The 115,343-nt window shown below is 53.9% G+C and carries 87 protein-coding genes, 1 other RNA gene and 22 pseudogenes (2 of these 110 only partly in view); 60 read left to right on the plus strand and 50 right to left on the minus strand.

The genetic code is table 11. From position 1 onward, the window contains the following. A protein-coding gene (locus ACWWJF_RS11435) for a tetratricopeptide repeat protein (RefSeq protein ID WP_455869498.1) crosses the window boundary here: on the plus strand, positions 1-437 show its final stretch. It extends 1,051 nt beyond the left edge of the window; only the last 437 of its 1,488 coding nucleotides appear in the window; its start codon lies off the left edge, out of view; it ends in the stop codon at positions 435-437. Beyond that, the gene (locus tag ACWWJF_RS11440; RefSeq protein ID WP_455869499.1) at positions 434-949 is read left to right on the plus strand and encodes a cellulose synthase subunit BcsC-related outer membrane protein; all 516 of its coding nucleotides are present in this window, start codon (positions 434-436) and stop codon (positions 947-949) included. The genes ACWWJF_RS11435 and ACWWJF_RS11440 overlap by 4 nt, the downstream gene beginning before the upstream one ends. Here ACWWJF_RS11440 and ACWWJF_RS11445 read toward each other — a convergent pair. Continuing rightward, positions 946-1,167 (minus strand): annotated as a pseudogene (locus ACWWJF_RS11445) (transposase); the annotation flags it as partial. The gene ACWWJF_RS11440 and the pseudogene ACWWJF_RS11445 sit on opposite strands and share 4 nt — an antisense overlap. 58 nt (positions 1,168-1,225) lie before the next feature. On the opposite strand from ACWWJF_RS11445, the gene ACWWJF_RS11450 reads away from it, so the two are divergent. Beyond that, positions 1,226-1,920 (plus strand): IS1 family transposase gene (locus ACWWJF_RS11450; RefSeq protein WP_455869500.1). Its coding sequence is split into 2 segments (ribosomal slippage): positions 1,226-1,469 and positions 1,469-1,920, totalling 696 coding nucleotides; the frame shifts between segments, so codons are not numbered across the junction. A gap of 147 nt (positions 1,921-2,067) precedes the next feature. Here ACWWJF_RS11450 and ACWWJF_RS11455 read toward each other — a convergent pair. Together ACWWJF_RS11455 and panM are read right to left on the minus strand one after the other, a co-directional pair. After that, positions 2,068-3,111: pseudogene (locus tag ACWWJF_RS11455) on the minus strand (IS630 family transposase). A gap of 263 nt (positions 3,112-3,374) precedes the next feature. Further along, positions 3,375-3,776, minus strand: a complete 402-nt coding sequence (gene panM / locus ACWWJF_RS11460) for an aspartate 1-decarboxylase autocleavage activator PanM (protein WP_455871044.1) — start codon at positions 3,774-3,776, stop codon at positions 3,375-3,377. Between the two features lie 87 nt (positions 3,777-3,863). On the opposite strand from panM, the gene ACWWJF_RS11465 reads away from it, so the two are divergent. The 7 genes from ACWWJF_RS11465 to ACWWJF_RS11495 all read left to right on the plus strand — a co-directional run bounded on the left by ACWWJF_RS11465 (position 3,864) and on the right by ACWWJF_RS11495 (position 11,728). Then, positions 3,864-5,071 (plus strand): IS3 family transposase gene (locus ACWWJF_RS11465; RefSeq protein ID WP_455869501.1). Its coding sequence is split into 2 segments (ribosomal slippage): positions 3,864-4,185 and positions 4,185-5,071, totalling 1,209 coding nucleotides; the frame shifts between segments, so codons are not numbered across the junction. 483 nt (positions 5,072-5,554) lie between these two features. Next, positions 5,555-6,661: a branched-chain amino acid ABC transporter substrate-binding protein gene (locus ACWWJF_RS11470; RefSeq protein WP_455869502.1), complete on the plus strand. Its 1,107-nt coding sequence runs from the start codon at positions 5,555-5,557 to the stop codon at positions 6,659-6,661. 100 nt (positions 6,662-6,761) lie between these two features. Beyond that, positions 6,762-7,688: a high-affinity branched-chain amino acid ABC transporter permease LivH gene (livH, locus tag ACWWJF_RS11475; protein ID WP_264626545.1), complete on the plus strand. Its 927-nt coding sequence runs from the start codon at positions 6,762-6,764 to the stop codon at positions 7,686-7,688. Continuing rightward, entirely contained in the window at positions 7,685-8,965 is a 1,281-nt protein-coding gene (locus ACWWJF_RS11480; RefSeq protein WP_455869503.1) for a high-affinity branched-chain amino acid ABC transporter permease LivM, read from the plus strand. Before livH ends, ACWWJF_RS11480 begins: the two co-directional genes overlap by 4 nt. Further along, the gene (livG, locus tag ACWWJF_RS11485; RefSeq protein WP_455869504.1) at positions 8,962-9,732 is read left to right on the plus strand and encodes a high-affinity branched-chain amino acid ABC transporter ATP-binding protein LivG; all 771 of its coding nucleotides are present in this window, start codon (positions 8,962-8,964) and stop codon (positions 9,730-9,732) included. The genes ACWWJF_RS11480 and livG overlap by 4 nt, the downstream gene beginning before the upstream one ends. Before the next feature lie 5 nt (positions 9,733-9,737). After that, positions 9,738-10,439: a high-affinity branched-chain amino acid ABC transporter ATP-binding protein LivF gene (gene livF / locus ACWWJF_RS11490; protein ID WP_455869505.1), complete on the plus strand. Its 702-nt coding sequence runs from the start codon at positions 9,738-9,740 to the stop codon at positions 10,437-10,439. Positions 10,440-10,540: 101 nt separating this feature from the next. Further along, positions 10,541-11,728, plus strand: a complete 1,188-nt coding sequence (locus ACWWJF_RS11495; RefSeq protein WP_455869506.1) for an aminotransferase-like domain-containing protein — start codon at positions 10,541-10,543, stop codon at positions 11,726-11,728. Between the two features lie 63 nt (positions 11,729-11,791). Here the strand turns inward: ACWWJF_RS11495 and ACWWJF_RS11500 are convergent, their stop codons facing one another. Beyond that, complete coding sequence (locus ACWWJF_RS11500) at positions 11,792-12,706, minus strand: LysR substrate-binding domain-containing protein (RefSeq protein WP_455869507.1); 915 nt, start codon at positions 12,704-12,706, stop codon at positions 11,792-11,794. A 318-nt stretch (positions 12,707-13,024) separates the two neighbouring features. Between ACWWJF_RS11500 and ACWWJF_RS11505 the strand changes: the two genes are divergently transcribed. From ACWWJF_RS11505 to ACWWJF_RS11540, 8 genes and pseudogenes are all read left to right on the plus strand, one after another. Next, a protein-coding gene (locus ACWWJF_RS11505; protein ID WP_455869508.1) for an IS1 family transposase occupies positions 13,025-13,716 on the plus strand; the annotation gives its coding sequence in 2 pieces (ribosomal slippage) (positions 13,025-13,268 and positions 13,268-13,716; 693 coding nt in all). A 333-nt stretch (positions 13,717-14,049) separates the two neighbouring features. Beyond that, a protein-coding gene (locus ACWWJF_RS11510) for an IS3 family transposase (protein ID WP_455868400.1) occupies positions 14,050-15,218 on the plus strand; the annotation gives its coding sequence in 2 pieces (ribosomal slippage) (positions 14,050-14,305 and positions 14,305-15,218; 1,170 coding nt in all). A 374-nt stretch (positions 15,219-15,592) separates the two neighbouring features. After that, entirely contained in the window at positions 15,593-16,924 is a 1,332-nt protein-coding gene (ugpB, locus tag ACWWJF_RS11515; protein ID WP_455869509.1) for a sn-glycerol-3-phosphate ABC transporter substrate-binding protein UgpB, read from the plus strand. A 96-nt stretch (positions 16,925-17,020) separates the two neighbouring features. Beyond that, positions 17,021-17,902: a sn-glycerol-3-phosphate ABC transporter permease UgpA gene (gene ugpA / locus ACWWJF_RS11520; RefSeq protein WP_455869510.1), complete on the plus strand. Its 882-nt coding sequence runs from the start codon at positions 17,021-17,023 to the stop codon at positions 17,900-17,902. An 11-nt stretch (positions 17,903-17,913) separates the two neighbouring features. After that, a pseudogene (gene ugpE, locus ACWWJF_RS11525) lies at positions 17,914-18,759 on the plus strand (sn-glycerol-3-phosphate ABC transporter permease UgpE). A gap of 6 nt (positions 18,760-18,765) precedes the next feature. After that, positions 18,766-19,839 (plus strand): sn-glycerol-3-phosphate import ATP-binding protein UgpC, encoded by a 1,074-nt coding sequence (locus ACWWJF_RS11530; RefSeq protein WP_455869511.1) that lies wholly within the window; start codon positions 18,766-18,768, stop codon positions 19,837-19,839. Continuing rightward, positions 19,839-20,585 carry a glycerophosphodiester phosphodiesterase gene (ugpQ, locus tag ACWWJF_RS11535; RefSeq protein WP_455869512.1) on the plus strand — a complete coding sequence of 249 codons (747 nt, stop codon included), beginning with the start codon at positions 19,839-19,841 and terminating at the stop codon, positions 20,583-20,585. The genes ACWWJF_RS11530 and ugpQ overlap by 1 nt, the downstream gene beginning before the upstream one ends. Before the next feature lie 175 nt (positions 20,586-20,760). Beyond that, complete coding sequence (locus ACWWJF_RS11540) at positions 20,761-21,717, plus strand: AEC family transporter (RefSeq protein ID WP_455871045.1); 957 nt, start codon at positions 20,761-20,763, stop codon at positions 21,715-21,717. Between the two features lie 4 nt (positions 21,718-21,721). Here the strand turns inward: ACWWJF_RS11540 and ACWWJF_RS11545 are convergent, their stop codons facing one another. Further along, positions 21,722-21,997 carry a hypothetical protein gene (locus ACWWJF_RS11545; RefSeq protein WP_455869513.1) on the minus strand — a complete coding sequence of 92 codons (276 nt, stop codon included), beginning with the start codon at positions 21,995-21,997 and terminating at the stop codon, positions 21,722-21,724. Between the two features lie 166 nt (positions 21,998-22,163). Between ACWWJF_RS11545 and ACWWJF_RS11550 the strand changes: the two genes are divergently transcribed. Further along, positions 22,164-22,598 (plus strand): tRNA (cytidine(34)-2'-O)-methyltransferase, encoded by a 435-nt coding sequence (locus ACWWJF_RS11550; protein WP_455871046.1) that lies wholly within the window; start codon positions 22,164-22,166, stop codon positions 22,596-22,598. Between the two features lie 7 nt (positions 22,599-22,605). Here ACWWJF_RS11550 and ACWWJF_RS11555 read toward each other — a convergent pair whose 3' ends face one another. From ACWWJF_RS11555 to ACWWJF_RS11565, 3 genes are all read right to left on the minus strand, one after another. Then, a complete protein-coding gene (locus tag ACWWJF_RS11555; RefSeq protein ID WP_455871047.1) occupies positions 22,606-23,349 on the minus strand; it encodes a DUF3142 domain-containing protein in 744 nt (247 codons plus the stop codon). Positions 23,350-24,711: 1,362 nt separating this feature from the next. Continuing rightward, positions 24,712-25,152, minus strand: a complete 441-nt coding sequence (locus ACWWJF_RS11560; protein ID WP_455869514.1) for a hypothetical protein — start codon at positions 25,150-25,152, stop codon at positions 24,712-24,714. A 34-nt stretch (positions 25,153-25,186) separates the two neighbouring features. Next, on the minus strand, positions 25,187-25,411 hold the full coding sequence (locus ACWWJF_RS11565; protein WP_455869515.1) for a hypothetical protein: 225 nt from the start codon (positions 25,409-25,411) through the stop codon (positions 25,187-25,189). 280 nt (positions 25,412-25,691) lie between these two features. Between ACWWJF_RS11565 and ACWWJF_RS11570 the strand changes: the two genes are divergently transcribed. From ACWWJF_RS11570 to ACWWJF_RS11595, 6 genes and pseudogenes are all read left to right on the plus strand, one after another. After that, the gene (locus tag ACWWJF_RS11570) at positions 25,692-28,178 is read left to right on the plus strand and encodes a heavy metal translocating P-type ATPase (RefSeq protein ID WP_455869516.1); all 2,487 of its coding nucleotides are present in this window, start codon (positions 25,692-25,694) and stop codon (positions 28,176-28,178) included. Positions 28,179-28,687: 509 nt separating this feature from the next. Then, a pseudogene (gene tnpA / locus ACWWJF_RS11575) lies at positions 28,688-29,055 on the plus strand (IS66-like element accessory protein TnpA); the annotation flags it as partial. Further along, positions 29,052-29,399 carry an IS66 family insertion sequence element accessory protein TnpB gene (gene tnpB, locus ACWWJF_RS11580; protein ID WP_455868489.1) on the plus strand — a complete coding sequence of 116 codons (348 nt, stop codon included), beginning with the start codon at positions 29,052-29,054 and terminating at the stop codon, positions 29,397-29,399. The pseudogene tnpA and the gene tnpB, both read left to right, overlap by 4 nt. A gap of 19 nt (positions 29,400-29,418) precedes the next feature. After that, positions 29,419-30,990: pseudogene (gene tnpC, locus ACWWJF_RS11585) on the plus strand (IS66 family transposase). Between the two features lie 39 nt (positions 30,991-31,029). Then, a complete protein-coding gene (locus ACWWJF_RS11590; protein WP_455869517.1) occupies positions 31,030-31,245 on the plus strand; it encodes a heavy-metal-associated domain-containing protein in 216 nt (71 codons plus the stop codon). A 64-nt stretch (positions 31,246-31,309) separates the two neighbouring features. Beyond that, positions 31,310-31,573, plus strand: coding sequence for a metal-sensitive transcriptional regulator (locus ACWWJF_RS11595; RefSeq protein ID WP_455869518.1), 264 nt, complete (start codon positions 31,310-31,312; stop codon positions 31,571-31,573). Positions 31,574-31,615: 42 nt separating this feature from the next. Here the strand turns inward: ACWWJF_RS11595 and cpxA are convergent, their stop codons facing one another. Further along, a complete protein-coding gene (gene cpxA / locus ACWWJF_RS11600) occupies positions 31,616-32,989 on the minus strand; it encodes an envelope stress sensor histidine kinase CpxA (protein WP_455869519.1) in 1,374 nt (457 codons plus the stop codon). A 16-nt stretch (positions 32,990-33,005) separates the two neighbouring features. Further along, complete coding sequence (gene cpxR / locus ACWWJF_RS11605; protein WP_222159118.1) at positions 33,006-33,704, minus strand: envelope stress response regulator transcription factor CpxR; 699 nt, start codon at positions 33,702-33,704, stop codon at positions 33,006-33,008. A 269-nt stretch (positions 33,705-33,973) separates the two neighbouring features. On the opposite strand from cpxR, the gene ACWWJF_RS11610 reads away from it, so the two are divergent. The 7 genes from ACWWJF_RS11610 (at position 33,974) to aguA (ending at position 40,807) form a co-directional block, all read left to right on the plus strand. Beyond that, a complete protein-coding gene (locus tag ACWWJF_RS11610) occupies positions 33,974-34,249 on the plus strand; it encodes a Spy/CpxP family protein refolding chaperone (RefSeq protein ID WP_455869520.1) in 276 nt (91 codons plus the stop codon). A 556-nt stretch (positions 34,250-34,805) separates the two neighbouring features. Further along, positions 34,806-35,993, plus strand: a complete 1,188-nt coding sequence (locus tag ACWWJF_RS11615) for a sugar transporter (RefSeq protein WP_455871048.1) — start codon at positions 34,806-34,808, stop codon at positions 35,991-35,993. A 42-nt stretch (positions 35,994-36,035) separates the two neighbouring features. Next, positions 36,036-36,938, plus strand: a complete 903-nt coding sequence (gene fieF, locus ACWWJF_RS11620; RefSeq protein ID WP_455871049.1) for a CDF family cation-efflux transporter FieF — start codon at positions 36,036-36,038, stop codon at positions 36,936-36,938. A 187-nt stretch (positions 36,939-37,125) separates the two neighbouring features. After that, positions 37,126-38,088, plus strand: coding sequence for a 6-phosphofructokinase (gene pfkA / locus ACWWJF_RS11625; protein ID WP_455869521.1), 963 nt, complete (start codon positions 37,126-37,128; stop codon positions 38,086-38,088). A 185-nt stretch (positions 38,089-38,273) separates the two neighbouring features. Next, positions 38,274-38,750, plus strand: coding sequence for a 2TM domain-containing protein (locus tag ACWWJF_RS11630; protein ID WP_455871050.1), 477 nt, complete (start codon positions 38,274-38,276; stop codon positions 38,748-38,750). Between the two features lie 71 nt (positions 38,751-38,821). Continuing rightward, the gene (gene aguB / locus ACWWJF_RS11635) at positions 38,822-39,706 is read left to right on the plus strand and encodes an N-carbamoylputrescine amidase (RefSeq protein WP_455869522.1); all 885 of its coding nucleotides are present in this window, start codon (positions 38,822-38,824) and stop codon (positions 39,704-39,706) included. Positions 39,707-39,709: 3 nt separating this feature from the next. Further along, positions 39,710-40,807, plus strand: coding sequence for an agmatine deiminase (aguA, locus tag ACWWJF_RS11640; RefSeq protein ID WP_455869523.1), 1,098 nt, complete (start codon positions 39,710-39,712; stop codon positions 40,805-40,807). A gap of 145 nt (positions 40,808-40,952) precedes the next feature. Here aguA and ACWWJF_RS11645 read toward each other — a convergent pair whose 3' ends face one another. The 6 genes and pseudogenes from ACWWJF_RS11645 to ACWWJF_RS11670 form a co-directional block, all read right to left on the minus strand. Next, positions 40,953-41,129: a hypothetical protein gene (locus ACWWJF_RS11645; RefSeq protein ID WP_455869524.1), complete on the minus strand. Its 177-nt coding sequence runs from the start codon at positions 41,127-41,129 to the stop codon at positions 40,953-40,955. Positions 41,130-41,215: 86 nt separating this feature from the next. Next, entirely contained in the window at positions 41,216-42,775 is a 1,560-nt protein-coding gene (locus tag ACWWJF_RS11650; RefSeq protein WP_455869525.1) for an MFS transporter, read from the minus strand. 66 nt (positions 42,776-42,841) lie between these two features. Continuing rightward, positions 42,842-43,849: pseudogene (gene glsA / locus ACWWJF_RS11655) on the minus strand (glutaminase A). A gap of 387 nt (positions 43,850-44,236) precedes the next feature. Beyond that, on the minus strand, positions 44,237-45,004 hold the full coding sequence (tpiA, locus tag ACWWJF_RS11660) for a triose-phosphate isomerase (protein ID WP_455869526.1): 768 nt from the start codon (positions 45,002-45,004) through the stop codon (positions 44,237-44,239). A gap of 103 nt (positions 45,005-45,107) precedes the next feature. Continuing rightward, positions 45,108-45,545, minus strand: a pseudogene (locus ACWWJF_RS11665) (DUF1454 family protein); the annotation flags it as partial. Positions 45,546-45,674: 129 nt separating this feature from the next. Then, positions 45,675-45,881: a DUF1454 family protein gene (locus tag ACWWJF_RS11670; protein ID WP_455871051.1), complete on the minus strand. Its 207-nt coding sequence runs from the start codon at positions 45,879-45,881 to the stop codon at positions 45,675-45,677. An 843-nt stretch (positions 45,882-46,724) separates the two neighbouring features. On the opposite strand from ACWWJF_RS11670, the gene ACWWJF_RS11675 reads away from it, so the two are divergent. After that, positions 46,725-48,056 (plus strand): IS4 family transposase, encoded by a 1,332-nt coding sequence (locus ACWWJF_RS11675; protein ID WP_455868420.1) that lies wholly within the window; start codon positions 46,725-46,727, stop codon positions 48,054-48,056. On the opposite strand, the gene ACWWJF_RS11680 is transcribed toward ACWWJF_RS11675, so the two are convergent. Next, on the minus strand, positions 48,031-48,237 hold the full coding sequence (locus ACWWJF_RS11680; RefSeq protein WP_455869527.1) for a GntR family transcriptional regulator: 207 nt from the start codon (positions 48,235-48,237) through the stop codon (positions 48,031-48,033). The genes ACWWJF_RS11675 and ACWWJF_RS11680 overlap by 26 nt on opposite strands. A gap of 226 nt (positions 48,238-48,463) precedes the next feature. On the opposite strand from ACWWJF_RS11680, the pseudogene ACWWJF_RS11685 reads away from it, so the two are divergent. The 6 genes and pseudogenes from ACWWJF_RS11685 to ACWWJF_RS11710 all read left to right on the plus strand — a co-directional run bounded on the left by ACWWJF_RS11685 (position 48,464) and on the right by ACWWJF_RS11710 (position 54,177). Further along, positions 48,464-49,410: pseudogene (locus tag ACWWJF_RS11685) on the plus strand (nitrate ABC transporter substrate-binding protein). A 42-nt stretch (positions 49,411-49,452) separates the two neighbouring features. Then, positions 49,453-50,256, plus strand: a complete 804-nt coding sequence (locus ACWWJF_RS11690; protein ID WP_455869528.1) for a deaminated glutathione amidase — start codon at positions 49,453-49,455, stop codon at positions 50,254-50,256. A 73-nt stretch (positions 50,257-50,329) separates the two neighbouring features. Beyond that, entirely contained in the window at positions 50,330-51,208 is an 879-nt protein-coding gene (locus ACWWJF_RS11695; RefSeq protein WP_455869529.1) for an ABC transporter substrate-binding protein, read from the plus strand. A gap of 63 nt (positions 51,209-51,271) precedes the next feature. Then, positions 51,272-52,177, plus strand: a complete 906-nt coding sequence (locus ACWWJF_RS11700; RefSeq protein ID WP_455869530.1) for an amino acid ABC transporter permease — start codon at positions 51,272-51,274, stop codon at positions 52,175-52,177. Further along, positions 52,174-52,974, plus strand: a complete 801-nt coding sequence (locus ACWWJF_RS11705; protein WP_455869531.1) for an amino acid ABC transporter ATP-binding protein — start codon at positions 52,174-52,176, stop codon at positions 52,972-52,974. The genes ACWWJF_RS11700 and ACWWJF_RS11705 overlap by 4 nt, the downstream gene beginning before the upstream one ends. Before the next feature lie 165 nt (positions 52,975-53,139). Continuing rightward, positions 53,140-54,177, plus strand: a complete 1,038-nt coding sequence (locus tag ACWWJF_RS11710; RefSeq protein ID WP_455869532.1) for a L,D-transpeptidase family protein — start codon at positions 53,140-53,142, stop codon at positions 54,175-54,177. Positions 54,178-54,266: 89 nt separating this feature from the next. Here the strand turns inward: ACWWJF_RS11710 and ACWWJF_RS11715 are convergent. The 4 genes and pseudogenes from ACWWJF_RS11715 to ACWWJF_RS11730 all read right to left on the minus strand — a co-directional run. Continuing rightward, positions 54,267-55,388, minus strand: a pseudogene (locus ACWWJF_RS11715) (O-acetylhomoserine aminocarboxypropyltransferase/cysteine synthase family protein); the annotation flags it as partial. A 129-nt stretch (positions 55,389-55,517) separates the two neighbouring features. Beyond that, positions 55,518-55,730, minus strand: coding sequence for a PLP-dependent transferase (locus ACWWJF_RS11720; RefSeq protein WP_455869333.1), 213 nt, complete (start codon positions 55,728-55,730; stop codon positions 55,518-55,520). Positions 55,731-55,882: 152 nt separating this feature from the next. After that, positions 55,883-57,051, minus strand: a protein-coding gene (locus ACWWJF_RS11725) for an IS3 family transposase (protein WP_455868696.1) whose coding sequence is annotated in 2 segments (ribosomal slippage) — positions 55,883-56,796 and positions 56,796-57,051 — 1,170 coding nt in all. Because the reading frame shifts where the segments join, the coding sequence is not laid out codon by codon here. Between the two features lie 133 nt (positions 57,052-57,184). Further along, positions 57,185-58,225, minus strand: a complete 1,041-nt coding sequence (locus ACWWJF_RS11730; RefSeq protein ID WP_455869533.1) for an IS481 family transposase — start codon at positions 58,223-58,225, stop codon at positions 57,185-57,187. A gap of 527 nt (positions 58,226-58,752) precedes the next feature. On the opposite strand from ACWWJF_RS11730, the gene ACWWJF_RS11735 reads away from it, so the two are divergent. From ACWWJF_RS11735 to ACWWJF_RS11745, 3 genes and pseudogenes are all read left to right on the plus strand, one after another. Then, positions 58,753-60,084: an IS4 family transposase gene (locus ACWWJF_RS11735; protein ID WP_455869237.1), complete on the plus strand. Its 1,332-nt coding sequence runs from the start codon at positions 58,753-58,755 to the stop codon at positions 60,082-60,084. 141 nt (positions 60,085-60,225) lie between these two features. Continuing rightward, a pseudogene (locus tag ACWWJF_RS11740) lies at positions 60,226-61,287 on the plus strand (IS4 family transposase); the annotation flags it as partial. A gap of 172 nt (positions 61,288-61,459) precedes the next feature. Further along, a pseudogene (locus tag ACWWJF_RS11745) lies at positions 61,460-62,504 on the plus strand (MFS transporter); the annotation flags it as partial. Between the two features lie 45 nt (positions 62,505-62,549). Here ACWWJF_RS11745 and ACWWJF_RS11750 read toward each other — a convergent pair. The 3 genes and pseudogenes from ACWWJF_RS11750 to ACWWJF_RS11760 all read right to left on the minus strand — a co-directional run bounded on the left by ACWWJF_RS11750 (position 62,550) and on the right by ACWWJF_RS11760 (position 64,909). Next, positions 62,550-63,560: an AI-2E family transporter gene (locus ACWWJF_RS11750; protein WP_455869534.1), complete on the minus strand. Its 1,011-nt coding sequence runs from the start codon at positions 63,558-63,560 to the stop codon at positions 62,550-62,552. A 194-nt stretch (positions 63,561-63,754) separates the two neighbouring features. Next, positions 63,755-64,183: a hypothetical protein gene (locus ACWWJF_RS11755; protein WP_455869535.1), complete on the minus strand. Its 429-nt coding sequence runs from the start codon at positions 64,181-64,183 to the stop codon at positions 63,755-63,757. A 37-nt stretch (positions 64,184-64,220) separates the two neighbouring features. Then, positions 64,221-64,909, minus strand: a pseudogene (locus ACWWJF_RS11760) (IS1 family transposase). A gap of 258 nt (positions 64,910-65,167) precedes the next feature. Here ACWWJF_RS11760 and edd point away from each other — a divergent pair. Beyond that, positions 65,168-66,982, plus strand: a complete 1,815-nt coding sequence (edd, locus tag ACWWJF_RS11765; RefSeq protein WP_455869536.1) for a phosphogluconate dehydratase — start codon at positions 65,168-65,170, stop codon at positions 66,980-66,982. 87 nt (positions 66,983-67,069) lie between these two features. Here edd and ACWWJF_RS11770 read toward each other — a convergent pair whose 3' ends face one another. The 6 genes from ACWWJF_RS11770 to ACWWJF_RS11795 all read right to left on the minus strand — a co-directional run bounded on the left by ACWWJF_RS11770 (position 67,070) and on the right by ACWWJF_RS11795 (position 73,008). After that, positions 67,070-67,375 carry a sensor histidine kinase gene (locus ACWWJF_RS11770; protein ID WP_455869537.1) on the minus strand — a complete coding sequence of 102 codons (306 nt, stop codon included), beginning with the start codon at positions 67,373-67,375 and terminating at the stop codon, positions 67,070-67,072. 20 nt (positions 67,376-67,395) lie between these two features. Beyond that, the gene (locus tag ACWWJF_RS11775) at positions 67,396-67,974 is read right to left on the minus strand and encodes a sensor histidine kinase (RefSeq protein ID WP_455869538.1); all 579 of its coding nucleotides are present in this window, start codon (positions 67,972-67,974) and stop codon (positions 67,396-67,398) included. Then, complete coding sequence (locus ACWWJF_RS11780) at positions 67,955-68,428, minus strand: hypothetical protein (protein ID WP_455869539.1); 474 nt, start codon at positions 68,426-68,428, stop codon at positions 67,955-67,957. Before ACWWJF_RS11780 ends, ACWWJF_RS11775 begins: the two co-directional genes overlap by 20 nt. A 61-nt stretch (positions 68,429-68,489) precedes the next feature. Then, positions 68,490-69,182: a response regulator transcription factor gene (locus tag ACWWJF_RS11785; RefSeq protein WP_455869540.1), complete on the minus strand. Its 693-nt coding sequence runs from the start codon at positions 69,180-69,182 to the stop codon at positions 68,490-68,492. Between the two features lie 373 nt (positions 69,183-69,555). Next, on the minus strand, positions 69,556-71,202 hold the full coding sequence (locus tag ACWWJF_RS11790; RefSeq protein ID WP_455871052.1) for a Na+/H+ antiporter: 1,647 nt from the start codon (positions 71,200-71,202) through the stop codon (positions 69,556-69,558). 444 nt (positions 71,203-71,646) lie between these two features. Next, entirely contained in the window at positions 71,647-73,008 is a 1,362-nt protein-coding gene (locus ACWWJF_RS11795) for an NCS2 family permease (RefSeq protein ID WP_455869541.1), read from the minus strand. Between the two features lie 1,125 nt (positions 73,009-74,133). On the opposite strand from ACWWJF_RS11795, the gene ACWWJF_RS11800 reads away from it, so the two are divergent. Beyond that, positions 74,134-74,942, plus strand: a protein-coding gene (locus tag ACWWJF_RS11800) for an IS5 family transposase (protein WP_455871053.1) whose coding sequence is annotated in 2 segments (ribosomal slippage) — positions 74,134-74,443 and positions 74,443-74,942 — 810 coding nt in all. Because the reading frame shifts where the segments join, the coding sequence is not laid out codon by codon here. Positions 74,943-74,952: 10 nt separating this feature from the next. On the opposite strand, the pseudogene ACWWJF_RS11805 reads toward ACWWJF_RS11800, so the two are convergent. Next, a pseudogene (locus ACWWJF_RS11805) lies at positions 74,953-76,170 on the minus strand (virulence factor SrfC family protein). A 212-nt stretch (positions 76,171-76,382) separates the two neighbouring features. Between ACWWJF_RS11805 and ACWWJF_RS11810 the strand changes: the two are divergent. The 3 genes and pseudogenes from ACWWJF_RS11810 to ACWWJF_RS11820 all read left to right on the plus strand — a co-directional run bounded on the left by ACWWJF_RS11810 (position 76,383) and on the right by ACWWJF_RS11820 (position 79,896). Then, positions 76,383-77,551 (plus strand): IS3 family transposase gene (locus ACWWJF_RS11810; RefSeq protein ID WP_455869542.1). Its coding sequence is split into 2 segments (ribosomal slippage): positions 76,383-76,638 and positions 76,638-77,551, totalling 1,170 coding nucleotides; the frame shifts between segments, so codons are not numbered across the junction. Between the two features lie 147 nt (positions 77,552-77,698). Then, a pseudogene (locus tag ACWWJF_RS11815) lies at positions 77,699-78,732 on the plus strand (IS630 family transposase). A gap of 123 nt (positions 78,733-78,855) precedes the next feature. Continuing rightward, entirely contained in the window at positions 78,856-79,896 is a 1,041-nt protein-coding gene (locus tag ACWWJF_RS11820; protein ID WP_455868660.1) for an IS481 family transposase, read from the plus strand. Positions 79,897-79,935: 39 nt separating this feature from the next. On the opposite strand, the gene ACWWJF_RS11825 is transcribed toward ACWWJF_RS11820, so the two are convergent. Next, a complete protein-coding gene (locus ACWWJF_RS11825) occupies positions 79,936-80,769 on the minus strand; it encodes a LacI family DNA-binding transcriptional regulator (RefSeq protein WP_455869543.1) in 834 nt (277 codons plus the stop codon). Between the two features lie 110 nt (positions 80,770-80,879). Here ACWWJF_RS11825 and ACWWJF_RS11830 point away from each other — a divergent pair. Further along, positions 80,880-81,410 (plus strand): annotated as a pseudogene (locus tag ACWWJF_RS11830) (GNAT family N-acetyltransferase). Between the two features lie 5 nt (positions 81,411-81,415). Here ACWWJF_RS11830 and parE read toward each other — a convergent pair. The 5 genes and pseudogenes from parE to nudF form a co-directional block, all read right to left on the minus strand. Next, the gene (gene parE / locus ACWWJF_RS11835) at positions 81,416-83,311 is read right to left on the minus strand and encodes a DNA topoisomerase IV subunit B (RefSeq protein ID WP_455869544.1); all 1,896 of its coding nucleotides are present in this window, start codon (positions 83,309-83,311) and stop codon (positions 81,416-81,418) included. A 117-nt stretch (positions 83,312-83,428) separates the two neighbouring features. Continuing rightward, the gene (gene yqiA, locus ACWWJF_RS11840; RefSeq protein ID WP_455869545.1) at positions 83,429-84,010 is read right to left on the minus strand and encodes an esterase YqiA; all 582 of its coding nucleotides are present in this window, start codon (positions 84,008-84,010) and stop codon (positions 83,429-83,431) included. Then, complete coding sequence (gene cpdA, locus ACWWJF_RS11845; RefSeq protein WP_455869546.1) at positions 84,010-84,837, minus strand: 3',5'-cyclic-AMP phosphodiesterase; 828 nt, start codon at positions 84,835-84,837, stop codon at positions 84,010-84,012. Before cpdA ends, yqiA begins: the two co-directional genes overlap by 1 nt. Before the next feature lie 16 nt (positions 84,838-84,853). Beyond that, positions 84,854-85,309: a DUF1249 family protein gene (locus ACWWJF_RS11850; RefSeq protein WP_252321308.1), complete on the minus strand. Its 456-nt coding sequence runs from the start codon at positions 85,307-85,309 to the stop codon at positions 84,854-84,856. A gap of 1 nt (position 85,310) precedes the next feature. Then, a pseudogene (gene nudF / locus ACWWJF_RS11855) lies at positions 85,311-85,940 on the minus strand (ADP-ribose diphosphatase). A gap of 466 nt (positions 85,941-86,406) precedes the next feature. On the opposite strand from nudF, the gene tolC reads away from it, so the two are divergent. From tolC to ACWWJF_RS11875, 4 genes are all read left to right on the plus strand, one after another. After that, positions 86,407-87,783 carry an outer membrane channel protein TolC gene (tolC, locus tag ACWWJF_RS11860; protein ID WP_455869547.1) on the plus strand — a complete coding sequence of 459 codons (1,377 nt, stop codon included), beginning with the start codon at positions 86,407-86,409 and terminating at the stop codon, positions 87,781-87,783. Between the two features lie 231 nt (positions 87,784-88,014). Next, a complete protein-coding gene (locus ACWWJF_RS11865) occupies positions 88,015-88,683 on the plus strand; it encodes a DUF1190 family protein (protein ID WP_455869548.1) in 669 nt (222 codons plus the stop codon). Between the two features lie 11 nt (positions 88,684-88,694). Then, positions 88,695-89,855 carry a glutathionylspermidine synthase family protein gene (locus ACWWJF_RS11870; protein ID WP_455869549.1) on the plus strand — a complete coding sequence of 387 codons (1,161 nt, stop codon included), beginning with the start codon at positions 88,695-88,697 and terminating at the stop codon, positions 89,853-89,855. A gap of 304 nt (positions 89,856-90,159) precedes the next feature. Continuing rightward, positions 90,160-90,690: a tetratricopeptide repeat protein gene (locus tag ACWWJF_RS11875; RefSeq protein WP_455869550.1), complete on the plus strand. Its 531-nt coding sequence runs from the start codon at positions 90,160-90,162 to the stop codon at positions 90,688-90,690. Positions 90,691-90,742: 52 nt separating this feature from the next. Here ACWWJF_RS11875 and ygiD read toward each other — a convergent pair. Beyond that, a pseudogene (gene ygiD, locus ACWWJF_RS11880) lies at positions 90,743-91,261 on the minus strand (4,5-DOPA-extradiol-dioxygenase); the annotation flags it as partial. A gap of 73 nt (positions 91,262-91,334) precedes the next feature. Here ygiD and ACWWJF_RS11885 point away from each other — a divergent pair. Beyond that, positions 91,335-92,503 (plus strand): IS3 family transposase gene (locus ACWWJF_RS11885; protein WP_455869282.1). Its coding sequence is split into 2 segments (ribosomal slippage): positions 91,335-91,590 and positions 91,590-92,503, totalling 1,170 coding nucleotides; the frame shifts between segments, so codons are not numbered across the junction. Positions 92,504-92,616: 113 nt separating this feature from the next. On the opposite strand, the pseudogene ACWWJF_RS11890 reads toward ACWWJF_RS11885, so the two are convergent. The 3 genes and pseudogenes from ACWWJF_RS11890 to rsmI form a co-directional block, all read right to left on the minus strand. Continuing rightward, a pseudogene (locus ACWWJF_RS11890) lies at positions 92,617-94,221 on the minus strand (ABC-F family ATP-binding cassette domain-containing protein). Positions 94,222-94,668: 447 nt separating this feature from the next. Then, an RNA gene (gene rnpB / locus ACWWJF_RS11895) (RNase P RNA component class A) lies at positions 94,669-95,047 on the minus strand. Between the two features lie 25 nt (positions 95,048-95,072). Further along, positions 95,073-95,960, minus strand: coding sequence for a 16S rRNA (cytidine(1402)-2'-O)-methyltransferase (gene rsmI, locus ACWWJF_RS11900; protein ID WP_455869551.1), 888 nt, complete (start codon positions 95,958-95,960; stop codon positions 95,073-95,075). Positions 95,961-96,022: 62 nt separating this feature from the next. Between rsmI and ACWWJF_RS11905 the strand changes: the two genes are divergently transcribed. The 4 genes from ACWWJF_RS11905 (at position 96,023) to dolP (ending at position 99,604) form a co-directional block, all read left to right on the plus strand. Next, entirely contained in the window at positions 96,023-97,999 is a 1,977-nt protein-coding gene (locus ACWWJF_RS11905) for a penicillin-binding protein activator (RefSeq protein ID WP_455869552.1), read from the plus strand. Next, entirely contained in the window at positions 97,996-98,349 is a 354-nt protein-coding gene (locus ACWWJF_RS11910) for a YraN family protein (RefSeq protein ID WP_196908548.1), read from the plus strand. The genes ACWWJF_RS11905 and ACWWJF_RS11910 overlap by 4 nt, the downstream gene beginning before the upstream one ends. Positions 98,350-98,429: 80 nt before the next feature. Continuing rightward, positions 98,430-99,020 (plus strand): DnaA initiator-associating protein DiaA, encoded by a 591-nt coding sequence (gene diaA, locus ACWWJF_RS11915; RefSeq protein ID WP_455869553.1) that lies wholly within the window; start codon positions 98,430-98,432, stop codon positions 99,018-99,020. A gap of 11 nt (positions 99,021-99,031) precedes the next feature. Then, complete coding sequence (dolP, locus tag ACWWJF_RS11920; RefSeq protein WP_455869554.1) at positions 99,032-99,604, plus strand: division/outer membrane stress-associated lipid-binding lipoprotein; 573 nt, start codon at positions 99,032-99,034, stop codon at positions 99,602-99,604. A gap of 61 nt (positions 99,605-99,665) precedes the next feature. Here dolP and ACWWJF_RS11925 read toward each other — a convergent pair. Then, a pseudogene (locus ACWWJF_RS11925) lies at positions 99,666-100,184 on the minus strand (alginate lyase family protein). Between the two features lie 86 nt (positions 100,185-100,270). Here ACWWJF_RS11925 and ACWWJF_RS11930 point away from each other — a divergent pair. After that, positions 100,271-101,479: pseudogene (locus ACWWJF_RS11930) on the plus strand (IS256 family transposase). Between the two features lie 286 nt (positions 101,480-101,765). Here the strand turns inward: ACWWJF_RS11930 and ACWWJF_RS11935 are convergent. The 5 genes and pseudogenes from ACWWJF_RS11935 to ACWWJF_RS11955 form a co-directional block, all read right to left on the minus strand. After that, positions 101,766-102,408, minus strand: a pseudogene (locus ACWWJF_RS11935) (alginate lyase family protein); the annotation flags it as partial. A 127-nt stretch (positions 102,409-102,535) separates the two neighbouring features. Next, complete coding sequence (gene mtgA, locus ACWWJF_RS11940) at positions 102,536-103,270, minus strand: monofunctional biosynthetic peptidoglycan transglycosylase (protein WP_455869555.1); 735 nt, start codon at positions 103,268-103,270, stop codon at positions 102,536-102,538. Beyond that, on the minus strand, positions 103,270-103,920 hold the full coding sequence (gene elbB, locus ACWWJF_RS11945; RefSeq protein WP_455871054.1) for an isoprenoid biosynthesis glyoxalase ElbB: 651 nt from the start codon (positions 103,918-103,920) through the stop codon (positions 103,270-103,272). The genes mtgA and elbB overlap by 1 nt, the downstream gene beginning before the upstream one ends. 338 nt (positions 103,921-104,258) lie before the next feature. Next, positions 104,259-106,607 carry an aerobic respiration two-component sensor histidine kinase ArcB gene (arcB, locus tag ACWWJF_RS11950; protein WP_455869556.1) on the minus strand — a complete coding sequence of 783 codons (2,349 nt, stop codon included), beginning with the start codon at positions 106,605-106,607 and terminating at the stop codon, positions 104,259-104,261. An 85-nt stretch (positions 106,608-106,692) separates the two neighbouring features. Then, a pseudogene (locus ACWWJF_RS11955) lies at positions 106,693-107,618 on the minus strand (TIGR01212 family radical SAM protein). A gap of 675 nt (positions 107,619-108,293) precedes the next feature. Between ACWWJF_RS11955 and gltB the strand changes: the two are divergent. Further along, positions 108,294-112,754: a glutamate synthase large subunit gene (gene gltB / locus ACWWJF_RS11960; RefSeq protein ID WP_455869557.1), complete on the plus strand. Its 4,461-nt coding sequence runs from the start codon at positions 108,294-108,296 to the stop codon at positions 112,752-112,754. A 9-nt stretch (positions 112,755-112,763) separates the two neighbouring features. Continuing rightward, the gene (locus tag ACWWJF_RS11965) at positions 112,764-114,182 is read left to right on the plus strand and encodes a glutamate synthase small subunit (protein WP_455869558.1); all 1,419 of its coding nucleotides are present in this window, start codon (positions 112,764-112,766) and stop codon (positions 114,180-114,182) included. Positions 114,183-114,246: 64 nt separating this feature from the next. On the opposite strand, the gene ACWWJF_RS11970 is transcribed toward ACWWJF_RS11965, so the two are convergent. The 3 genes in view from ACWWJF_RS11970 to sspA are tightly spaced (at most 44 nt apart) and all read right to left on the minus strand, a layout consistent with a single transcriptional unit that may run on beyond the window. Then, positions 114,247-114,714 (minus strand): GFA family protein, encoded by a 468-nt coding sequence (locus tag ACWWJF_RS11970; RefSeq protein WP_455869559.1) that lies wholly within the window; start codon positions 114,712-114,714, stop codon positions 114,247-114,249. A 44-nt stretch (positions 114,715-114,758) separates the two neighbouring features. Then, positions 114,759-115,256 carry a ClpXP protease specificity-enhancing factor gene (sspB, locus tag ACWWJF_RS11975; RefSeq protein WP_455869560.1) on the minus strand — a complete coding sequence of 166 codons (498 nt, stop codon included), beginning with the start codon at positions 115,254-115,256 and terminating at the stop codon, positions 114,759-114,761. Between the two features lie 6 nt (positions 115,257-115,262). Next, positions 115,263-115,343, minus strand: partial view of a stringent starvation protein SspA gene (sspA, locus tag ACWWJF_RS11980; RefSeq protein WP_455871055.1) — the final stretch only. The gene runs 561 nt beyond the window's last position; the window shows 81 of its 642 coding nt (coding positions 562-642); the start codon falls outside the window, past its right edge; the stop codon is at positions 115,263-115,265.

A 115,343-nucleotide genomic window follows, 5' to 3' on the forward strand; every position in this document is an offset into this window, starting at 1 on the left:
CGCAGCAACGGGGCAACGCCGCCGACGCGTTGGAACGCTACCGTAAGGTGCTGGCGCAGGATACGCAAAACGCCGACGCCCAGCTAGGGGAAGTGGAAGCGTTAATCGCCATCGGACAGCGCGATGAGGCCCGTCAGCGTTTGCAAACGCTAAAAATAGCCGATGACAGTTCGCTCAATACCCAGCGCCGTGTCGCCAATGCCTGGTATACCGTCGGCAATATGCCGTTAGCCAACCAGACGCTGCAAGCAGCAAAAACCAGCGCGCAGAAAGCACCACCCAGTCAGATTAAAGCGTTGATCTACCGCGATGCGGCACGTTTGGAAACACAGCAGGGACAATCCGCCGAGGCGCAGGCCGATTACCGCCAGGCCATGGTTGCCAGAGCGGCATCAGCAGCACATCGCCACAGGATAACGACAGCTACACCCGTTTGACGCGCCCGCAGCAAAATGATGACTGGTTGCAACGCAGCATTCGTGCCGATGCGGCCGACCAGTATCGGCAGCAGGACATCAACGTGACCCTCGGCCACGATTACTGGCGTTCCAGCGGCACTAACGGTATCTCCAATCTGAAAGCTCACGACACGATACTGCAAGTCGATTTTCCGCTCTATCAGGGCCGTGGCTTCGTGCGCACCGATACCATCGCAATGAACGCGGGACGTTTTAACACCAACAGCAACGGAGCATTCCGTGACGTGTTTGGCACCTGCGCCACGCTGGACTGCTACAGCGGCAGAACGCAGAAAACCTCAGGCACTGGCATCGCCGCAGGCTGGAAAAACGATCGTTGGACGGCGGATATCGGCACTACACCCATAGGGTTCGACGTGGAAGACGTGGTCGGTGGCGTCAGCTACAGCGGCGACTGGCAACAATTGGGCTGGACGGCCACGGCATCACGCCGCCCCATCTCCAGCTCGCTGCTAGGCTGTGTCCCTTAATTACATAACCTCTGGTAAAACAGGCGGATGCAGCCCAGTTTCAACATTGCCAGATAATTCCTCGCCGTTTTGTCGTAACGTGTCGCAATGCGACGGTATTCTTTCAGACGGCCAAAGCACCGCTCAACAACGTTCCGATTGCGGTAGGCGTCACGATCGAGCTTTGAACGACCATCCACCGCCATTTTTTCAGTGGATTTTCGGGGGATGACAGTTTTGGTAATGCCTTCAAATAGTTGGCTTTTGTGATATTCTGCCGCTATTTGAGGTTTCCACGTGGTTACTGTTTTTGTTCATTGCCCTCGCTGCCATTCAGATAAAGTTTATCGACATGGCCTTAGTCCAACTAAGCGCGAACGCTTCCGGTGTCAGTGCTGTCGCCGTGTATTCCAGCTTACCTACCGCTATGAAGCGCGAAAGCCGGGAGTCAAAGAGCAGATCGTTGATATGGCCTTCAACGGTGCCGGTGTTCGCGATACCGCCAGAACGTTGAAAATCGTCATCAATACGGTCATCCGGGCTTTAAAAAGCTCTCGCCCCGCAGGATAACGTCTTCTCCCGTTGCTCACGCCGACGTCGCCCTTATCTGTGAACTTGATGAGCAATGGAGCTTCGTTGGCAGTCAGGCGCTACAGCACTGGCTCTGGTACGCTTACAATACCAAAATGGGCGGTGTTCTGGCCTACACTTTTGGCCCCCGAACCGATGAGACCTGCCGTGAATTGCTGGCTCTGTTGACACCGTTCAACATCGGCATGATTACCAGTGACAACTGGGGCAGCTATGCAAGAGAGGTTCCGAAGCAGAAACATCTGACTGGCAAGATCTTCACGCAACGCATAGAGCGCAATAACCTGACGCTCCGTACCCGCATTAAACGACTGGCGCGTAAAACGATTTGCTTCTCGCGCTCCGTCGAGATCCACGAAAAAGTCATCGGAGCCTTCATCGAAAAACACATGCTCTACTAATTGGAGTCATTACCTAAAATTTCATACATAATGAAATTTTTTCACGGTATTTATTATAAACATATCAATTTTAATGATGTTCTAACGAGCTTTACATGATAGGAACTACAATAAGATTTGTTAACTAAATAGCTGTTCCTAATACCGCTACACTTTTGCCTGTCCATGTTTTCCACTGGGAAACGGGCTGACGGTTTCCATGAAGCGGCGAACCTTGTTCAGTAACTGCCACATTGAACAGCATTGATGATTGCGGGTAATGGTTTCATGCAACGCCTGCCATAACCGCTCTACATGATTTACCCATGGTGAGTACACCTGCTGATAAATAACCCTGAATTTCGGGTTTTCTTCCAGCCAGCGCTGCGTCTCCCGGCTTTTGTGAATAATGTAGTTATCAACTATCAACTATCAACTATCAGCGTGAGCGTTTTTGCCCGTCTGTACGTTGCTCTCAGATGCTCTAACATACTGATAAAAACACAAAATTTTACTGTTTCCTTCAACATAGCTGACTTTTCCCGTCCCGCTGTGTAATGCACCCGCCAGATAATATTTCTCGTTCTGGCCCGGCGTCACGATGCGTTTCTGCTTCCCGCGAACCTGCCAGTCCGCGCCAATTTTGGGATTCAGATGAATATCCACTTCGTCTTCGTAAAAGACGGGATGTTCCGCGCTGCATTGTTCCAGCGCCATCGCGATGGCCTCCATTTTTTCTTCCTTATGCGGGTCGCGGATACGCAGCGTAGGAGCTGCGCGTCGCCACACCAGACCGGCAGAAGGCCGCCAACGGCGCACCGTGGAAGCATGCAACTGGCAACCGGTTATCTCATTGATTTTTATCGCTAGCAGTTCCGTGCTCCAGCGCGAACGCTGATAGCCAAAATCATGAGGGGAACGCTTTACGAGCTGGATTAACAGTGCGCAGATCTGTTCAAACGGCCAGCGACGGCCACGACCGGGCCGCAGAGATTTGAGGCCTTCAATGCCGTACAGGGTGAGCCAGTTAATCCATCTGCCGATTGACGAACGGGCGCAGCAAAGCATTCTGGCGACATCGCTCACGCGCTCGCCCCGGTGCAACATCAGGATGGCGGTCAGCCTGCGGGCGTGATTCTTGTCACGCGTTTTACGGATAGTTTTCTTCATCAGGCGTCGTTCGTTACGGGGTATCGGTGCTATGCTCGACATCGCTAAGTCCGGTTGATGATTTGGGATCTTTATCGATTGATCAGATCGCTCAACTCGGACTGAGTTCCCTTCAGGTGATCTACTATTCGGAACAGTTATTTAGGCTAACGGATGAGGTGTTTTATCGCGTAGTCGAAAAATGAGTCGTATCAGAGGGTATTATTAAGAGGCCAATAGATTTACCTAGCGCTACGATAGGTAGCGCGTGGGTTATGCATGAATCCATCACTATTTCTGGTAGGGCTCCTGCCGTTTGTTAGCGGTTAACTTCGAGTGTATAGCCACCCTCCTGATACCGGAAAGAATCCACAACTTTCCATAACGCGGTCCAGCACGACTTCATTAACGCCAGCATGATCTGCTGATGTCAGCCAAAATTCTTTCACGCCCGGTAACTGGCGCACCACTTCATGAATCAGGTGCAGGCCAACGCCATGGCGGCGCGTTGCTTCTCTGACCATCAGATCATCGAGTTCCGCGTATTCGCCATCAATTTCCACCATCACCGCTGCCAGCAAGCGGCCATTGAAGCGTGACGCGAACAGGCGCTGGTGCAGATCAAGGCTCTGTTCCAGCAGGTCGAGATTCTGGTGGGGCCAAATCTTGGCGAGATCAATTCTATCCTGGTCGCTGAATAACGAGAGACATTCGACGGCGAGCTTGATGTAGCCCCCTGTAACACCAGACAGTAGCTGTATCTCCAGATAAGAGATAGGCTTAGATATCTGTCTAACAATCATGCTAATTTTGAAATGACCGGGATCCTGTTAGGGCAAGAAGTCCGTAAGCGTAAAACTCCGCAAGAGAAAATCGCCATCATTCAGCAGACAATGAAGCCGGGGACGAACGTCTCCCATGTAGCCCGCCTGCATGGCATCCAGCCCAGCCTTTTGTTTAAGTGGAAGAAGCAATACCAGGAAGGAAACCTCACCGCCGTTGCGGCCGGAGAAGAAGTGGTTCCAGCTTCGGCGCTGGCGACTGCCCTCAAGCAGGTCCGGGAGCTACAGCGCCTTCTGGGTAAGAAGACGATGGAAGTTGAGATCCTCAAAGAAGCAGTGGAGTACCGCCAGTCGCGAAAATGGATAGCGCACGCGCCCTTGTTGCCAAAGGACGGGGAATAGCTCTGGTCAGCCGCGCCATGAGCGTGTCGCATGCGCAGCTGTCACTGCGGGTTAACCGTTCTGCCGACTGGCTGGACAGGCGCAGCAACCGGCGTAATGACGAAGCTGATGCTGAGATATTATCGGACATCCTCCGTATCATCAACGACATGCCCAGTTACGGTTACCGCCGAGTGTGGGGTATCCTGCGTAAGCAACGTCGTGCAGAGGGACTTCCACCGGTGAACGCCAAACGGCTTTACAGGATAATGAGCGAGCATAACCTGCTGTTGTTGCATGATAAAACTGAACGTCCGAAGCGGGAGCATAAAGGCAAAATCGCGGTAGCAGAGAGCGATATGCGCTGGTGCTCAGATGGCTTCGAGTTCGGTTGTGACAACGGCGAGAAGCTGCGGGTGACGTTCGCACTGGACTGCTGCGACCGGGAGGCCATAGACTGGGCAGCGAGCACCAGGGGTTATGACAGTTCAACCGTGCAGGATGTGATGCTGAGGTCGGTGGAAAAACGCTTCGGTAGCGCGCTGCCGGATAAACCAGTGCAATGGCTGACGGATAATGGTTCAGCGTACACAGCGCATGAAACGCGGAAGTTCGCCAGAGAACTGAATCTGGAGCCCTGCACAACAGCAGTGAGCAGTCCACAGAGTAACGGCATGGCAGAACGGTTCGTGAAGACGATGAAGGAAGATTACATCGCCTTCATGCCAAAACCCGATGTGCGAACAGCGCTGAAGAACCTTGCAGCGGCGTTCAATCATTACAATGAAAACCATCCGCACAGTGCGCTGGGATACAACTCCCCAAGAGAATATCGGCGCCAGCGGGCATCGTTAACTTAAGATACAAAAGCTGTCCGGAGATGGTGGGTCAAGATCACATTCGACGGCGAGCTTCATTTCGATAACCCTCTCAATGCGTTTGCATAAAGCATAGCTGTAGCCTAAAGCATAATGTAGTAGCGATGTAGATAAACAGTTGTGTAAGTTTTTCTGTACGGTTAATAGGGAAAATGTTTTCCTCGCCGATAATTTTTCGAGTATTGAGTTGCCTATTGCCGCATAAAGCAGCATAACTGACTATGTATAAAATAAATAGTGGCTTATAAGGCTGGTATTTTATGCTGTTTACACCGCTTTTTTCTGATTGAGAGAGTTGATTTTCAGCATAAAATTCCTGTTTAATGACATGAAAAATAACGCCTTATTAGCTAAGTGTAGCTAATAAAAAACCTAACCTGTTCTTACTTATAAGAAAAAGATTGAGTACGGCGGGTTGATACAGGTTTGCAGGCGAACTCCATAACGACAGATAGGGTGAATCGAATGAAAGTAGCTAAAGGTAAAGTCGTACTGTTAGGGTGTATGGCAGCAGCGTTCGCACACATGGCCCATGCAGAAGACATCAAGGTTGCCGTTGTCGGTGCCATGTCCGGCCCGGTTGCACAGTACGGCGACATGGAATTTATCGGTGCACGTCAGGCGATTGCTGACATCAACGCCAAAGGTGGCGTGAAGGGTAATAAACTGGTTGCCGTGGAATATGACGATGCCTGTGACCCGAAACAGGCCGTTGCCGTTGCCAACAAAGTGATTAACGATGGCATTCGTTACGTGATTGGTCACCTGTGCTCCTCTTCTACCCAGCCGGCCTCTGATATCTATGAAGACGAAGGCGTGCTGATGATTACGCCAGCGGCGACTGCACCGGATCTGACTACCCGTGGTTACAAACTGGTGCTGCGTACCACCGGTCTGGATTCCGATCAGGGCCCGACCGCCGCTAACTACATCGTGAATACCATCAAACCGCAGCGTATCGCTGTGGTACACGACAAACAGCAGTACGGTGAAGGTTTGGCGCGCTCTGTTCAGGACAGCCTGAAAAAAGCGGGTGCCAACGTGGTACTGTTTGAAGGTGTAACCGCTGGGAACAAAGATTTCTCCACGCTGGTGGCGCGTTTGAAGAAAGAGAACGTGGATTTCGTCTACTTTGGCGGCTACTACCCGGAAATGGGCCAGATTCTGCGTCAGGCGCGCCAGGCTGGGTTGACCACAAAATTCATGGGTCCGGAAGGGGTAGGCAACTCTTCACTGTCCAACATCGCGGGCGCGGCGTCTGAAGGCATGCTGGTAACCCTGCCGAAACGTTATGACCAGGTTCCTGCTAACCAGCCGATCGTGGATTCACTGAAAGCGAAAAAACTGGATCCGACCGGGCCGTTTGTCTGGACCACCTACGCCGCGTTGCAGTCTCTGACTACCGCGATGGAGCGTAGCGGTACAGAACCGGAAGCTATCGCAAAAGACCTGAAAGCCAACACCGTGGAGACCGTAATGGGTCCGTTGAGCTGGGATAAAAAAGGTGACCTGAAAGGGTTTGAGTTTGGCGTATTCGAGTGGCATGCAGACGGCACTTCTAGCGCAAAATAATCGCTGCCGCCCACTCAGTTCCTGAACACCGATGCCCCCACCGCCTTCAGGCCGTGGGGGCAAAATCTTAAGGTGTAAAGGTTAATTCTAAGGTAAAGGTATGTCCGAGCAGTTCCTCTATTTCCTTCAGCAAATGTTCAACGGCGTGACGTTGGGCAGCACTTATGCGCTGATTGCCATTGGCTACACCATGGTTTACGGCATTATCGGCATGATTAACTTCGCCCACGGCGAAGTCTACATGATCGGTAGCTATGTCTCTTTTATCGTTATCGCTGCACTGATGATGATGGGTATCGACGTCAGTTGGGTGTTGATCGGTGCCGGATTTATCGCGGCCATTGTGATCGCCAGTGCTTACGGCTGGAGCATCGAACGGGTGGCCTATAAGCCGGTGCGTAATTCCAAGCGCCTGATTGCGCTGATTTCCGCCATCGGGATGTCCATCTTTCTGCAAAACTACGTCAGCCTGACGCAAGGTTCGCGCGATGTAGCGCTGCCGACGCTGGTACATGGTCAACTGGTTGTCGGGGAAAGCAATGGCTTTGCCGCCACCATTACTACCATGCAGGTGACCATCTGGGTTGTCACCTTCATCACCATGCTGGCACTAACCACCTTTATTCGTTATTCCCGCATGGGGCGCGCCTGCCGTGCCTGTGCGGAAGACCTGAAAATGGCCAGCCTGTTGGGCATCAGCACTGACCGCGTGATCTCGCTGACCTTTGTGATCGGCGCGGCGATGGCGGCGGTTGCTGGCGTGTTGCTGGGCCAGTTTTATGGCGTGATCAACCCCTACATCGGTTTTATGGCGGGCATGAAAGCCTTTACCGCCGCGGTGTTAGGCGGGATCGGCAGCATTCCGGGCGCCATGATTGGTGGTCTGGTGCTGGGGGTGGCGGAAGCCCTGACCAGTGCCTACCTGAGTACGGAGTACAAAGACGTGGTTTCTTTCGCGTTGTTGATAGTGGTGCTGCTGGTGATGCCAACCGGTATTCTAGGTCGTCCAGAGGTTGAGAAAGTATGAAACAGCTCAACCTGTTAAATGCGGTGATATCAGCGTTCACGTTGCTCGTGCTGGCGGCGTTCCTGATGGGAATGCAACTGGGGCTTGATGGCACCACGTTGGTGGTGCGCGGGGCAGATGCCGTGCGCTGGAACCTGATCGGCGTTGGCTGTGTGGTGGTGGTGTTCTTCCAACTGCTGCGCCCCTTCTTCCAAAGTGGAATGCGCAAACTGTCGGGCGGCGGCTCCTCACTGGTACTTCCGAGCTTTGACGGTAGCACGCCGCGTCAAAAAGTGCTGGCGGCGGCGCTGATTATTGCTGCGGTGTTCTGGCCGTTTTTGGTGTCGCGCGGTTCGGTGGATATCGCCACGCTGACACTGATCTACGTCATGCTGGGCCTGGGCCTGAATGTTGTCGTGGGGCTGTCTGGTTTGCTGGTGCTGGGCTACGGCGGCTTCTACGCCATTGGCGCTTATACCTACGCGTTGCTGAACCACTACTACGGGCTGGGCTTCTGGCAGAGCCTGCCGCTGGCGGGTATCGCGGCTGGGTTGTCCGGTTTCCTGCTCGGTTTCCCGGTGTTGCGCCTGCGCGGTGACTATCTGGCGATTGTGACGCTCGGTTTCGGTGAAATCGTGCGTATTCTGCTGCTCAACAACACCGAATTTACCGGTGGCCCGAACGGCATCAGCCAGATTCCTAAACCTACCTTCTTTGGGCTGGAGTTCAGCCGCCGCGTCAGCGAAGGCGGTTGGGGCACTTTCCACGACATGTTTGGCCTGAAGTATGACCCCAGCGATCGCATCATTTTCCTTTATCTGGTGGCGCTGCTGCTGGTTATCGCAACTCTGTTTGTCATCAATCGTTTACTGCGAATGCCGTTGGGGCGTGCCTGGGAAGCGCTACGTGACGATGAGATTGCCTGTCGTTCGTTAGGATTAAGCCCAACCCGTATCAAGCTGACGGCGTTTACCATCAGTGCGGCGTTTGCCGGTTTCGCTGGCACGCTGTTTGCCGCGCGTCAGGGGTTTGTCAGTCCGGAATCCTTTACCTTTGCTGAATCGGCGTTCGTGCTCGCCATTGTGGTGTTAGGCGGTATGGGCTCTCAGTTTGCGGTGATCCTCGCGGCCATTCTGCTGGTGGTATCGCGTGAATTGATGCGCGATCTGAATGAGTACAGCATGCTGCTGCTGGGTGCTCTGATGGTGCTGATGATGATTTGGCGTCCGCAAGGGCTGTTGCCGATGAAGCGCCCAGAGATGAAGCTGAAGGTTGAGAAGAAGGAAGAACAGGCATGAGTACGCAACCATTATTATCGGTTCGTGGCCTGACCATGCGCTTTGGCGGTTTGCTGGCGGTCAACAATGTGGAACTGGACCTGAATCAGGGCGAAATCGTCTCTCTGATTGGTCCGAACGGCGCGGGTAAAACCACGGTATTTAACTGCCTGACCGGTTTTTATCGTCCGACCGGTGGCACCATCATGCTGCGCGATCGCCATCTGGAAGGGTTGCCGGGACAGCAGATTGCCCGCATGGGCGTCGTGCGCACCTTCCAGCATGTGCGTCTGTTTCGCGAAATGACGGTGATTGAAAACCTGCTGGTGGCGCAACATCAACACCTGAAAAGCGGCGTGTTTGCCGGCCTGCTGAAAACGCCGGGTTTCTGTCGTGCGGAAGCCGAAGCTCAGGAACTGGGTGCCATGTGGCTGGAGCGCGTTGGTCTGCTTGATTTGGCTAATCGTCAGGCGGGTAATCTGGCGTATGGTCAGCAGCGTCGCCTGGAGATTGCGCGTTGCATGATGACACGCCCGGAAGTATTGATGCTGGATGAACCCGCTGCCGGGCTCAACCCGAAAGAGACCGAAGAGCTGGATCACCTGATTGCTGAACTGCGCGATCGTCACCAGGTATCGGTGCTGCTGATTGAGCACGATATGAAGCTGGTGATGGGCATTTCCGACCGCATTTACGTGGTGAATCAGGGAACGTCCCTGGCGCAGGGAACACCGGTTGAAATTCGTAATAACCCGGACGTGATCCGCGCGTATCTCGGGGAAGGATAAGCACTATGTTGTCATTTAATCAGGTTTCGGCACATTACAGAAAAATCCAGGCGCTGCATGACGTCAGTCTGCATATCGAACAGGGTGAAATCGTGACGCTGATTGGGGCCAACGGCGCGGGGAAAACCACGCTGCTCGGCACCCTGTGCGGCGATCCGCGTGCGACGGCGGGTTCCATCATTTATGAGGGAAAAGACATCACCCAGTGGCAAACGGCGCAGATTATGCGTGAAGCCATCGCCATTGTGCCGGAAGGTCGCCGCGTGTTTTCACGCATGACGGTGGAAGAGAATCTGGCGATGGGCGGCTTCTTTGCTGACAAAGAGCAGTATCAGTCGCGCATTGCGCGGGTATACGATCTGTTCCCGCGTCTGTATGAGCGCCGCGCGCAGCGTTCCGGCACCATGTCCGGCGGTGAGCAGCAGATGCTGGCCATCGGACGTGCCTTGATGAGCCAACCGCGTTTGCTGCTGCTGGATGAGCCCTCTCTGGGGTTAGCGCCGATTATTATTTTGCAGACTTTTGATACTATCGCTCAACTGCGCGAAGAAGGGATGACCATCTTCCTGGTCGAGCAGAATGCGAATCAGGCGCTGAAATTGGCGGATCGTGGTTATGTGCTGGAGAATGGTCGGGTAGTATTGGAAGATACGGGTGCCGCCTTGCTGGCAAATGAGGCTGTGCGTTCTGCCTATCTCGGTGGATAACCCTGCTATCTGAACGACCATTATTGCCCGACAATCGTCGCGTCTGGGTGGGCCAGCATTGTCTGGCCCATCGTGTTATCTGATGAATCAAGAGAATGAAAATGGCAACGGAAGGATTTCTGTCTCAGCGTATGGCGAGACTGAAAAGCTCGGCGATTCGGGAATTATTGAAACACAGCAAGATGGATCATGTTATTTCTCTGGCTGGGGGAATTCCTTCAGATGCCTTGTTCGATTTTGAGGGATTAAACCAGGCGACCCAGCGTGCGATTACCGAGCAGCCGAAAAACGCGTTTCAGTATGGTTTGACGGAAGGCAGCGATACGCTGCGTGTGCGTATTGCTGAACTGTGCGCGCTGCGCGGTGTGAAAACCCACGCTGACGACATGGTGGTCACGGCTGGCTCGCAGCAGGCGTTGGATCTGGTGATGCGCTCGCTGATTGACCCGAATGATGTAGTAGTGGTGGAACGTCCGACCTATCTGGCGGCACTGCAAACGTTGGAACTGGCGGAAGCGTGCGTGATGTCGGTCGCGTCCGACAAAGACGGCATGGTGGTGGACGAGTTGGAAACCCTGCTGCACACCCAGCGCATTAAAGCGGTGTATCTGGTGCCGAACTTTGGTAATCCGAGCGGGGTGGTACTGAATGAAGCGCGTCGTCGCCAGTTGATTACGCTCGCCGATCGCTACGGTTTTGTGATTATTGAAGATGACCCCTACGGAGAACTGCGTTTCACCGACGAGCGCAACCCGACGCTGTTCCAGCTTGGGCAAGAGATGCTGGGTCACAACGATGCGGTGATCTACACCTCGACGTTCTCAAAAATTCTGGCACCGGGCCTGCGCCTCGGCTGGGCCATCCTGCCGCAGTGGTTGCTGCATAAAGTGGCGATCATCAAGCAGGCGGCGGATTTGCATGCCAGCTCGCTGTCGCAAACCATCGCGGAATACTATCTGGCGTCGGGGCGTTTGCCGACCCAAATCGACAAGATTCGCGAAGCCTACAAGCATAAAGGTGAACTGCTGGGATCGCTGATTGAACAAGAGCTGGGCGACGTGATGACCTTCAACAAACCCAAAGGCGGCATGTTCCTGTGGGCACGCTTCCGCGAGCCGTTCAACACCACACAGTGGCTGGAAAAAACGCTGGAACAGGGTGTGGTGTTCGTGCCGGGTGAGTTCTTCTTCCCGGAACGCCCTGATTACGCCACTCTGCGTTTCTCGTTTGCTACCGCAACGGATGAGCAGATGCACGAGGCGGTTGCTCGCCTGAAACGCGCGCGCTAAGTTGAGTGGTGTACCAAAACCGCTGCCTGTGGGCAGCGGTTGCCTCCTAGGTTAAACCGCGCGTCAGCACAGTTGCCGAATCAGATGCGGCAGTTCCTGACTGACGATCTCCAGCAGGGTATCGCGCGCTGCGTCTGGCGCATTTCCTACCCACGCCACCGCCAGCGGTAAGGCAGTAAACGCCCCCTCGCCATGATCGATAGTCACAAAACGCACGTGCGGGGTTGCCATGCGCGCTGCCCAGCGCGGCATGATGGCTCCGCCCACTTCGCTTGCCACCATGCTGAGAATGGTCTGTTTTTCATCGACGAGCTGCACAATATGGGGTTTAAGCCCGGCCTGATAGAACTGCTTGATGGTGACATCGTGGCTGTGCGCCCGTGCGCGGCGTGCCGGTACGATAAGCGGCAGCGTGGCGATATCCTCGATGGTTACGCTATGGCGCGTCGCTAACGGATGGTGCTCGGCGATGGCGAGCACCACATTTTCGTAGAGCAGAAAGCGGGTGGTGAGTTGCGGATCTCTCTCTTTCAGCGGGCGGATAAATGCCATATCCAGTTGGCCGGATTTTAACTTGGGCAGCAGTTGCGCGGTTTTGTTTTCATCAATGCGCATATCTACGTCGGGACAGGCGTGACGAAATGTGGGTAGCAGATGAGGCACTAGCGCAATCGCTGCGCTGTCGATGGCCCCAATGCGCAATGTGCGTGCCTGAAGGCGTCCCTGACGGCGAAAGTGGACTTCCAGCGCATCCACGTCAGCCACGATTTGCTTCCCTTCTTCCAACAGCTTGTGGCCGTGTGCCGTAAGCGCCACGTTGCGTGTGGAACGTACGAACAGACGCACGTTGAGGCTCTCTTCCAACAGGCGAATATGGCGTCCGAGGGCGGAGGGCAACATATCGAGCTGCTGGGCTGCGCGGCCGAAATGTAGTGCGTCTGCCACCGCGATAAAGCAGCGCAACTGGCGGAGTTCCATGGGCGACCCTCAGTAGTAGGTAGAGCGAGCGCGTAGATAATAGCGCCGTTTTCAGCCTGAACAAGCGGTGAAAAAATGCTCATGTTGTTGGCGGTGATCCCTATCACAGAACCATAAGGCGTAAAATGAGTGTGATTGTTGATTACATGTATCTTAAATGTTTGTTTTTATCGCTTTCCCACATTAAAAATAGGTGAATATTGATCGCCATCATCGAATTCAACGCCACCCTGGTGACGCCGCTGGATTATGCAAAATTTGGTAATGCCTTCAAATAGTTGGCTTTTGTGATATTCTGCCGCTATTTGAGGTTTCCACGTGGTTACTGTTTTTGTTCATTGCCCTCGCTGCCATTCAGATAAAGTTTATCGACATAGCCTTAGTCCAACTAAGCGCGAACGCTTCCGGTGTCAGTGCTGTCGCCGTGTATTCCAGCTTACCTACCGCTATGAAGCGCGAAAGCCGGGAGTCAAAGAGCAGATCGTTGATATGGCCTTCAACGGTGCCGGTGTTCGCGATACCGCCAGAACGTTGAAAATCGGCATCAATACGGTCATCCGGGCTTTAAAAAGCTCTCGCCCCGCAGGATAACGTCTTCTCCCGTTGCTCACGCCGACGTCGCCCTTATCTGTGAACTTGATGAGCAATGGAGCTTCGTTGGCAGTAAGGCGCTACAGCACTGGCTCTGGTACGCTTACAATACCAAAACGGGCGGTGTTCTGGCCTACACTTTTGGCCCCCGAACCGATGAGACCTGCCGTGAATTGCTGGCTCTGTTGACACCGTTCAACATCGGCATGATTACCAGTGACAACTGGGGCAGCTATGCAAGAGAGGTTCCGAAGCAGAAACATCTGACTGGCAAGATCTTCACGCAACGCATAGAGCGCAATAACCTGACGCTCCGTACCCGCATTAAACGACTGGCGCGTAAAACGATTTGCTTCTCGCGCTCCGTCGAGATCCACGAAAAAGTCATCGGAGCCTTCATCGAAAAACACATGTTCTAATAATTGGAGTCATTACCCCCGATTCCTGTTCCTGCGTGTTAACGCCGATTTTTGCAATCGGGTCTGCGACATTGTGGGCCTGACGCAGCGTACCGGTAGCCAGAAAGGAGACTAATGCCCCTGGCAACGCCGCCGCTAAAGCCGGCGTCTAATCGGATGCCTATCTTCATGGTGTTTATAATGCGCATAACATCCCTTAATTAAACGATGTCCTGTAGGATGCGAATTTCTGTAATGCCGTATTTGCGCCATAGGGGGAGTGTAGTGGCACACTGATACTGGCCACCTGATCGGAGGTGATATGCTCACCTCATCAACACGACAGGTGACCTCATGGGTAAACATTTTACGGCGGAATTTAAGCTCGAAGCCGCAAAGCTGGTTGTCGACCACGGCTACACATACGTTAAGGCCGCAGAGGCGGTTAATGTCAGCCATTCTGCCATTAGTCGCTGGGTCAATAAGCTTCGCCTTGAACGACAGGGAAAAACGCCAACGGGACTTCCTCTTACCCCTGAACAGCTCGAGCTGCGTGAGATGAAGAAAAAAGTCCAATGCCTTGAAATGGAGAACGAAATCCTAAAAAAGGCTACGGCGCTCTTAATGTCGGACTCACTCAACGGTTCACGGTAGTCGACAGGCTGAGGGCGCGATACCCGGTCACGGCGTTGTGCCAAACTTTTGAGGTACATCGCAGCAGCTACAGGCACTGGCAGGCTTCCGCTAATGAACCCGACGGTGAGCGCGTGGTTAAGTGTAGTCGCGTCATGGAAGCCTGGAACGCCAGCGGCGGCTCTGCCGGCGCTCGAAGTATCGCGACCATCGTCACCGGCAGCTCTGGTGTCAAAATGGGGCGCTGGCTGGCTGGCAAGCTGATGAAGGAGCTGGGTATCGCCAGCTGCCAGCGACCGGCTCACAAATACAAACGCGGCGGCAATGAACACGTTGAAATACCGAACTATCTCAACCGCCAGTTCGCGGTTACCGCGCCGGATCAGGTCTGGTGCGGCGATGTGACCTACATCTGGACGGGCAAATGCTGGGCTTACCTTGCGGTGGTGCTAGACCTGTTCGCCCGCAAACCGGTGGGCTGGGCCATGTCGACCTCGCCGGACTCGGCGCTGACAGTTAAAGCGTTGCAGATGGCCTGGGAACTCCGGGGACAACCAACAGGAGTCATGTTCCACAGCGACCAGGGCAGCCACTATACCAGCCGTCAATACCGGCAAGCCCTGTGGCGCTGCCGGATAAAGCAGAGTATGAGTCGGCGGGGTAACTGCTGGGATAATGCGCCAATGGAGCGGTTCTTCCGCAGCCTGAAGACAGAATGGGTGCCGACAAAGGGTTACAACAGCTTCAGCGAAGCCCAGGACGCGATTATCCGCTACATCACGGGGTATTACAGCGCTATCCGGCCTCACTGGTATAACGGCGGCTTAACTCCAAACGAATCTGAGCGACTGTTCTACATACAGTCTAATGCGGTGGCCAATATTAGTTGACCACTACACCCTGGCATTGCTCATTGCGTCCATTCACGAGAACGGTGTTGCGAACGCACAGTTATCTTTATGCTTGCATCATCAATGGTTTATTTACTTTATTATTCGTTTGCTGTGTGATTTCACGCGGTAAATGAGTAAAAAAACAGATGATGTCTTTGGTATCGGCACCCCGTTGGTAAACATTTATCCCGAACCACGATATGGGCCACAAATCTTGTCGGTAATTCTGCTACGCGAGCGTGACAGGCAGGGTGTCATGCGGGTGTCATCGTTTGGTTATCTTGCTGTCATGCGTCCGTGCCATGTTACCCCTCGACCAAGAAACGCCCCCCCCTTTGCACAGGTGCTCACCTTTATGGCAGGAGACAGGCATGTTTAACGCGCTTAAGACACGGACGCTGCGTAATGCAGCAGTTCTGGTGGCGCTGACGTTGGCGTATCAGGCTAACGCCAACGCAGTGACCGAGATCCCTTTCTGGCATTCGATGGAAGGCGAACTGGGAAAAACGGTGGATTCACTGGCAACGCGTTTTAACCAATCGCACCCCGATGTCAAAATTGTGCCGGTTTACAAAGGCAACTATGAGCAGAGCCTGGCGGCAGGGATTGCGGCTTACCGCACCGGTAACGCGCCCGCCATACTTCAGGTGTATGAAGTGGGTACCGCCACGATGATGGCGAGCAAGGCGATAAAACCGGTGTATCAGGTATTTAAAGATGCTGGCATCGACTTTGATGAGAGCGTGTTTGTGCCGACCGTCTCCGGTTACTATGCCGACGCGAAAACGGGACACCTGCTATCACAGCCGTTCAACAGCTCAACCCCGGTGCTTTACTACAACAAAGATGCCTTCAAAAAAGCCGGGCTGGACCCAGAACAGCCACCGAAAACCTGGCAGCAAATGGCAGAGTATACGGCCAAGCTGCGCGCGGCAGGCATGAAGTGCGGCTACGACAGCGGCTGGCAGGGTTGGATCCAGATTGAAAACTTCAGCTCCTGGCATGCTTTGCCGATTGCCAGCAAAAATAACGGCTTCGACGGCACGGATGCGGTACTGGAATTCAACAAGCCGAAGCAAATCAAGCATATCCAACTGTTGCAGGACATGAACAAGAAAGGGGACTTCACTTACTACGGCCGCAAGGATGAGTCGACCGAGAAGTTCTACAACGGTGATTGCGCCATCACCACCGCATCTTCCGGTTCGTTGGCTAACATCCGCGCTCACGCCAAATTCAACTATGGCGTAGGAATGATGCCGTATGACGCTGAGGTGCCGAATGCGCCGCAGAACGCCATTATCGGCGGTGCCAGCCTGTGGGTGATGGGCGGTAAAGACGATGCCACTTACAAAGGCGTTGCGCAGTTTATGCAGTTCTTGGCGCAGCCGGAAATGGCTGCCGAATGGCACCAGAAGACCGGCTATCTGCCGATCACAACCGCCGCGTATGAGTTGACCAAGCAGCAGGGTTTCTATGAGAAGAACCCCGGTGCGGACATTGCGACGCTTCAGATGCTGAACAAGCCGCCGTTGGCTTTCACCAAAGGGCTGCGTTTAGGCAATATGCCGCAGATCCGTACCATCGTGGATGAAGAGCTGGAAAGCGTCTGGACCGGTAAGAAAACGCCGCAGCAAGCGTTGGATACGGCGGTTGAGCGCGGTAACGTGTTGTTGCGTCGCTTCGAGCAGTACACTAAGTAAGGTTACAGGCACTTTCTCGTCATTCCCGCCTGCTCGGGAATGACGGAGGGCGACAGATGTCGCTTTGTTTTCCCCTTCTTTGATTGAGTATGTGGCATGACCTCATCCCGCCCTGTCTTTGGCCGTAGCTGGTTACCTTATGCGTTAGTGTTTCCCCAACTGGCTATCACGGTAATTTTCTTTATCTGGCCCGCTGGTCAGGCACTGTTGTATTCCACGCAGCGTATTGATCCCTTTGGTCTCTCCAGCGAGTTTGTCGGTCTGGAAAACTTTCGCCACCTGATGAGCGACAGTTACTATCTGGACGCGTTCTATACCACCATGGTGTTCAGTTCGCTGGTAACCGTGTGCGGCATGGGCGTGTCGTTACTGCTGGCGGCGTTGGTGGATTATGCGTTGCGCTGTCGCCGCCTTTACCAAACCCTGTTTATTCTGCCTTACGCGGTGGCTCCGGTGGTGGCGGCCGCGCTGTGGATGTTTTTATTCAGCCCCGGCGGATTAATCACGTATGGCTTAAGCCTGTGGGGTTATGACTGGAATCACGCCACCCACAGTGGCCAAGCGATGTTTCTGGTGGTGCTGGCGTCCATCTGGAAGCAGATAAGCTATAACTTTCTGTTTTTCTTGGCCGCGTTGCAGTCCATTCCGAGCTCTCTGGTGGAGGCCGCGGCCATTGACGGTGCAGGTCCGGTGCGCCGTTTCTTCAATTTGGTGCTGCCGCTGATTTCTCCGGTTAGCTTCTTCCTGCTGGTAGTCAATCTGGTTTATGCCTTTTTCGACACCTTTCCCATTATCGATGCCGCCACGGCGGGCGGGCCGATGCAGGCTACGACCACCCTGATCTTCAAAATTTACCGTGAAGGGTTTGCCGGTCTGGATCTTTCCAGCTCTGCGGCGCAGTTGGTGGTGTTGATGCTGCTGGTGGTCGGCTTGACAGTCCTTCAGTTCCACTTTGTGGAACGCAAGGTCAATTACTAAGGGGCGCACCGATGATCGAAAATCGTCGCGGGCTGGATATCTTCAGCCATTTGATGCTGATAGTCGGCGTACTCGCCATTCTGTTTCCGCTCTATGTCGCCGTGGTGGCTGCAACGCTGGACAATCAGGCGGTGTTTCAAACGCCGATGACGCTGCTCCCCGGTACCCAACTGTGAGATAACCTGGTGTATGTCTGGCACCACGGTGCCGGTTAGAACAACGCGCCGTTCTGCAAGATGCTATTCAATAGCGCCGTGATGGCGTTAGCCATTACCTTCGGCAAAATTACCGTCTCCATTCTCTCTGCTTACGCCATTGTCTACTTTCGTTTCCCGTGTCGCTCGCTGTTCTTCTGGATGATTTTTTTGACGCTGATGCTGCCCGTGGAAGTGCGTATCTTCCCGACGGTGGAAGTGATTGCCCATTTGAACATGACGGACAGAATGACCGGTTTGACGCTGCCGCTGATGGCCTCGGCTACCGCCACCTTTCTGTTTCGGCAGTTTTTTATGACGCTGCCGGATGAACTGATGGAGGCTGCGCGCATTGATGGTGCCAGCCCGATGCGTTTCTTTTTCGATATGGTGTTGCCGCTCTCGCGTACCAATCTGGCGGCGCTGTTTGTGATTACCTTTATTTACGGCTGGAACCAGTATCTCTGGCCGCTGCTGATCGTCAACGACGTCAACCTTGGCACCGCGGTGGCTGGGTTGAAAAACATGATCGCCTCTGGCGATGTCGCCACCCAGTGGAACCACGTGATGGCGGCGATGTTGATGACGTTGTTGTTGCCGCTGTTGGTGGTGCTGTTGATGCAGCGCTGGTTTGTGCGTGGTCTGGTGGATAGTGAGAAATAAGACGATATGGCAGGTTTAAAACTTCAGGCCGTCACCAAATCCTATGACGGTAAAACACAGGTAATTCAGCCCATCGATCTGGATGTGGCGGACGGTGAGTTTGTGGTGATGGTGGGGCCTTCTGGCTGTGGTAAATCTACCCTGCTGCGCATGGTGGCCGGATTGGAACGCACTACCAGCGGGGATATTTATATCGATGGCGAGCGGGTGACCGAACGGGAACCGAAAGATCGTGGTATCGCCATGGTGTTCCAGAACTATGCGCTGTACCCGCACATGAGCGTCTATGACAACATGGCGTATGGACTGAAAATCCGCGGCTTTGGTAAAGCGCAAATCCGCCAGCGTGTTGAAGATGCTGCGCGTATTCTCGAACTTCTGCCGCTGTTGCAGCGTAAACCGCGCGAGCTTTCCGGCGGGCAGCGTCAGCGTGTCGCCATGGGCCGTGCTATCGTGCGCGAGCCCGCGGTATTTTTGTTCGATGAACCGCTCTCCAACCTGGATGCTAAACTGCTTGTGCAGATGCGTCTTGAGCTCCAGCAACTGCATCAGCGGTTACGCACCACCAGCCTGTATGTCACGCACGATCAGGTGGAAGCCATGACGCTGGCAGAGCGCGTGATTGTGATGAACAAAGGGATTGCCGAACAGATTGGGCCGCCGACGGAAATTTATCGCCGTCCTGCCTCGCTGTTCGTCGCCAGTTTCATCGGCTCCCCTGCCATGAATCTGTGGGCCGGGCGCATCAGCGATGACGGCACACAGTTTATGTTCAGCGCGGAGTTTGTCTTGCCGTTACCGGTGGCAAAACCCGCATGGGGCGGTCGGGCATTGACGTTGGGCGTCAGACCGGAGCATATTCAGTTGACCACGCGTGAGGCGGGTGGCATACCGCTATTGCTGACCACCCTTGAGCTGCTGGGCGCGGATAACCTGGCGCACGGTGCATGGGGGGAACAGCGGGTAATGGTGCGCCTTTCCCACGAACAGTGCCCGGCGCGCGGCGACACCTTGTGGCTGACTCTGCCAGCGCAGGCGTGGCATTTCTTTGATACTGAAAGCGGATTGCGGGTGGAATAATGGAAAAACAGTGGCCTTATCAGGCAATTGTCGCCCATCGCGGCGGCGCATTGGCACCGGAGAATACGCTGGCCGCCATTGATGTGGGGGCGCAGCACGGGCATAAAATGATCGAGTTTGATGCCAAGCTCTCTCAGGATGGCGAAATCTTTTTGCTGCATGATGATACGTTGGAGAGAACCACGAACGGCTGGGGCGTGGCGGGCGATTTGCCTTGGGATAAGCTGGTGGGGTTGGACGCGGGTGGGTGGTACAACACGCAATTTGTTGGTGAGCGCTTACCTCTGTTATCCGAAGTGGCATCGCGTTGCAAGCAGTACGGCTTAGCGGCCAATATCGAGATCAAACCTACTACCGGGCAAGAAACCCTCACCGGTCGCATGGTCGCGCAGGCGGCGGCACAACTTTGGCGCGATCACCCGATTGAGCCTCTGCTCTCTTCTTTCTCCGTTGAAGCGCTGGCCGCCGCACAGCAGGCGGTGCCAGCGCTACCGCGCGGGCTGTTGCTGGATGAGTGGGAAGAGGACTGGCTGCGTCTGACGCGCGATCTCGGCTGCGTCTCCATTCACCTCAACCATGAGCTGCTGGATGCGCAACGGGTGGCGCTGCTGAAAGCGTCTGGGCTACGCATTTTGGTTTATACCGTGAACCCACCGGCGCGTGCGCGTGATTTGCTAGCCTGGGGCGTTGACTGCATCTGTACAGACCGGATATATTTAATCGGCGCGGAGTTTTTCGCCGGCTAAATCCGCCCATATCCCCTGAGCGATGCTCAGGGGAAATAATAATTCGTCTAACAAGCCGGTGATTGCGCGCCTTTCCGTATGTGCGAGATTGCCTGATGTGTCCGGACTTGTTAGTGGGCGCTTACATTATTCAGGCTATCTGGCGCTGCTGAGTGAGGCATTGAAGGATTACCCTATGCCCCCCTTTGTACTCTCCTTTTGGCACCAGGTGGTGATTTCACTACCGCTGTTTGTATTGATTATTCTTGGCTACAGACTGATCCGGTTTGCCAAATGGCCTACCGCGTTCACCGATGGCGTCAGCCGCTTTGTCTTCTCTGTCGCCCTGCCTGCCATGCTGTTCCGCATGATGAGTGATTTCTCCAAACGACCCTCGGTGGATGCCCGATTGCTGATCGCGTTTTTCGGCAGTTGCCTGATCGTGTTCGTGATTGGCCGTATCGTTGCCCGCAAGGTGTTTGATTTGGACGGCGTCTCCGGCTCGGTATTCGCGCTGAGCGGTATCTTTTCCAACAACGTTATGCTGGGGTTGCCGCTGGCGACTACAATTCTTGGCGAAGAGGCGGCGCCTTCTGTGGCGCTGGTGTTGGTGTTTAATGGCCTGATTTTGTGGACGCTGGTCACCGTGTCGGTAGAGTGGGCGCGCAACGGCGCGCTGTCGCTGCAAGGATTTGGCAAAACGGCGGTCGGAGTGCTGAAAAACCCGCTGATTATCGGGATCTTATCCGGCACGCTGTTCAGCCTGACCGGATTCTCCCTGCCGGATTTTATCGATCAACCGGTAGGGATGCTGTCACAGGCGGCAGTTCCGCTTTCGCTGATTTCACTCGGTATGGGGCTGGCAGAATACCGGGTACGTGATGGCTGGCAAATCAGCGCGGTGGTGTGCGTGCTTAAACTGCTGGTGCAGCCTTTGGTGATCTGGGGGCTGGCGGTGATGCTTGGGCTGCCGGAAATGGAAACCCGCGTGGTGGTTCTGTTGGGCTCAATGGCGGTAGGGGTTAACCTCTACCTGATGTCGCGGCAGTTTAAGGTGCTGGACGGCCCCATTGCCGCCAGCCTGCTGTTATCGACAGCGCTGGCGGCACTGACCACGCCGTTGATTCTGGCGCTGATGGGGGTGAGTCTGTAGCGGATCAGTAACGGGGCTGGTTTTGCTGCTGCGTCCGCTGCTGATTTTGCTGGAGCTGACGCCGCAACTCTTGTTGTTGTTGCTCGCTACGGCGCTGAATGTCCTGATTCAACCGCTGTTGCTGCAATTGCTGGTTCTGCTGCATTTGTTGTTGCAGGCGCTGCTGGCTGGGAATACCGTTTTCAAGTTGTTGTTGCTGGGTGGTGAGCCTTTGCGTATTTGCCTGCGTGCCCAGCGACACCAAGGCCAGACAAAATATCGGAATCAGATAACGGGTCATGATACGTACCTCCTGTATACAGTGTACGCGTCTGGCCGAAAAACGTCGCGGGCATGTTGTCTGAATTCCTGCTTCGGGGGCAGGGGCGGCGTGTTATATACTGGCGGCCTGAAAACGCTTTTGTTGACCTATTCTCATGTTTCATATTGCGCTCTATTAGCCACAAATTGCCCCGAACACCGGTAATATCATCCGTCTGGTTGCCAATAATGGCTGCAAATTGCATCTGATTGAACCGATGGGCTTCGATCTGGATGAGAAAAAGGTGCGCCGCGCCGGGCTGGATTATCACGATCTGGCGAATGTCAGCCGCCATAAAAATTATCAGGATTTTCTGGCTGCCGTAGCCGGTCAGCGCATTTTTGCCTGTACCACCAAAGGCAGCCGTCCTTACGATCAACCGGACTATCAGCCGGGGGATGTACTGCTGTTCGGTTCGGAAACTGCCGGATTACCGGATGCGATTCGTAACGGTTTTACGCCGGAACAGCGTATTCGCATTCCCATGCAGTCGAATAATCGTAGTCTCAACCTCTCGAATGCGGTTGCCATCATCAGCTACGGAGCGTGGCGGCAAAACGGATTTGGCGGCGGCAGCTAACGCGCCTCTATTTACTGAACACGGCTCTTTCTGGCGGCGGATTGACGAGAAACACTACGTTGCCACGGTAATACGCTGAGGCGGCCAATCGACGCTGCCAGCGTTCGTCCCATTGCCCGTGCTGTACCAGGCCGAGACGGAAGGGAATTTGCAGTTTCATCAGGGCGGGCAGATATTCCGCATAGCGTGTTACCGTCGAGCGGCCCTGATAAGTCTGTACCACCAACTCATCGATAACGCCGCCCAGCCGATTAAGCGTGCCGACATCCCCGGTTTTAGCACAGTCCAACAGCCCGGTGACGCTGAGCTGTGTATCGGCGGGCAAACGCTGGCGTAGGGTTTGTAGAAATTTCACGTAGCGAGCCAACTGATAGCTGCGGGCATCAAAATCGATCTGGATACCCTTCACCTGGTTACCCAATGCGCGCCAGCGTGCCTGTGCTTTCAGCATACGGTTCAGATGTTTATCCGAAAGATCCAACATGGTAATACGGTAGGAGAGCCACAGGTTGTCTACCCGCAGCGCGCTAGCCGGTAACCCTTGACGTAAAAACACGGTTTTCCCCTGACGGCGTGCGATTTCACCCTGATGCAGGTAGAGCGTGTGTGCCTGATGTAGCACCGGCTGCGGTTTGACGGCCGCCCATAACCAAAAATCCTGGTAATGGGCGGCGTTGACGCGTTCAGCATGGGCGACGTTCGTGAACAGAACGCAGGTGACTACCAATAATATTTGAGCTGCGTGGCCCATTGGCTGCCTTTGAATTCGGTTTTCAACTGGGTAAACCAGGCTTTGCGCGTTGCCTTGCTGATCTCTTGTGTGCCGCAATCGTTCATGCCGCTGGGCGCATAGCAGTAGATAGCGCGATAAAGTGCGTAGCTTTTGTCTTCCGGCGGCGCCTGCGGATCGGTAATCACTTTTCAGATAAGCATCCAACCGGGAATAGGCTTTCCCGTTGAATTGGCTGGGTGTGTTGGTTAACGCTTCCAGCTGATTGCTCTCACCCCAATCGAATCCGACCTCATTGCCGGTACGGAAAAAGAACTCCCCCAGACAATTGGTGGCGTGAGCGTCATTCGGCCGTTTATTTAACGTGGATACCACCGTGGTCAGCACCGGGCATTGATACCCCTCTTCGGTATCGCTGCCATCCCAGGTGAAGGCGGTGAGGTCTTCCATATTCCAACTGGCGTTTTCTGCGCTTTTTAATGGCGCGATGGTGCGCAACAGCTCGCTGTCTTTGAGATAGGCCGCATAGTCACGGTGTACCAGCGATTGGGTCAGCAGCGTGTGCAGTGCCACGGCGCGTTCTTCATGGGTTTGTTGTTCGCCGGTTTGTTGGCGCAGCAGGTCGGCATTGGCAGCACTTTTCAGCACCGCAGAGCGGAAACGCAAATTTTTGACCGGGCTGTCAGGCGCAAAAATAGCCTCAGGGTGGCCTGCTTTGACCAGCGTTTCTGCCGCCTGCCAGCCGTGTTCGGCCTCTAGCGCCAAACCGCGCAGTACCTGGAGGCTGAAGTCGGTGGTGTCCGTCAGATCTTTGCCCGTTTCTTCCGGAATCAACGCCAGCGTGGCCACCGCATCCCGCTGCTGATAATAGTGGAAGGCGGCGTGCAGATAGCGATACTGCTGCTGCATACCGGCATCGTCAAACATCGCCTGCTGGGCGATCAGTTCAGCTTCTGATAACGCGGGCCACTGCATCCAGCCTTTGTCACTGCGCAGCCGTTTCAGATCTTGCACCAGCATCAGCAACGGCGCATCTGGTGTCTGAATAAAACTGCTGCTTTCCAGCAGCTTATTGTCGATTTCGTTATTGATGGTCTGCAACGCATCCAGATCTTTTTCCGCGGCAATCACACGCTGATAGCGTGCCGACAAGGCATTTTCATCGCCGATTACCCAGTAGGCGCGCCGATAAAGCCCATGGGCAGAATCGGCATAGCGGCCTTTCGGGTAGGCTTGCAGATAGGCGTCAATACGTTCGACTGCCCGTCGTCCCTGTTCCTTGTCCGCCTTATCGAAATTGAACATGTTGTATTCATCCAGCGCATTTTCCATCGCCTGATTCAGCGACACGCGAATCAACATGTAGCGCGCGGTTTCGGCCACCTACGGCTTGTTGGCCGTGGTTAGCGACTGAAAACCACTGTTGGCCTGTTCAAACAGGCCCTGATAAAAGGCCACCGCGTTAATCAAATACTGTTTGAGCTCTCCTGCATGGCCGTCCGCAGGCAGCGTCGCGAAATCGCGGGTCATGGTGGCTAACGTGGTGGCGGAGGAGAGCATGTTGATGCGAGCTTGTGCCAACTGGATGCGCTGCGGTTCGGTGAGTTGGGTATCTGCCAGCAGCACATCAAAAAAGGCTTCTACTGCGCTGGTATCGTTGGAGATATGACGCCCTTTATTTTCCTCCGGCGCCAGCGTATCCATCTGCGCTTGCACCTCGGGAGGAAGGTTTAGCTGTTTAGCTTTGGCGACCAGCGGCGAGGGTTGATTCGCACTGTCCGCCGATGTGTCGTCCTCGCTGGTCTCACTGGCCGTCAGCCCCATGACGCGATAAGCAGTAAAACGGATTCACGCGGGTTCATGTCTGATCGGGCAATGGCTGTGGCAGTGGAAGGGCCAAATGATGGCGGCTGCTTTGCAGCAGGATCAGATTGACGCGGGTGTCATTATTGGGCTCCAGATAAGGCAGGGCCGCAATGCCGCATTCGGCATCGGAAAATCCGCATACGTCATCACCTGAACTCAACGCCTGGCCGCTGAAAAGAAGTGCAAGTGCGCCAGCCAATAAGGAAACACCTTTCATTATCACTTCCTGTTTGACGGACAAGGAACAAAGCGGTCTCACCACGCTTTGCTCAAACTGACTGCCCTGATAAATAGTGGAAAATAACGCTCACTCTACTGAAGGAGCAGCAAAACACAACAGGCAGATGACTGAAATTCGAGTCACGGCAGGCTTATGTTGACCGTGATTGTTTGCATCTGCCCGCTGACGTGATGCGACTGAACGTGCCGCCCTCCTGCAACTAGAATTATTTAGGGTATAAACATGTTTAGCACTATTTCGCTAACAATATACCCGTATGGGGTATATTGTTAGCGAAATCAGGGGAAGTGTTATCCCCTCACCGACAAGGCATATATCGACGCCTTTTAACGGAAAGTCTAAGGATAACAACGAAATGACTAATGCAAGCGATCCTCTCTCATTGCACCTTCCAATCAGCGGCATGTCCTGCGCGGCCTGTGCTGTGCGTCTTGCGCGCGTGTTAAACCGCTTGCCGGGGGTGGAAGCCAATGTCAATTTCGCCAGCGAGCGTGCGCGTGTTCGGCTGCAAGGGGAAAGCAGCACGGTGCAGGATGTGGTCACGGCGATACATAAAGTCGGCTTTGACGTTGTTGAACAGACTCTGACGTTGGAACTTTCCGGCATGAGCAGCGAACGCTGTGCCGAACGTATTCAGGCGGCACTTGAAGCTCTACCGGATGTACATGCGACGGTAATGTTTGCCAGCAGCCGAGCCAGTGTTCGCTATCGCCCCGGCGTGGTTAGCCCGGAACAGATGGTGCGTGCGATTGAGCTGGGTGGTTTTCAAGCCCATGCCGTCGAGGGCGGTCAGCGTGGCGAAGAACGTGCACGACGCGAACGCGCGTGGCAGCGTGAACGCCGGGAATTTCTGATTGCGGCCGTGCTCACGGTGCCGCTGATGGCGGAAATGGTCGGGATGTTTTTCGGCAGCGGGCATCTGCTGCCCGGTTGGCTGCAAGCACTGCTGGCAACGCCGGTGCAGTTCTGGAGCGGACGCCATTTCTACCGCCGTGCCTGGAGTGCATTACGCAGCGGCACCTCCAACATGGACGTGCTGGTCACGCTAGGGACCAGCGTGGCCTATTTGTTCAGTCTGTTCACGTTGCTGACCACGCCGCACGGTCATCTCTATTTTGAAGCCAGTGCCGCGATCATTACGCTGGTACTGCTGGGCAAGCTGCTGGAAAGCAGAGCGAAAACCAAAACCGGTGCCGCCATTGAAGGTTTGCTAAACCTGCAACCGCCCATCGCACATGTGGAAGTGGACGGTGAAATTGAAGATCGCGATGTAACCAGCCTGCACAGCGGCGATATCTTTGTGGTGCGTCCCGGCGAGAGTATTCCTGTTGACGGCGTCATTCTCGATGGCCTCTCGGAGGTCAATGAATCAATGCTCACTGGTGAGAGTGTACCGGTGGTGAAAGCGGTGGGTGCCGAGGTGTTTGGCGCGACGCTTAACCAAAGCGGCATGCTGCGTGTCAAAGCCACCGGAGTGGGAAGCAATACGGCGCTGGCGCGTATCATTCGTATGGTCGAAGACGCACAGGGCTCAAAAGCCGCAGTGCAGCGGTTGGCAGATAAAATCTCGTCGGTGTTTGTGCCGGTGGTGGTGGCGATCGCACTGCTCACCTGGCTGACACACTGGTTTATCAGCGGGGATTTGGCCTCCAGCCTGGTGAGTGCGGTAGCGGTGCTGGTGATTGCCTGCCCCTGTGCGCTGGGGTTAACGACGCCGACGGCGATCATGGTGGGTACTGGGCAAGGGGCGCGTGCCGGTATCTTGTTCCGCAATGCCAATGCCTTAGAGCAAGTGCAGCGCTTGCAGGTACTGGTACTGGATAAGACAGGCACCATCACGGAAGGTAAGCCTTCGGTCAGTGACGTACTGCCAGAAGCTGCGGTGGCAGATGCTGAACTGCTGCGCGTTGCACTTTCTCTCGAACAGCATTCTGAGCATCCCCTCGGGCAAGCGCTGGTGCAGCATGCGCGGGAAGCCGGTGTGGAAGCCGTCGAGGTGAGTGCGTTTCAGGCGGTGATTGGCCGGGGGTTAAAAGGCGAGGTTGCCGGTGAAAACTGGTTGTTGGGGTCACCGCGTTTTCTGGCTGAAAATGATATCGTGCTCGATCAGGCGCAGATTGCCAAACTGGAAGCCCAGGGAAAAACGGTGATTGCCGTGGCCCGCGCTGACCTTCTATTGGGGTACATTGCGCTGGCAGATAAGGTGCGCGACGATGCACGTACCGCAATCGCCGACCTGCAAAATCAGGGGATCGAGGTCATGATGCTGACGGGGGATAATCCTCGTGCGGCGGCGGTGATTGCCAAACAGGTGGGGATCACCAACGTGGTGGCTCAGGTGTTGCCGGAGCACAAAGCGGCGGAGATACAGCGCCTTCAGGCCAATGGACGCTGTGTGGGTATGGTGGGCGACGGTATCAATGATGCGCCTGCATTAGCAGCGGCGGATGTAGGCTTCGCCATTGGCGCGGGCTCGGACATTGCGCTGGATACGGCGGACGTGGTGCTGATGCGTAACCACCTTGATAGCCTGCTGGATGCCATCAGCCTGTCGCGCGCGACGCTCGGTAAGGTGAAACAGAATCTGTTTTTTGCGTTTTTCTACAACGTGCTGGGCATTCCGCTGGCGGCGTTGTCGTTACTGAATCCGGTTATTGCCGGGAGTGCCATGGCGCTCAGTTCGATTTCCGTGCTGAGCAATTCACTGCTGTTACGTCATTGGAAACCGACCCGGCGCGACTGATATTCTGTGCCTTCCGGCTCCGCCCGGTGTCACACAATGTGAAATGGAGATTATTTGTAAGCGTCTCAATTAGGCCGTCTGTCCCGCAGACTCCGGTTCCGGGAAAATAGTGTCCATCATTTTTAATGGACACTATCGCGTGAAACACCGGACATAGCTCCTTGAGGCCACCTCGTTATACACAAGTCCGCAACGCCTTATATGCCAAGGGTTAGCGGGCTGAAATAGGCAGCCGGTGGGGTTGTAAATGAAGTGAAACCGACGTGTACTATCGCCATTTACGGCGCTGAAAAATGACACGGGATTCAGATGGCTGGGCACACCAAGAACTGGAAGGGGTAAATTTTGGTGACACGAGGCTCAATGTTCGCTTCCGGCAGGCTGGTCTTTCCTGGCCTCTGCCGAACACAATCAACGCCAGAAATCTGAATAAACGACTTTACCGACCGTCGTCCCGACAATCCTCCACTCTCTCCGTCACGCCGGCGCCTGCAGAAATCACTGTTGCCCGTAAGCGGCCGCGCCGGCCCAACTTCCCGCAGGACTTCAAAATCTCCCTGGTGGAACAGTCGATGCAGCCCGGCGTCAGCGTGGCACAGCTTGCCCGCGAAAATGACATCAATGACAACCTGCTGTTCAACTGGCGTCGCCTTTATCAGCAGGGGCTGCTGGGCGCATCGGCCGGCATGCCGGCGCTGCTCCCCGTCACGCTCACCACGAGCGACAGACCCGGGGCGGGGGACTGCCGGTTCCCTCAACTGAAGAGCCTCCCTGCTGCGAACTGGTTCTGCCCGCTGGCACACTGCGTATCCGGGGGACACTGACGCCGGAGCTGTTGCAGATGCTCATCCGCGAAATGAAGGGCGGTCAGCGATGATCTCTCTTCCTGCGGGCGCACGTATCTGGCTGGTCGCCGGCGTGACCGACATGCGTAACGGCTTCAAAGGGTTGTCCTCGAAGGTGCAGAACACGCTTCGTGCTAACACGTTCGGCGGCCACCTTTTTATCTTCCGGGGCCGGCGCGGCGATATGATCAAGGTGCTGTGGGCGGACCGGGACGGTCTGTGCCTGTTCATCAAACGCCTGGAGCGCGGGCGGTTCGTCTGGCCGGTGACCCGTGATGGTAAAGTCCATCTGACGCCGGCGCAGCTGGCGATGCTGCGGGAAGGCATCAACTGGAAGCATCCGCAGCGGACGGAACGCCCTGGCCTGCGCATCTGAGCTGAAGTAAAGTAAGCGCATGGTGCGCTCACTCTCCGATGAAAATGCCCGGCTCCGGGCGCTGCTGGACACGCAGCAGCACACAATCCGCCAGATGGCGGAGTATAACCGTCTCCTCTCACAGCGGGTGGCGGCGTACGCCAGTGAACTTAACCGTCTGAAGGCGCTGGTTGCCAGGCTGCAGCGCATGCAGTTCGGCAAAAGCTCCGAAAAACTGCGGGAGAAAACGCAGCGCCAGGTGCGGGAAGCTGAAGAGCGCATCAGCGCCCTGCAGGAGGAGATGGCGGAAGTGCTGGGTGAGCAGCATGCCCCGGAGTTGCCTCAGCCGCTGCGCCAGTCTTCCGCCCGTAAACCGCTTCCTGCCTCACTCCCGCGCGAAACCCGTACGCTGCCGCCGGCCGAAACCGCCTGCCCGGCGTGTGGCGGCAACCTCAGCCCGCTGGGCTGCGACGTGTCGGAGCAGCTGGAGCTTATCAGCAGCGCCTTTAAGGTTATCGAAACGCAGCGGCCAAAACTGGCCTGCTGCAGCTGTGACCACATCGTTCAGTCGCCGATGCCGTCAAAGCCCATCGAGCGCAGCTACGCCGGCCCCGGCCTGCTGGCGCGCATCGTTACGGCGAAGTTCGCAGAGCACACGCCACACTATCGTCAGTCTGAGATATACCGCCGCCAGGGCGTGGAGCTGAGCCGGGCCACGCAGGGGCGCTGGTCCGGTGCGGTGAGCGAACTGCTGGAGCCGCTGTATGACCTGCTGCGGCAGTACGTCCTGATGCCGGGCAAGGTGCACACCGACGATATCCCTGTGCCGGTGCAGGAGCCGGGCAGCGGCAAAACGCGCACGGCCCGGCTGTGGGTGTACGTGCGGGATGACCGCAACGCGGGTTCACAGCTTCCGCCGGCGGTCTGGTTCGCGTACTCGGCGGACCGGAAGGGTGTTCATCCGCAGCAACACATTGCCGGGTACAGCGGCATCCTGCAGGCGGATGCCTACGGTGGCTATAATGCGCTGTACGAAGACGGGCGCATCACAGAAGCGGCCTGCATGGCGCACGCGCGGCGAAAAATCCACGACGTTCACGTCCGTACCCCGACCGGCATCACCACCGAAGCGCTGAAACGTATCGGGGAACTGTACGCCATTGAGGCGGAGATACGCGGCAGTCCGGCAGACGAACGGCTGGCGGTCCGGAAAGAGAAAACCCTCCCGCTGATGCAGTCGCTGTACGACTGGATACAGGCGCAGATGAAGGTGCTGTCGCGTCACTCGGACACAGCGAAGGCGTTCGCGTACCTGCTGAAACAAAGGGACGCGATGAGCCTCTATTGCAGCAACGGCTGGGCGGAAATAGACAATAACATCGCGGAGAACGCGCTGCGTGGTGTTGCCCTGGGCCGGAAGAACTTGCTGTTCGCCGGTTCAGATGCGGGCGGGGAGAGAGCAGCTGTTCTGTACTAGCTGATCGGCACCTGCCGGCTTAACGGAGTGGAGCCGGAGGCGTGGCTGCGTTACGTCATTGACCATATCCAGGACTGGCCGGTAAACCGGGTCCGCGATCTGCTGCCATGGAAAGTCGATCTCGAATCTGCATAAGCGTCAATACGGTCTGGATGTGACGCTTACGAGTATTTTATGTCCTATGTTACAATCAACGTCCAAGGTATGTCCTGCGTCGGCTGCACCAGTAAGGTCAAGAACGCGCTGGAAGCGCTTAATGGGGTTCAGGGTGTGCAGGTCACGCTGGAAACCGGTCTGGTAAACGTGGAGTACAATGAGACAGAAAAAGCCAACCCAGACGTCTTCCGCGACACTGTCGAAGGACTCGGCTTTGACGTCGCCGCGTCGTAAGTGCGAGTTTTGTGCCGCTGCCACTGAAGCGGCCAGTTCAGCCTATGAATCGGATGTTCGCCGTGTGGTTCAGCCGCGTAAAAAAGCGCTGCTGAACCGGCTCAACCGAATTAACGGTCAGGTTAACGGCATCGGTCAGATGATCGAACAAGACCGTTATTGCGTTGATATCCTCAATCAGATTTCTGCGGCGCGTTCTGCGCTTAATGCTGTTGCCAATCAATTGCTGGCCGATCACACCAACGGCTGCGTGTGTAAGGCGGTATTGGACGATGGTGGGGAAGCAGCAATCGCGGAACTGCTGCAAGTGATTCAGCGTATGCGCTAGCGGGGCGGCGCAACGCGCCGTACCCCACGTGTATAGCTGCGCTTAGCGTTCGTTCAGCGGTAGCCAGATGGTCAGACGTAACCCCCCTAACGAACTGTCTCCTGCTTTAACCCAGCCTTTATGTTGCGTAATCGCATTCTCCACAATCGCCAACCCTAACCCCGTACCGCCCGACGCCCGATCGCGCGCCTCATCGGTGCGATAGAACGGGCGGAAGATTTGCTCGCGATCTTCCGGGTTAATGCCGGGGCCATCATCGTCAACGTTAATGGTGAGTCCTTGATTATCAACGGCAAAGGCGACGCTGATATGGGTGTTTGAGTAACGCAGGGCGTTGCGCACCACATTTTCGAAAGCGCTTTCCAGTGCGGAACGGTTACCGAACAGCGGCCAGGGGCCGGGTGGATAGGGCACGTCCAGCGTTTTACCCATTTGCTCGGCTTCAAAGCGGGCGTCATCCAGCACGTCTCCCCACAGTTCGTCGGCGCGGATATATTCACGCCCCAACTCGTTCTTGTGCTGGTTGCGCGATAACACCAGCAGGTCGTTGATCATGCTGTCCAGCCGCTGCGTTTCGGTTTCAATGCGGTTCAGCTCATTGTTTTCACCCTGACGACGGCGCAGCAGCGCGGTAGCCAATTGCAAGCGTGTCAACGGTGTGCGCAGTTCATGGGAAATATCAGAAAGCAGACGTTGTTGCGCGGTAACCATGCGTTCCAGCGCGCTGACCATTTGGTTAAAGCTGACGCCAGTGGCGAGGAACTCTTGCGGCCCGGCTTCCATCTCGGGGTGTTGACGTAGGTTGCCTTGCGCCACTTCATCGGCCGCAATTTTCAGCTTACGCGCAGGTTTTGCCAGGCTCCAGGCCAGCCAAAGCAACAACGGTGTGCTGATAAGCATAGTGACAATGAGTAACAGCAGCGGGCGGTCCAGTAGCAGATTGATGAAATCGGACTGCGGGCTGTTTGCCATGCGGATCAGATAAACCTGGTAATTATCCTCACCGTCGCGCACGGAAAACGGTCCGAGCAGTTCGAGCCGACCATAATTTTTCTTCTGTGGGTGGTCGGCATTATCAGACTGGCCGATAAAGTTACGCACAATCTGCATTTCGGTTTTTTGCAGCGTACCGAAAATGCGCCCTTCACTCGTGACGAAAACCAGACGTTGCCCCGGCGGTGACCATTTTTCGATCACGCGAAACAAGCGTCGCCACCAAAACAGGTCGTTAGGCGGATCGGCGGCAAGATCGGCTTCGATATGCTGTTCCAGCATCACGCCCTGACGATACTCGTTTTCCAACAGCGCCGTCATTTGGCGTGAGTCCAGCTTGGGCAACATCAGAACCAGCATTAGCACCAACGCCAGCGTCAGCCAGAAAATGGCGAAAATGCGCGAAGTCAAACTGTCGATCATGCCGCAGATAACTATTTTAACTTGTTGATACCATTAAATAACCGCGGCCGCGGAGCGTCTTGAACCAGGGTTGTCCGTCTTTACGCTCCGGCAGTTTACGTCGCAGATTGGAAATGTGCATGTCTATCGCACGATCGAACGGCGTCAGACGTTTACCCAGCACTTCCTGACTAAGATGCTCGCGCGACACCACTTGTCCCAACCGCTGCGCCAACAGGTAGAGCAGCGTGAACTCGGTGCCGGTGAGATCCAGCACTTCGGTGTCGAAGCTCGCTTCCTGGCGCCCCGGATTGAGGCGCAAACCGTCCACTTCAACGGTCGGTGAACCGTTATCCGTGGTTTGCTGCTGCTCGGTCCACGATGAGCGGCGTAAAATGGCGCGAATACGTGCCACCAGTTCACGATCGTTAAACGGTTTAGGCAGATAATCATCCGCCCCCAGTTCCAGCCCCAGAACGCGATCCAGTTCGCTACCGCGCGCGGTTAGCATGATGACGGGCGTCTGATGCTGCTGCCGTACCTCTTTCAAGGTGTCGATACCGTTTTTCTTCGGCATCATGACGTCCAACAACAGCAAATCTACCGTACTGTCCAATACGTTTAATGCCTGTTCGCCATCGTGGGCAACGACAACGTTAAAACCTTCCATTTCGAGCAACTCTTTCAACAAAGCGGTGAGTTCTTTGTCGTCATCCACCAACAGAATCTTGTTCATGATTAGGCTACCTCCAGGGGCAAAATACGTCATAGATCGACGCTATTCCATGACTTTACGTAGTTTTACATCCTCTGACGCATGTTTGCAGCAAGGTGTTTAGACTTGTGTTCATTGATTCACAGATTGGCGCATTGTACCGGGGGGTGATGATGCTACGGCGCATAAAAATCTCTCTCATTTCATTGCTGATGTTCGGTGTCGTTAACGCATCAGTAGCCGATAGCGATAGTGCGTCACTGCCTGGTTGACACCCTGGCGATGCAGCCTTGCGAAACGCCATCAGTCAGCGCGGTCTGTTTGACGGTGTGAAACTGACGGAACAACAGCGTCAACACTTGCGTGACCTGATGCAACAGGCAAGGCAAGATGCGCCCGTGCTGCACTTAAATGATATAGAAAAAATGCACACTTTGGTGACCGCAGAGAAATTTGATGAAGCGGCCGTCAGAAAACAGATTTCGCAGATGATGCAAGCACAGGTTGAACGCCAGATAGAAATGACACGTGTGCGCAATAAAATGTATAACTCGCTGAATTATTAGAAAAAATAGTTCTGGAACAGCGTTATCAACAGTGAATGAACGAGATGCGGCAGCAGTTATCCCAAGCTGAAGCCTCCATGTCCCCCCTGTGGGGCGCTGAACAGTGAACCAAATCCCTGAGTAACCCTGTAGTGTGTAGTGAAAGTAGTAAGAAGTTGATTTCCTTGCCATAGACACCATCCCTGTCTTTTGCCCGTCATGATGACGGGCTTTTTTTTTGCTGTTTTTTAGGAAAAGGCTTTCAAAAACAGAGGGGTGTTGGGGAACGAAACGCCATATAAAACCATTAAATTCATCCCTCTAAACAGTGGTTACGCCTACGTTGGCACCTAAAATCCGCGCTGTTCTTCGATTAACTGCTTAAAAAAAGTACTACAGCCCGCCCCGATTCAGCGTAAAATGTGATCTGCTTTACAGATTTTTGTCGGTGTAGGCGCTACCTTTGGCGTAGCCCGGCAATTTTTCTGTTCACGTGCAGCGTTCGATGCCGCTTCCTGCGGCGCGACACGCTGCTGATTTTCTTTCTACGTTGTTGATATCTGCTAGTGTGCAGCCCATGACCCTTTCATCCCGTTCGATAGCATGGTTTCGTGTTATCAGCCTCGCTATGGCGGCGTTTATTTTTAATACCGCTGAATTTACGCCCGTTGCCTTGTTGTCTGATATTGCCGTCAGTTTTTCGATGAGCGCTGCACAGGTCGGGTTGATTATCACGATTTATGCCTGGGTGGTGGGCACCATGTCGTTGCCCTTTATGCTGGTATGCAGCGATATGGAACGGCGGGGGCTGCTGATCAAAGTGTTTATCCTGTTCGCCGTGTGCAACATCATTTCCGGTTTGGTCTGGAATTTCTGGGTGCTGGTGGCGGCGCGTATCGGTGTGGCGCTGGCACATGCCATTTTCTGGTCAATTACGGCCTCGTTGGCGGTGCGTTTGGCACCGCCGGGCAAGAAAGCGCAGGCGCTGAGCCTGTTGGCAACCGGCACCGCGCTGGCAATGGTACTGGGCCTGCCGCTCGGTCGTCTAATCGGGCAGTACATGGGGTGGCGCGTCACCTTCAGCGGTATTGGCGTGGTGGCTTTTGTGATTCTGCTAGTGTTGATGAAACTGTTGCCTCCGTTGCCTAGCAGCCATTCTGGTTCGCTGAAAAGCCTGCCATTGCTGCTTAAACGCCCGGCGCTGCTGTGTATTTATGCACTGACGGTGCTGGTGGTGACGGCCCATTTTACCGCTTACAGCTATATCGAACCTTTCGTGCAGCGGGTTGCCGGATTAAGCGAAAATTTCACCACCGTATTGCTGCTGATTTTTGGCGGTGCCGGTATCATCGGCAGCATGCTTTTCAGCCGCTACAGCAATCGCTATCCAGCGGGCTTTCTGGTGGCGAGCATCGCGGCATTGCCGTTGTGCATGGCGCTGTTTTTGCCAATGGCCAATAATCCATTGGGATTGTCCATCGTCTGTGTGCTGTGGGGCATCGTTATCATGGCGCTGAGCCTTGGCATGCAAGTAAAAGTCCTGACGCTGGCCTCTGATGCCACTGATGTTGCCATGGCATTGTTCTCCGGCATCTATAATGTGGGTATCGGCGGTGGTGCGCTGCTGGGCAACCAGATCATCACGCATGTCGGCATGAATGAGATTGGTTTTGTGGGGGCTTCACTGGGGGGCATTGCGTTGCTGTGGTGCCTGTTCATTTTTCGGCGCTATGCGCTCGTGTTTAGCCATGCTGTCATGAAGTAATGTCATGATTGGATAACATGCTTTGTTGAGGCGAGGTGCGTGATGGATTTGCAGTATGCACATTGGGTAACGCGCGCCGCAGTGGTTGCGACAGCCGTGGCGCTGCTGTTATTTATCATTAAGGCCTTCGCCTGGTGGTACACCGGTTCGGTCAGTTTATTAGCCTCGTTGGTGGATTCACTGGTGGATATCAGCGCGTCGCTGGTGAACCTGCTGGCCGTGCGTTATGCGCTCCAACCCGCTGACGATGAGCATGCTTTCGGTCATGGCAAAGCAGAGTCTCTGGCCGCCATTGCGCAGGGCATGTTCATTGCTGGTTCCGCGCTGTTCTTGAGCCTCACCGGGTTCCAACGGCTAAATGCGCCGCAACCGCTGTACGCACCAGAAGTGGGGATTGTCATCACCGTGATTGCCCTGGTGGCAACGCTGCTGCTGGTGACTTTTCAACGTTGGGTGGTACGCAAGACCCAGAGCCAAGCGATACGCGCCGATTCATTGCATTACCTGTCTGATGTGTTTATGAACGGCGCTATTCTGGTGGCGCTGGTATTAAGCTGGCGCGGTATCACCTACGCTGATGCCCTGTTTGCGTTGGGGATTGGGGTTTATATTCTCTACAGCGCCCTGCGCATCTGCTATGACGCGGTGCAATCGCTGCTGGATCGCGCGCTGCCAGAAGAAGAGCAGCAGGCGATTGTTGAGCTGATTCGTGACTGGCCGGGCACTCATGGCGCACATCAACTGCGTACCCTGCGCTCAGGGCCGACCCGTTTTATTCAACTGCATCTGGAAATGGATGATTCGCTGCCGCTGGTTCGGGCACATGAGGTTGCGGACCGTTTGGAGCAGGTGTTGCGTCAGCGTTTTCCCGGTGTCGATATTCTTATCCATCAAGACCCGTCCTCCGCTGTACCGGAAGAACAGCGCGGGCGCATCGAGGTGTGATCCAGCCTGTATTTGTTTGAGAAATGTGATAGAAAATGGGTTGTGCGGCATTATTTTGCCTGACCTGAATCAATTCAGCTCAGGACATTTGTTATAATATGCCTAAAAAGGTGAGCGATGGTTCGCCACGGCGGCCCGTCCGATAGAAACATCCTGCAAAACTACATCTACAAGTCCAGAGGTTGTCATGATCAAGAAAATCGGAGTATTGACGAGCGGTGGCGATGCGCCAGGCATGAATGCGGCGATTCGCGGCGTAGTACGCGCGGCGCTGACGGAAGGTTTGGAAGTCTACGGTATCTATGATGGCTATCAGGGCTTGTACCAGGATCGCATGGAGCAGTTGGACCGCTACAGCGTGTCTGATGTTATCAACCGCGGCGGCACCTTTTTAGGATCGGCGCGTTTCCCCGAGTTTCGCGACGATCACGTACGTGAAGTCGCGGTACAGAACATGAAAAACCGTGGTCTGGATGCCCTGGTGGTGATCGGCGGTGACGGTTCTTACATGGGTGCCAAGCGCCTGACTGAAATGGGCTTTCCGTGTATTGGCCTGCCGGGCACCATCGATAACGATGTGGCAGGCACCGACTACACCATTGGGTATTTCACCGCACTGGAAACCGTACTGGAAGCCATTGACCGTTTACGCGATACCTCTTCTTCTCACCAACGTATTTCCATCGTGGAAGTGATGGGACGCCACTGCGGCGATCTGACGCTGGCCGCGGCGATTGCCGGGGGCTGCGAATTTATTGTGTTACCGGAAGAAGAGTTTAAACCGAAAGATCTGGTGTGTGAAATCAAAGCAGGCATCTCTAAAGGGAAAAAACACGCCATTGTCGCCATTACTGAGCACATCTGCGATATCGACGAACTGGCACGCTATATTGAAAGAGAAACTGGGCGTGAAACGCGTTCTACGGTGCTGGGCCATATTCAACGTGGCGGCTCCCCGGTAGCTTATGACCGTATTTTGGCGTCGCGTATGGGCGCGTACTCTATTGAACTCCTGCTGCAAGGCTACGGCGGTCGCTGCGTCGGTATTCAGAACGAAAAAATGGTGCACCACGATATCATTGATGCCATTGAGAACATGAAACGACCCTTCAAGCGTGATTGGCTGGAGACGGCGAGAAAGCTGTTCTAAATCTGGTGTCTGTATTCTTTCGCAATAAAAGCCATCCCGCCGTATGACGACAGGGTGGTTTTTTTTCTTGATGTGGCAGTCTGTCGGGAGCCTGTCAGGTCGCTGTCGTGTTCGCGGCAGCTAAGCGGGCGTAGGTTGAGGCTGTGTTTTTTATTTCTTTAAAAAATAGCGTTGAAAAAACAGCCATGAATACCAATCCGATTAAAACATTACGCCTTGCCCGCGCCTGGTCCCAGGAGCAACTGGCGGAACTCTCCTCCTTGAGCGTCAGAACCGTTCAGCGTATCGAGAATGGTGAGCGTGCCAGTTTGGATACGCTCGGTGCCATCGCCGCAGCGTTTGGCGTCAATGTTACCGAATTGATGACGGAAGAGAGTGAGCAAACCCTGAGCGGAGAATCGCTTGAGCTGCGCGTTCAGGCAGCGAAACGTCAGGTGCGGCAAGAGAGCCGTTTCTGGCGCTCGCTTGTGGTTTATGTTGTGGTCAATCTGGTGCTGTTCGTGGTGAACCGAATGACATCGCCAGGCTCCCACTGGTTCCTGTGGCCGCTGCTAATCTGGGGCAGTTTTCTGGCGCTGAATACCGTGAAGGTGTTCTGGCTGCGCGATCGTTGGCAGCGCTGGGAGCAGGCGCGTGTACAGCGGGTGCTGCGTAAGCCATAATAGCGTCGTACACTTAAACGGGTAGGGCTGGCATTGAGCCAGCGTAATAGAGGGATAATAGAGGTCTTCGCATGACAAAAGTGACCGTTGCCGCAACGCAGATGGCGTGTTCCTGGGATCTGCCCAAGAATATTGAGAATGCCGAAAAACTGGTGCGACAGGCGCACGCCAAGGGTGCTCAAATAATCCTGATTCAGGAGCTGTTCGCCGCGCCTTACTTCTGTATCGATCAGAGTCCCGAGCACTATGCTCTGGCACAAACGCTGGAAACCAGCCCGCTTATCAAACACTTCTCTGCACTGGCGGCTGAGCTTGAGGTGGTATTGCCGCTGAGCTTCTTTGAGCGCGCCAATAATGCCTATTACAACTCGCTGGTGATGATTGACGCCGACGGTAGCGTGCTGGATGTGTACCGTAAAACGCACATTCCCAATGGTCCGGCGTATCAGGAAAAGCAGTTCTTTATCCCTGGCGATACCGGCTTCAAGGTGTGGCAGACGCGTTACGCTAAAGTGGGTGTGGGTATTTGCTGGGACCAGTGGTTCCCGGAAACCGCGCGCAGCCTGGCGTTGCAGGGCGCAGAGCTGATTTTCTACCCTACCGCTATCGGTTCTGAACCGGCTTATCCGGATATCGACAGCCAGCTACACTGGACGCGCGTGCAACAGGGCCACGCGGCTGCCAATCTGGTGCCGGTGATTGCCTCTAACCGTATTGGGAATGAAGCGAGCAAATATATCGATGGGCTGGAAATGACCTTCTACGGCTCTTCTTTCATTGCCGATCAAACCGGTACGCTGTTGGTGCAGGCGAACAAAACGGATGAAGCGGTGCTGGTGCACACCTTCGATCTGGAAGCGATCGCCGCTCAACGCGCCAGTTGGGGGCTGTTCCGCGACCGTCGTCCGGAGATGTACACGGCGCTCGGTACTTCTGACGGCAAGACCCGGAGATAATCGATGTCACCTTCGACTCTCACTTCGACGCCGCGTCAGGATGGCTTTTTTATGCCCGCCGAATGGGCACCTCATGATGCGGTGTGGATGATCTGGCCCTACCGGTTGGATAACTGGCGTAATAATGCCTTGCCTGCGCAGCAGACGTTTGCCGCAGTGGCACAGGCGATTGGTCAGAAGACGCCTGTGATCATGGGCGTGCCAGCGCAGCAGATGGCGCAGGCGCGTAGCCTGATGCCTGCAACGGTGACGCTGGTTGCGATGGAAAGCGATGATGCCTGGATGCGTGATACTGGACCGACCGTGGTGCTAAACGGCAACGGTGAGCGCCGAGGTATCGACTGGCAGTTTAACGCCTGGGGTGGCGAGTTGGGCGGGTTGTACGACGACTGGCGACAGGATGAACAAGTCGCGCAGCAGGTGTTGGCGCACCACGGTGATGCACGCTATGCGGCACCGCTGATTCTGGAAGGCGGCTCTATTCACGTTGATGGAGAAGGCACGCTGTTGACCACGGTAGAATGCTTGCTGAACCCGAACCGCAACCCTCATCTGAGTAAGGCTGAGATTGAGCAGTTGATGCGTGACTACCTCAATATTTCCACCATTATCTGGTTGGAAGAAGGGGTGTATAACGACGAAACCGATGGCCACATCGATAACATGTGCTGCTTTGTGCGCCCCGGTGAAGTGGCGCTGCACTGGACGGATGATGAAAACGATCCGCAGTATGCGCGCTCTGTCGCGGCGTATCAGGTTTTATCCCAGGCTCGGGATGCGCAAGGACGTGCTCTGAAGATCTGGAAGCTGCCTGCGCCGGGTCCGCTCTATGCCACGGAAGAGGAAGCGGCGGGTGTCGCATCGGGTGATGCGATTGAACGTTTAGCCGGTTCGCGTCTGGCGGGTTCTTACGTAAATTTTCTGATCAGCAATCAGCAAATTATCTTCCCGTTACTGGATGCGCGTACCGATGATACGGCGCGTGACCTGCTGCAACAGATGTTCCCGGATTACGCCATTGTAGGCGTGCCTGCGCGCGAAATTCTGTTAGGCGGTGGCAACATTCACTGCATTACTCAGCAGATCCCGTCGGTCCGTTAAGCCGGTTTCTCTATCACCAAAAGGCTCCGGTAGTCACCGGAGCATCAAACAGCCATTCCCGCGCATCTCTTGCAGAAGAGATGCGTTTTTTTTTCGCAGAGATCTCCGGCTTGCGCCGAGGATGACGGGAGGCACCGATATTAATCTATTTGGTTGGCTCTTTATCCAGATTATCCGCAGGCAGTTCACCGGGCAGATAGCCAGGCAGTCGGCCTGCCGGTATGATCGCCATCATGGACAAGAAGGGGCCTTGTTGAATAATAGGGAATCGTGCTGTTTTACTATGCCCATTTTGGTAGAAAATGCTTATCACCTCAGGCATTCCGTTTTCTCATGATGCTTAACTGCATGATTTTACGCTGCTGGAAACAATCGTTTTACTGGGCTGGTAGCATAAAATCTGTTTATTCAACAAAGCCACAAGAAGGCCATGATCAGCAGACCAAACTTCAGCGCTTTCAGGCGCGATTCCTCGTTGACGCGCACAGCTTCAGCCACTTGTTCTGGCGTTGCTGTGGTTTGCGACAGCACGGTGAGCAGGCGATCGTTACTGATAAAGTTAATATTATCGAGATTCACTTGTGCCTGAATTTCAGGGGTCAGTACAGGCGTTTGCACAATGTTGCGCATCACGCTGGAACTGAGCAATCCTACCAACAGCGCACCGGCCACGGCGGTACCAATCGCGTTCGCCAGATTGTTGGTGGTGCCGCGCAGTGAGCCGACGTCGCCCGCCAACTCTTTCGGTGAAGCACTCACCAGCACGTTAAACAGCAGGGTGACCAGTGAGCCCTGACCAATACCGAACGCTACCAGGCCGAACAGCACCGCGAACTCACTCCAATTGTTACGCACTACAAAAGCGAGCCACAGCAGCGAAAGGGTACAAATGATGAAGCCGTAGCGGCCAATCTTTTGCGGCGTCAGCTTGTGGTAAAAGCGTACGATAAGCGTTGCGGAGAAGAATACGGACAGGTTGAACGGCATCATGGCGATGGCGGTTGCCAGCGGCGTGCTGCCCTGCACAATCTGAATGTAGAGTGGCACGGAAAAGTTCAGCATTGCTTCCAGTGCGACCACTGCAAACATGGCGACCACGGCTGCTCGCTCCGTTGGCGAGGTAATCACTTCTAGCGCCAGCAATGGGGTTTTGCCTTTTTCTTTTACGCGTCGCGTCCAGACCACGAAGAGCTGACCAAGCACGATGCCCAGCGCGATCATAAAGGGTGCCGGAGAGAAGCCAAGCAGATCGAAAGGCGCAGCGTCTCGAACCAGACCCATTCCCCAGCGGTTAAGGTTGTTGAAGCCGAAAGAGAGCAGAATGATTGAGGTTGCTGCCAGTACCACGCCGACAATATCAATGCTGACTTCTGGCCGGCCCCTATCCGCTTTCATGCGGAAGCTGAGAAAGAAAATGACGGCAGACAAGACGATCAGCAGACCAAACGCTGGACGCCAGCCGATATAGGTGCCCAGCACCCCGCCAATTAAAAATGCTGCCACACCCGCGCCAGCGCGTGCAGAACCCAATGTGCCTAGCGCGGTAGCTTGTTGTGCACCGCGATAATTCTCCGCAATCAGTGCCACCAGTGAGGGCACCAACGCTGCCGCCGTCAGGCCGCTGAGCGCCTGTGCGCTGATCATGATGGTGGCGTTAGGGCTGAAAGTCATCATCACCTGCGCGACACCGAACAGCAGCACGGTAGAGCGGAAGATGATCAGTGGGCCAAATCGCTGGTTGAGTTTTGCACCCAACATAACGAAACCGGCGACGGACAGTGAATAGACGACGATGCCCGTCGCAATGGTGGTAGGCGGCACATTGAAACTGTTCACCATACCACCCAGCGCGACGGGGAGTGAGGCGACGTTGAATGACATCAGAATCTGGGCGAGTGCGATGGTGATCATCGGTATCCATGACGCTTTCTCGTCTGTCACTGTGTGCGGTGTTGATTGATTCACCATAATGGTTATCCCCTTATTGTACTTGGATTTTTATGAGAATTTTTGCGTTGGTTACACCAACGATGATCAGCTTTTTTCGGTGTAAGGTTCGGAGACGAACATATCCATACCCAGGCTGCGGGAGAGAAAGCGTGCGGCCAACTGGCCTTTGACGCTGTTGCCTGCACCGTCAAGTAAGGGCGCAAAGGTGCCTAAACCGCCCTTACCGGGCGAGACAGTGACGATGCCGCCGCCAATGCCGCTCTTGCCGGGGAGGCCGATATCGTAGAGCCAGTCGCCGGATGTTTCATACAGCCCAGCGGTGACCATCACGGCCAGGGCGTAATGGCACACGTCATTGTTGACCACGCGGTCGCGGGTGATGGGGTTAACGCCACCATCGGCCAGCGTCGCCCCCATCACCGCCAGATCGCGGGCGCTGATGTTGAGTGAGCATTGGCGGGTATATAAATCAACAGCAATGGCCGGCTCGCAGCCGAGCCGCCCGTAACTGTAAAGCAGATTGGCGATGCCGCGATTGCGGAAATTAGTCTCACTAGCGGATTGATACACTTCCTCGTTAAGGGTGAGTTCTCTGCCCGCGAAACCGCATAACCCGCTGTAAATAAAATTCCATTTCTCGTCGCTGGTGTTGCCGGGGATCACGCTGGTGGTGGCGATTGCCCCTGGATTTACCATCGGATTAGTGCGGGAGTCTGCGGTGAACTCAACGGCTGTGACAGAGTTGAACGGCATACCGGTACTGTTTACGCCCAACTTTTCGCGCACGACGCGGGCACCCAGTGCCTGACACACCAGCGCAAAGACAAAGGGCTTTGATACGCTCATGATGGTGAACTCATAATCCACATCACCTGCGGCGTGTACTGCGCCGTTAGTGCCAACCATGCAAATGCCATAGAGCGCAGGAGGCACGCGTTCAAGAGCAGGATAAACCTTAGAAACGACTCCCTTGTGGTTCTGCCCGAAACGCTGGTGGGCTTCCTAAATCAATTGTGCAACGGTGTCCTGGTCCGGCAGATGTCCGGTTGAAACATAGTGGCTGAAAGTATTGCTGGATTCGTCAAAGGGCATGGTGATATCTCCGTAATAGACCGCCATTTTCCTTACTTATCAACTTGATAGGGGTGGCATCATTGAGGCGCTTTCTCCCTTCATAGAGCGTAGTACAGCGTGGCATGATGATTACGGTGTGATTTGAGACGTATATGTCTTGAGTTAAAAGGTAGGTTTTATAGAAAATAATAAATATCCAGACATTTAAAATATTTAATCCCGTAAATGGTTTTTTTTTCAGAAATAAAATTTTTAATTTAGTAACGTGAAAAAGTCACTGCGAATGATTAAGTGCCTGGTGCGAGGCGGTACAAGAGTTTCAGAAAAGGAGTACAGCGAGGGGCGGGGACAAGAGAGTAAAACAGCGCATCCGTAAAACAGACGCGCTGTTGCAGTATTACCGCATTACGCACGCTTGGCTTCTGCGGCGGCTTTTACGATCACGGCAAAGGCATCGGCTTTCAGCGACGCGCCACCCACCAGTGCGCCGTCGATGTCCGGCTGCGTGAAGAGTTCTGCGGCGTTGGCTGCGTTGACCGAACCACCATACTGAATGATGACCTGATCGGCGACCGCTTTGTCCTGCTTGGCGATATGGTCACGGATAAACTTATGCACCGCTTGTGCCTGAGCCGGGGTTGCTGATTTGCCAGTGCCAATGGCCCATACGGGTTCGTAGGCGATAACCGCATCGTTGAAGGCTGTGGCACCCAATGTGCTCAATACCGCATCCAACTGACGGGCGACAACCGCTTCGGTTTCACCAGCTTCGTTTTCGGCTTCGGTTTCACCAATGCACAACACGGGGATCAGTCCGGCTTCTTTCAGCACGCCAAATTTTTTCGCAATGAATGCGTCGCTTTCTTTGTGGTAGGTGCGGCGTTCGGAGTGGCCGATGATGATGTATTTCGCACCGATGTCTTTAAGCATGGTGGCAGAGGTTTCGCCCGTGTAGGCACCGGACAGGTTAACATCGACGTTCTGTGCGCCGAGCGCAATGCCGCCACCGGCCAATTGATGATTTGCCTGATCCAGATACAGCTCGGGCGGCGCGATGGCGACGTTGCAGCCAGTCACTGTGCTGAGTTCTTTACGCAAACCGGCGATCAGCTCGATAACCATGTGCGTGCTGCCGTTCAGCTTCCAGTTACCCATTACTAATGGATGACGCATCTTTTTTCCTCCGAATAGGGATAGCAAGTAATTTTATTTTTCAGACAGTATAGAGACCAAACCCGCGAGAAGCTCGGATTTTCATCACTCAATGCCAGCGCGATCACGGTTCAGATAGCGTTAGCTTAATCGGTTCAACAGCGAATGTTATCCCTTTTTCCCCATTATCTGCCACTACATATCGCAATGCGCCTTCCGTTTGTTGGTAAAAGCCCTGACGTTTGCCGATATCCAGCAATTCCGTAATCTTCTTGTTGCTTTGTTCCTCGGAGAGCGAGGGAATGAAGTGACGCAGCAGTGCGGCCATATACTGGATAGCCTGCGCACGGCGAGCGCCGGTTTCAGGATCGCCCGCCTGAGGGTGGTAGGTCAGTTGCATGGTTTTTATTTTGCCGGTGCCTCGCTCCAGCGCGGTTGAGGCGTAGAGTTGGGCATTGATTCTGCTCGCAGCCTGCGTCAGCGGTGCGCCGGGCTCTCCAGTATCCACCGCGCGGAATTCACCCATCGTTAATGAGGGGTTGCTGAGGTTATAGCCATATCGTTATACACATCTTTCTAACGCACTGTTTAATCAATGAGTTACGGGTTTATCTCAGAGTGGCATTTTGAACCTCAAAAAGCCAATGGGATGGCTTGAATGCCTTAATTCACGGGGTTCTGAGCATCCTGTTCAAAAAATGGCCAAAAGATGTGTATAACGATATGGGTTATAGCGCGTGCGAAATTGTGGGATAGTCTGGTCGAATGTTGGCGCGTCGGGCAGCAGGTACGGTGCCACCTTGGCGTCTTTTGACGGCACAAGGGGTTGCGCGTGAACCTCCGGTCCAGACGTCAGTAAAAGCAGGAGTAACGCTGGGGCAACGAGTCGTATAGTCATAGTTCCGCTATTGAAGTGTTCCGTTTTCAAAAGAGAGCGTTGTCAGAGCAAGATTGGAGGCACTGACAACGGGCGCTTGTCTGATTAAAGCGGGATTTGGGCGTGATTGTCAAAAGGCACGTGCTGGCACACCCTTGTCGAACCATTCTGTCAGTAAGATGTATTCACCCTGAGAAGGCTTTGTTGAATAAACAGATTTTATGCTACCAGCCCAGTAAAACGATTGTTTCCAGCAACGTAAAATCATGCAGTTAAGCATCATGAGAAAACGGAATGCCTGAGGTGATAAGCATTTTCTACCAAAATGGGCATAGTAAAACAGCACGATTCCCTATTATTCAACAAAGCCCCTGAGAATAAACGTGTCGATATGAGAATATACAATACCTTTTCTTTGTTAGCGTTATATTACGCATTGTTGTTTATTTGTGGTTGTAGGGTGAATAAATATTATCAACCAAAATGAGAGGTTATTAACAGTATTTAAAATATTCGCAATAATGTATCACGGTATACGTAAATGACGATTTCTCTTGATATATAACCCGTTAACCAGTGTGTAAACCACATCGGTTTCAACATAATAAAAATATATACCCTAAATAATTCGAGTTGCAGGAAGGCGGCAAATGATCTTGACCCACCATCTCCGGACAGCTTTTGTATCTTAAGTTAACGATGCCCGCTGGCGCCGATATTCTCTTGGGGAGTTGTATCCCACCTCGTTATACACAAGTCCGCAACGCCTTATATGCCAAGGGTTAGCGGGCTGAAATAGGCAGCCGGTGGGGTTGTAAATGAAGTGAAACCGACGTGTACTATCGCCATTTACGGCGCTGAAAAATGACACGGGATTCAGATGGCTGGGCACACCAAGAACTGGAAGGGGTAAATCTTGGTGACACGAGGCTCAATAAGCGTGCCAAAGGGCTTTTGATACGGCTGGCTGAGAATCCGCAAGCCAGCATTCCGCATGCGTGCCTCGGATGGTCTGAGACGCTGGGTGCTTACCGCTTCATGGAGAACCAAGCATTCGAATGGCGAGACATTCTGCAACCTCACTGGCAGCGTACGCAGGAAAGGATCCGAGAACACGAGGTTGTGCTGTGTATCCAAGACACTACCGAGCTTGACTTCAACGGGCAGCAAATCCAAGGCTTGGGTCCTTTGAACTACGAAGCCAGGCGTGGTCTGTACCTGCATCCGACCTACGCGGTCAGTCCGGATCGCGTGGGGTTGGGCGTACTGGATGCGTGGATGTGGGCAAGAGAGCCGAAGGATGCAGACGGAAAACGCGATGGGCTCAAGGAGAGTACGCGCTGGCTCGAGGGATACGAGCGAGTTGCTGAACTCGCCTCGGAGTTGCCAAACACACGTCTGGTGTACTTAGCCGATCGCGAAGCGGATATCAAGGCGTTGATGCAGCTCGCTGATGACCTTGGCACTCCGGCTGACTGGTTGATCCGCTCGACTCATAATCGCAGTCTGGACTGTAATGAGAAGCTTTGGCAGAAGGTTGGAAAGACCGTGCCGGTGGGAGAAATCCAATTCGTTATGGCGGCTCGCGCGGGGCAGAAGGCGCGTACGGTGAAACAGGCGCTGCGCGTGAAGCGAGTGTCGCTGCGTTGCGGGTTGGCAGTGACTTGTGTGATAGCCAAGGAAATTGAGCCGCCAGCAGGCGTGAAGCCGGTCGAGTGGCGGTTGCTGAGCAATCGCGTACCTGAAGGACGAGAAGATATCGTGGAGCTGATCGACTGGTATCGGGCTAGATGGGAAATCGAGATGTTCTTCAATGTGCTGAAGAACGGCTGCTGTGTCGAAGCGTTACAGTTATCGACCGTGGATCGCATTGAGCGGGCATTGGCGCTGTTCATGATCGTGGCATGGCGCATCGCCTATTTAATGCGTATGGGACGAACCTGTCCAGAGCTGGACGCAATGTTGTTCTTTGATTCCGACGAGACTCATGGAGCTTACCTACTGATGAACAAGCGTATGCCCAAGGGCCGCCCTAAGCTAAACGAAGTATTGCGCTTAGTTGCGCAACTGGGAGGCTTTCTTGCTCGAAAAGGCGACGGTGAACCAGGCGCAAAAACTATCAGGAAAGGCTTGCAGAAAGTCATGACGGCCGCCGAAACGCTACGCGCGCTCAGGCACGAACAGAGATGTGTATAACGAGGTGACCCATACCCCCTGTCCTTCCACGCCCGGTCACCACGTTCTGTCGCTTTAATTGGGACCAGGCCGCCGAAATCGTCGCCGGGCTCACCCGCAATATTTCAGCCAGTTCTCGAACCGACGGCAACTGGCTGCCAATAGCGATGCGCTCCTCACGAATCAATGCAGCGATATCCATCGCAATACCCCGAATCGAGGGATCGGTAAGCATTCCAGCCAGCCAAACGGGATCAATTTCTGCTGTAATATCAAAAACTTTTGTTCAGTAACAAAAATATGATTGTACACATACAAATGAGCCACTAGTATCAAAAAAAGCCACATTACGTACAAAAATTGTACAATTGTAAGCAGGGAAATAATGAGCATGATGTGGATTAGTTAGCCTTCACCGGGGAAATAGCGTGACGATAACAATTAGATTGGCAGTGCGCGATTGGGACTATTTTACTCCACTTGCTTTGGGCGACATCAAGCCAAAACACTTTACATTGATGATCGACCGCGTGGAGGCGTTGCCCCAAAATTTGGCCAACAGCCCGCATTACGATGCGGGTGAAATATCTTTCAGCCACTACGCGCGGAACCGCGCTGGTAACGATGAAAGTTTGCTGGCACTTCCGCATTTCTTGATGCGGGGGTTTCGCCAGCGCTGCATTTTGACCACGGAAGACAGCCCATTGAATGCGTTATCGCAGCTCGCGGGCAAACGTATCGGTGTAACCGGCTGGCATCACTCCGGCAGTGTCTGGACGCGTGCCATGCTGCGACGTGAAGGCATTGAGACGAAAGATGCCCATTGCTATGCCGGCCGCTTAACAGACGCACACCCGATCATGGACAGGCTGGGGAATTTTGGTCAACCGGGAAACATTGACCCGGCCCCCGGCGAGCGGTCGCTGATATCGTTGCTGAAAAACGGCGAACTGGATGCAATATGCACCCCTTTTATGCCGGATGGGTATTTCAGTGAGACTTCAGGGCTACGTCAATTGCTTCGAGATTTTCGGCAGGCAGAATTGGATTACTTCCGGGCCGTGGGTTACATCCCGGGTATTCACGTTCTCGGCATCAAACCTGAGATAGCACAAGTGCACCCTTGGCTGCCGCAAGCGTTAAGTGAAGTGATCGATCAATCCTACGCCCTGTGGATGAAAAAACGCATCAAATATACCGACACCACGCCGTGGCTACTGGACGATCTGCGCAGGATTTACCCGCCAACTGGAATGAAAATGGCTTTGAGGTGAATAAAGCGATGATCGCTGATTTCGCCCGAGAACTGTATGAGCAAAAGATCACCGAGAAATGCTTAACCCCGGAAGCGTTGTTCCCCTATTCATGTCAGTAGCGGCATTGCACCTTAATGACGTGATGGATTACAGAGGTTGCTATGAAAGTTGCGTTGGGACAATTCGCGGTAGACAAAGAGTGGCAGAACAATGCCATCACTACGGTCTCACTCATGGAACAAGCCGAGCAGGCCGGTGCTGAACTTCTGGTACTGCCTGAAGGCATTCTGGCACGCGATATTACCAATCCCAAGTTGGTACTAACCGCAGCACAACCTCTTGATGGCCCGTTTATGACGCAGGTGCTTGCCGCCAGCCAAGGCAACGGCATGACCACCATGATGAGCGTCCACGTTCCTAACGGCAGCGTTAAAGTCTGGAACACGCTGGTTGTCGTTCGCAACGGCAAAATCATCGAGCAGTATCGCAAATTGCATCTGTACGATGCATTCGCTATGAAAGAATCTGATAACGTGATGCCTGGAGATGATGTCCCGGCGTTGGTAAACCTTGCCGGATTGAACGTGGGATTGATGACCTGCTATGACATCCGCTTTCCCGAGCTCGCGCGTCGTCTGGTACTGGATGGCGCCGATCTGCTGGTGCTGCCCGCCGCCTGGGTTAAAGGGCCACTGAAAGAGACGCACTGGGAACTTCTGGTCCGCGACCGCGCTTTGGAAAACACCACCTATGTGGTGGCGGTTGGCGAGTGCGGTGTGAGAAACGTCGGTAACAGCATGGTGGTCGACCCGCTAGGCGTCGTGGTAGTACAGGCACCCGAAACACCGACGTTGGTCTATGCTTATATCGATCCTAAACGAACCGCCTATGCTCGTGATGTTTTACCGGCACTGGCTAACCGCCGATTTGTTGCACCACGTTTGCACCATGAAATACAAGGATAGTTTTCACCGCTAATACTGATTTTCTCACTATCACTGACATATGCATTCCCCAAAAAGCAGAGGAGAACACGGCATGACAATGAAAAGGCTTGGATATACCACGCTACTGATCGGTTCACTGTTTTCTGCAAATACCTTGGCTACCGCAATTCCAACCCAAACGCTAAACAAAAGCCTGCACGAACGTTTGCCGGAAGATATAAAAAAAACCGGCGTCTTAAACGCTGCCAATAACGGTTCCTTTCCGCCTTATAAAATCGTCAGCAACACTGATTCCATCGAAGGCGCTAGCGTTGATCTCGCTAACGCATTGGGTGAACTGCTCGGTGTCAAAATTGAACATTTCACGGTGGGCGGACTACCCGGCATACTGAGCGGTATTCAATCTGGGCGCTACCAATTCGCAATCGGGCCCACTGGCGATTTCCCGCCGCGTCAGGCTAAAAACGATTTTGTGGATTTTGTCCGTGAATTTGTCGTCTTTGCGGTAAAAAGTGGAAACTCTGAAAAAATAAATACCCTGGACGATACCTGCGGCAAACGCATCGCCGTATTGGCAGGAGGTTCTGCCGAGCAGGTGATCGTCAAACAATCGCAAGCCTGTACCGCTGCCGGAAAACCGGCCGTGACGGTACAATCCTACACTGACCAACCGACCTCAATCCTCTCTGTGCGTTCCGATCGCGCAGATGCCTTTTTCTCCTCTCAGGCACCGCTGACCTACTTTGTGCAGCAAACCAATGGGCAGCTCGAACTGGCCGGTACCGGGCAACACAATGGATTTGGCGACCTGTATCAGGGATCTGTCTTTGAGAAAGACTCGCCGTTAACACCGATTATTCTGGCTGCGTATCAGGAGCTGTTTGATAACGGCACCTATGCCGCCATCATGAAGAAATGGAACTTGTCAGACAATATGCTGCCTGCACCGGGCATCAATTTAGCCAAGTAATCGACGTTTCTTCGCAGAAACCACGCATTACATCGTCAATAACGTTGAGAGGCATTTTTTGCCGTGGACAAATTGAGAGATGTTGCCAGAGCCCTGCCACCCAGCCGCTTTAGCCAGCGGCTTTCCTGGGGCTTCACACTGATTGTCGCCTTTTATGTGCTTTGGTGCATTGGGACTAATAAGCACTTTGAATGGCATGTGGTTTATCAGTGGTTTAATGAAAAAACCGTGCTCAACGGGTTGGCGATGACGCTGGATCTGACCGTGGTGGCCATGATCATCGGCACTATATTGGGGTTATTACTGGCTATCGGGCGCATGTCCAACAATCGGCTACTGAGCGGACTTTCCGGGTTTTATATCTGGTTTTTTCGCGGCACGCCGCTGCTGGTGCAACTGATTTTTTGGTACAACCTTGCCACACTCTTTCCCCGCGTCTCACTGGGCATTCCTTTTGGCCCAGAATGGGTGAGTTGGAAGACCAACGATCTAATCACGCCGCTTACGGCCGCTATTGCCGGTCTGGCACTGAATGAAGCTGCCTATATGGCGGAAATCATTCGTGGCGGCCTGCTTTCTGTCGATCACGGTCAGGTAGAAACCGCGCAGGCATTCGGCATGAGCCGCAGCCGTGCGTTACGCCGCATCATCATTCCGCAGGCGATGCGCGCTATCGTTCCCCCTACCGGTAACCAGTTAATTAGTATGATCAAAGCGACATCGCTGGTCAGCGTCATCGCAATGGGCGATCTGCTTTATTCGGTACAAGCCATTTATAACAGTACCTTTGCCGTGATCCCGATGTTGATGGTGGCGGTGATGTGGTATCTGTTTATTACCTCGCTGCTGAATATTGGGCAATCGGCCATCGAACGCTATTACTCCCGAGGTGAGCGCCTCCCGGCATCGGAAATCCGCCGATTGCCCCCGGCAAAAGCCAATGTGTCTGGCAAAGAGGAACCTCAATGAGCAAGCCGCATTGCGCCGCGACAACATCCGGTGAGCAAACGCCGCTGGTACGTGCGCGCAACGTCCACAAATATTTTGGCGACAATCATGTGCTGCGCGGAATCGATCTGGATGTGAACAGCGGCGAAACTGTAGTGATTTTGGGGCCATCGGGTTCAGGAAAATCCACCTTCCTACGCTGCATCAACCATCTGGAAACGATGGATGAAGGCTATATCATGATGGGCGATGAACAAATCGGCTATCAGTTGCGCGGTGAGAAACTCTATCCCCTGTCAGCACGCGACATTGCGCGCCAACGTAGTCACATCGGTATGGTGTTCCAACAGTTCAACCTCTATCCCCATATGACCGTGTTGCAGAACATCATTGAAGCGCCGGTCGGTGTGCATAAGCAGGATCGCCAGGAAGCACAGACCTATGCTATGGCCCTGCTAAAACGCGTTGGGCTGGAACACAAAGCGGATGCCTATCCGCGCCATCTGTCCGGCGGGCAGCAGCAGCGTGTCGCCATTGCGCGTGCGCTGGCTATTCGCCCGACCGTGATGCTGTTTGACGAACCCACCTCGGCACTCGATCCCGAGCTGGTCGGAGAAGTGCTGGCAACGATGCGATCGCTGGCAGAGCAAGGCTTGACCATGATCGTCGTCACCCATGAGATCAGTTTTGCCCGCGAAGCCGCCGATCGGGTGATCTTTCTTGATGAAGGCGTAGTGGTTGAGCAAGGTCGCCCGGATGATGTGCTGGTTACACCGCAACATCCGCGCACCCAGGCCTTCCTGAGCCGCTTTATCTAACGCCTGTCGTCCTCGGCCCTCAGGCAGAAAGAATGTGATTCATTGCACATGCTATTTCCCTCCGGGGCTGTTCTGACCATATAATGCGCATCCGGGCGGTTCAACCGCTAACAACAACTGACACCACAGCCCTTCGGGCATCACACACTCAATAAAGATATGAAGATGAGTATTCGCGCGATCTTAACCACCCTTCTGGCCGCTGCTGCTTTCAGTCAATCAGCATTTGCCGTTGTTTATCCGCTGCCGCCGGCCAACAGCCGTCTGATCGGGGAAAACCTGGAAATTACCGTTCCAACCGACAGCACGCTGCCGTTGGAAGCCTTTGCTGCCCAATACCAAATGGGCCTGAGCAACCTGATGGAAGCGAACCCGAATGCGGATGTCTACCTGCCGCAACCGGGCAGCAAAATGATTATTCCGCAGCAGTTGATCCTGCCAGATGCGCCGCGCGAAGGCATCGTTATCAATAGCGCCGAAATGCGCCTGTACTACTATCCGAAAGGCAGCAAAACCGTCATCGTATTGCCTATCGGCATCGGTGAACTGGGTAAAGATACGCCGGTCAACTGGACCACCAGCGTACAGAGTAAAAAAGCGGGTCCAACCTGGACGCCAACCGCCAAAATGCACGCTGAATATGCAGCACGCGGCGAGTATCTGCCAAAAGTCTATCCGGCAGGTCCGGATAATCCGATGGGGCTGTATGCGCTCTACATCGGCAACTTGTATGCGATTCACGGCACCAACGCCAACTTCGGTATCGGCCTGCGAGTGAGCCACGGTTGCGTGCGTCTGCGCGCTGACGACATCAAATTCCTGTTCAACAACGTGCCAGTCGGCACCCGCGTTCAGTTTATCAATGAACCGGTAAAAGCCACCGTTGAGCCAGACGGTTCCCGCTACGTTGAAGTGCACGATCCGCTGTCTCGTACCGTAGAAGAGTTCCACTCCGACTCGCCGGCCCCGATCAGCATCACCGCCAAAGTCAGCAAAGTGATTGCTGACGCGAGCGTGAACACCAGCGATGCGGATAGCGCCATCAGAACGCGTTCCGGCATGCCGACCAAAATCAACGGTGCGCAGGAACCTGCACAATCTTTAGAAACGCTGGCACCGCAAGACGCGCCGGTTGCCGTACCGGATGAAGTTCAGCAGCCGGTTGAAGCAACTGCACCGCAAACGGATGCCAACCGCTCCTGATTGCCGCAGTTGCATGCCTGTATTCCCCGGCATATGCCGGGGAATTTATCGAGCATTCCTGCTCACACCACCCTTTCTGCAACGCCCTGTTATGCTCCGCGCTGTGAAGCCTCAAGCGCCTGCGACACATCCGCAATAATATCGTCAATGTGCTCAATCCCGACGGAGATACGCACCAGATCTTCACTCACCCCCGCGCGTGCTAACTCTTGTGCGTTGAGTTGACGGTGCGTGGTTGTGGCCGGATGGCATGCCAGTGATTTGGCATCACCAATGTTCACCAACCGCAGGATCATCTGCAACGCATCGATAAAACGTCCGCCAGCCGCTTTGCCGCCCTTGATGCCAAAACTGATAATTCCCGAGGCTTTGCCCCCAGAAATTTTGTCGCACGTCGGTTTATACGGGCTGTCCGGTAAGGCTGCGTAGTTCACCCAGGTAACCAGAGGATGAGACGAGAGATAGCTCGCCAACGCTTCGGCATTGCTGCAATGGCGCTCAATGCGCAGACTAAGCGTTTCCAACCCCTGTAATAACAAAAAGGCGCTGTGAGGCGATAGCGCCGCACCGGTATTGCGCAGCGGGACAACACGGCAGCGACCAATATACGCCGCCGGGCCGAATGCCTCGGTGTACACCACGCCGTGGTAAGAGGGATCCGGTTCGCTGAGCAGAGGGAAGCGCGCCTTGTTGGCAACCCAGTCAAATTTGCCGCTATCGATAATGGCGCCACCAATAGTGGAACCGTGCCCGCCGATATATTTGGTCAGGGAATGCACCACGATATTAGCCCCGTGTTCGAACGGGCGACACAACACCGGCGTTGCCACCGTGTTATCGACAATCACCGGCACGCCGTGGCGATGGGCGATGGCAGCAATCTGTGCGATATCGACCACGTTGCCCGCCGGATTGCCGATGGATTCACAGAATACCGCCTTGGTGCGCTCATCAATCAACGCGTCCAGCGCGGCGAAATCCTCGGCAGAAAACATACGTACTTCAATCCCCTGACGCGGCAACGTATGTGCAAACAGGTTATAAGTGCCACCGTACAGTTGGCTGGTGCTGACAATATTGTCCCCCACCTGCGTCAGCGCCTGCAGCGCATAGGTAATCGCCGCCATACCCGAGGCGAGCGCCAATGCGCCGATCCCACCTTCAATCGCTGCCAAACACGCTTCCAGCACCGCGTTGGTAGGATTCATGATGCCATATCGTTATACACATCTTTTGGCCATTTTTTGAACAGGATGCTCAGAACCCCGTGAATTAAGGCATTCAAGCCATCCCATTGGCTTTTTGAGGTTCAAAATGCCACTCTGAGATAAACCCGTAACTCATTGATTAAACAGTGCGTTAGAAAGATGTGTATAACGATATGTCATGATGCGACTGTAGATATTGCCCGCCACTTTGAGATCGAACAGGTCAGCGCCATGCTGCGTATCATCAAACGTGTAAGAGGTTGTCTGGTAAATCGGCACGGCAGCAGATTTGGTGGTTGCTTCTGAGGTGTAGCCGTGGTGTAACACGAGGGATTCCAGTTTCATCGCGCAGACCTTTCTATGCGTGTGGATGGTAGGCATCTTCCTAAAATAGCAGACAAAAATCGCCACGACTGAGCCACAGCTAGAAGAAAACGCGATAAGTTAGGAGAAACGAGCATAAGTTTTCTACTCCTGGATCTGTAGTGGTGTAGTGGTCAACTAATATTGGCCACCGCATTAGACTGTATGTAGAACAGTCGCTCAGATTCGTTTGGAGTTAAGCCGCCGTTATACCAGTGAGGCCGGATAGCGCTGTAATACCCCGTGATGTAGCGGATAATCGCGTCCTGGGCTTCGCTGAAGCTGTTGTAACCCTTTGTCGGCACCCATTCTGTCTTCAGGCTGCGGAAGAACCGCTCCATTGGCGCATTATCCCAGCAGTTACCCCGCCGACTCATACTCTGCTTTATCCGGCAGCGCCACAGGGCTTGCCGGTATTGACGGCTGGTATAGTGGCTGCCCTGGTCGCTGTGGAACATGACTCCTGTTGGTTGTCCCCGGAGTTCCCAGGCCATCTGCAACGCTTTAACTGTCAGCGCCGAGTCCGGCGACGTCGACATGGCCCAGCCCACCGGTTTGCGGGCGAACAGATCTAGCACCACCGCAAGGTAAGCCCAGCATTTGCCCGTCCAGATGTAGGTCACATCGCCGCACCAGACCTGATCCGGCGCGGTAACCGCGAACTGGCGGTTGAGATAGTTCGGTATTTCAACGAGTTCATTGCCGCCGCGTTTGTATTTGTGAGCCGGTCGCTGGCAGCTGGCGATACCCAGCTCCTTCATCAGCTTGCCAGCCAGCCAGCGCCCCATTTTGACACCGGAGCTGCCGGTGACGATGGTCGCGATACTTCGAGCGCCGGCAGAGCCGCCGCTGGCGTTCCAGGCTTCCATGACGCGGCTACACTTAACCACGCGCTCACCGTCGGGTTCATTAGCGGAAGCCTGCCAGTGCCTGTAGCTGCTGCGATGTACCTCAAAAGTTTGGCACAACGCCGTGACCGGGTATCGCGCCCTCAGCCTGTCGACTACCGTGAACCGTTGAGTGAGTCCGACATTAAGAGCGCCGTAGCCTTTTTTAGGATTTCGTTCTCCATTTCAAGGCATTGGACTTTTTTCTTCATCTCACGCAGCTCGAGCTGTTCAGGGGTAAGAGGAAGTCCCGTTGGCGTTTTTCCCTGTCGTTCAAGGCGAAGCTTATTGACCCAGCGACTAATGGCAGAATGGCTGACATTAACCGCCTCTGCGGCCTTAACGTATGTGTAGCCGTGGTCGACAACCAGCTTTGCGGCTTCGAGCTTAAATTCCGCCGTAAAATGTTTACCCATGAGGTCACCTGTCGTGTTGATGAGGTGAGCATATCACCTCCGCTCAGGTGGCCAGTATCAGTGTGCCACTACAGTTGTATTAGCTCAGACCTGATCTGACAGTTACCGGTTATTTATACAGGTGTCTGTCAGATTAAATCTGGTTCAGATTTTTTTCTGCCCAGACTCGTTTACCATCAAGTAACGTGGCCATTGGCGTACGCCCGCAGCACATTTTACCCTGATGAGTTCGCTCATTATTGTAATGCCACAACCAGTTGTCCAGATCCTTTTGTAGACTTTCTAGGTCTTCGTATAACTTCTTACGGAACGCAACCTGATAAAAATCCTGCAAAATAGTTTTATGGAAGCGCTCGCAGATACCGTTTGTCTGCGGAGACATCGCTTTCGTTTTCGTATGGTCTATATCGTTGATAGCCAAGTACAGCTGATAGTCATGTTGTTCCACTTTACCGCAGTACTCCGTCCCCCTGTCCGTCAGTATTCTTAGCATTGGCAGCCCCTGAGCTTCGTAGAACGGCAGCACGCGATCATTGAGCAGGTCGGCGGCAGAGATCGGTGCTTTACTCGTGTAAAGCTTGCAGTGCGCCACTTTCGAGTACGTATCCACGAACGTCTGCTGGTAGATACGGCCAACACCTTTCAGATTACCCACGTAGAAGGTGTCCTGCGACCCCAGATAACCCGGGTGAGCAGTCTCTATTTCACCACAGGCTTCGTCGTCGTGCGCCTTCTTCTCCAGTGCAGCGATTTGAGCATCAGTAAGTACGATGCCTTCTCTGGCAACTTTTTCCTCAAGTGCCTTCAGGCGCTTACGAAAGTTTTCCAGATCGTGTCGTTGCCAAATGGAGCGCACACCGCTGCCAGAAATGAAGACGCCTTTTTTACGCAGCTGATTACTGGTCCGGTGCTGGCCATGAGCCGGGAACTCAATGGCGTAATCAACAACCGCACGTTCAGTGGCTTCATCAGCACGGTTTTTCAGGTTGGGAACCCGGCGGTTTTGGTTAACCAGAGCGTCAATGCCGCCTTCTGCCGCCAGTTCCTGATAGCGATAAAACGTGTCGCGTGACACCCCCATGATTTTACAGGCTTTTGATACGTTACCGAGTTCTTCGGCGAGATTGAGCAGGCCGACTTTGTGTTTGATGATGGGATTGTTAGTATGAAGCATGAGAGTTACCTCGTGTTTTGTATAAGGATTCGACACCCATATCAAAACCGGTAACTCTCAACCTTTCAAGGTCCAGTGTCAGATCAAGTCGCGACTAATACATATTAGTTGACCACTACAATCCCCCCGTTGCGCCAGTGCAAAATCACAGCTACCTTTGGCTCATGATCACCTGCAAAAAAATAAATGACTGATAAAAAGCAAAGTATCGCCACTATAACCCATATCGTTATACACATCTTTCTAACGCACTGTTTAATCAATGAGTTACGGGTTTATCTCAGAGTGGCATTTTGAACCTCAAAAAGCCAATGGGATGGCTTGAATGCCTTAATTCACGGGGTTCTGAGCATCCTGTTCAAAAAATGGCCAAAAGATGTGTATAACGATATGGGTTATAGTCACCTCGTTATACACAAGTCCGCAACGCCTTATATGCCAAGGGTTAGCGGGCTGAAATAGGCAGCCGGTGGGGTTGTAAATGAAGTGAAACCGACGTGTACTATCGCCATTTACGGCGCTGAAAAATGACACGGGATTCAGATGGCTGGGCACACCAAGAACTGGAAGGGGTAAATCTTGGTGACACGAGGCTCAATAAGCGTGCCAAAGGGCTTTTGATACGGCTGACTGAGAATCCGCAAGCCAGCATTCCGCATGCGTGCCTCGGATGGTCTGAGACGCTGGGTGCTTACCGCTTCATGGAGAACCAAGCATTCGAATGGAGAGACATTCTGCAACCTCACTGGCAGCGTACGCAGGAAAGGATCCGAGAACACGAGGTTGTGCTGTGTATCCAAGACACTACCGAGCTTGACTTCAACGGGCAGCAAATCCAAGGCTTGGGTCCCTTGAACTACGAAGCCAGGCGTGGTCTGTACCTGCATCCGACCTATGCGGTCAGTCCGGATCGCGTGGGGTTGGGCGTACTGGATGCGTGGATGTGGGCAAGAGAGCCGAAGGATGCAGACGGAAAACGCGATGGGATCAAGGAGAGTACGCGCTGGCTCGAGGGATACGAGCGAGTTGCTGAACTCGCCTCGGAGTTGCCAAACACACGTCTGGTGTACTTAGCCGATCGCGAAGCGGATATCAAGGCGTTGATGCAGCTCGCTGATGACCTTGGCACTCCGGCTGACTGGTTGATCCGCTCGACTCATAATCGCAGTCTGGACTGTAATGAGAAGCTTTGGCAGAAGGTTGGAAAGACCGTGCCGGTGGGAGAAATCCAATTCGTTATGGCGGCTCGCGCGGGGCAGAAGGCGCGTACGGTGAAACAGGCGCTGCGCGTGAAGCGAGTGTCGCTGCGTTGCGGGTTGGCAGTGACCTGTGTGATAGCCAAGGAAATTGAGCCGCCAGCAGGCGTGAAGCCGGTCGAGTGGCGGTTGCTGAGCAATCGCGTACCTGAAGGACGAGAAGATATCGTGGAGCTGATCGACTGGTATCGGGCTAGATGGGAAATCGAGATGTTCTTCAATGTGCTGAAGAACGGCTGCTGTGTCGAAGCGTTACAGTTATCGACCGTGGATCGCATTGAGCGGGCATTGGCGCTGTTCATGATCGTGGCATGGCGCATCGCCTATTTAATGCGTATGGGACGAACCTGTCCAGAGCTGGACGCAATGTTGTTCTTTGATTCCGACGAGACTCATGGAGCTTACCTACTGATGAACAAGCGTATGCCCAAGGGCCGCCCTAAGCTAAACGAAGTATTGCGCTTAGTTGCGCAACTGGGAGGCTTTCTTGCTCGAAAAGGCGACGGTGAACCAGGCGCAAAAACTATCTGGAAAGGCTTGCAGAAAGTCATGACGGCCGCCGAAACGCTACGCGCGCTCAGGCACGAACAGAGATGTGTATAACGAGGTGGGTTATAGTCACCTCGTTATACACAAGTCCGCAACGCCTTATATGCCAAGGGTTAGCGGGCTGAAATAGGCAGCCGGTGGGGTTGTAAATGAAGTGAAACCGACGTGTACTATCGCCATTTACGGCGCTGAAAAATGACACGGGATTCAGATGGCTGGGCACACCAAGAACTGGAAGGGGTAAATCTTGGTGACACGAGGCTCAATAAGCGTGCCAAAGGGCTTTTGATACGGCTGGCTGAGAATCCGCAAGCCAGCATTCCGCATGCGTGCCTCGGATGGTCTGAGACGCTGGGTGCTTACCGCTTCATGGAGAACCAAGCATTCGAATGGAGAGACATTCTGCAACCTCACTGGCAGCGTACGCAGGAAAGGATCCGAGAACACGAGGTTGTGCTGTGTATCCAAGACACTACCGAGCTTGACTTCAACGGGCAGCAAATCCAAGGCTTGGGTCCTTTGAACTACGAAGCCAGGCGTGGTCTGTACCTGCATCCGACCTACGCGGTCAGTCCGGATCGCGTGGGGTTGGGCGTACTGGATGCGTGGATGTGGGCAAGAGAGCCGAAGGATGCAGACGGAAAACGCGATGGGATCAAGGAGAGTACGCGCTGGCTCGAGGGATACGAGCGAGTTGCTGAACTCGCCTCGGAGTTGCCAAACACACGTCTGGTGTACTTAGCCGATCGCGAAGCGGATATCAAGGCGTTGATGCAGCTCGCTGATGACCTTGGCACTCCGGCTGACTGGTTGATCCGCTCGACTCATAATCGCAGTCTGGACTGTAATGAGAAGCTTTGGCAGAAGGTTGGAAAGACCGTGCCGGTGGGAGAAATCCAATTCGTTATGGCGGCTCGCGCGGGGCAGAAGGCGCGTACGGTGAAACAGGCGCTGCGCGTGAAGCGAGTGTCGCTGCGTTGCGGGTTGGCAGTGACTTGTGTGATAGCCAAGGAAATTGAGCCGCCAGCAGGCGTGAAGCCGGTCGAGTGGCGGTTGCTGAGCAATCGCGTACCTGAAGGACGAGAAGATATCGTGGAGCTGATCGACTGGTATCGGGCTAGATGGGAAATCGAGATGTTCTTCAATGTGCTGAAGAACGGCTGCTGTGTCGAAGCGTTACAGTTATCGACCGTGGATCGCATTGAGCGGGCATTGGCGCTGTTCATGATCGTGGCATGGCGCATCGCCTATTTAATGCCATATCGTTATACACATCTTTTGGCCATTTTTTGAACAGGATGCTCAGAACCCCGTGAATTAAGGCATTCAAGCCATCCCATTGGCTTTTTGAGGTTCAAAATGCCACTCTGAGATAAACCCGTAACTCATTGATTAAACAGTGCGTTAGAAAGATGTGTATAACGATATGGCCTTTATCCCCGGCCAATTTATCGCTATCTACGGTAAAGATTCCGCCACGCCGTTCTTTTACACCGGTCTGACCTACGGGTTCATCATGTGCGCGGCAATGATTGCCCTGTACACCACCTCTTGGGAACGCCAGTTGAATGAACTGGTGCATGAAAAAACCGTTAACCTATGGCAAACGCTGAAAAAACTGAGCGTGGACATGCTTTCCACCTTCCGTTTGCGTATTTTCCGCAAGCACCTGGGGATGTACTTGTTCGGTTTTGGCGCTGAATGGTTATTTGCTTCCGTTTTTACCTACTTCATCGTCTTCGGGTTAAAGCAAAACACCGCGTTGGTCTCGCAGTTGAACAGCTTTAGCTCCATTATGCAGCTTATCTCAACCGCCGCATTCATCGGCATCTGCGTGAAAATGGGCTTTGCGCGTCCGTTCCGTTTGGCACTGATGGTAGTTATCGTGAGCGTTATCGCTTATGCCGCGCTGTACTTCTCCAACTGGTCAGACGGTGCCACCATCGCCGTGCTGTTTGGGATTACCGCTATTTTTGGTCTGAGTACCGGCGGTATCTACTACATTCCGTGGACGGTCTACACCTTCCTGGCCGATGTGGATGAAGTGCTGACGGGCCGTCGTCGCGAAGGGATTTACGCCGGTGCCATGACTTTCGCAGGCAAAATGGTGCGCTCAGTTATTGTGTTCGCCATGGGATGGACGCTGACGCAGTTCGGTTTTGTTTCTGGTCATGCCGCACAGCCTGAAAGCTCCGTGTTGGCGATTGTCGGCGTATTCTCTCTGGGGGTTATCGGGCTGGCACTGGTCGCCATCTACTACACCACGCAGATGAAGCTAGATCGTGAAAATCACGCTATCCTGCTGGAATAGATTGCGCGTATCAAGGCCGGTGGCGCTATCGCCGATGTGCCGGTACACGCCAGAGCGGTCGCAAGAGTTGACCGGCTGGAAGTACGAACAGTGCTGGGGCAATAACCCACTGGGCGTGCAACCGGAAGCCATTGCACCGCAAGTTGCCACTTCTGAACGCTAATACCTTCTGTCAGCCCGCACTCGCGGGCTGACGTATTTCCCCACCTTAAATCAGCGCCGCTTCCTTCAATTCACTTTTCAGATAGGCATAGTAAATCGGTGCAGCAATCACGCCCGGAATACCAAACGCCGCTTCAAACACCAACATCGCCAGCAAGATCTCCCACGCGTGCGCCTTGATTCGGGTGCCGACAATCTGCGCATTGAGGAAGTATTCCAGTTTGTGAATCAGCATCAGATAAACCAGCGCTGCCAGTGCCACCGGCAGGGAGATCGACAAACCAGAAATAAACACGATGGAGTTGGATATCAGGTTACCAATTACCGGTATCAGGCCAAAGATGAAAGTCAGCACCACCAGCGTTTTGGCAAATGGCAGGTGCACGCCAAAACAGGGCAGTATCCCGAGAATAAAGACCGCAGAGAGGATGGTGTTAACCGAGGAGATTTTCACCTGGGCGAACACGATATTGCGAAAGGACATCGACAGCAGCGAAACACGCCGCATCAGTTCCGATTTCAGCAGAGGTTTATCCGTGTCCTCTTGCACGTGGTACAGCGACACGATCGCCCCCAACACCATACCAATCAACATGGTGACAAAACCGTGCAGAAAATCTTTACCCATGGTTTGCAGCATCACGATATGTTCCTGCACCCAGCGCATAAATTCGTGTTGCAGCTCTTCAACACTCACCGGCAAGTAACCCGGCAAATAGACCATGATGTGCCGTTGGACGTCATTGAGAATCAAGCCGATACGCGCATTGAAAGCCCAGGTGTCGCGCATTTCCTGCATCACGATCCCGGTCAGGCTGCCAAACAACAGGCTGAGCACACTCACCACCAGCGTACTGATGATCGCCACAACTACCCAGCGTGCGCGTTTCCCACTGATGATTTTTTGGAAATGGGGCGTCAGCAGATTGACGATTTCATACACCAAAAAACCGGCCACAAAACACGTTAACAGCCGTAGTGACAACAGCAGCAGCAATCCCCCAAACATAAAACCCAGGCTCAGCCATCTGGCCTGCTTTAAATTCAATAACTGCATGACGACATCCTGTATGCGTAATGATCGGACCTGCAAACGTACTTATGACACCAAGAATAGCATTCGGTTTATCGCACTATTCTCTGCGCATAAGAAAAGACACATGATAAAAGTCGCACGAAACAAGCCCGGTAATGAATCTGCTTTTTCTCCGTCCTATTCTTAGCGTTTTTAGCATGAAAAACCAGAAGGGATTAGCGGGCGTGCAGGGTTATCCACCAGGAAAAACGTCGTTCTGCAACAATTGGGAGGGTGCGAGTCAGGGCGCTGAAAAAACGCTCATCATCCTGTAAGGGAAAGACGCCGGAAATACGCAGCGCCGCCGCCTTGTCATCGAGGGAAAAGTAGCAGTTGCGGTAGCGCGCATATTCACGCATCAAGGTATCCAGCCGCATATTGTCCGCCAGCACCACGCCATCCAGCCAGCTTTGGCGGAAGCCTTCCACCGGTTGCGGAGGCTGACTCACCGCATCCGTAAAGGTAACTTGTTGCCCAGCGCTAACGCGCACAGTCGTCTGCGATTGCTTCATTGGGCGGAGCAACACCTCCCCCTGAAACACAGCAAGCGTACTTTCACCTGTATCGCAGCGCACATCAAACCGACAAGGGGAATTCAACGTCAATACCCCCTGTGGGGTGGAAAACGGGTAATGACTCCAATTAGTAGAACATGTGTTTTTCGATGAAGGCTCCGATGACTTTTTCGTGGATCTCGACGGAGCGCGAGAAGCAAATCGTTTTACGCGCCAGTCGTTTAATGCGGGTACGGAGCGTCAGGTTATTGCGCTCTATGCGTTGCGTGAAGATCTTGCCAGTCAGATGTTTCTGCTTCGGAACCTCTCTTGCATAGCTGCCCCAGTTGTCACTGGTAATCATGCCGATGTTGAACGGTGTCAACAGAGCCAGCAATTCACGGCAGGTCTCATCGGTTCGGGGGCCAAAAGTGTAGGCCAGAACACCGCCCGTTTTGGTATTGTAAGCCTACCAGTGCTGTAGCGCCTGACTGCCAACGAAGCTCCATTGCTCATCAAGTTCACAGATAAGGGCGACGTCGGCGTGAGCAACGGGAGAAGACGTTATCCTGCGGGGCGAGAGCTTTTTAAAGCCCGGATGACCGTATTGATGCCGATTTTCAACGTTCTGGCGGTATCGCGAACACCGGCACCGTTGAAGGCCATATCAACGATCTGCTCTTTGACTCCCGGCTTTCGCGCTTCATAGCGGTAGGTAAGCTGGAATACACGGCGACAGCACTGACACCGGAAGCGTTCGCGCTTAGTTGGACTAAGGCCATGTCGATAAACTTTATCTGAATGGCAGCGAGGGCAATGAACAAAAACAGTAACCACGTGGAAACCTCAAATAGCGGCAGAATATCACAAAAGCCAACCATTTGAAGGCATTACCCTTTACGGTAACTCACCGTATTAACGGGCACTTAATTTATTGACGATCTCGTATCGTGCGTTTATTTGCACGAGAGTTTTTATCATCTTAAAAATAATTAAAACACCCGCTAACCGCAGTAGCCCAATTATTTCGATCGACGTCATTGGCATTTGATTTTAATTAAGCAAAGCATCAATGTTAAACACATGGGGCATAGCATGAATCCTACTGTTGCACGCGTTACCGACAACATCCTGTCTCGTTCCCACGCCGAACGTAGCCGTTATCTGGCTCGGATTGCAGCCGCCAAAAGCAAAACCGTACACCGATCCGAACTGGCCTGCGGCAACTTGGCACACGGCTTCGCGGCCTGTTCACCTGAAGACAAAGCCGATTTGAAGAACATGATCAAAAGCAACATCGGCATCATTACCTCTTACAATGACATGCTCTCTGCCCACCAGCCCTATGAACGCTACCCGGATCTGATCAAAAAGGCACTGAACGCCGTGGGTGCTGTCGGTCAGGTCGCTGGCGGTGTCCCTGCCATGTGCGACGGCGTCACACAGGGGCAAGACGGCATGGAACTCTCCCTGCTTAGCCGCGATCTGATTGCAATGTTGGCGGCGATCGGCCTGTCACACAACATGTTTGATGGCGCACTTTTTTTGGGCGTATGCGACAAAATTGTCCCGGGGCTGTTTATTGCCGCCCTCTCTTTTGGTCACCTGCCTACCGTTTTCGTGCCCGCAGGCCCGATGCGCACCGGCATTTCCAACAAAGAGAAAGTGCGCATCCGCCAACTGTATGCTGAAGGCAAAGTAGGCCGCGATGCCCTGCTGGAATCTGAGGCCAGTGCTTACCACGGTGCGGGCGCCTGTACTTTTTACGGTACCGCCAACTCGAACCAAATGGTGATGGAGATCATGGGGCTACATCTGCCCGGCTCCTCGTTTGTCTACCCGGATATTCCGCTGCGCGATGCGCTGACAGAAGCCGCTGCGCGTCAAGTCACCCGAATGACGGAAAATGCGGGCGATTATCTGCCCGTCGGGCAACTGGTGGACGAAAAAGTGATCGTCAACGGTATCGTCGCTCTGCTGGCAACCGGCGGTTCGACCAACCACACCATGCATCTGGTGGCGATGGCGAAAGCCGCCGGTTTTACCGTCACCTGGGATGATTTTTCTGAACTGTCCGAGGTGGTCCCTTTGCTGTGTCGCATCTACCCCAACGGACCTGGCGACATCAACTATTTTCAGGCGGCGGGCGGCGTGTCGCTGCTGGTGCGAGAATTGCTGCGCGGTGGCTTGCTGCACGACGATGTCCATACCGTGGCGGGCTTTGGTTTGCATCGCTACATCCAGGAGCCGTTCCTGGAAGACGGCAAACTGGTCTACCGCGATGGTCCACTGGTGTCGCTGGATGACGAGGTGATCGCCCCGCTGGAAACACCGTTTGCCAAACACGGTGGCACCAAAGTGCTTTCCGGTAATCTGGGACGCGCAGTAATGAAGACCTCCGCCGTGCCGCAAGAACGCCAAACGATTGTTGCGCCAGCCGTGGTATTCAACGATCAGAATGATGTCGATGCCACCTTTAAAGCCGGCCGTCTGGACCACGATTGCGTGGTGGTGGTGCGTTATCAGGGACCAAGAGCGATAGGTATGCCAGAACTGCACAAACTGATGCCACCGTTCGGAGTGCTGATGGACCGAGGCATCAACGTTGCGCTGGTCACCGATGGTCGTCTGTCAGGCGCATCCGGCAAGGTGCCTGCCGCCATTCACGTCACGCCGGAAGCGTACGTCGGTGGCCTGCTGGCAAAAGTTCAGGATGGCGACATGATCCGCGTTGATGGCATCACGGGTGAGATCAGTCTGTTGGTGGATGAAGCGATACTGGCGCAACGACATCCAGAACAGCCAGACTTATCCGCTTCCCATGTAGGGATGGGACGCGAACTGTTTACCGCACTGCGCGAGAACATTACCGGGGCGGAACAGGGTGCCAGCGCAATCCCTTACCGCTAGACTCAGTGGCATCAACGCAGTGAGATGTCAGGTACGTTTTAAGCACAGATAAACGTGTAAACCGGGATTGGCTGATGCCATGCAGAGTTAACCACCGTGCAGTTCGGCGATGGCTTTCACCAGCGACAGGCCAAGCCCGAAACCAGGCTGCTGCTGAGCCCTTTTAAGGCGTTGAAAGCGTTCTAATGCCGTGGCGTGCAGGTTTTCGGGAATACCAGGGCCGCGATCGGAAACACGCAGTGCCGTCCAGCCGCGATAAAGGGTGACGCTCAGGGTAATCGCTTTACCTTGAGCAGCATACTTCAGCGCGTTTTCGATCAGATTCGCCAGCGCCTGAAACAGCAACGCCCGATCGCCAAAAAGTTGCGTCCCAGCAGGTGCATCAATCAGCAATTGGCACTGGTGTGCATCTGCTAACGGTTGATAATATTTTCCAATAACGGGCGCACCTCAAAGCGGGCAAATTGATGCACACAGCGCCCGCTTTCAATCTCTCCGATACGCATGACAGTGCGAAACAGCCCCAAAATCTTGTGCACCTCTTCCACCGCCTGATGCAACTCCTCACGCATCTCATGCTCAAGACCTTGTCGCTCGGTCAGGTTGTACAACCGGTTTTGCAGATGCGTCAGCGGCGTGCGTAATTCATGGGCAATGTGACTTGAGGTGCTGCGCACCTGCTCCATCAGGCGTTCAATGCGCTCCAGATTCTGGTTAATGTCGTTGCTCAGGCTATGGAAATCGTCATCGCGCGTAGAGAGCGGCATACGAACGTACTGTTCACCGGCGCTGTAGCGGTGCAGCGCGGTACGGATCCGCTCGACGCTGCGCAGGCTGCGTAAACTGAAATGTCTGCTGACAACCAGAGAAAACAACAGCACGACAAACAGCCCTGCCCCCGCCACCAGTGGAATAGTGCGAATACGTTCCAGCATCGGACGCAGATTATAGGCAGTGAACAACACGCCGCCATCATCCAGCGCCACCGACATACCGACCAGGTTGCTCTCGGGTGCGCTGCGGTACTGGTCGCTGGCCTTCAGCGCCCCCCTTTTCAACCAGTAGCGCCTTCAGGCAAGGGACATCCATTTTGCACGCGGTATGATTTGGCCCAGGCAGCATCCAACCCGCATTGTGGTAGAGGATCTCGCTCTGTTTGCTCATCACCAGAAACAGAGGCAATTCGTCGGTTTTGGCCTGATTATCGCGTTTGAGCTGGGCGATCAGCGTAGACGTGTCGGTCAGCCGTGATTGGGTTGCATGGTCATGGATATTGCCCAGTATGACGTCGCGCACGTGCGTGCGGATCAGCGTTTCACTCAACACGCTGAAACCGACAATGCAGCACAGCTCCATCAGCAAAAACAGGAAAACCAACGTAATAAATTGGCGAAACTGCGAGGTGCGCAGAAACACCGGATAACGGTTTGCACCGTGCACGCACAAATGGCGAATTTTCTCACGCCATCCGTTACCCGGCTATCTCAGCGCAGGTCCATTGTGTACGCTACGCGACATCCGTTTTTTCCACTGCACCAAGGGCATAGCCCATCGATCTTAACGTTTTGATCAGCGGCCGGGGAAAGCCTTTGTCGATCTTGGCCCGCAGTTTGGACATATGAACATCGATCAGGTTGGTCTGAGGATCGAAGTGATACCCCCAGACGCGCTCCAACAATAGCGTACGCGTGATCACCTGACCTGGGTTTTCCATCAAAATGATCAGCAGCTTGATCTCTTTATCGGTAAGATCGATGCGTTGCCCGCTCCGCCAGGCAACGCGTTGCAGACGATCAAGTTGCAGATCTTCAAACGTCAGCAGCGATGACGGTGCCTCCTGCGGTTTTCCTCTGCGCACCATAATCTCCAGACGCAAACGCAAATAATTGAAATTAAACGTATTTACCAGATAATCTTCGGCGCCCAGCTCCAGCCCCATCACGCGATCCACATCGCGATCCAACGCTGAAAGCAGCATGATAGGCGGATGACGCGACCCTTGCAGCTCACGCAGTACGCTAAAACCGTCTAACGTTGGTAGCATGCGATCCAACAGCACCACGTCATAAATTTCATCTTTAATGGCTTTGAGCGCATGTTCGCCATCATGAACAATATTGCAGGCATAACCATGTGAGTGCAGCTTTGCACCAAGCCAATGGCACAACACCGAGTCGTCATCAACCACTAAAACGCGCATAGTTTTCCCTCTGTCAAAGTGATGGTTGCTTACACCACAACACGCGTAGTGACGTGCTACCGATCCACAACAATAGGATCTGGGCCACTCTGACACAGGCAATAACCTGTCTGGCGGCTTCTTATGCGTCAACTCGCTATAAGGTAATAACAATCATTATCATTTAATGGCAAGTAGTTTACAATGCTGACAATTAGCCAGAATTTGTAGGGTTTTTCTGCGATCGTGGGGTTTTCATGCATTCCTCATGCAGATTAGGTATCTGACAGGATTCGGAACACTCTATAGAGGGAATCAACAAAATTCCGATGCAGGCTCAACGTAGGTAGAGCCTGCATCAGCTAAGCAAAATCATGGCTAGGCAAAAACCAGGTTAAACTTTCTCACTCAGCACGGCTTCCAGCAAATCGAGATCGTGCAACATCTTTTTCAGGGTTTCATTACTGATCTGCTGCGTAGCGCGCAGGTGGTAAAGTTCACCGCGTTCAGCGGTGACAGCGGCCAAGCGGAAACGGCGCTCCAGATTTTCAATCTCCAGGCTGTGTTCCAAATCGCTCTCACCGACGACGCGACGCCGCAGATTACCGATGACACGCGCACTAACTTCACGCACCACCTGCTCATCGATATTTTCTTCTCGATCCGCTGCCAGACGTTCTTCCATTTTCTGCAAGCTACGGATTGCCACTTCGGCAATCGCCATGCGCGCCATCCGTTCTTCTTTCTTATAGAGCGATTTGTCCACCACCGTCACCCCGCGCAACAGTAATGGTAGCGTCAATACCCCGCACAGTAAGGAAAACAGGATGACGCCGGTGGCGATAAACACCAGTTGGTAGCGGGAGGGAAACGCAGTACCGTCGTTTAATAACAGCGGAATGGACAGCACACCGGCCAAGGTAATCGCACCGCGCACCCCGGCAAAAGAAGCGATCCAGATTTCACGCGTGGTGTACTGAGCAAACAGCATCGGGCGTTTCTTTTGAAACAGGCGGCTGTAATATTTCATAAACCACAGCCAGCAGAAACGCAGCAGCAACAGCGCACCGTAAATAATGGCGATATCGGTAAACAGCATCCAGGTTTCAACGGTGGGGTCTAGCTCCGCCTGCGTCACCGACGTTTCCAAAATGTCGGGCAATTGCAGCCCCAGCATGATAAACACCATGCCGTTAAACACAAACTCCAGCATCGACCAGACGTTGTTGGCGCGTAATCGCATCGCCAGCGGCGCGTTACTGATCACGTTAGAGTGGCTGATGGTCATCCCTGCGGCCACCGCAGCCAAAATGCCCGATACACCGATGTGTTCCGCAATCAGATAAGAGGCGAACGGCAACAGCATCAGCAGCACAATCTGGGTGGCTGCATCATCACCGCTCCAACGGTTAATGATGCGCAATGATTTACTGTAAAGCCAGGTGACACCCATGCCAGCCAGCAAACCGCCGACCGCTACCTGGACAAACTCCAGCGTTGCGCCGGATACGGTAAACACCATGGTGCCCATCGCCACCGCGACGGCAAACTTAAGCGATACCAGACCCGAAGCATCATTCATCAACGCTTCGCCCTGCAAGATACTCATCAGCTTTTTCGGAATACGATCTTCGCCAACAATCCCCGACAGCGCTACCGCATCCGTTGGCGATAACACCGCGGCCAGTGCAAAAGCCGCCACCAGCGGCATCCCCGGGATCATCCAGTAAATCAGGTAACCCACCCCGGCGACGGTGATCAACACCAGCACCAGCGCCAGCCCAATCACCTCACGACTGTGTTTGATAAATTCGCGCGTTGGCGTTTTCCAGCCATCGGCAAACAGCAACGGCGGGATGAACAGCACCATAAACAGTTCAGGATTGAAATCGACATGCAAGCCAAACTGGGGCCAGGCCAAAATTGCCCCGAGGGCGATTTGCATTAAGGGCAGCGGCACTTGGAAGGGTAAAATACGTGTAACAACCCCTGATAGTGATACCACCAGGGTTAAAATCAGAATGGTAAAAAAGATTTCCATGCTTTCCTTAGGAGATGTCCAATAATGACCTAACTGCGTGCTGAGCTGCCCTTTGTTCGTTATGAGATAGTGCCCCATTATTTTTACATGAAAATATCGCTCAGCGGGGCAAAATTTCAGTGTAAAACGCATATTTTTTTGCATGATTACCCTGCAAATAATTGCGTCAAAAAATCACCGTGACGGGATACTTCAGGGAAAGCATGAGGGAAGAGGAAAAACGATGAGTGGCGTTAAGGAAGCAAGGTCTCAGGACCACAAGCACCATCGAAACCGCAGGCAACCTCGAACGGTCATTCCCGCGTAAGCGGGAATCTTTTGCAGGTTACCTGCGTTTCTTCTGGCAGAGATCCCCGGCTTTCGCCGAGGATGACAGGGATTGCGGCGTAGCCATCAGTTTGATCGGGGAGTTTGACTCCCCTTAATGACTAGCGCACAAAATAATCAGAGCGCCCAGCCACCGGCGTAGAACACCACCAGTGCGATAGCGATAATCACGGTGCCAACGTTCAGTTTACGCCATTCACCCGAGAAAACACGTCCCAGCACCAGTGCGCCAAAGCCCAGCATAATCCCAGTCACAATATTACAGGTCAGCACGATAAACACCGCACAGACCAGACCTGACATGGCATCAACGATGTCATCAAAATTCAGCTTGGCAACATTGCTCAGCATCAGCAGACCCACATACATCAATGCTGGCGCAGTCGCGTATCCCGGCACCAGATAAGACAACGGGGAAAGGAACAGCAGGCACAGGAACAACACGCCGACCACCGTCGCCGTCAACCCTGTTTTACCGCCTGCCGCCGTGCCGGCCGCAGATTCGATGTAGACCGCCGCGGGAGACGTCCCGACCAGGCTGGACAACATACTGCTCACGGAGTCCGCCGTCAGCGCTTTCCCACCGTTAACGATTTGCCCCTCTTTATCCAGCAGGTTCGCCTGCCCGGCAACCGCGCGGATGGTACCAGTGGCGTCAAACACTGCCGTCATCACCAGCGCCAGTACGCTTGGCAGCACCGCCAGTTGCAACGCCCCCATGATATCCAGGCTAAACATCAGCGAGTGACCGTTTTCATCGGTCAGACTCGGCAAACTGAACCAGCCTTGGAATTTCACGTTCGGATCAAAAATCAGGCCGATAATGGAAATAGCCACAATCACCAATAAGATGCCGCCCGGCACACGACGTTTTTCCAGGCCGATGGTGGCCGCCAGTCCCAATAAAGACATGATCACTGGGAACGACGTGAAGTTACCCAACGCAACAGGCAGCCCATCGATCGGGTTCTTGATCATCAGACCTACGCCGTTGGCAGCGATGATCAGCAGGAACAGACCGATACCAGTGCCATGCGCCACGCCTAACGGCAGATTACGCAGGATCCAGGAACGGATGCCAGTCACAGAGATCACGGTAAACAGCAACCCCATCAGGAAGATCGCGCCTAAGGCTACCGGTACTCTGATCTGTTGCCCCAGCACCAGGCTAAACGCGGTAAATGCGGTAAGCGAAATGGCGCAGCCGATTGCCATGGGCAGATTGGCCCACAGTCCCATCAGCAAGGAACCCAGCCCGGCGACCAGGCAGGTTGCCACGAACACCGGCGTGTGCGGGAAACCCGCCTTGCTCAACATGCCAGGCACGACAATGACCGAATACACCATCGCCAGAAACGTGGTTAACCCGGCCAGCACTTCCTGTCTTACATTACTGCCGCGCTGTGTGATGTGAAAAAAAGCATCAAGTGAGCTTTGCGGGCGCGCCGCATTGCCAGCCTGACGAGAGCTATTTGACATGGTGGTATCCCCTGAGATGTCATTATTTGTAAAAGTAAAACCGGAGGGTGCATATGGCCTTGCCTGCCATGACGATCTCCCATCGCTGCACGCACCCACAACAACGGCGCTTCCGCACCGCAGCGCAAATATCTGACGCCCCCGAATGCACTTCACACCGGCTCTGCGGGCACGCAAACGATTAGCTTGCGAGACGCATCACAAGTGTATCTGGTAGGTCGGAGGAGAAACGGGGGATTATCCTGCTTCTGGGCTGTGTATTTCAACTGATAATCCAGACAATTTATCTATGACTCGACAAAACAGAACGGCGTTTCATGCAAAGAAAACTCTCGAACCATTTTTTTGTGATTAGCCTCACAAAAAAGTTGACCTGCACTGCCAAGCGGCGTATCTTTAAAAACGTGAAGAACATCACAGAAAAATGAACAATCACTCGGAGAGAGACAAATGAAACTGATCAAAAAAATCGTTGCCATGTTCGAAAACGTTAGCGTCAACTTCAACATGTTCACCAACCACTAAGATTCAAGAAAGCGTAGGAATAAGAAGATGAGTATTGTCCGTAATATCAACAAAGTAATAAAAGCGTTTGGCAAAACCTATCGCGGTCTGACTCCCTACGCTATCTTCCGTTAATCGTTCGCGATTAAAGCACATATGCGGTTACGCACGTCGTAACCAGCACTGAAAAGGCGGGTATCAGTGATACCCGCCTTTTTTAATGGCGTGATTTTTTCACCCTCTTTATGGCAACAGCCTGAGGTGACAGCGCGTCAACGGTGCTCTGCACAATATTGATATTGTCGCCTGTCGTAACAAAGACCAACGGCGGCTTCCCTTCCTGCACCACAATGCCTTGACCTTCCTTTATGTCATTCCTCTGGCAGCACCGTCCCCGCCTGCTTTAGCCGTTATGCGCACATCCCCGCGTGGATTATTTTGATATCCCCCCTGCGACAGGACAAAAGAATCCAACTTCTGCGCAATGCTGCCGCTGCCGCTCCTTTTTCACCGCATGTTAGGTTAGGCTGTGTCCCTTAATCCCATGAGTTATACTAACTGTTTGTTTCTACATCATTTTGAACTACGGCTCGCTACGACCTTCCCGATGAAACATGGGCTATCATCCAGCCCTTACTCCCTGCTGAACCAGCAACACCACAGGCCGGACGCCCATGGGCTGAGCATCGCATGATTATCAATGGCATGTTCTGGGGGCTGTGCTCTGGTGCCCCATGGCGTGATTTACCTGAGCTATACGGCCCATGGAAAACCGTTTATAACCGCTTTAACCGATGGTCAAAATCGGGAGTCATTAACATTATTTTCAATAATTTACTTTCATCATTTGATGCCCATGGCCTCGTGGACTGGTCAGCGACTGCGCTGGATGGTAGCAATATCAGGGCGCTGAAATGTGCTGCCGGTGCTCAAAAAAACATCCCGATATCACCGGAGATAATGGGCTGGGTCGCTCTCGAGGTGGTTTTGGCACCAAAATCCATATGGCTACAGACGGAAGTGGTCTTCCGTTAAACATCGTGTTGAGCCCCGGTCAGGCTCATGAAAGTCAGTTTGCACTACGTCTTTTGAACGGTATTGGTGTTCAACGCCAGAACGGCAGTATGAAACGCCGTGGTCATGCGGTACTCGCTGACAAGGCGTACTCCGGGCATGTATTACGTAACGAGCTGAAAAACAGAGGTATAAAAACTGTCATCCCCCGAAAATCCACTGAAAAAATGGCGGTGGATGGTCGTTCAAAGCTCGATCGTGACGCCTACCGCAATCGGAACGTTGTTGAGCGGTGCTTTGGCCGTCTGAAAGAATACCGTCGTATTGCGACACGTTACGACAAAACGGCGAGGAATTATCTGGCAATGTTGAAACTGGGCTGCATCCGCCTGTTTTACCAGAGGTTATGTAATTAAGGGACACAGCCTAGCATGGCATGTTCTCTTGTTTCAATTTGGCGATGATTTGACCGAGTTGCCGGTTATGTTCGGCAGAAATATCGCGAGTGGCGCTATGGCCTGCATTATCCAGAATGATGGTTATCAGTGCTGACAACCAATCACCCAGGTAGGAGACCCCTGGTTGCGGTGCTATCGTTGGCAGTTGCGGTAGTTAATAGCTGGCAAGCTGGGTTTTGTGGGAAAACACTTTATCTTTGTTACCAATATAGCTACTAGAAACCTGTTCTTCAGGCAACGAAAGATAGCCAAACCAGGCAATAAAATCACGCATCACCAATTGGGCCCGCAGCACTTGACGTGCCATTAAGTGCTCACGGCGCGTGCCCTCTTGCTCTTGACCTGCCAGCGCGAGCTTTAATGTACCTTCGAGATCCTGGCGAGTGGCTGCGGTTATCAGTTCTTCGCTCAGCAAGTTAATCAACTCGCTGCTCATACCGAGCTGATGCCATTGGGTGGTTTGTTGTGGTAGTTCTCTTAAGTGAGCTACCCAGGCTTTGAATGCTTGATGAGCGAACTCATCATCTTGCCCTATCCTTTTCTTGGAGGGCGTTGGTTCAACGACGGCCACCTGCTCATCAATCGGGGAGGCAGTAAAGGGATCGTTTGCGAATGGATTGTCGGCAAATGGGTTGCTCGCAAACCCATTCTGAGGGCGTTCGTCGCTGGCTTCTTGTGGCCCTTGATCTTGGTCGCGGATGCTCAGATAGATGTTGTTCAGTTCATGGGGGGGAAGATCTAAACGGTTGATCATTTCTCCCATGCTGAGTGGGCAAGCTGACAATCCCTGCCACAAGGTTTTGGCAATGGCTTTTTTCTGGGCTTGTTGACCGTCACCGTCATGTTCGTACCAGCGACCAAGCCTTTGATCACCGGTTTCCTGACGACATGTCTGTAATTGTTGGCGCAGACGCTGTAGCTTAAAGTCCAGATGGGCGACGCCACGCAGTGCCTGGGTCAGGCGGGACATACCCCCATCGTTGAGTGTGAGCATTGCCTGCCATGCGGCTTTTGGTTCAGCTACGTGCTCAATCACATTTTTCCCATTGATAAACGCGCTGCACATCGTGTCGAGCACCGCATGATAGCGTTCAGTCAGCGCTACTTCCTTAAGTGTTTCTTTACCCGCTTTCTTTTCAAGGATAAGGAAGGGGTTATCGATCCCTGGGCTTTGTTGAATAAACAGATTTTATGCTACCAGCCCAGTAAAACGATTGTTTCCAGCAACGTAAAATCATGCAGTTAAGCATCATGAGAAAACGGAATGCCTGAGGTGATAAGCATTTTCTACCAAAATGGGCATAGTAAAACAGCACGATTCCCTATGTAGTGGCACACTGATACTGGCCACCTGATCGGAGGTGATATGCTCACCTCATCAACACGACAGGTGACCTCATGGGTAAACATTTTACGGCGGAATTTAAGCTCGAAGCCGCAAAGCTGGTTGTCGACCACGGCTACACATACGTTAAGGCCGCAGAGGCGGTTAATGTCAGCCATTCTGCCATTAGTCGCTGGGTCAATAAGCTTCGCCTTGAACGACAGGGAAAAACGCCAACGGGACTTCCTCTTACCCCCGAACAGCTCGAGCTGCGTGAGATGAAGAAAAAAGTCCAATGCCTTGAAATGGAGAACGAAATCCTAAAAAAGGCTACGGCGCTCTTAATGTCGGACTCACTCAACGGTTCACGGTAGTCGACAGGCTGAGGGCGCGATACCCGGTCACGGCGTTGTGCCAAACTTTTGAGGTACATCGCAGCAGCTACAGGCACTGGCAGGCTTCCGCTAATGAACCCGACGGTGAGCGCGTGGTTAAGTGTAGTCGCGTCATGGAAGCCTGGAACGCCAGCGGCGGCTCTGCCGGCGCTCGAAGTATCGCGACCATCGTCACCGGCAGCTCTGGTGTCAAAATGGGGCGCTGGCTGGCTGGCAAGCTGATGAAGGAGCTGGGTATCGCCAGCTGCCAGCGACCGGCTCACAAATACAAACGCGGCGGCAATGAACACGTTGAAATACCGAACTATTTCAACCGCCAGTTCGCGGTTACCGCGCCGGATCAGGTCTGGTGCGGCGATGTGACCTACATCTGGACGGGCAAATGCTGGGCTTACCTTGCGGTGGTGCTAGACCTGTTCGCCCGCAAACCGGTGGGCTGGGCCATGTCGACGTCGCCGGACTCGGCGCTGACAGTTAAAGCGTTGCAGATGGCCTGGGAACTCCGGGGACAACCAACAGGAGTCATGTTCCACAGCGACCAGGGCAGCCACTATACCAGCCGTCAATACCGGCAAGCCCTGTGGCGCTGCCGGATAAAGCAGAGTATGAGTCGGCGGGGTAACTGCTGGGATAATGCGCCAATGGAGCGGTTCTTCCGCAGCCTGAAGACAGAATGGGTGCCGACAAAGGGTTACAACAGCTTCAGCGAAGCCCAGGACGCGATTATCCGCTACATCACGGGGTATTACAGCGCTATCCGGCCTCACTGGTATAACGGCGGCTTAACTCCAAACGAATCTGAGCGACTGTTCTACATACAGTCTAATGCGGTGGCCAATATTAGTTGACCACTACACGCAAGCAGCATTGAGGCGAGTAGTGCATATTTTCTCATGACATTGTCCATGAATCAGGGAAAATAAAATTAGGAGGCTAATATACTCGTAATCATTGAAGATGCTTGATTTTCCATGAACAATACCCATTTCATGGTTATGAACATTCATCCCACTGAAGAGCAGAAAAAAAGTTAAGGAATCTTCACCAAACAAGTCGTGACCATCATGTGCGCGATCGGATACGGTGTGTCCTATTGTCTGCCGATGGCTGGACGCCAGGAATGATTGCACAATCGCAACTTATTCACGAAACCACGGTACGCCGTCATCTAAATGATTGGCTAAAGGGTGAGAAACTTGCGCCTGAGAATGGCGGCTCTGATAGTCATCTCAGCGAAGAGCAAACCGCTGAACTCACCACATCTCTGACGAACAACCTTCTTCCCACTACACAGGCTATCATTGAACAGGTTGTTGATTGGTGGGGTATCCGCTACACCGTTCCGGGAATGACTAAATTGCTGCACCGCAACGGCTTCAGTTATCGAAAGCCTGTCGGTATCCCACATAAATTCAGTGCAGAAGCGCAGCAGGCGTTTGTGGAAACCTACAACGAGCTGAAACAAAAAGCCGGTGACGATGAACCCATCCTGTTCATCGATGGCGTCCACCCGACACAGGGAACAAAACTGGCATATGGCTGGATGCCTGCGGGAAAAAAATCTCAGCCAGTGGAAACCACCGGTAGTCGTACCCGTCTGAACATCATGGGAGCCCTGAACCTGAACGACATCGGCAGCACGGTGGTTCGGGAGTACGACAGCATCAACAGTCTCAATATCGCCCGCTTTTTTATCGCCATCCGGGAAACTTACCCGATAAGACAGAAGGTGCATATCATACTCGACGGAGCGGGTTACCACCGGGCGGAGCTGGTGAAAAAGTGGGCATATGTGATGAATATCGACCTCCACTATCTGCCGCCTTACAGCCCGAATCTGAACCCGATAGAAAGACTGTGGAAAGTGATGAATGAAAAGGTGAGAAACAACCGCTACTTCGCTTCACCAAAGGCGTTTCGGCAGGAAATACACCACTTCTTCCGCAATATATTACCGGGACTGGCGGGGGGCTTGTCGCGCAGGATTAATGACAACTTCCAGACGCTGAAAAATGCAACTTCAAGTTAATCGAGTATAGTTGCCATAAATTGTATTAGTCGCGACTTGCTCTGACACTGGACCTTGAAAGGTTGAGAGTTACCGGTTTTGATATGGGTGTCGAATCCTTATACAAAACACGAGGTAACTCTCATGCTTCATACTAACAATCCCATCATCAAACACAAAGCCGGCCTGCTCAATCTCGCCGAAGAACTCGGTAACGTATCAAAAGCCTGTAAAATCATGGGGGTGTCACGCGACACGTTTTATCGCTATCAGGAACTGGCGGCAGAAGGCGGCATTGACGCACTGGTTAACCAAAACCGCCGGGTTCCCAACCTGAAAAACCGTGCTGATGAAGCCACTGAACGTGCGGTTGTTGATTACGCCATTGAGTTCCCGGCTCATGGCCAGCACCGGACCAGTAATGAGCTGCGTAAAAAAGGCGTCTTCATTTCTGGCAGCGGTGTGCGCTCCATCTGGCAACGACACGATCTGGAAAACTTTCGTAAGCGCCTGAAGGCACTTGAGGAAAAAGTTGCCAGAGAAGGCATCGTACTTACTGATGCTCAAATCGCTGCACTGGAGAAGAAGGCGCACGACGACGAAGCCTGTGGTGAAATAGAGACTGCTCACCCGGGTTATCTGGGGTCGCAGGACACCTTCTACGTGGGTAATCTGAAAGGTGTTGGCCGTATCTACCAGCAGACGTTCGTGGATACGTACTCGAAAGTGGCGCACTGCAAGCTTTACACGAGTAAAGCACCGATCTCTGCCGCCGACCTGCTCAATGATCGCGTGCTGCCGTTCTACGAAGCTCAGGGGCTGCCAATGCTAAGAATACTGACGGACAGGGGGACGGAGTACTGCGGTAAAGTGGAACAACATGACTATCAGCTGTACTTGGCTATCAACGATATAGACCATACGAAAACGAAAGCGATGTCTCCGCAGACAAACGGTATCTGCGAGCGCTTCCATAAAACTATTTTGCAGGATTTTTATCAGGTTGCGTTCCGTAAGACGTTATACGAGGACCTAGAAAGTCTACAAAAGGATCTGGACAACTGGTTGTGGCATTACAATAATGAGCGAACTCATCAGGGTAAAATGTGCTGCGGGCGTACGCCAATGGCCACGTTACTTGATGGTAAACGAGTCTGGGCAGAAAAAAATCTGAACCAGATTTAATCTGACAGACACCTGTATAAATAACCGGTAACTGTCAGATCAGGTCTGAGCTAATACACCTAACGCCAATGAGTCATTGGCACACAGAATCGCCGTACAGGTACGTTTTTTTTCTCGAAACCACGATACCACCGCCTGCTCAGCCAGTTCGGGAAGCCAATCCGTCACGCTGATCACCTGCAGCTCGGAGCAGGGCAGTTGAAAATAACGCATCGACTCCTGCCAGCCCTCATGCCGTTGTTCAATAGTTCGCCGTCCGGGATGGGTCAAAAACAGGATATCGCGATGCCCGTGCGACACCAGATAGTCAGCCGCCATCCGGGTTGCCGAGCGGTTACACGGCATCACGCTGGAGAGTCGCATCAACGGATCTTCGCTGTTCACCAGCACCGCAGGTTTTTTCAGGTTTACCACAACGTCTAAAATCGCCGGATCGTCGACGGTGAGAGCTAGCATCCCACCAATATCATCCTGATTAAGCAGATCGGTCAGCGCCTGCGTGCCTTTGTCAGAAAGCGGATGGGTCACCAGATCCAGTACCAGCACTTTGGCGCGCTCTTTCAGCCCTTGCAGCACATACCAACTGAATTGATAACGGTGGTAGTCCAGCATCGCCACCTGAGAAACGGCCAGAACGATACGGGAGCCCCCCATTTCCACGGCGGGGTTGTAGCGCACCGCACGCGCCACCTCCAATATTTGAGCGCGCAGTGCCTGGCTCACCCCTTTTTCACCGCTCAGCGCACGAGACACCGTGCTTAACGAAGTACCACAGCGCGCGGCGATATCTTCCAGTCGTATACGGCGCGAACCGCCATCGAGCTTTTCTGCGTCAACCGGATTTTTTTGTGCTTTTTTTCCATAATCATACACAGTCATCAAGGATTAAGAGGCTTACTTACTCTACTGTGAAGCCATGAAGCCTGTCAGCGTCTTTCACGTTGATTTGTTAGCCTTTCGCGTGAATAAGGAGAAAAATCGCCATGATCGAGACGGAAAGATTGATTCTGCGCCAATGGCGCGATGAAGATTACCCTATTTATGCACAATTGAATGCCGACCCGGAAGTGATGCTCTATTTCCCTGAGCTGATGTCGCGCGAAGAAAGCAATGCACAGATAGGCCGTTTCACAAGACATATTGCCAACAAAGGATGGGGCTTCTAGGCTGTGGAATTGAAATCAAGCGGCGAATTTATCGGCTTTATTGGTTTGCATAAGCAGCAGGAAGAGAGCGGAATTCCCCATGCGCCGCTTATCGAAGCGGGCTGGCGCTTACAGGCGCGGCACTTGGGAAACGGCTATGCCACGGAAGGGGCAAAACGCGTGATCCGTTATGCCTTTGAGCAACTTGAGTCACCAGAGGTCTACGCCTATACCCCGCTGCAACATATGGCTTCACAGCGTGTGATGATAAAGGCAGGAATGACCAACACCGGTGAAGATTTTAATTATCCCAAAATACCGGCGGGTCACGCCCTGGAGCGGTTCTGTTTATACAAGATTGCGCGATAGCTGCATCACACATCGATATCCGCCCGATCGCCCTTCTCTTGCAGCCAGTTGCGGCGATCTTCCGAGCGTTTCTTCGCCAGCAGCATATCCATCACCGCCAGCGTTTCGTTCACATCGTCTTCGCTGATGGTGAGCTGCACCAGGCGGCGCGTATTGGGATCAAGTGTGGTTTCGCGCAACTGTAGCGGGTTCATCTCGCCCAACCCTTTAAAACGTTGAACGTTAGGCTTGCCCTTCTTGCGCTTAAGCTGCTCCAACACGCCGGCTTTTTCTTCTTCATCCAGCGCGTAGTACACCTCTTTACCCAGATCGATACGGTAGAGCGGCGGCATGGCGACATACACATGGCCGCCTGCAACCAACGGGCGGAAATGGCGCACAAACAGCGCACACAGCAGCGTAGCGATGTGCAAACCGTCCGAGTCGGCATCCGCCAGAATACAGATCTTGCCATAGCGCAACTGGCTGAGATCGTCGCTGTCGGGATCCATGCCGATTGCGACAGAAATATCATGCACTTCCTGCGAGGCCAGCACTTCATCGGAAGAGACTTCCCAGGTATTGAGGATCTTACCTTTGAGCGGCATGATGGCCTGAAACTCACGCTCACGCGCCTGCTTGGCGGAGCCGCCCGCAGAATCCCCTTCCACCAGGAACAGTTCGGTTTTATTCAAATCCTGTGAGGTGCAGTCCGCCAGTTTCCCCGGCAACGCCGGGCCGCTGGTCAATTTCTTGCGCACCACTTTTTTGGCCGCGCGCATGCGACGCTGGGCACTGGAAATTGCTAATTCGGCCAGCATTTCAGCCGCTTGCACGTTCTGGTTCAGCCACAGGCTAAACGCATCCTTCACCACGCCAGACACAAACGCGGCGCACTGACGCGAAGAAAGGCGCTCTTTGGTCTGCCCGGCAAACTGCGGATCCTGCATCTTCACCGACAGCACATAAGCACAGCGTTCCCAGATATCTTCGGCACTGAGTTTCACGCCGCGCGGTAGAATATTGCGGAATTCGCAAAACTCACGCATGGCATCCAGCAAGCCCTGACGCAGGCCGTTAACGTGCGTCCCGCCTTGTACCGTGGGGATCAGATTGACGTAGCTTTCCGTCAGCAGTTCGCCCCCTTCCGGCAGCCACAGCAACGCCCAGTCCACCGCTTCGGTATCGCCCGAGATAGCGCCAATAAACGGTTTTTCCGGCAGCGTCGGCAAACCGTTAACGGCTTCGCACAGGTAGTCGTTCAGACCATCCTGATAGCACCAACGCTGTTCGGTATTGTTGACCTTGTCTTTAAACGTGATGTCCACGCCGGGGCACAGCACCGCTTTGGCTTTCAATAAATGCGTCAGGCGCGAGACAGAAAAACGCGGGCTGTCAAAAAAGCTGGCATCCGGCCAGAAATGCACACGGGTACCGGTATTGCGTCGTCCGCAGGTGCCGCTCACCGTTAACGCTTGCACCTTCTCGCCGTTTTCGAAGGCAATATCGTAAACCTGCCCGTCGCGGCGCACGGTCACTTCCACGCGTGAAGATAACGCGTTCACCACCGAAATGCCCACGCCGTGCAAACCACCGGAAAACTGATAGTTTTTGTTGGAGAATTTCCCGCCAGCGTGCAGGCGACACAGAATCAGTTCAACGGCGGGCACCCCTTCTTCAGGGTGGATATCCACGGGCATACCACGGCCATCGTCAATCACTTCAAGTGACTGATCTTCATGCAGGATAACGTCAACACGGCGCGCATGGCCCGCCAGCGCTTCATCGACGCTGTTATCAATCACTTCCTGCCCCAAATGGTTGGGGCGTGTAGTATCGGTGTACATCCCCGGACGGCGGCGCACCGGTTCTAAGCCGCTGAGCACCTCAATGGCATCAGCGTTATAACTTGATTGACTCATATTCGCGTTAGTCGTTGTTTAAATGTGTAAAACGGAATGGCGCTGAGAGGATGCACTGCCCGCGGACCACGCATTGTCGCTGTCCGTGTAAGTAAGGGCAGTGCAGTACAGAACGGGTCAATCGTCGCTCAATCCAAGGAAACGCACAATGGGGTCAAAATACTGTTCAAACCCAACAAAACTGTGGTTCCCACCCGATTCCACCGTCTGGCGACACGCCGTGTAATACGCCACAGCCTGCCGATAATCCAGCACTTCATCCCCTGTCTGGAGCAAACACCACAGTAAATCCGGCGCCTCGAGTGATTCAATCTGCATCACTTTCAGGTCGTAAATATGCCGAGACTCTAGCACATATTCTTCACCTGTATAGGGGTTACGATATTCGCCGAGATGTTCCAGCAACAGTTCGAAGGGTTTTACCGCTGGATTGACGACCACGGCGGGCAAGGTAAAACATTGCGACAGCCAGGTGGCATAATAGCCGCCCAGCGATGACCCCACCAGGCCGATGGGATGCCCCGCCCGCTCCATCACCAACGATTCCAACAGATCAGCCGTCTCCGCCGGATAGGGCGGCAGTTGCGGCACCAGCATCTCTATCTGGGGATGGTGCTGCGCCAGCCATGCAGCCAGCGCCGTCGCTTTGGCCGATTTAGGCGTACTGTTGAAACCATGGAGGTAGAGTAGCGTAGGCATTAATAGCCGTCCGAATCCATATCAGGCAAAAACTCGCTACCGCTCAGGCGGTAAACGCGCGTCTCCAGCGAACCGTCCGATAACAGATCCAAATAACGCCAGCCGGGCCCGATATCGTCAATGGTAAAGTTAGTGCAGTGTGGTTTGAACTGCACACAGGTGGAAGGCGTCGCCATCAGCCTGCGCCCGTTCCAGTCAAGATCCAGCTCCTGGTGAATATGCCCGCACAGCACATTTTTCACCTGCGGATAACGCGCCAGCACCGCATCCAGATGGTGCGCGTTACGTAGGCTGTGCTGATCGAGCCAGGTACAGCCTGAAGCCAGCGGATGATGATGTAACAGCAACAGCGTATGACGCTCTGGAAAACGCAACAGGCTGCGCTCCAGCCACTCGAGTTGATATTCACTCAATTCGCCGTGGGGTACGCCAAACACCTGGCTGTCTAATAAAATAATCTGCCAGGCATCGCCCAATAGCACGTGCTTGGAAGGCGCAATGCCAGCCTGCGCCAGCACATCCACCATCGCAGGCTGGAAATCATGGTTTCCCGGCAGCCATACGCAAGGTGCGGATAGCTGCGCAATGCCGCGCGTGAAGTGATGATAGGCCTCCTGCGAATGATCCTGAGCAAGATCTCCCGTTGCCACAATAAGGTCAACATCCTGCCCCTGCGCCTGAATGGCAGACAGTACGGCATGGTAACTACGGTATGTGTTCACGCCGAGCAGAGTCTCGTGCTCGCCGGCAAACAAGTGGGTATCGGTTATTTGTAAAATCCTGATTCTGGCGCCACTCGCCACAGGAACTTTCAGCAGACTTTCCAAAAAATAGTATCCTTGGTTACTGAAATCTGTCTAACAGACTGGAATCGGCATTTCGCGGTGCCGATGCAAAACCATGCGCCAGGCAGTACCTTAGCCAATCAGCAAGAAACTGATTAATTTGATGCTTTTCATCACGTTGATGCAATTTTTTATTCGGGTAATCATAACGTGCTTTAAAACGGTAGATCTGCTGACTGGCACACACTTCCGCAACCAACGCGTCGTGGTAGAGTCGCACGCTTAACGTTGGTAGGCTCCAGTAGCTGACGGCGGGCGCAATCTGCTGGATTTCAACCAATGAGGTATAACGCGTGGATTCCACTATCGTTAAGCGATAGCTTGCACTATTTACATGATAAACCGCACTTTCTCCGACTTCATCCTTTCGCGGCAATAAACGGCGTAATTGTGCGAAATTCATTTCACACAGCCGCATCATGGCCGGAAAATCCGGGGTGTAGCGTTTCATCAGTTTACTCCGTCCACGCCTTTCTCAATTGCGTATGGTGCAACGCCAAACATTGCAGCGTAATGACAGACGCCGCGTTATAAATAATTCCACTTTCTACCCAGGCGTAGCTCTGTTCGCGGCTGACGACATGCACCCGAATGTCTTAATTCTCTTCGGCCAGACCGTGAATGCCCTGTGCGGCACGGGCATCGACTTCGCCCACCATCACCGCCAGACGCTCACTGGTGCCACCCGGGCTCGCCAAATAGCTGATAATCGGTTTCGCCCAACGTTGGAGACCGGCTTCTTCCTGCGCTTCACGTCGCGCCACCGCTCCCAGAGATTCACCTGGCTCAATCATGCCGGCCACCAGTTCAAACAGCCACGGGGTCGGACTGGTGTCATAAGCGGCAATGCGGATCTGTTAAATCAACACCACTTCGTCCCGAACCGGATCGTAGGGCAGCAGCACAACCGCATGACCATGCTCCAGAATTTCCCGGCTGACTTCACCGCTCATCTCACCGTTAAACAACCGATGACGAAAACGGTAGCGCTCGAGCGAAAAAAACCCCTCGTACAGCGACTCTCGTGCAATAATTTCTACATCGTCTTTATGGAAAGTCGCCGGATGGGACGCAGACACAGCCATACCTCAACTCATATCGTTATACACATCTTTCTAACGCACTGTTTAATCAATGAGTTACGGGTTTATCTCAGAGTGGCATTTTGAACCTCAAAAAGCCAATGGGATGGCTTGAATGCCTTAATTCACGGGGTTCTGAGCATCCTGTTCAAAAAATGGCCAAAAGATGTGTATAACGATATGACCTCAACTCCTTGCGAGCAACAGCAGGTACGGGGATGTGTCTCATGTATCATGATGGACATCATACTTGCGATGCTTTGTGATAAATTGGATTAATAGAACACCTATTTGACCAAACGTTAGGGTCTGAGAGCAAATTAAACCCCCTAATGGGGTCGGTCAGGGGAAGATGGCACGTTCAGCCAACTTATCCTATTGGCACATTCTGATAGAATCTGCCGGATTCGTTTTTTGACAGCGCTATCTCCGCTACATCGTTGCCTTAGCTGCACAACAAGGAATGCACATGAAGAAATTGCTCCCTCTTCTTATTGGTCTGAGCCTGAGCGGCTTTAGCGCCGTGGGTCACGCGGAAAATCTGTTACAGGTCTATCAACAAGCTAAAACCACCAACCCGGATTTGCGCAGCTCGGCTGCCACCCGTGATGCCGCTTTCGAGAAAATCAACGAGGCTCGCAGCCCCCTTTTGCCACAACTCGGGCTCGGTGCTGACTACGGTTACACCAAAGGTTTTCGCGATAGCAATGGCGTGAACAGCAACGTTACCAGCGGTTCCTTGCAGTTGACCCAGACCCTGTTTGATATGTCGAAATGGCGCGCCCTGACGCTGCAAGAAAAGCAGGCGGGCATTCAAGATGTGACCTATCAGACCGCACAGCAGTCATTGATCCTGGATACGGCCACGGCTTATTTCAACGTGCTGCGCGCCATTGACGCGCTCTCCTACATTAACGCCCAGAAACAGGCCATTTACCGCCAGCTCGATCAAACCACTCAGCGCTTTAATGTCGGTTTGGTAGCTATCACCGACGTACAAAACGCCCGCGCGCAATATGACAGCGTATTGGCCAACGAAGTGTCCGCTCGCAACACGCTGGATAACGCGCTGGAAAATCTGCGTCAGGTCAGCGGCAACTTCTATCCACAACTGGCAGGGCTGAACATCACCCGATTCTCCACCGAGAAACCGGGGGCAATCGCCACCTTACTGAAAGACGCGGAAAACCATAACCTGAGCCTGTTGTCCGCTCGCTTGAGCCAGGATCTGGCGCATGAGCAGATTCGTTCAGCGGAAACCGGTCATATGCCAACCTTGGATCTGACGGCTTCCTCCGGCGTCAGCAACACGCGTAACACCGGTTCCAATAATACCTCAAGGGATCTTGATGCAGGCCAAAACAAAATCGGCCTGTCATTAACCATGCCGCTCTACAGCGGCGGTGCCACCAGCTCACGCGTAAAACAGGCACAGCACAGCTTTGTCAGCGCCAGCGAACTGCTGGAAAGCGCACATCGCTCCGTGGTGCAGACCGTGCGCTCCTCGTTTAACAATATTTTTGCCTCGATCAGCAGCATCAACGCTTACAAACAGGCCGAAGTGTCAGCTCAGAGCTCTCTGGACGCGATGAAAGCGGGCTATCAGTTGGGTACGCGTACCATCGTCGACGTATTGGATGCCACCACCACGTTATATAACGCCAAGCAGCAGCTTTCTAACGCGCGTTATGACTACCTGATCAACCAGTTGAACATCAAGTCAGCGTTAGGCACCTTGAATGAAAACGACTTGCAGGCGCTGAACGGCGCGTTAGGTCAGGACGTTTCCACGTCACCGGTCTTTACTGACAGCAGCGCACCGGAGCCGAAAGCGCCGCGCGGATAATCAGATCGCACGGTTCTGACGGTTGATAACCCAAAGGAGATACGCAGCGTATCTCCTTTGGGTTTGCCTTGGATTGATTCCACGCCGTCCAAGCGCGCAATAAAATGTATAGCAACGTAAAGAGCAGGCGTTCTGACAGGCGTAATGCTTTAAATTCAGCCAGCCATCCCCTATGCTAGTGCACACTTGGCACACCTTTGGCATTGACGCCTTACCCTCTGGGATAACCACATGAAACGTACAGAAAATATACAGAAGGACGCTTTCCGAAAAGGGTGGCGCTCCTATCGTCTGGCACCGGTTGCGGTTGCGATCAGTGCTGCGTTTATTCTGGCCGGTTGCGAACAGACCGACGAAACCGTGTCGATGTATCAAAATGCGGATGACTGCTCGGCGGCGAATCCGTCCATGAGCGCACAGTGCATCACGGCGTACAACAACGCGCTGAAAGAAGCCGAAAAAACCGCACCGAAATACGCCAGCAAAGAAGACTGCGTCGCAGAATTTGGCGAAGCGCAATGTACGCCGGTACCGGCTCAGGCAGGCACTGCCGCTCAGCCGACACAGACCAGCAGTTCCTGGATGCCGCTGATGGCTGGTTACATGATGGGCCGCATGATGAGTGGGGACGCGGGCTTTGCCCAGCAGCCGCTGTTCTCTTCCCGCTCTCCGGCAAGCCCAGCCAACGGTCAGTTCGTTGACGCCAGCGGTAAAAGCTACGGCGCTGCCACCTCAGGTCGTACCGTTACCGTCCCCAAAACAGCACTGGCTCCTAAACCTGCGACCACTAACACCATCACCCGTGGTGGTTTTGGCGAAAGCGTTGCCAAGCAGACCAGTATGCAACGTAGCAGCGCCAGCACCGGTTCCAGCTCCTCTTCTCGCAGTATGGGTGGCTAAGGGACATAAGCATGAAGCGCGTTGATATTGCCGAACGCCCGGATTGGCGTGAAAAGGCGACAGAGTTTGGTTTCAACTTTCACACCATGTACGGTGAGCCCTACTGGTGTGAAAATGCATACTACCAGTTCACGTTGGCGCAGATTGAAGAGTTGGAAGCGGCAACCGCAGAACTGCACCAGATGTGTCTGCAAGTGGTCGAAAAGGTGGTCAGCAGCGATGTATTGCTGACCAAATTCTGCATTCCCAAGCACACGTGGGAATTTGTCAGAAGCTCATGGCGCAGCCAGCAGCCCTCGCTCTACTCGCGCCTCGATCTGGCCTATGACGGGAAAGGCCCGGCCAAGCTGCTGGAAAACAATGCCGATACGCCGACATCGCTGTATGAAGCGGCCTTTTTTCAATGGTTATGGCTGGAAGATCAGAAAGAAGCCGGTAAGCTGCCACAGGATGCCGATCAGTACAACAGCATTCAGGAAGCGCTGATCGCCCGATTTGAAGAGCTGCGCCTCAATCACGGCTTCGGTCTACTGCATATGGCCTGCTGTCAGGATACCGAAGAAGATCGCGGTACAGTGCAGTACCTTCAGGATTGCGCGCTGGAAGCGGGCGTGTCGACGGAATTCCTCTACATGGAAGAGATTGGGCTGGGTGAAAAAGGCCAGTTCACTGATATGCAAAACCAGGTGATCGGCAACCTGTTCAAGCTCTACCCGTGGGAATTCATGCTGCGCGAAATATTTTCCACCAAGCTGGAAGATGCAGGAGTGCGCTGGCTGGAACCGGCCTGGAAAAGCATCATCTCTAACAAGGAGTTGCTGCCGATGCTGTGGGAAATGTTCCCCAATCATCCCAACCTGCTGCCCGCCTACTTTGCCGATGACGATCACCCGCCACTCGACAGCTACGTGGTTAAACCGCTGTTCTCACGTGAAGGTGCCAACATTCAGATCGTGAAAAATGGGCAGCAGATCGCCTCCGTTGACGGTCCTTACGGCGAAGAAGGCAAGATTGTTCAGCAGTATCACCCACTGCCAACCTTTGGTGACAGCCATACGGTGATCGGCAGTTGGCTGGTCAACGATCAGCCGTGCGGTATTGGCCTGCGCGAAGATCGCGAACTGATCACTCAGGATCTGTCACGCTTTTACCCGCATATCATTCTGGACTGATTCTTACTGCCAGGGAAAGCCGCTTTATTCCCATCGTCATCCTCGGCGAAAGCCGGGGATCTCTGTGAGAAGAAACGCGTTTTACCTGCCAGAGATTCCCGCCTGCGCGGGAATGAGGGAATTGGGGGGAAAGTGGCGGTTTTAGATAAGTTTGTCAGCAGCCTCAATCACCGGAAACGGTAATTATTTAGTGGCATAATCCTAATATCATGATGTAATTGAATTAATTATTGAAAAGATTAAAGAAAACGCTCTCTTCGCCGATATTCAATAGCGTTATTTACCTCATGGAAAAAGGACTTTTATGAAAAAGCAACTTCTGTCTGCGCTGCTGCTTTGCGCCGTCAGCACCTTGTTTACCGCCCACGTCGCCAGCACTGCTTCTCTGCCTGCCGATGTTAAAGCCATCTACTATGAAGATACCGATCTGGTAAAACGTGCAGAACAGGGCGATCTTGAAGCGCAGAACCGCCTAGCGTACAACCTGACCACCAGCGGTTCGGACAGCGCCTGGAAAGAAGGGTTTGTGTGGCTGAAACGCGCAGAAGACGGTGGCCATGTGCCCTCGCAGTTTGCCGTAGGCAAAACCTACTTTACCTCGAAAAGAATTCCACACGATCCACAGCAGGGGCAGGCGTACCTGACCAAAGCGGCCGATGCCAATTTACCTATCGCGCAAATGGCGCTGGCGAGCCTGCTCGCCGATGGCAAAGTGTTGAAGAAGGATGCTAAAGAATCGGCATTTTGGGCAAACCGCCTGGTGAATAATGCCAAAGCGTCCGAGAGCCACAAAAAAACAGCGCAGGATATTTTAGATTCACTTAAAAACGGCTAATGCCACCACGAATAAGACAAGCCCGTGCTGTGCACGGGCTTGATATTCAAACTTAACCGCCCACTTGTACCGACAGCATACTCAAGGCTCCCATCACAATACCATCGACGGGCACCGTGATGGGCTCTTTGCCATCCAAACTGCCCAGCACATAGAGCAGCGGTAAAAAGTGGTCGGGCGTCGGGTTCGACAACGCCGCCCCTTTATGTTGCATAAAGTCCACCAACGGATGGTTATCTCCCTGATAGTTCAGATTGTCTTTGACAAACTGATCGAAGGAAACCGCCCAGTCATAAGGCGTGGCATCGCCATCCCATTTCACCATACGCAAGTTATGCACCACGTTACCGCTGGCGACAATCATATAGCCTTCGTCACGCAGCGCTGCCAGTTTGGTGCCCAACTGGTAGTGATACTCTGCCGATTGCGTACCGTCCACGCTCAGTTGCACCACGGGAATATCCGCATCCGGGTACATCTTGATCAACACGCCCCAAGAGCCGTGGTCAAACCCCCACTGCTCGTGGTCAGCAATCACTGGCAGCGGTGCCAATGCCTGTTGAATGCGCTCTGTAGTGGCACACTGATACTGGCCACCTGAGCGGAGGTGATATGCTCACCTCATCAACACGACAGGTGACCTCATGGGTAAACATTTTACGGCGGAATTTAAGCTCGAAGCCGCAAAGCTGGTTGTCGACCACGGCTACACATACGTTAAGGCCGCAGAGGCGGTTAATGTCAGCCATTCTGCCATTAGTCGCTGGGTCAATAAGCTTCGCCTTGAACGACAGGGAAAAACGCCAACGGGACTTCCTCTTACCCCTGAACAGCTCGAGCTGCGTGAGATGAAGAAAAAAGTCCAATGCCTTGAAATGGAGAACGAAATCCTAAAAAAGGCTACGGCGCTCTTAATGTCGGACTCACTCAACGGTTCACGGTAGTCGACAGGCTGAGGGCGCGATACCCGGTCACGGCGTTGTGCCAAACTTTTGAGGTACATCGCAGCAGCTACAGGCACTGGCAGGCTTCCGCTAATGAACCCGACGGTGAGCGCGTGGTTAAGTGTAGCCGCGTCATGGAAGCCTGGAACGCCAGCGGCGGCTCTGCCGGCGCTCGAAGTATCGCGACCATCGTCACCGGCAGCTCCGGTGTCAAAATGGGGCGCTGGCTGGCTGGCAAGCTGATGAAGGAGCTGGGTATCGCCAGCTGCCAGCGAACGGCTCACAAATACAAACGCGGCGGCAATGAACACGTTGAAATACCGAACTATCTCAACCGCCAGTTCGCGGTTACCGCGCCGGATCAGGTCTGGTGCGGCGATGTGACCTACATCTGGACGGGCAAATGCTGGGCTTACCTTGCGGTGGTGCTAGATCTGTTCGCCCGCAAACCGGTGGGCTGGGCCATGTCGACGTCGCCGGACTCGGCGCTGACAGTTAAAGCGTTGCAGATGGCCTGGGAACTCCGGGGACAACCAACAGGAGTCATGTTCCACAGCGACCAGGGCAGCCACTATACCAGCCGTCAATACCGGCAAGCCCTGTGGCGCTGCCGGATAAAGCAGAGTATGAGTCGGCGGGGTAACTGCTGGGATAATGCGCCAATGGAGCGGTTCTTCCGCAGCCTGAAGACAGAATGGGTGCCGACAAAGGGTTACAACAGCTTCAGCGAAGCCCAGGACGCGATTATCCGCTACATCACGGGGTATTACAGCGCTATCCGGCCTCACTGGTATAACGGCGGCTTAACTCCAAACGAATCTGAGCGACTGTTCTACATACAGTCTAATGCGGTGGCCAATATTAGTTGACCACTACATACGCCCTTTTTCGCCGGGAGAAAGTCACCAGCGCGTGATGAAGAACATCAATAAATTTGAATCATCACAGTTAGACATCCGCCATTTTCAAACCAGCGCCTTCGCTACTCATGTTGACACTGCCACCCCGTTTCCCGCCATTCGAGGCTGTGCGTAAGCCTCAAACCAGAAAGAAAGGCTTCATCGTGCGATACTACAATCATTGCCCCCGGAAACGTGGATAACGCCGCCTCAATCGCCTGCGTTGACGTAAGATCGAGATGGTTGGTGGATTCATCCAACAACAACAATTGTGCGGCATCGCGGCTCCACAGCACACAAGCCAAAGCCGCCTTCAAACGCTCACCGCCGCTTAATGCTGCCAGAGGTAGACCCACTTTATTCGCATCCAGTTGCAGTTGCGCCAACCGGGTACGCAAGACTCCCTCCTCTAGAGGCGTATCGTCGGCATTAAGATGTGCCAGTACCGACAACGAGAGATCCAAACGCGACAAATGCTGATCAAGATAAGCCGTGGTGACTGAAACCCGACAGTCACCCGATACCGGCGTTTCATCGCCCATAATCACCTTAAGCATGGTCGATTTGCCGCAGCCGTTTGGCCCGCGCAGCGCTACCCGCATCGGGCCATCCATCCTCCAGTTGAAAGGCGAATTCGCGATGTGGGGCAATATGAGATCGTGCAGCACTAACACCGGTTTATTGGGTGCGACATGGCTACCTGGCAGCGTAAATAATATCGGGCTATCTTCCGACCCTTCCTCGCATCTCACAGACAGCAGCATTAAGCACATCATTTTGCTCACGGTGCTGCTTACGCAGCGTGCCTAAACGCGCTTTTGCCGCCGCTTTGCATTGCACCCGCTTAAATGAGGCGATATTCAGTGAATCTACCGTGCGTAAGGTCTGTGCCGAGGGCCGCTGGCTGGCATCATGCTCTTTTTACAAACGCATTCGGGTGCGCCGACGCTCGGTAGTGGCATGTTCCAATGCCGCCTGAGCAGCCTGCTGTTCAGCCTGGCGCTTCCGCTGATAGTCATCATAATTGCCGCCATAGTTGCGCAGACCCGTCAGGGTCAGTTCCAAAATGCGCGGCATCATCGCCAGTAGTTCACGATCGTGCGTTGCCACCAATGCGCCGCCGCGTCGCTGGGAAAGCTTGTCGTAAAACCACGTTCTCGCCTGTCTATCGAGGTGGTTCGTCGGTTCATCAAGCAGTAAATAGTCAGCATCAGTCATAAACGCCGCGCACAGCAGTGCCCGCACGCGTTCACCGCCGCTCAGTTCAGCAGCGCGTTTATCAGGAACAAATGCCGGCAGGCGGGCTTCAGCAAACGCTGCCGCCAAACGCTCTTGTAAATCCCAGGAACCGTCCAGATGTTCGAGATCTTCCAACTGATAATCGCCTGACGCGCGGCAAAAATGTCACGGTAACCCAGCAGTTCAGCCAGCGTTGTGGTTGATAAAACCCTGTGCTGCTGAGCAACATATGCCAGAGAACCCACGCGTTCAATATGACCGAAAGCGGGGGTGTCGTGCCCTGCCAGCAGACGCAGCAGCGATGTTTTTCCGCAGCCGTTACGCCCGACCAGGCCGTACAATGAGGGTTCAAGCGACAGCGTCAGCGGACCAAAAAGCGTCAAGCCTGTCGCAAATTGGCAGGTGACCTGATGTAAAAGAAAAGAAGGGGATTGCGCGCAATGAGCCATAAGCACTCCTGAATGAAATCAATATCCATCCCCGATAACGCATTCGCGTTAGCAAGGATCCGAATTCATCAGTCGTGTTTGTTCATTTTCCGTGTGTGCTCCGGTGAGACTAGAAGTTTGTCGCAGCAAAGGTTAACGGACCCCAAGCCCCGCCTCAAGGTTAATTTTTATCCCGTTGAGCTAAGAGATAGATAAGCACTCAGGCAGCCATGCATTTAGGTACAAGCTCTTGCGCGCAAACATCTGTCGAAGCGCTAGGGAATACGAGGCCACAGGGTGAGCGGCGATTGAGCGTCCCGTGTCGGGCACGTGCGCTGTACGGTGCAAATAACCACGTGGGTTAATGCGCACGAAACGTTCACTGCAGACGCCAAAATCCCCCTTTAGATTTATGCACCAAAGCGGCGTTCTGAACGCAAAAACCCCGCCGAAGCGGGGTTTTTTAAAAGGTGAAGTCGACCGATAAGCCGGGTTCTGTCGTGGACAGTCATTCATCTAGGCCAGCACTCACGCACTGGCTCAAGCAGCCTACCCGGGTTCAGTACGGGCCGTACCATGTGAACCCCTATTTGGCCTTGCTCCGGGTGGAGTTTACAGTGCCGCGAACGGTTACCCGCCGCGCGGTGCGCTCTTACCGCACCCTTTCACCCTTACCTGATCCCACTTGCGTGGGCCATCGGCGGTTTGCTTTCTGTTGCACTGGTCGTAGGTTTTACCCTCCCAGGAGTTACCTGGCACCCTGCCCTATGGAGCCCGGACTTTCCTCCCCTCCACGCGTATCCCCCGAAAGGGACAACCATGAAGCGGCGACTGTCTGGTCAACTTCGGCGCGAATGATAGGCGAATTAGTCTCAATTGTCATCCTCTGCGTCGTCATCCGCCTCATTTTGCGCCAACGCATGGCGATACAGCGCGTTCTTTTTCACGCCGTGGATTTCCGCCGCCAGCGACGCCGCCTTTTTCAACGGCAATTCAGCGCGTAGCAGCGCCAGGGTACGCAGCGCTTCCGCTGACAGCTCGCTCTCATCCGGTTGGAAACCTTCTACAATCAGTACCATCTCACCCTTGCGGCGATTTTCGTCTTCTTGCACCCAGGCCAACAGCTCACCCACTGGGGCCCCCTGAATCGACTCCCAGGTTTTGGTCAGCTCGCGCGCCAGCACCACATAACGCGCTTCCCCCAGTACCGTTGCTATATCGGCCAGGCTGTCAATCAAGCGGTGGGTGGATTCGTAGAAAATCAGCGTGCGTGTCTCTTCAGACAGTTGCAGTAAACGGTCCTGACGCGCTTTGGTTTTGGCGGGCAGAAACCCTTCGTAACAAAAACGATCAGAAGCAATGCCCGCCGCCGACAGCGCCGTGATCGCCGCGCACGGCCCCGGCAATGGCACCACGCGCACGCCCGCTTCACGACAGCGGCGCACCAGATGGTAACCGGGATCGTTAATCAGCGGCGTCCCCGCATCAGACACCAGCGCAATGGATTGTCCCTGTTGAAGCTTGGCCAGCAGATGATCGGCCTTTTGCTGTTCGTTGTGATCGTGCAGTGCAAATAAGCGTGCACTGATGGCAAAATGTTGCAATAACAGGCCGGTATGGCGCGTATCCTCTGCGGCAACCACATCCACCCCGCGCAGTACGCTCAGTGCACGTTCTGTGATGTCGCCCAGATTGCCAATCGGTGTTGGCACAATGTAAAGCGTGGATGCAGAAATGTCTGCTTGTTGTTCATGATTCATTGTTTCATCCGGGTTGCCGATTTAATATTGAGCATCTTTATAAAAAAACCACTGGATACAGTATGCTTCCCAATCATTTCGTCCGTTCGCAAACAGGGCGTATCGCGTCTGTGTTATTCGCGGCGCTGCTTCTTGCAGGGTGTCCAGGCCAGGCGCCACAGCCGCCTTCACCTGATGTTCAAGGTCAGGCCGGAGCTTCCTCTTACTACTACCTGCAACAAATGGAGCAAAGCCGAGATAATAACAAGGCTGGCTGGCAATTACTTGCGATTCGTGCCCTGATTCAGGAAGGAAAGCTCCCTCAGGCAACCGAACAGTTCAACGCATTGCCTACGCAGTTGGCACAACCGCAACAGCGTGAGCAGCAACTGCTAAAAGCGGAAATTGCCGCCGCCAACAACGACAGCAACGGCACAACCGCCGCACTGCAAGGGCTGGACGTCAGTGCACTCTCCGCGGATCAACAAGCACGTTACTATCAGGCGCAGATCAACGCACATCAAGGCCAGCCTTCTGCTGACTTGCTGCGTGCCTATATCGCCCAAGAACCGCAGCTCAAAGGCGATGAGCATCAAAAAAATATCGATCAGACCTGGGTTGCTCTGACACAGATGTCTGCGCAGGCAGCTAGTAGTGTGCTGATCAACGCCAATGAGAACGTGCTGGCCGGATGGATGGATTTGCTCACCACCTACCAGAACAACCGCGAGTCGAACGACCAGTTGAAAGCCGCGCTGAGCGACTGGCAAACGCGCTATCCGCGCCACCCAGTGGCACAAACGCTGCCAACGCCGCTGGCATCAGGCCAAACCGCATTGCCGGTAGCCGGTGGTGGTATCGGCAGTAGTATCGCCCTGCTGCTGCCGCTCAACGATCAGGCACAGGTGTTCGCCAATGCCATCCAACTGGGCTTTAATGCGGCGAAAAGCGGTCAGGCCAGCATGGCGTACAGCGCGCCTGCCGATACGGCCTCCGCAGCAACAGACAACGGAACGGTAACGTCAATCAGTGCCCCGTATGCCACGCCAGCCAGCGTGTCACCGGCTCCTGAAGCCGCCAGCGGCGTGTCTGTGAAAGTCTACGACACCACGTCGCAGCCCGTAGCTAATCTGGTCGCACAAGCGCAGAAGGATGGCGCATCACTGATTGTTGGACCATTGCTGAAAAACGACGTTGAACAACTCACCAGTCAGCAAACCACCGTGAACATTCTGGCGCTCAATCAGCCCGAGCATGTGCAAAACACCCCCAACATGTGCTTTTTCGCCCTGTCACCGGAAGATGAAGCGCGCGACGCGGCGCAATTTATTCACCGCCAAGGCAAACAACAGCCGCTGCTGCTGGTACCACGCGGCGCGTTGGGCGATCGCGTGATTAATGCCTTTGCCCAAGCTTGGCAAAGTCAGGGCGGTAATACGCTGCTGCAACAACGCTTTGGTAATACGGCAGAGCTGAAACAGGCCATCAACAGCGGTGCTGGGTTGAGTCTGAACGGTCAGCCAGTCAATGTGATGTCCTCAGCGGCACAGCCAGGCACGACCATCGGCGGGTTAACCATCCCTGCACAGATTGAACCCACCGTCAGTACCAGCGGCAGCGGCAATGTCGATGCGGTTTACATTCTGGCGACGCCGGATGAATTGGCGTTGATTAAACCGATGATCGATATGCGCACCACTTCGCAATCACGCCCGGCATTATATGCCAGTTCGCGTAGTTTCCAGGCCGGGTTGGGGCCAGATTTCCGTCTTGAAATGGAAGGCCTTCAGTTCAGTGAGATCCCCTTGCTGGCAGGCAGCAACCCGGCGCTGATGCAACAAGTGGCTAGCCAGTTCAAGAATGACTACTCACTGGTGCGTCTCTATGCCATGGGGATGGATGCCTGGGCGTTGGCGAACCACTTTGCCGATTTACGTCAGTCGTCCAGCCAGCAAATTACTGGCGCAACCGGCACGTTAACGGCCAGCGCAGATTGCGTTATCAACCGCCAATTAACCTGGCTGCAATATCGCCAGGGCCAGTTGGTGCCCGTTCCCTGAATCGGCGAGCGACAGGCACGCACTATGAGCAGCACGCCCGGCGCTATCTGGAGCACCACGCCGGGCTGACGTTCGTTGCCGCCAACGTGAATTGTCGCGGCGGTGAGCTGGATTTGATTATGCGGGATGGACACACCTGGGTCTTTGTTGAGGTACGTTACCGCAAAAATGCGCAATTTGGTTCGGCAGCGGAGAGTGTGACGCCCCGCAAGCAACAGCGGTTATTGCATGCTGCTGCGCTGTGGCTGGCGCAACGACAGCAGAGTTTTGACACGACAAGCTGCCGATTCGATATACTGGCGATTACCGGCGAACACTATGATTGGTTGCCAAACGCCTTTGGCGCGTAAACACCGCATCTGGACGGTGTCGTTGTCAGAGAAAAGATCGCATTGCTCAATGGATCGCTTGGAAAATAGGTTAATGCACCGTGCTGGATAGAATAAAAGTCTGTTTCACCGAAAGTATTCAAACACAAATCGCCGCAGCGGAAGCCCTACCCGATGCGATCGCCAGAGCAGCCACTGCGCTGGTGCACTCATTACTCAACGGTAACAAAATCCTGTGCTGTGGCAATGGGACTTCCGCCGCTAACGCACAGCATTTTGCCGCCAGCATGATCAACCGATTCGAAGCGGCGCGCCCCAGTTTACCGGCGATTGCACTAAATGCGGATAATGTGGTCTTAACCGCGATAGCAAACGATCGTCTGCATGAAGAAGTGTACGCAAAACAGGTGCGTGCATTAGGGCAAGCGGGCGATATTTTGCTGGCGATCTCCACCCGAGGCAACAGCCGAGATATTGTGAAAGCCGTGGAAGCCGCGGTGACGCGTGATATGACGATTGTCGCGCTGACCGGTTACGATGGCGGGGAACTGGCCGGTCTGCTTGGCCCGCAGGATGTTGAAATACGTATACCTTCACATCGCAGTGCGCGTGTGCAGGAGATGCACATGCTGACCGTTAATTGCCTGTGCGATTTGATTGATAATTCCCTTTTCCCACACCAGAACGATTAAGGAGCACCCCCATGAGGATATGTTCTGCATTTGCCGTGCTGTCTGTCGCCCTGTTGCTGCAAGGTTGTATTGGCGTCGCTGCCGTTGGCGGTGCTGTTGCCACCAAGACTGTAACCGACCCACGCACGGTAGGCACGCAGGTGGATGATGGTACATTGGAAGTCCGTGTCTCTAACGCTATCAGCAAAGATCAGCAGTTATCCAAAGATGCACGCATCGTAGCGACAGCCTATCAGGGTAAGGTGTTACTGACCGGTCAGGCCCCCACCACCGACCTGGCCAGTCGGGCGAAACAGATAGCCATGGGTGTAGATGGTGCGATGGAAGTCTATAACGAGATCCGCAAAGGCACCCCGGTATCTATGGGCACCGCTTCAATGGATACCTGGATCACCACCAAAGTGCGTTCCCAGTTGCTTGCCACCGACACGGTAAAATCATCCAACGTGAAAGTGACGACCGAGAACGGTGAAGTCTTCCTGCTGGGTCTGGTCACTCAGCGCGAAGGGCGTTCCGCTGCTGAAATTGCCAGCAAAGTGAGTGGTGTGAAACACGTGACGACGGCGTTCACCTTCCTGGAATAATCGCACGTCGTAGCAAGAAAAAGGGTGCCTCAGCACCCTTTTTCATTTTCCAGCATCCGAATTACGCGCCAGGCGCACTGGCCAGCGAAGAGAGCAACCAAACGTCGCGGCGCGTCTCTTGACCAATTTCGCCGCCAACATCCTGCTTGTCACGGGTCATACCGGACAGGAAGGTGGAAAATCCTGCTTTTTCAATGTGATTACGGTAACGCGTATTGCCCTTGTCCTCGTCTACCCGCAGCATCAGGGGAATTAATCGTGCGCTTTTCTGATCAAACGATTTGTAAGGCCAACGGTTATCTTTGTCCAGATAAGGGGCCAGGAAATTAAAGGCGTTAGCGATACCGCTGCCCTGCGGCGTGCAATAACGCCACAGATCTTCGCCTACCTTGTCTGCCAATATCGCCATGTTGGTAATGGCTTGCAGGTTGAAATAGCTGTAGTGGAAGGAACGGGTACGAGAAAGCTCTTACTGCTGCGCGCCGTCATCCTGAATCTGGTGATTCAGTTTGGTACGCTGTAGCGCGGCCATCGCAGAGACCACATCTTTCTTATCGAGATACCAGGCAATACCGGCCACCTGAGCGGCGTACCGACCCTGTACATAAATTTGTGTAATTGCCTGATTTTGATATGTTCAATCCAACATCAAAAACAGGTTAATTTATGGACGAAAAACAGTTGCAGGCTCTGGCTAACGAACTGGCCAAAAATCTCAAAACCCCTGGCGATCTCAGCCAATTCGATCGCCTGCTGAAGAAAATCAGCGTTGAGGCTGCTCTCAACGCCGAAATGTCCCACCATCTGGGCTATGATAAAAATCAGCCCAAACCGGGGGCCAACTCCCGCAACGGCTATTCCACAAACACCGTGACCACCGGCGATGGCCCTCTGGAACTACGTACTCCGCGCGATCGTGATGGCTCCTTCGAACCACAACTGGTGAAGAAAAACCAGACCCGGATCACCGGGATGGATAACCAAATCCTGTCCCTGTACGCCAGAGGGATGACCACCCGCGAGATAGCGTCTGCGTTCAACGAGCTGTATGACGCGGATGTCTCACCGGCGCTGGTCTCGAAGGTCACCGACGCCGTGATGGAACAGGTTACTGAATGGCAAAATCGTCCACTGGATGCAGTCTATCCCATTGTTTACCTTGACTGTATCATCCTGAAGGTCCGGCAGGACAGTCGCGTCATCAATAAATCCGTGTTCCTGGCACTGGATATCAACATCGAGGGCCAGAAAGAACTGCTGGGTATGTGGCTGGCCGAAAACGAGGGCGCGAAGTTCTGGCTCAATGTCCTGACAGAACTAAAAAACCGCGGCCTGAACGATATCCTCATCGCCTGTGTCGACGGTCTGAAAGGCTTCCCGGACGCCATCAACGCGGTGTATCCGGAAGCCCGCATCCAGCTGTGCATCGTGCACATGGTACGCAACAGCCTGAGGTTCGTCTCTTGGAAGGACTACAAAGCCGTTACACGCGACCTGAAAGCCATCTATCAGGCCGCTACGGAAGAAGCAGGCCAGCAGGGGCTGGAAGCATTCGCCAGCGCATGGGACAGCCGCTATCCACAGATAAGCCGGAGCTGGCAGACGAACTGGAGCAATCTGGCAACGTTCTTCGCTTACCCGGCAGATATCCGCAAAGTCATCGACACAACCAACGCCATCGAGTCGCTGAACAGTGTGATCCGGCATGCGATTAAAAAACGCAAGGTGTTCCCGACTGACGACGCAGTGAAAAAGGTGGTGTGGCTGGCAATCCAGTCGGCCTAACAGAAATGGACGATGCCACTGCGGGACTGGCGTATGGCAATGAGCCGTTTTATTATCGAGTTCGGTGATCGCCTGGACGGTCACTACTGAGAAAGGCATTTACACAGAATCATGTACAGGGTCCGACGTACCAGCTACCGTGGTTGTTCTTCGCTTCCGATTCCCGCTTCGCCAGCTTGCTGGTCTGCAACCACCCCAGATCATATCGTTATACACATCTTTTGGCCATTTTTTGAACAGGATGCTCAGAACCCCGTGAATTAAGGCATTCAAGCCATCCCATTGGCTTTTTGAGGTTCAAAATGCCACTCTGAAATAAACCCGTAACTCATTGATTAAACAGTGCGTTAGAAAGATGTGTATAACGATATGACCCCAGATAGGCCGTCATCCATTCACGCATCTGCGCATCATCCTCTTTTTTCCATCCTTCGTAGTCACGCAGCATAATCAGCGCATCCACAATGCGAGTGGAGAAGTAGCGTCCGTCGAGCACGCCTGCCCCGCGTCCTGGCGCAATGCCTGGCACGCCCTGAGCAAAATCAAGGTTGGGATTCATGCGGGTTTCAGGGTCGATAAACCAGGTTCGAATCAGCGAAATCGCTTTATCGGCATAGGCGGCGTTATCGGAGAAGTACCAGGCTAACGTCAGCGTGTACACCTGATCGGTAAAATCTTTCAAGCGAACGCCGTCGATGTCATCACTTGCTGACAGGGTTTATAACGCCGTCACGGCGTACCCAAGGCAATCCATTAAATTTGTTGCTATCGGGCCACCAGTAGACGCTGAGGCTCATATAATCGTGTTTAGAGCCACTGGGGGGCGTCATCCCCTTTTCCGTCACGCTCGGGTTGGGTTTGTTAAGCGCTTTTTCTGCCTGAGCGATCAGTTCGGTGTAAGCGAGTCGCGTTTGCGGTTTCTCAGTGCCCTGCCGCAGTTGCTGCTTGACCGTCGTCAGCACCGACTGTTGCAGAAACGCGTAAGGATCGTCGTGACGTTCCTGCGCCTGTGCCTGCATGACGACACCGCCAATAACCCACAGCATCAGCGCACACACGCGTGCCAGCCTGTTAAACATCACCACTCGCATAACTTCCCCTTTCAACGATAGTCAAACGCACGAACGGCACAGGGCAAGCCAGCCTTCAACGCAGTCCGTTAGTCCGTAAAAACGCTTCGCCCCCTATCTGGGACATTTGACGCAATATCCACTGCTGGCGTTGGCTCACATAGCGTGACGGTGCATTAACCCGAAAGCGAATCGAGTTCGGCAACACTGCCGCCAACAGCGCTGCTTCACCAGTTGTCAAGCGGCTGGCGGGCTTGTTGAAGAAGTGCTGTGCCGCCTGCTGTACGCCGAAAATCCCCGGACCGAACTCCACAATATTCAGGTAGACCGTCAAAATCCGCCGTTTGGTCCAGACCAGTTCAACCCCCACTGTGATACCTGCTTCCAGCCCTTTACGCAACCAGCTTCGCCCATCCCACAGAAACAGGTTTTTCACCATTTGCTGCGTGAGCGTCGAGCCACCGCGCACCCGCGCACCGTCACGCTCATTGTGCGCCAGCGCAGCCCGGATGGCCTCCATATCAAACCCGGCATGCTCCGGGAATTTCTGATCTTCTGCGGCAATCACCGCCAACACCATCACGGCCGCAATCTCATCCATTGGCACCCACGTCGAGCGCGCAACGTAAGAAAAATCACCGTTCAGCCAGGCGCTCACCTGCCGCTCCGCCATCACGGCAGAAAACGGAACCGGCAAAAACGCGAATAGAAAAATCCCCACCAGCCACAGGCCAAGCAACGAGAGGACGCCGCGAATTACCCAGCGTTTTATCCCAGGGATCACACCGCGTTTTTTGCACCACCCTCTCATTAGGCAAAGCCCAAAACACGTTCAACCAGCTTATCGATACCTTTGGCCGCCTCGCTAATGGAGTTCGCCAGCATGTAAGTCGGTGTAGTCACCACTTTGTGCTGCGCATCGACCACAATATCATCCACCGGGCAAACAATGTGCGTACCACCCATTTCTTCTATACATTCTGCGGTATCGATATCATTTCCAATTGTAACTCTCACCGATTCCCCCAGCAGTTTTGGCAACAGTGCCGGAGCGATGCAAATAAAACCAATTGGTTTGTTCTGCTTATAAATTTCTTGCGTGAGTAACGCCAGTGATTCATCAACCTGGCACGCCGCGCCTTCTGTCGCGAAATCACTAAGATTCTTCGCCGCACCAAAACCGCCGGGAACAATTAATGCGTCCAATTGGCTGGCATCCGCCTGAGACAGTGGCTGGATGTTGCCACGGGTGATACGCGCGGACTCGACTAAAATATTGCGATTCTCACCAGTTACTTCACCCGTCAGATGATTAACCACATGTAATTGCGGCTTATCTGGCGCAAAGCATACCGCCTGAGCCCCCGCACGATCGACGGCAAGCAGCGTCAGCACTGCTTCGTGAATTTCGGCGCCATCATAGACGCCGCAACCGCTCAGAACGATGCCGACTCGTTTCATCATATTTTCCTTCATTTCATTACATCAACTAATTGATTTTTTGATTGACAAACACTAATCTACATCACACATTTTAATGATTCTTGTAACAAAGATTTCTGCATTTGCTATTTTGTTGCTTGAGCGGTTCGTCACCTTACGACGTTGCGAATACTCGCACCTGCTAACCGAAACTGCTGATAATTATCAAGCAGGTGCATAGTTTCCCTGGTGTTGGCGCATAATTCGCGCACCCCGACCTCGGTCGGGGTAATTTTTTTTTAGGCCCCTGAAAATCCTTTTCCTCTCCCTCACGATGTCCACACCGCGATTTATCGCACCGCGTTGGCGTGCACCCGCTATTTGCGGGCGCGTTTTTCCTGTTCAGCCACCCAGGCTTTCAATACGTCAATATCGTGCTGCCAGTCGTGTTTCAGTTCGTCAATCCACTCCTGCACGTTGTCCCACCAGGCGGGCAGCGTCGTGGTCTGGATTTGCTGCGCCACCTGCTGTAGATGGCGCAACCCAACGGAACCGGCGGCACCTTTGATTTTGTGCCCTTCTTCCGCGATGCCTTTCTGATCGCGCGCTGTCATATTGGAATCCAGCACGGCAAGATAACCGGGCATCATCTGCTCAAACATCGCCACGCTCTGATGGATCAGCGACGGTCCAACCAAATCCAGATATTGTTGCAACATGGGAATATCAAGCAACGCTTCTCGAACCGGTTCATGCTCCGACACATCGGCGGTGGCTTGCTCAGGCTCATCCTGATAGTCCCAATACTGTTTAATAACAGCGGTTAATGCAGGTACCGCCAGCGGTTTGCTAAGCACATCGTCCATACCCGCATCGAGATATTCTTTTTTATCGCGCAGTACGTTAGCCGTTAAAGCAATCAGCGGCGGCACGTTTTGTCCGGCATATTTTTTGCGCAGCTCACGCGCCACATCCAGCCCGGTCATGTCCGGCAGTTGGATATCCAGCAGCACCAGATCGAATTCGTCCGGATCGAACATCGTCAGCGCTTCCTGTCCGGTCATCGCCACTTCCACGCTGCTGCCCAGTTTCTCCAGCACCGAACGCGCTACCACCACATTTAGCTCGATGTCCTCCACCAGCAGCACGTTGAGCGCGGGTAACGGTAACTCATCCTCTCCGCCGACAATCACCTCATCTTCCAACGCCGGGGCGGTAACGGTCAGCGTAAAGCAAGAACCTTTGCCCTGCGTGCTGGTGACATGAATATCACCGCCCATGTTCTGCGCCAGACGCTTGGAAACCGCCAAGCCGATGCCAGTACCGGTTGCCGGTTTACCGCCATGTTTGTCTTTTACCTGATAGTACATGGCGAAGATTTTCTCCAACTCATCTTCGGGAATGCCCATGCCGGAGTCTTCGACATCAAAGCGCAGCTGATCGCCCGCGTCGTGCCAGACACGCACCACAATGTTCCCTTTTTGATTAAATTTCACCGCGTTACTGAGCAGGTTCCACAGAATCTGGCGCAGACGCGTACCATCGGTAATCACCCGCTGTGGCAACGGCGGATGCTGTTCAACGACCAGTTGCAACCCCTTCGGCTGCGCCAGCAAACCGCCCAGATTTTCCAAATCCGCCAGGAAACCAATAAAATCAATAGGCTGATTATCCAGTTGCACCTTGCGGCGCTCCTGTTTGTCCATCTCGATCACGTCATTAAAGATATTGCCCAGCGTGATGGCGCTGACATGCAGGGTTTTGAGGTATTTTTCTTGTTCCTCATCCAGGTGAGTATCGAGCAGGATGCGACTGAGGCCCACAATGCCATTAAGCGGCGTACGAAGCTCATGGCTGATCGTTGAGATGAAGGTGGTCTTCTCCCTACTGGCGTTCTCTAACGCGTCCTGATAGCGCTTACGCTCAGTTATATCGCGCCCAAACCCCATCAGCCCGTGTCGCTTGCCCATTCGGTCGTAGAAAGGCACCTTGCGCAGTTCAAAACAAGCTTTGCGCCCGTCAGGATAGACCAGCCACTGTTCATAGGTGAGTGACACGTTGTGACGGAACACTTTTTCATCCGTTTCCATCACTTTTTCCGCCACATCGGGGGTGTAAACGTCTTTCGGCGTCAGACCCACCAGCTGTTTCTGGCTGCGACCCAGCAGCAGTTCCATGGCGCGGTTACAGCCGGAAAACTCTTTATTTTCATTGCGGTAGTAAACCAGGTCCGGCGAGGCATCCAGAAACGATCGTAACAGCGCTGATTGTTGCTCCAGTTCCACCTGCGCCTGTTCGCGCCCGGCAATTTCCTCTTTGAGCTTGCTCAGCATCATCAGGCGCGCCTCTTCTGCTTTTTCGCGATCAGCAATCTCCTGATTGAGCTGGGCAATATTGCCCTTTAGCTGATCGTTCAGCGTCTGGTCGCGCAGGCGCATCTCCTCCAGCTTCGCCACCAACTTAGCCAGACGTTGGCGCGACTCCTCCAACTGATCCACCACCACGGAGAGGAAATAGACCGCCCAGGGGGTGATTAACAGGCCAAAAAATACGGAGCGAACGACATCGATGTCTTCGACCTTGCCGGTCAGCAGCAGCGTGACTGCCATCTGCACGGCCATCGCCAGCAGCACCAGCACCGAGGCCAGCAACAGTGAAAAACGCACCAGCCCGAGCTTTACCATCAAATCGACGTAGTACTGCGCCAACAACCGGATCTGCTTCATAGAGAATTTCCTTGGATACCCACCGCGCCATCATAACGTAAAACTCAGCACGATGCGGTGAGACAATCAGCACAACACGCTAACATTACCCTAAGATAACCGGTTGATATGGTTGGCCGAGCGCAGAGCCCTGCACCCCATGAGCCTGAAGATATAAATCCAGTTCCACCATCCCGGTCCAGCGGTTTTCGCACCATAACGGTGCCAGCAGCGTCGGCCGCTGGCAGAAATACGATGGAACACGACCTCTGGTGGCGTATGGCGAATCATCTCGCCGGCCGTGGCGACGTAGGTATCCAGCGGTAATTAGCTCAACCGCCCGGCGCGCCACGCCTTAGCCATAATGCTACCGTCAACGATATGCAGAGGGTGAAGCTTGATGCCTTCAACGCCGGTATCCACCACGCGTTGCAACGTCGTCATGCAGTGCTCGGCACGCTCGCCCGGCAATCCGACAATCAGGTGGCAGCACACGCGTAAACCGCGCTGATGCGCACGCTGCACCGTTTCCTGATAGCAGGCAAAATCGTGACCGCGATTGATGCGATGCAGAGTTTTATCCCAGGCACTCTGTAGCCCCAGTTCCAGCCACACCTCATAGCCTTGCGCATGGTAACCCGCCAACAGATCCAGCACGCTGTCCGGCACACAATCGGGGCGCGTACCCACGCACAGGCCAACGATCTCGGCTTGTTGCAACGCCTCCTTATAAAGCCGGTCCAGCATCTGCACTTCGCCATAGGTACTGGTATAAGCCTGAAAATAGGCCAGATAACGTTTGGCGCGATTGACCTTGCCCGCCTGCGTGTTGAGCTGTTCGGCAATACTTTGGCGTTGCATGGCTTCATCGGCAAAGGAGGCCACATTGCAGAATGTGCAACCGCCCCGCCCGAGCGTGCCATCCCGATTTGGGCAGTTAAATCCGCCGTGCAGCGTCAGTTTATGAATCTTTTCACCATAACGACGTTGCAAATCCCCGCCAAACATATTGATTAATTTTTGCAATTGCATATTCTAACCTACCCCCTGAGGGAAAGCAGACTCCCCTTCTCTTCCTGCGTTCGCGATGACCGCGATCAATCACGCACATCCCAATGAAATGCATTTTTATTCGCTTTTAGTGAAAATAAACTCACATCTACACTGATTAAAGTTTCTAATCCCTTACGCGCGCGTCATGAAAAGATGAAGCGTTACTTAAAAAGAGTTTCATTAAATATAAAAGTGGATATCCACAGCAGAATATTCTATAACGTAGAGATAACGCAGCAGGGTGACGAGATGTTCACGCTTTTGCATAGTGATACAGCTCACACTTCATTCGGCCATCAAGGTGTAGCTCAACGGAGATTTTTTCAAAAAAATCATTTATTTTCATAGTCATAACTAAAAACCATCCCTTAATCGCACATTTTGCATTGATATTTGACCTGAACTGGCTTTCTCGCTAATTTGGAAGTCCGCTGGAAGCTTTCCCGACGAGTCCGCGACTCGTCATATTTATGCAGTTAGAAAAGAAAGACTCCCTCTTAAAGCAAGTCATAGTCCACTTGTAAGACCGTCACGAGAGGCCGAAGAAGAGAACGGCAGGATGCGCGACCCCGTCATCCGCCACCGTTCAACGCCACGGTGCCGAACGAAGTAGGTTGTGAGAGTCACACAGAGCCTGGGGAGGTTCACTGAGATATGTTGTACGATGCATCCCAAGAGAGAGACAACTGTGGTTTCGGATTGATCGCCCATATAGAAGGTGAACCGAGCCACAAGGTCGTGCGTACTGCGATTCACGCACTGGCCCGTATGCAGCACCGTGGCGCGATCCTTGCTGACGGCAAGACCGGCGACGGCTGCGGCTTGTTATTACAAAAACCCGATCGTTTCTACCGACTGGTGGCCGAAGGGCACGGCTGGCGGTTGGCGAAGAATTACGCCGTGGGCATGATGTTCCTCAATCAGGACCAGGATCTGGCCCGCGCGGCACGTCGCATTGTGGAAGAAGAGCTGCAAAATGAAACCTTGTCCGTACTGGGATGGCGTGAAGTGCCCACCAACCCAGACGTACTTGGTGAAATTGCCCTCTCCTCACTGCCGCGCATCGAACAGATTTTTGTCAATGCTCCTGCGGGATGGTCGCCGCGCGATATGGAGCGTCGCCTGTTTATGGCGCGCCGCCGTATTGAAAAGCGCATTCAGGATAAAGAGTTCTACGTTTGTAGCTTCTCCAACCTGATCAACATCTATAAAGGTCTGTGTATGCCGGCGGATTTGCCGCGCTTTTACCTGGACCTGGCGGATTTGCGTCTGGAATCGGCCATCTGCCTGTTCCACCAACGCTTCTCCACCAACACCGTGCCACGCTGGCCGCTGGCCCAGCCGTTCCGCTATCTGGCGCACAATGGCGAAATCAATACCATTGCCGGTAACCGTCAATGGGCGCGTGCGCGTACCTACAAATTTAAAACACCGCTGATCCCCGATCTGCAAGATGCCGCACCGTTCGTTAACGAAACAGGCTCTGACTCCAGCTCTCTGGATAACATGCTGGAGCTGTTCCTGAGCGGCGGGATGGATATCGTGCGCGCCATGCGTTTACTGGTGCCGCCCGCCTGGCAGAACAACCCGGACATGGATCCGGAACTGCGTTCGTTCTTTGACTTTAACTCCATGCACATGGAGCCGTGGGACGGACCGGCCGGTATCGTCATGTCCGATGGTCGCTATGCGGCCTGTAACCTCGACCGTAACGGCCTGCGCCCGGCGCGCTACGTCATCACCAAAGACAAACTGATCACCTGCACCTCCGAAGTGGGGATTTGGGATTATCAGCCGGACGAAGTGGTGGAGAAAGGTCGCGTTGGCCCCGGCGAATTGATGGTTATCGATACCCTCGAAGGCCGCATTCTGCACTCCAACGAAACAGACAACGACCTCAAAGGCCGCCACCCGTACAAAGAGTGGATGGAACGCAATGTCAAACGGCTGGTGCCGTTTGAAGAGCTGCCAGACGATCAGGTTGGCAGCCGTAAGCTGGATGACAGCCTGCTGGAAACCTACCAGAAGCAGTTCGGCTACAGCAGCGAAGAGCTGGACCAGATTGTGCGCGTACTGGGCGAAAACGGCCAGGAAGCGACAGGCTCAATGGGTGATGACACCCCGTTTGCCGTGCTCTCCAATCGTCCGCGCATCATTTACGACTACTTCCGTCAGCAGTTTGCGCAGGTGACCAACCCGCCGATCGACCCGCTGCGTGAAGCGCACGTAATGTCGCTGGCAACCTGTATTGGCCGCGAAATGAACGTATTTTGTGAAGCCGAAGGTCAGGCGCACCGTTTGAGTTTCAAATCGCCAATCCTGTTGTACTCCGACTTTACTCAGTTGCTCACCCAAGACCAGCAGCACTACCGAGCTGAAACGTTGGATCTGACCTTTGATCCGCGCGAGAAGTCATTGCAGCAAACCGTTGAGGCGCTGTGTGAAGAAGCCGAGCGCAAAGTGCGTGAAGGTGCCGTGTTGCTGGTGCTTTCCGACCGTGCCATCAGAGAGCACCGTTTACCGGTTCCGGCGCCAATGGCGGTGGGTGCCATTCAGCACCGTCTGGTGGAAAAGAGCCTGCGCTGCGATGCCAACCTGATTGTTGAAACTGCCAGCGCCCGCGATCCGCATCATTTCGCCGTGCTACTAGGCTTCGGCGCTACGGCTATCTATCCGTATCTGGCGTATGAGTCACTGGCTCGACTGGTGGACAACCACACCATCGAGAAGCCTTACCGCACGGTAATGCTCAACTACCGCAACGGTATCAACAAAGGCCTGTACAAGATCATGTCCAAAATGGGCATCTCAACGATCGCCTCGTACCGTTGCTCCAAGCTGTTCGAAGCCGTGGGCCTGCACAAAGAGCTATCAGCGCTCTGCTTCCACGGGGTAGTGAGCCGTATTGGTGGTGCCAACTTCGGCGATTTCGAGCAAGACCTGCAAAATCTGGCAAAACGCGCCTGGTTGAAGCGCAAAATGCTGGAAGAGGGTGGCCTGCTGAAATTCGTTTACGACGGCGAATACCACGCCTATAACCCGGATGTGGTTAACAGCCTGCAACAAGCTGTGAAAAGCGGCGAGTACAGCGACTACCTGGAATATGCCAAACACGTCAACGAACGCCCGGTGGCGACGCTGCGTGACCTGTTAGCCATCAAACCGCAGGAAGGCGTAGCCATTCCGGTTGACGACGTAGAACCGGCCAGCGAGCTGTTTAAGCGCTTTGACACCGCCGCCATGTCTATCGGTGCGCTGAGCCCCGAAGCCCATGAGTCTCTGGCGGAAGCCATGAACACCATTGGCGGTAACTCCAACTCCGGTGAGGGTGGTGAAGATCCGGCGCGTTACGGCACTAATAAAGTCTCACGTATCAAGCAGGTGGCCTCTGGTCGTTTCGGTGTTACCCCTGCTTATCTGGTCAACGCTGACGTAATTCAGATTAAAGTGGCACAGGGGGCCAAACCCGGAGAAGGCGGTCAGTTGCCGGGCGATAAAGTGACACCGTACATCGCCAGATTGCGCTACTCCGTGCCGGGCGTAACGTTGATTTCACCGCCGCCGCACCACGATATTTACTCTATCGAAGACTTAGCTCAGTTGATTTTCGACCTGAAGCAGGTCAATCCGAAAGCGATGATTTCGGTCAAGCTGGTTTCTGAACCGGGCGTGGGCACCATTGCGACTGGCGTAGCCAAAGCTTACGCCGACCTGATCACCATCGCCGGTTATGACGGCGGCACCGGTGCCAGCCCGCTCAGCTCAGTGAAATATGCTGGCTGCCCGTGGGAACTGGGGCTGGTGGAAACCCAGCAGGCGCTGGTGGCTAACGGGTTACGCCACAAAATCCGTCTGCAAGTGGACGGCGGTCTGAAAACCGGCGTTGATATCATCAAAGCGGCGATTCTGGGCGCAGAAAGCTTCGGCTTCGGTACCGGCCCAATGGTAGCACTCGGCTGTAAATACCTGCGTATTTGCCACCTGAACAACTGTGCTACCGGCGTCGCCACGCAGGATGACAAGCTGCGCCGCGATCACTACCACGGTCTGCCTGAGCGTGTGATCAATTACTTCAACTTTATTGCGCAGGAAACCCGTCAGCTGATGGCGGAGCTGGGTGTTAGTCAACTGGTTGATTTGATTGGCCGTACCGATCTACTGGTGGAACTGGATGGCTTCACAGCCAAACAGAACAAACTGGATCTCTCTGCGCTGCTGCAAACCGCGCAGCCGCAACCGGGCAAAGCGTTGTACTGCACCGAGAGCAACCCGCCGTTTGATGATGGGCTGTTGAACAAGGCGCTGCTGTCTCAGGCACAACCGCACATCGCAGCGAAACAGAGCAAAGCGCTCTACTTTGATATCCGCAACACTGACCGTTCCGTCGGTGCAACGCTATCCGGTGCTATTGCCGCTCAGCACGGCGATCAAGGGCTGGCAAGCGACCCGATCAAAGCCAACTTCTCTGGCACTGCCGGACAAAGCTTCGGCGTATGGAACGCAGGCGGCGTGGAACTGACGTTGACCGGCGACGCCAATGACTATGTGGGCAAAGGCATGGCTGGCGGCTGCATCTCCGTGCGTCCACCGGTTGGCTCCGCGTTCCGCAGTCATGAAGCGAGCATTATCGGCAACACCTGCCTGTACGGCGCGACTGGCGGCAAGCTGTTTGCCGCAGGCCGGGCGGGCGAACGTTTCGGCGTGCGTAACTCCGGTGCCATCACCGTGGTGGAAGGCATCGGCGACAACGGCTGTGAGTACATGACGGGCGGTATCGTCTGCGTATTGGGCCGCACCGGCGTTAACTTTGGCGCAGGCATGACCGGCGGTTTCGCCTACGTACTGGATGAAGACGGTGAGTTCCGTAAGCGCGTCAACCCTGAGCTAGTGGAAGTGCTGTCGGTCGACGATCTGGCGATTCACGAAGAGCACTTACGCGGCCTGATCACCGAGCACGTGCAGCACACCGGTTCCCAGCGCGGCGAAGAGATCCTCGCCAACTGGCCGCCCTGGGCGTCGCGTTTCGCGCTGGTGAAACCCAAGTCGAGTGATGTGAAGGCATTATTAGGGCATCGTAGTCGTTCCGCAGTCGAATTGCGGGTTCAGGCGCAGTAAGAGGGCATTATGAGTCAGAACGTTTATCAATTTATCGACTTACAGCGTGTTGATCCGCCGAAAAAGCCGTTAAAGATTCGCAAAATCGAGTTCGTGGAAATCTACGAACCCTTTTCCGAAAGCCAGTCCAAGGCGCAGGCAGACCGCTGCCTGGCCTGCGGTAACCCCTATTGCGAATGGAAGTGCCCGGTACACAACTACATTCCCAACTGGCTGAAACTGGCAAACGAAGGGCGCATTATCGAAGCGGCTGAGCTGTCGCACCAGACCAACAGTCTGCCGGAAGTGTGTGGACGCGTTTGCCCGCAAGACAGACTGTGTGAAGGTTCCTGCACGCTTAATGCGGAGTTTGGCGCAGTTACCATCGGCAATATCGAACGCTACATCAATGACAAAGCGATCGAAATGGGCTGGAAACCCAACCTGTCTCACGTGAAACCCACCGGCAAGCGGGTTGCCATTGTGGGCGCGGGCCCGGCAGGGTTGGCGTGTGCCGATGTGTTGGCACGCAGCGGTGTGCAGGCGATGGTGTTCGATCGTCATCCGGAAATTGGCGGTTTGCTGACCTTCGGGATTCCGGCCTTCAAGCTGGAGAAAGAGGTGATGATCAAACGCCGTGAAATCTTCAGTGAGATGGGCATTGAGTTCCAACTCAACACCGAGATTGGCAAAGACATTGCGCTGGAGACCCTGCTCGCCAATTACGACGCGGTATTCCTGGGTGTCGGCACCTATCAGTCCATGCGTGGCGGATTGGAAAACGAGGACGCGCCGGACGTGTACGACGCACTGCCGTTCCTGATTGCCAACACCAAGCAACTTATGGGCTTTGAAACTACGCCGGATGAACCCTATACCGACATGAGCGGCAAGCGCGTGGTGGTGTTGGGTGGCGGTGATACCGCGATGGACTGCGTGCGTACCTCGGTGCGCCACGGTGCAACCCACGTGACCTGTGCCTACCGTCGTGATGAAGTCAACATGCCCGGCTCCAAGCGCGAAGTGAAAAATGCGCGCGAAGAGGGCGTGGAATTTCTGTTCAACCTGCAACCGCTCAGCATCGAAATCAACGGTGCCGGTAAAGCCTGCGGCGTAAGAATGGCACGTACTGAACTGGGTGCGCCTGATGCCAATGGCCGCCGTCGTCCTGAAATCGTCGAAGGCTCCGAGCATGTGCTGGAAGCAGACGCCGTGATCATGGCGTTTGGTTTCCGTCCGCACAAGATGGACTGGTTGGCGAAACACGGCGTGGATCTGGACAGCCAAGGGCGCATCGTGGCCCCTGAGCAGAGCGAGAGCGCGTTCCAGACCAGCAATCCGAAAATCTTCGCCGGTGGCGATGCGGTGCGCGGTTCCGATCTGGTGGTGACCGCCATTGCCGAAGGCCGCAAGGCCGCGGATGGCATCATGAACTATCTGGAAGTGTAATCGGCAACGCCATCCATCAAGGCGGCGCAAGCCGCCTTTTTCTTGTGCGCACTATGCGGATGATTTAGCTATTGCTATTGAACTGATCGAGGATGTCCTGCTCTGTCAGCATCGGCGTTTGCTGGGCAAAATCATAAAAATCCGGTTTGCTTTCAATATAAATCTGACTCACCAACCGTTTGCGATCGTCTGGGAATATCCCCGCAGACAGTTCATAGGTTTGCGTTTCTAGCAGCAGGTAATAGAGATGGGTGCCGCAGATTCGGCAGAACGTACGCTCGGCACATTCTGACGAGCGGTAATGGGTGACGTTCTCTTCACCACGCAGTGTCACATCGTGTTTGCACTCAACCGCCAACAGCGGTCCGCCGCCCCACTGACGACACATGTTGCAATGACACACGCTGACGTCATGCACACACGCTTCCGGTACTTCGATGGTGACTGCGCCGCATAAGCACTGGCCTTTGGTCATTTTCATCACGCCCTCCTGCCGCAAACGGTTATCGATTTTTATCAATGCTGTTGCCATAAAAAAAGGGCATACCGACGGTTGCCCCTTTTCTGTGAATGTGATTATTTCACCACACGTAACGATGGTCGCCCACCGCGCGGCGCCGGTGGTGGATCATCATCAGGCGGGTTAGTCTCCGTCACCCTGTCTTGTTGCTCGTTATCCACAACCGACATCACCACACCCGGCGTCAATGCCTCACCCTGCGCATCCGTAAGGTTATCCAGCTCATAGGCGGGCTCAGGCTCAAACATGGTGCCAGCGCCGTTTTCACGGGCGTAAATAGCCAGCACAGCGGCCATCGGGACATAAACCTGACGCGGTACGCCCCCAAAGCGGGCGTTAAAACGCACGCTGTCATCAGCCAACTCCAGGCCACCTACCGCACGCTGTGCGATATTCAGTACTATCTGCCCATCACGGGCGAATTCCATTGGCACCATTACGCCCGGCAGCGATACATCAACCACCAGATGCGGCGTTAATTGATTATCCAGCAGCCAATCATAAAAAGCCCGCAACAGATACGGACGGCGCGGAGACAGTTGAGACAACGCCATACAGGTTTAACCTCGGGTGTGCAAACGGATTTCACGCTCGGCTTCGGTCAGGGATGCCAGGAAAGCATCACGCTCGAAGACGCGCGT

It is taken from the genome of Symbiopectobacterium sp. Eva_TO (assembly GCF_053848865.1).

Coding starts and splice junctions, on each gene's coding strand:
- ACWWJF_RS11470 (WP_455869502.1), top strand. CDS start 5,555: ATGAAAGTAGCTAAAGGTAAAGTCGTACTGTTAGGGTGTATGGCAGCA.
- livH (WP_264626545.1), top strand. CDS start 6,762: ATGTCCGAGCAGTTCCTCTATTTCCTTCAGCAAATGTTCAACGGCGTG.
- ACWWJF_RS11480 (WP_455869503.1), top strand. CDS start 7,685: ATGAAACAGCTCAACCTGTTAAATGCGGTGATATCAGCGTTCACGTTG.
- livG (WP_455869504.1), top strand. CDS start 8,962: ATGAGTACGCAACCATTATTATCGGTTCGTGGCCTGACCATGCGCTTT.
- livF (WP_455869505.1), top strand. CDS start 9,738: ATGTTGTCATTTAATCAGGTTTCGGCACATTACAGAAAAATCCAGGCG.
- ACWWJF_RS11495 (WP_455869506.1), top strand. CDS start 10,541: ATGGCAACGGAAGGATTTCTGTCTCAGCGTATGGCGAGACTGAAAAGC.
- ACWWJF_RS11500 (WP_455869507.1), bottom strand. CDS start 12,706: ATGGAACTCCGCCAGTTGCGCTGCTTTATCGCGGTGGCAGACGCACTA.
- ugpB (WP_455869509.1), top strand. CDS start 15,593: ATGTTTAACGCGCTTAAGACACGGACGCTGCGTAATGCAGCAGTTCTG.
- ugpA (WP_455869510.1), top strand. CDS start 17,021: ATGACCTCATCCCGCCCTGTCTTTGGCCGTAGCTGGTTACCTTATGCG.
- ACWWJF_RS11530 (WP_455869511.1), top strand. CDS start 18,766: ATGGCAGGTTTAAAACTTCAGGCCGTCACCAAATCCTATGACGGTAAA.
- ugpQ (WP_455869512.1), top strand. CDS start 19,839: ATGGAAAAACAGTGGCCTTATCAGGCAATTGTCGCCCATCGCGGCGGC.
- ACWWJF_RS11540 (WP_455871045.1), top strand. CDS start 20,761: ATGCCCCCCTTTGTACTCTCCTTTTGGCACCAGGTGGTGATTTCACTA.
- ACWWJF_RS11545 (WP_455869513.1), bottom strand. CDS start 21,997: ATGACCCGTTATCTGATTCCGATATTTTGTCTGGCCTTGGTGTCGCTG.
- ACWWJF_RS11555 (WP_455871047.1), bottom strand. CDS start 23,349: ATGGGCCACGCAGCTCAAATATTATTGGTAGTCACCTGCGTTCTGTTC.
- ACWWJF_RS11560 (WP_455869514.1), bottom strand. CDS start 25,152: ATGGGGCTGACGGCCAGTGAGACCAGCGAGGACGACACATCGGCGGAC.
- ACWWJF_RS11565 (WP_455869515.1), bottom strand. CDS start 25,411: ATGAAAGGTGTTTCCTTATTGGCTGGCGCACTTGCACTTCTTTTCAGC.
- ACWWJF_RS11570 (WP_455869516.1), top strand. CDS start 25,692: ATGGGGTATATTGTTAGCGAAATCAGGGGAAGTGTTATCCCCTCACCG.
- tnpB (WP_455868489.1), top strand. CDS start 29,052: ATGATCTCTCTTCCTGCGGGCGCACGTATCTGGCTGGTCGCCGGCGTG.
- ACWWJF_RS11590 (WP_455869517.1), top strand. CDS start 31,030: ATGTCCTATGTTACAATCAACGTCCAAGGTATGTCCTGCGTCGGCTGC.
- cpxA (WP_455869519.1), bottom strand. CDS start 32,989: ATGATCGACAGTTTGACTTCGCGCATTTTCGCCATTTTCTGGCTGACG.
- cpxR (WP_222159118.1), bottom strand. CDS start 33,704: ATGAACAAGATTCTGTTGGTGGATGACGACAAAGAACTCACCGCTTTG.
- ACWWJF_RS11615 (WP_455871048.1), top strand. CDS start 34,806: ATGACCCTTTCATCCCGTTCGATAGCATGGTTTCGTGTTATCAGCCTC.
- fieF (WP_455871049.1), top strand. CDS start 36,036: ATGGATTTGCAGTATGCACATTGGGTAACGCGCGCCGCAGTGGTTGCG.
- pfkA (WP_455869521.1), top strand. CDS start 37,126: ATGATCAAGAAAATCGGAGTATTGACGAGCGGTGGCGATGCGCCAGGC.
- ACWWJF_RS11630 (WP_455871050.1), top strand. CDS start 38,274: ATGAATACCAATCCGATTAAAACATTACGCCTTGCCCGCGCCTGGTCC.
- aguB (WP_455869522.1), top strand. CDS start 38,822: ATGACAAAAGTGACCGTTGCCGCAACGCAGATGGCGTGTTCCTGGGAT.
- aguA (WP_455869523.1), top strand. CDS start 39,710: ATGTCACCTTCGACTCTCACTTCGACGCCGCGTCAGGATGGCTTTTTT.
- ACWWJF_RS11645 (WP_455869524.1), bottom strand. CDS start 41,129: ATGCCTGAGGTGATAAGCATTTTCTACCAAAATGGGCATAGTAAAACA.
- ACWWJF_RS11650 (WP_455869525.1), bottom strand. CDS start 42,775: ATGGTGAATCAATCAACACCGCACACAGTGACAGACGAGAAAGCGTCA.
- tpiA (WP_455869526.1), bottom strand. CDS start 45,004: ATGCGTCATCCATTAGTAATGGGTAACTGGAAGCTGAACGGCAGCACG.
- ACWWJF_RS11670 (WP_455871051.1), bottom strand. CDS start 45,881: ATGACTATACGACTCGTTGCCCCAGCGTTACTCCTGCTTTTACTGACG.
- ACWWJF_RS11675 (WP_455868420.1), top strand. CDS start 46,725: ATGACACGGGATTCAGATGGCTGGGCACACCAAGAACTGGAAGGGGTA.
- ACWWJF_RS11680 (WP_455869527.1), bottom strand. CDS start 48,237: ATGGATATCGCTGCATTGATTCGTGAGGAGCGCATCGCTATTGGCAGC.
- ACWWJF_RS11690 (WP_455869528.1), top strand. CDS start 49,453: ATGAAAGTTGCGTTGGGACAATTCGCGGTAGACAAAGAGTGGCAGAAC.
- ACWWJF_RS11695 (WP_455869529.1), top strand. CDS start 50,330: ATGACAATGAAAAGGCTTGGATATACCACGCTACTGATCGGTTCACTG.
- ACWWJF_RS11705 (WP_455869531.1), top strand. CDS start 52,174: ATGAGCAAGCCGCATTGCGCCGCGACAACATCCGGTGAGCAAACGCCG.
- ACWWJF_RS11710 (WP_455869532.1), top strand. CDS start 53,140: ATGAGTATTCGCGCGATCTTAACCACCCTTCTGGCCGCTGCTGCTTTC.
- ACWWJF_RS11720 (WP_455869333.1), bottom strand. CDS start 55,730: ATGAAACTGGAATCCCTCGTGTTACACCACGGCTACACCTCAGAAGCA.
- ACWWJF_RS11730 (WP_455869533.1), bottom strand. CDS start 58,225: ATGCTTCATACTAACAATCCCATCATCAAACACAAAGTCGGCCTGCTC.
- ACWWJF_RS11735 (WP_455869237.1), top strand. CDS start 58,753: ATGACACGGGATTCAGATGGCTGGGCACACCAAGAACTGGAAGGGGTA.
- ACWWJF_RS11750 (WP_455869534.1), bottom strand. CDS start 63,560: ATGCAGTTATTGAATTTAAAGCAGGCCAGATGGCTGAGCCTGGGTTTT.
- edd (WP_455869536.1), top strand. CDS start 65,168: ATGAATCCTACTGTTGCACGCGTTACCGACAACATCCTGTCTCGTTCC.
- ACWWJF_RS11775 (WP_455869538.1), bottom strand. CDS start 67,974: ATGTCGGTGGCGCTGGATGATGGCGGCGTGTTGTTCACTGCCTATAAT.
- ACWWJF_RS11785 (WP_455869540.1), bottom strand. CDS start 69,182: ATGCGCGTTTTAGTGGTTGATGACGACTCGGTGTTGTGCCATTGGCTT.
- ACWWJF_RS11790 (WP_455871052.1), bottom strand. CDS start 71,202: ATGGAAATCTTTTTTACCATTCTGATTTTAACCCTGGTGGTATCACTA.
- ACWWJF_RS11795 (WP_455869541.1), bottom strand. CDS start 73,008: ATGTCAAATAGCTCTCGTCAGGCTGGCAATGCGGCGCGCCCGCAAAGC.
- ACWWJF_RS11820 (WP_455868660.1), top strand. CDS start 78,856: ATGCTTCATACTAACAATCCCATCATCAAACACAAAGCCGGCCTGCTC.
- parE (WP_455869544.1), bottom strand. CDS start 83,311: ATGAGTCAATCAAGTTATAACGCTGATGCCATTGAGGTGCTCAGCGGC.
- yqiA (WP_455869545.1), bottom strand. CDS start 84,010: ATGCCTACGCTACTCTACCTCCATGGTTTCAACAGTACGCCTAAATCG.
- tolC (WP_455869547.1), top strand. CDS start 86,407: ATGAAGAAATTGCTCCCTCTTCTTATTGGTCTGAGCCTGAGCGGCTTT.
- ACWWJF_RS11865 (WP_455869548.1), top strand. CDS start 88,015: ATGAAACGTACAGAAAATATACAGAAGGACGCTTTCCGAAAAGGGTGG.
- ACWWJF_RS11870 (WP_455869549.1), top strand. CDS start 88,695: ATGAAGCGCGTTGATATTGCCGAACGCCCGGATTGGCGTGAAAAGGCG.
- ACWWJF_RS11875 (WP_455869550.1), top strand. CDS start 90,160: ATGAAAAAGCAACTTCTGTCTGCGCTGCTGCTTTGCGCCGTCAGCACC.
- rsmI (WP_455869551.1), bottom strand. CDS start 95,960: ATGAATCATGAACAACAAGCAGACATTTCTGCATCCACGCTTTACATT.
- ACWWJF_RS11905 (WP_455869552.1), top strand. CDS start 96,023: ATGCTTCCCAATCATTTCGTCCGTTCGCAAACAGGGCGTATCGCGTCT.
- dolP (WP_455869554.1), top strand. CDS start 99,032: ATGAGGATATGTTCTGCATTTGCCGTGCTGTCTGTCGCCCTGTTGCTG.
- mtgA (WP_455869555.1), bottom strand. CDS start 103,270: ATGAGAGGGTGGTGCAAAAAACGCGGTGTGATCCCTGGGATAAAACGC.
- elbB (WP_455871054.1), bottom strand. CDS start 103,920: ATGAAACGAGTCGGCATCGTTCTGAGCGGTTGCGGCGTCTATGATGGC.
- arcB (WP_455869556.1), bottom strand. CDS start 106,607: ATGAAGCAGATCCGGTTGTTGGCGCAGTACTACGTCGATTTGATGGTA.
- gltB (WP_455869557.1), top strand. CDS start 108,294: ATGTTGTACGATGCATCCCAAGAGAGAGACAACTGTGGTTTCGGATTG.
- ACWWJF_RS11965 (WP_455869558.1), top strand. CDS start 112,764: ATGAGTCAGAACGTTTATCAATTTATCGACTTACAGCGTGTTGATCCG.
- ACWWJF_RS11970 (WP_455869559.1), bottom strand. CDS start 114,714: ATGGCAACAGCATTGATAAAAATCGATAACCGTTTGCGGCAGGAGGGC.
- sspB (WP_455869560.1), bottom strand. CDS start 115,256: ATGGCGTTGTCTCAACTGTCTCCGCGCCGTCCGTATCTGTTGCGGGCT.